The following is a 112,943-nucleotide window of genomic DNA, read 5'->3' on the forward strand; positions in this document are numbered from 1 at the left end:
TCCTTCTATGAAGCCGTGGTCGAGCAGAAGCTGAACCCGGCTGGCGCCCCCGCGGTAGAGCCGAAGTCCTTCGAGAAGGGCAAGGACCTGGAATTCGTCGCCATCTTCGAAGTCTTCCCCGAGTTCACCGTTGCCGGTTTCGAGTCGATCAACGTCGAGCGCCTGAGCGCCGAAGTGGCCGACGCCGACCTGGACAACATGCTGGAAGTGCTGCGCAAGCAGAACGTGCGTTTCGAGGCCGTCGAGCGCGCCGCGCAGAACGACGACCAGGTCAACATCGACTTCGTCGGCAAGATCGACGGTGAAGCCTTCGCCGGCGGTTCGGCCAAGGGCACCCAGCTGGTGCTGGGCTCCGGCCGCATGATCCCGGGCTTCGAAGACGGCCTGGTCGGCGCCAAGGCCGGTGAAGAGCGCGTCGTCAACGTGACCTTCCCCGAGGACTACCAGAACCTCGACCTGGCCGGCAAGGCCGCCGAGTTCACCATCACCGTCAACAGCGTCGCTGCTCCGCAACTGCCGGAACTGAACGAAGAGTTCTTCGCCCAGTTCGGCATCAAGGAGTCTACCCTGGAAGGTTTCCGCGCCGAAGTCCGCAAGAACATGGAGCGCGAGCTGCGCCAAGCGATCAAGGCCAAGGTCAAGAACCAGGTCATGGACGGTCTGCTGGCCGCCAACCCGATCGAAGTGCCCAAGGCGCTGCTGGAAAACGAAGTCAACCGTCTGCGCGTGCAGGCCGTCCAGCAGTTCGGTGGCAACATCAAGCCAGAGCAACTGCCGGCCGAGCTGTTCGAAGAGCAGGCCAAGCGTCGCGTGGTCCTGGGCCTGATCGTCGCCGAAGTGGTCAAGCAATTCGAGCTCAAGCCGGACGAAGCCAAGGTTCGCGAGATGATCGAGGAAATGGCCTCGGCCTACCAAGAGCCTGAGCAGGTCATCTCCTGGTACTACAAGAACGACCAGCAGCTGAACGAAGTCCGTTCGGTTGTGCTGGAAGAACAAGTTGTAGATACTGTCCTGCAGAAAGCGACTGTGACCGACAAGTCGGTCTCGTACGAGGAAGCCGTCAAGCCAGCGCAGGCACCTGCCGCCGCTGAGTGATTTCCTCCCTCGTAGGAAACCCCCACAAGCCAGCCTTCGCGCTGGCTTGTGCGTATTCAAGCCATGACTATTTGGGAGTGAGTGCAGGACATGTCCCGCAATTCTTATATTCAGCAGAGCTCTGACATCCAGGCCGCAGGCGGCCTGGTCCCGATGGTTATCGAGCAGTCCGCCCGTGGCGAGCGCGCCTACGACATCTACTCGCGCCTGTTGAAGGAGCGGGTGATCTTCCTGGTCGGCCCCGTCGAGGACTACATGGCCAACCTGGTAGTGGCGCAACTGCTGTTCCTTGAAGCGGAAAACCCGGACAAGGATATCCATCTGTACATCAACTCGCCGGGTGGCTCGGTCACTGCCGGGATGTCGATCTACGACACCATGCAGTTCATCAAGCCGGACGTCTCGACCATCTGCATCGGCCAAGCCTGCAGCATGGGCGCCTTCCTGCTGGCTGCCGGTGCCCGTGGCAAGCGTCACTGCCTGCCGAACTCGCGCGTGATGATCCACCAGCCGCTCGGCGGCTTCCAGGGCCAGGCGACCGACATCGAGATCCATGCCCAGGAAATCCTCAACATCAAGGCGCGCCTGAACGAGCTGCTGGCCTACCACACCGGCCAGGACCTCGAGACCATCAAGCGCGACACCGAACGCGACAACTTCATGAGCGCCTCGCGCGCGGCCGAGTACGGCCTGATCGACTCGGTCTACGACAAGCGGCAACTGGCGTCCTGAACCAAGGTGCCAGAGCGGGTGGGCGCGGAATGCGTCTACCTGCGGACTTGAAAAAGCCCGCGATTGCCTTCATCTTGTGTTTCATGCCTACCGGATTGGATCGATCGAATGACTGACACCCGTAACGGCGAGGACAGCGGCAAATTGCTCTATTGCTCCTTCTGCGGCAAAAGCCAGCACGAAGTGCGCAAATTGATTGCCGGGCCCTCGGTATTTATCTGCGACGAGTGCGTCGACCTGTGCAACGACATCATCCGTGAGGAGGTGCAGGAAGCCCAGGCCGAGAGCAACGCGCACAAATTGCCATCGCCGAAAGAAATCAGCGGCATCCTGGACCAGTACGTCATTGGTCAGGAGCGCGCGAAGAAGGTGCTGTCCGTAGCGGTGTACAACCACTACAAGCGCCTGAACCAGCGTGACAAGAAGGGCGACGAAGTCGAACTCGGCAAGAGCAACATCCTGCTGATCGGGCCGACCGGCTCGGGCAAGACCCTGCTCGCCGAAACCCTTGCACGCCTGTTGAACGTACCGTTCACCATTGCCGACGCCACCACCCTGACCGAAGCCGGCTACGTGGGCGAGGACGTCGAGAACATCATCCAGAAACTGCTGCAGAAGTGCGACTACGACGTGGAAAAGGCCCAGATGGGCATCGTCTACATCGACGAGATCGACAAGATCTCGCGCAAGTCGGACAACCCGTCCATCACCCGTGACGTCTCGGGCGAGGGCGTGCAGCAGGCACTGCTGAAGCTGATCGAGGGCACCGTGGCCTCCGTGCCGCCCCAGGGTGGCCGCAAGCACCCGCAACAGGAATTCCTGCAGGTCGATACCCGCAACATCCTGTTCATCTGCGGTGGCGCGTTCTCGGGCCTGGAAAAGGTCATCCAGAACCGCTCCACCAAGGGTGGTATCGGTTTTGGTGCGGAAGTGCGCAGCAAGCAGGAAGGCAAGAAGGTTGGCGAGTCCCTGCGCGAGGTCGAGCCGGACGATCTGGTCAAGTTCGGCCTGATCCCCGAGTTCGTCGGCCGTCTGCCGGTGCTGGCGACCCTCGACGAGCTGGACGAGGCGGCGCTGATGCAGATCCTCACCGAGCCGAAGAACGCCCTGACCAAGCAGTACGCCAAGCTGTTCGAGATGGAAGACGTCGACCTGGAGTTCCGCAGCGATGCGCTCAAGGCCGTTGCCCGCAAGGCCCTGGAGCGCAAGACCGGCGCCCGTGGCCTGCGTTCGATCCTCGAGGGCGTGCTGCTCGACACCATGTACGAAATCCCTTCGCAGAAGGACGTCTCCAAGGTGGTGATCGACGAGAGCGTCATCGATGGCACCTCGCAGCCGCTGCTGATCTACGAGAACAGCGAGCCGCAGGCCAAGGCCGCGCCTGACGCCTGAGTCGGAGCGTGACAGCGTGCAAGAAAGGGGCCTACGGGCCCCTTTCTGCTTTTCCTATCTCAGCGCTTGTATTTTCCCGGGCCTGCCCCCACATTAGGTCCAAGCATCATTTCCACCGGTTTCCGGCCACAAGGCCGCTGTAGAGGCGAAATCATGAAGACCACCCTCGACTTGCCTCTTTTGCCATTGCGCGATGTCGTAGTCTACCCGCACATGGTCATCCCGCTGTTCGTGGGGCGTGAGAAGTCCATCGAAGCCCTCGAGGCCGCGATGACGGGCGAGAAGCAGATCCTCCTGCTGGCCCAGAAGAATCCAGCCGACGACGATCCGGGCGAAGACGCCCTGTACCGCGTCGGCACTATCGCTACCGTTCTGCAACTGCTGAAGCTGCCCGATGGCACCGTCAAGGTGCTGGTCGAGGGCGAGCAGCGCGGCGCGGTCGAGCGTTTCAGCGAAGTGGACGGGCACGTGCGTGCCGAAGTCAGCCTGATCGACGAGGTCGAGGCGCCCGAGCGCGAGTCGGAAGTCTTCGTGCGCAGCCTGCTCTCGCAGTTCGAGCAATACGTGCAGTTGGGCAAGAAGGTCCCGGCCGAAGTGCTGTCCTCGCTCAACAGCATCGAGGAGCCGGGGCGCCTGGTCGATACCATGGCCGCGCACATGGCGCTGAAGATCGAGCAGAAGCAGGAGATCCTCGAGATCGTCGACCTGCCGACCCGCGTCGAGCATGTCCTGGCGCTGCTGGATGCGGAAATCGACCTGTTGCAGGTGGAGAAGCGCATCCGTGGCCGGGTCAAGAAGCAGATGGAGCGCAGCCAGCGCGAGTACTACCTGAATGAGCAGATGAAGGCCATTCAGAAGGAGCTCGGCGATGGCGACGAAGGGCACAACGAGGTCGAGGAGCTGAAAAAGCGTATCGACGCTGCCGGCCTGCCCAAGGACGCCCTGGCCAAGGCCCAGGCCGAGCTGAACAAGCTCAAGCAGATGTCGCCGATGTCTGCCGAGGCCACCGTGGTCCGCTCGTACCTCGACTGGCTGGTGCAGGTGCCGTGGAAGGCCCAGAGCAAGGTGCGCCTGGACCTGGCCAAGGCCGAGGAGATCCTCGATGCCGACCATTACGGCCTGGAGGAGGTCAAGGAGCGCATCCTTGAGTACCTCGCCGTGCAGAAGCGCGTCAAGAAGATCCGTGGCCCGGTACTGTGCCTGGTCGGCCCGCCCGGGGTCGGCAAGACCTCCCTGGCCGAGTCCATCGCCTCCGCCACCAACCGCAAGTTCGTACGCATGGCCCTGGGCGGCGTGCGTGACGAAGCCGAGATTCGTGGTCACCGGCGGACCTACATCGGTTCGATGCCGGGCCGCCTGATCCAGAAGATGACCAAGGTGGGCGTGCGCAACCCGCTGTTCCTGCTCGACGAGATCGACAAGATGGGCAGCGACATGCGTGGCGACCCGGCCTCGGCGTTGCTGGAGGTGCTCGACCCCGAGCAGAACCACAATTTCAACGATCACTACCTGGAGGTCGACTACGACCTTTCGGACGTGATGTTCCTGTGCACCTCGAACTCGATGAACATCCCGCCGGCGCTGCTCGACCGTATGGAGATCATCCGCCTGCCTGGCTACACCGAGGACGAGAAGGTCAACATCGCGGTCAAGTACCTGACGCCCAAGCAGGTCAAGGCCAATGGCCTGAAGAAGGACGAGCTGGAGATCGATGTTTCGGCGATCCGCGACATCATCCGCTACTACACCCGTGAAGCGGGCGTGCGGGGCCTGGAGCGGCAGATCGCCAAGGTCTGCCGCAAGGTGGTCAAGGAACACGCCGGCCAGAAGCAGGTGAAGGTCAAGGTCACCAGCGAGCAGCTCGAGCACTTGCTCGGCGTGCGCAAGTTCCGCTACGGCCTGGCCGAGCAGCAGGACCAGATCGGCCAGGTCACCGGCCTTGCCTGGACCCAGGTGGGCGGCGAGCTGCTGACCATCGAGGCGGTGGTCATCCCCGGCAAGGGCCAGTTGATCAAGACCGGCTCGCTCGGCGACGTCATGGTCGAATCGATCACCGCGGCGCAGACCGTGGTGCGCAGCCGCGCGCGCAGCCTGGGCATCGCTGCCGATTTCCACGAGAAGCACGACGTGCACATCCACATGCCCGAGGGCGCCACGCCCAAGGATGGCCCTAGCGCCGGCATCGGCATGTGCACCGCGCTGGTCTCGGCGCTGACCCAGATCCCGGTACGTGCCGACGTGGCCATGACCGGCGAAATCACCCTGCGCGGCCAGCTCCTGGCCATCGGCGGGCTGAAGGAAAAGCTGCTGGCGGCGCACCGCGGTGGGATCAAGACGGTCATCATTCCCGAGGAAAATGTCCGCGACCTGAAGGAGATTCCGGAAAACATCAAAGAGGATCTTCAGATCAAACCGGTCAAATGGATTGACGAAGTCCTCCAAATTGCGCTGCAATACGCCCCGGAGCCCTTGCCAGATGTGGCTCCGGAGATTGTCGCGAAAGATGAAAAGCGCGACGGCGATGCTAAGGAAAGAATCAGCACGCACTAGTACGTATTTCGCTGGGGGGCTTTCCTTGACAGTTTTTTCGGGCCCTTGTTATAAAGCGGCACGCCAGTGTCAACAGGCCGCCCAGCGCTCGTTTCATAAGCTTTTCATTAAATACTTAGAAACAAACTCAATAGAGATATAAGGGGACTTAGAGTGAACAAGTCGGAACTGATTGACGCTATTGCCGCATCCGCTGACATCCCGAAAGCTGTAGCCGGCCGTGCGCTGGACGCAGTCATCGAATCCGTCACCGGCGCCCTGAAGCAAGGTGACGATGTTGTACTGGTTGGCTTCGGTACCTTCTCGGTCAAGGAGCGCGCCGAGCGTACCGGCCGCAACCCGCAGACCGGCAAGGCGATCAAGATCGCTGCCGCCAAGGTTCCAGGTTTCAAGGCTGGCAAGGGCCTGAAAGACGCCGTCAACTAAGTCGTCTCTTTCAGCCGGACCTGGTCACGCCAGGCCCGACCGCGTGACGAAGGGGGCGCAAACGTTCCCGTTGGCACGCTCGCTTTGAAAAGGCGCATCCACAGGATGCGCCTTTCTTCTATCAGGATTCTACCCACGCTCCGCGGTTGTCGACGCAGTGGTACAACCGTTTCTGGGGGACGCATGCTGCAGAATATCAGGGACAATTCACAAGGTTGGATTGCCAAGACCATCATCGGCCTTATCGTCGTGCTGATGGCGCTGACCGGCTTCGAGGCCATTTTCCAGGCCACCAGCCATAGCCAGGACGCCGCCAAGGTGAACGGCCAGACCATCAGCCAGAACGAGCTGAGCCAGGCTGTCGACATGCAGCGCCGCCAGCTGATGCAACAGCTGGGCAAGGATTTCGACCCAGCGCTGCTGGACGAGAAAATGCTGCGTGAAGCCGCGCTCAAGGGGCTGATCGACCGCAAGCTGCTGTTGCAGGGCGCCGAGGATGCCAAGTTCGCCTTTTCCGAGGCCGCGCTGGATCAGTTGATCCTGCAGACGCCAGAGTTCCAGGTCGACGGCAAGTTCAGTGCCGAACGATTCGACTCGGTCATTCGCCAGATGGGCTACGGGCGCATGCAGTTCCGCGAGATGCTGGCCGAGGAAATGCTCATCGGGCAGCTGCGCACCGGCCTTGCCGGCAGCAGCTTCGTCACCGACAAGCAGGTCGAGGCCTTCGCCCGCCTGGAGAAACAGACCCGCGACTTCGCCTCGCTGACCTTCAAGGCCGACGCGGCCGTGGCCCACGTCAGCGACGACGAGGTCAAGGCGCACTACGACCAGCACGCCAAGGAGTTCATGACCCCCGACCAGGTGGTCATCGACTACATCGAGCTGAAGAAGTCGGCCTTCTTCGACCAGGTCACGGTCGACGAGGACGCGCTCAGGAACCTCTACGAGAAGGAAATCGCCAACCTGGCCGAACAACGCCATGCCGCGCACATCCTCATCGAGGTCGACGACAAGACCTCCGATGCCCAGGCCAAGGCCCGCATCGAGGAAATCCAGCAGCGCCTGGCCAAGGGTGAAGACTTCGCCGTGCTGGCCAAGGAGTTCTCCCAGGATCCGGGTTCGGCCAGCAGTGGCGGTGACCTGGGTTTCGCAGGCCCCGGCGTCTATGACCCGGCCTTCGAGGAGGCGCTGTACAAGCTGGGCGAGGGGCAGGTCTCGGCGCCGGTGCGTACCGAGTTCGGCTACCACCTGATCAAGCTGTTGGGCGTCGAGGCGCCGGAAGTACCGACCTTCGCCAGCCTGCAGGACAAGCTGACCCGCGAGCTTAAGACCCAGCAGGTCGAGCAGCGCTTCGTGGAAGTGACCAAGCAGTTGGAAGATGCTGCCTTCGAGGCGTCCGACCTGGCCCAGCCGGCCCAGGACCTGGGCTTGAAGGTACAGACCTCGGCGCCGTTCGGTCGTGAAGGCGGCGAGGGCATCACTGCCAACCGTGCGGTGATTCAGGCCGCCTTCAGCGAGGAGGTGCTGGACGAAGGCGCCAACAGCAACGCCATCGAGCTGGACCCGGAGACCGTGGTCGTGCTGCGCGTCAAGGAGCATCGCAAGCCCGAGCAACTGCCGCTGGACGCCGTGGCCAAGAGCATCCACGAGCACCTGGCCAAGGAGAAGGCGATCGCCGAGCTCAAGGCCAAGGCCGACAAGCTGATTGCCGAACTGCGTGATGGCTCCCGGACGCCGGACGCTGCGGTCGAGGGCCAGGCCTGGAAGGTCCAGGAGGCCGTCACCCGTGGCCAGGACGGTATCGACCCGGCTGAACTGCAGGCGGTGTTCCGCCTGGCCAAGCCCGAGGCCAAGGACAAGCCGGTCTATGGCAGCGTGGTCCTGGCCGATGGCAGCCTGGTGCTGCTGCAGCTCAAGGGCGTCAACGAAGGTGCCGCGGCTACCGACGAGGAGAAGGAGCAGATCCGTCGCTACCTCGCCTCGCGCGCTGGCCAGCAGGATTTCGCGGCCTACCGCAAGCAGCTGGAAGCCAACGCCGAGATCACTCGCTACTGAGTGCATCCCTCCAACGAAACAGGCCGCGTATGCGGCCTGTTTCGTTTCTGTCCCAGTGCTACCTGTCCCGGTCCATTCTTGGGGCTGCTTTGCAGCCCATCGCCGGCAAGCCGAACACCTTGAGCTTCCGCGGGCTCACCGCCGCTCTCCCTCGTAGTTGTCCAGGGTATCCCTGGCAATCTCCTGCCCCAGGGCGATCAGCTCCGGTGCCTTGTAGAACTCGAAGAACCGGCACACCCGCTTGGGTACGTTGATCAGCACGTCCGGTGGATAGCCGGCGATCTTGTACTGGGCCAGGGACGTCTGCATCACCTCGAAGCTCTGGTTGATCAGGTCGAGCAGCGAGGCCGGGCCAACGTTGTCGATGATGAACGAGCCGGTGGCGGAGCGGGGGGCGCCGTCGCTCTCTGGGGCCGCCGCCGGTTGCTGGCTTTCCGGATTGGCCGAATCGGCGAGCCAGGGGTTGGGCCGCCCCAGACCCTCGGCAACGATCTCCTGCTCGATGCGCATCAGTTCCTCCGCCGGCTTGCGCCGGAAGGGCAGGCGCGAGCCCAGGGAGCTGATCAGGGCATCGAAACGCATCTTGAACGCCGCCGGGCGTTCGATCACCGGCAACTGGTACTGCTTCTGGTTGGTGGCGTTGAGGTTCACCGCGATGATCAGGTCGCAGTGGCTGGACACCACCGGGACGATCGGCAGCGGATTGAGGATGCCGCCATCCACCAGCATGCGGTTGCCCTGCATCACCGGGGTGAACAGGCTGGGGATCGCCGCCGAGGCACGCATGGCCTGGTGCAGGCAGCCTTCCTGGAACCAGATTTCCTGCTGGTTGGTGAGGTCGGCCGCCACCGCGGTATAGGGAATGGATAGTTGCTCGATGTTCACGTCGCCGACGATCTTGCGGATCTGCCCGAACACCTTGTCGCCACGGATCGCGCCCAGGCGAAAGCTCACGTCCACCAGGCGCAGCACGTCCAGGTAGTCCAGGCTCTCGATCCAGTTGCGGTAATCGTCGAGCTTGCCAGCGGCGTAGATGCCACCGATCACCGCTCCCATGGAACAGCCGGCGATGCAGGCGATCTCGTAGCCGCGCCGTTCGATTTCCTCTATCACGCCGATGTGCGCGTAACCCCGGGCGCCACCCGCCCCCAGGACCAATGCCACGCGTTTGCTCATGATGTCTCCCCCACGGCTGTGCAACCATGGTCCAACAATGCACCCATTGCGGCCCATGCTTCAATGTACACCGTGCTGGGCTACGCTGAGCAGGGCACTTTTCGTTTGCCTGGGCGTCGAATGGCCACACTTTTTTCACCTTCGAGGTTACTACCGATGAAAGCCTGGATCTGCCTTCCCCTGATCGCCCTGGCCCTCGCTGGCTGCGCGGGCAAGACGGCCTACCGTGACAGCTGCGCGACCCAGCTGGATGCCGCCTGGAAGGAACTCGACCTGGCCAAGGCCGAAGGCTTCGCCGGCACCGTCAGTTATTCCAAGGCCCTGTCGCTGTTGACCGGGGCCAAGACCCAGCAGCAGTTCGAGGCCTTCGAAGGGTGCACCAGCAAGGCGCAGAAGGCGCGTTTCTATATCCGTGAGTCTCGCGCCGGGCGCTGAACGAGGAGCGTCGTATGTCCGCCATGCTCGATCACGTGATCACCCAAGTGCTGGCCCTGCAGGTGCGCCTGCTGGCCTGTCGCGAGCGGTTGGCCGACGATGTCGACAGCGAGGCGTTGCACGACCTGCGCATCGCCCTGCGGCGGCTGCGCAGCCTGCTGCGCCCTTTGCGCGGGCTGCCAGGTGTCGACCAGTTGGAGGGGGCGGCCAAGTCCCTGGGCACCCTGACCACGCCCCTGCGCGATCGTGAGGTGCTGGCAGCCCAGTTGCTCAGGCAGGGCCACGAGCAGGCCGGGCAACGGCGCCTGGAGGGCAGGGCGCGGACATTCGCCAGCGTGGCCGGCAGCCGCCAGCTCGACCGTGTGCTGGCCATTCTCGACAGCTTCCCGCTGTTTCTGCGTGCCTGCGACCGCGAAGGCCTGGCTCGCGGCCTGGAAAAACGCATCGACAAGCGCCTGGACAAGCAATGGCGCAAGCTGCGCAAGGCCCTGGAAGACCCTGCCCACGACCGCCACCGCTTGCGCTTGCTGATCAAGCGCGTGCGCTATGGCGATGAGGCCTATCCGCAGCTGGACTCGGCCGGGAAGAAGCTGCGCCGCCTGCTCAAGCGGGCCCAGGGCGACCTGGGCGAATGGCACGATCGCCTGCAATGGCTGTTGCAGGCCCGCGACCATGCGGACCTGGCGCCGTGCAAGGCCGCCTGGGAGCGCGAGCTGCACGAGGCCGAGCAGAAGGCCGATGTCACCCTGGAGGTGCTGCTGGCGGCCCTGGCGCGTCGATAGCCGCCAGAATTGACCGATATGCGGGCTGCCAGGAGGGGGCTCGCTGGCTAAGATCGGGAGCATCGACGTAGCCGATTTTTCTGCAGGAGCGAAAGGACGCCATGAATTTCACGCAATTGCTTGCCGCCGTGCGCGAGCGCCCCGAGGCGGTCAGCGTGCCGGCCAATTGGGCCCAGGGGCGTGCCGCGTTCGGTGGGCTGATGGCCGCGTTGGTCTATGAGGCCATGCGCGCCAGGCTCGACGATGCCCGTCCGGTGCGTTCGCTGGCCATCACCTTCGTCGGCCCCGCCGCGCCGGAGGTCCCGATCCGCTTCGAGGTCGAGGTGTTGCGCCAGGGCAAGGCGGTCAGCACACTGCTGGGGCGCGCCGTGCAGGATGGCCAGGTGGTGACCTTGGTGCAGGGCAGCTTCGGTGTCGGGCGGGCGTCGGAGGTCGAGTTTTCGGCGCTGCCAGCGGTGCCGATGAAACCCTTGGAGCAGGCTGCGGCGGAGTTGCCCTACATCCAGGGTGTGACACCGGAATTCATGCGCCATGTGGCCTTGCGCTGGGCCATTGGCGGCCTGCCGTTCACCGGCGATGCCTCGCGGCAGATGGGCGGCTGGGTGCGCTTGCGCGATGTCGCCGAGGAGCCGGTCAACGAAGCGCACCTGCTGGCCCTGGTTGACGCCTGGCCGCCCAGCCTGTTGCCCAGCCTCAAGCGGCCTGCCGCCGGCAGTACGCTGACCTGGACCATCGAATTCGTCCAGCCTACGCCACGGCTGTCGACCCTGGACTGGTGCCGCTACTGTGTCGAGACCGAGCATGCCCGCGATGGTTACGGGCACGCCTCGGCGGCCCTGTGGACGGCCGAGGGCGAGCTGTTGGCCTTGAGCCGGCAGACGGTGACGGTGTTTGCCTAGGGCCTTGGCTCGTGGTTGAGCCGATGCTGGTCAGTTCAGCGTTTCAGTTGCCATTTGGGGCTGCGAAGCAGCCCTAAAAAGGGGGGCGCCGTTTTCAGCGCCGGTGCTTGTGCCGCTCCCGCCAGGCGCGCCACCAGGCGCCGCTGAGGACGAAGCGCGGAAAGGTGATGAACTGCTCGGTGAGCAGGCGTTGCACGGCATCCTTGCGGTCAGCGAAGGGCTCCGGTTGTTCGGCTTCCAGGCGATGGCCCTGGCGCTGCAGGCCCAGGCTGGCGGCCAGGGCGATGATGCCCACGGCGATCTGGGAAAGGTCCAGGCCGAACAGGCCCGAGAGCACCAGCAGCACGCCCAGGATGAACAGCGGCACGGCAATCAGGTGCAGCACCAGGTTGGCCGGGTGCCGGTGGTTGTTGTGATAACCGCGCCATTGCCAGGCGGGCAGGTTGGGCAGGCGTTTGCTCATGGACATTTCCTCTGGCTCATGTCCAAAGCTTAGTGCGGCCCTCGGGCGAGGGCCAATCGAGGCGGGCTATGGCGGCTATAGCTTGAGCTGGCCAATGGCCTTGTTCAGTTCACCGGCCAGGGTCGCCAGTTCGACGCTGGTGGTGGCCGAGCCGACTGTCTGCTGCACGGTCTGCTCGGTGACGTCGCGGATGCTCACCACCGCCCGGTTCATCTCCTCGGCCACCTGGCTCTGCTGCTCGGCGGCGACGGCGATCTGCGTGTTGCTTTCGCGCATCTGCGCCACGGCGCTGGTGATCTCGGCCAGGGCTTCGCCGGCTTCCTGGGCCTGCTTGACGCAATCGTCGGCCTTGTACGAACTCTCCTGCATGAACTCCACTGCATCGCGGGTACCGGCCTGCAAGGCCGAGACCATGCCGGTGATTTCGTCGGTGGAGGTCTGCACGCGCTTGGCCAGGTTGCGCACCTCATCGGCCACCACGGCGAAGCCGCGGCCCAGCTCACCGGCACGGGCCGCTTCGATGGCGGCATTGAGGGCCAGCAGGTTGGTCTGTTCGGCGATGCTGTGGATCACCCCGACCACGCCGTTGATCCGCTGGCTGTCCTCGGCCAGCTGGTGGATCATTTCGGCGGTCTGCTGCACACCGCTGGACAGCCCGGCGATCGAGTCCTGCACCCGGCTGACGACCTGCTGGCCGCTGCCGGCCAGGCTGTCGGCGGTCTGCGACAGGTCGCGGGTGGCGCCGGCGTGCTGGGCGATGTGGTGAACGGTCGCGGACATCTCGTTGATCGCCGTGGCCGCCTGGTCGGTCTCGCTCTGCTGGCCGATCATGCCGTGGCGCACTTCGTTCATGCTCGCCGCCAGGCGTGCGGCGCCCGAGTCGAGCTGGGCGGCGGTGCGCGCCACGGTGCTGACCACGCGATGGTAGGTGGCCTGCATGGCATTGAAGGCGCCTGCCATCTGGCCGACTTCGTCGCCGCAGGACAGCGGCACGCGAGCTGCCAGGTCGCCGGTCTTCTCCACGTGCAGCATCACGTCCTTGAGGGTGTTGAGCTGGCTGAGCAGGAAGCGGATCAGCAACTGCGAGGCGCACAGCATGGCCAGCATCAGGACCAGGACACAGACGGCATAGTTGCCGAAACGCTCGAAGAATACCTGGCGCAGGCTGGGCGACTGGGCCAGCACGGCGATGCGCTGCTCGCCCTGGTACAGCACCTGGGCCCCCTGCAACGGGTTGTCGCCGAGCAGCCAGGCACCGGGCAGGTCGACCCAGCCTTGGCTACCCTCCAGGGCCTGGAGGGGTTCTCCGGCGAAGGTCGGTGTCTGTCCTGCCTGCCAGGTGACCAGGTGGGGCAGGCTGGGCAGGGCTTGCCCGGCGGGCCAGGCGGCGATCAGCGAGGCCTCGGTGACGGCCTGGCTGCGGGCGCCCTCGGCCCGGGCCTGTTGCTCCAGATACACGGCATAGAGCACCAGCAGCAAGGTCGTGACGAAGGCCACCGCATTGACGGCCCAGAACTTGTACTTCAGGGAAATATTGCTAAGCCAGGCACCCATTAGGTCTTCTCTGAGTTGAGCGGAAACATTATTGGCAAGGTGCCATCATTGTGCCCGCTCAAGCCAGGCGTTGTCTTGATATGTGTCAAGGAAGACTGGGGGGGCACCACAGGATTCAGGGCAACCGAAAGAACGCCCTGGCGCTGGCCGTGGTATGGGTTGCCGTGTGCTCCAGGGACTCCCCTCGATGCAACGCCACCTCGCGCAGGACCTCGGGCAGGAAGGCCGGTTCGTTGCGGCCGTTCTTCGGCTTGGGCCGCAGGCTGCGTGGCAGCAGGTAGGGCGCATCGCTCTCCAGCATCAGGCGGCCCTCGGGGATGTTGCCGACCAGCGGATGCAGGTGAGTGCCGCGGCGCTCGTCGCAGATCCAGCCGGTGATGCCGATGTGCAGGTCCATGTCCAGGTAGGCGAACAGGGCCTGGCGTTCGCCGGTGAAGCAATGCACCACCGCGGCGGGCAGGTGATCGCGGTAGTCCTTGAGGATTGCCAACAGGCGCTCGCTGGCCTCGCGTTCGTGGAGGAACACCGGCAGGTGCAGTTCGGCGGCCAGGGCCAGTTGCGCCTCCAGGGCCTTTTCCTGCTGTGGACGAGGGGAGAAGTCGCGGTTGAAGTCCAGCCCGCATTCGCCCACGGCCCGGGCCCGTGGTTGCGCCAGCAACTGACGCAACCGCCGGTCGCTGGCGCCGTCCCAACTGCTGGCATCATGGGGGTGTACGCCTGCCGTGGTGAACAGGCATTGGCCGTCAGGGTCCAGTTGCCCGGCCAGTTCCTGGGCCTGTTCGCTGACCGCCAGGCTGGTGCCCGTGAGGATCATCTGCGCCACACCGGCCTGCACCGCCCGCTCGACGATGGCGGCTTGCTGGTCATGGAAGCTGCTGTTGGTCAGGTTGACGCCGATATCGATCAATTGCATGGTGCTACCTCGTGCCGCGGGCCGGCCAGCATAGCAAAAACCGGGAAAATCCAGAAAAAGCCAAGAACTTCAAGCGGTTGTCATGGTCTTCTGCGGTCATTCGCCACGGATCGGACCTTTTTGCATGGCGCCAGCCCACAGCCCACGGACACGTTCTCGCATGCTGCGTTCGCTGCTGACCTTCCTGCTGATGTTCGGCCTGGCCATGGCCGGCCCAGCCAGCGCGCGCTTGCCAGGGCCGCAGCACAACGTGCCGGCCAGCCAGGTTCGCGACCTTGCGCAGATCCGTGAGAGCAAGGTGCTGCGGGTGCTGGTCAACCAGAGCCGCAACAGTTCCGGGGAGGTCAAGGGCGAGCCGGTAGGCGTCGAATACCATCGCCTGCGCGGCCTCGAACATCATCTCAACGCCCGGGCCCGCGACGGCCAGGCAATCCGCTTCAAGCTCATCCCCCGCGCCAAGGAACAACTGCTCGCCGCCCTGCAGCGGGGCGAAGGTGACCTGGCCGCCCCTGGCGAGCTGCTCGACCCTGGCCTGGTGCGCGGCGTGAGCGCCAGCGCGCCGGTGGTCGATCAGGTGTCGCTGGTGCTGGTGGGGCGCAAGGGCGAGCGCAGCTTCAGCCGGGTGGAGCAGTTGTCCGGGCGCACCATTGCGTTGACCAGCGCCAGTGCCGCCGGTGCGTTGGTCCGCCAGCTCAACCAGCAACTGGCCCTGCGCAAACGTGCGCCGATCAAAATCGAGTGGGTCGATCCCACGCTGGCAGTGGAGGATGTGCTGGAGATGGTCCAGGCCGGCATCTATCGCCTGACGCTGGTGGAGCGTCCCATCGCCCAGCGCTGGGCCCGGGTGATGCCGCGCCTGCGCCTGGACACCCGCCTGAAGCTGGGCCAGCCCCAGGCCATACGCTGGTATGTGCGGCGCGACGCGAACATGCTCCTGGCCACGGTCGATCGCTTCCTGGCCGGCTACCGTGCACCGCAGAACCAGGATGCCGCCTTCGAGCGGATCTACCGGCGCCAGTACCGGGTGCACAACCCCTTGGCGCGTCGCGACCGGCAGCGCCTGGCGTCGTTGCGGGCGGTCTTGCAGAAACATGGCAGCGCACAGCAGATCGACTGGCTGAACCTGGCGGCACTGGCGTTCAAGGAGTCGACCCTCAACCCGGCGGCGCGTGGCAGCGGCGGCGCCCATGGGCTGATGCAGATCACCCCGGCGGCGGCCCGGCGAGTCGGGGTGAGCAACACGGCGACGGTCGATGGCAATGTCCTGGCCGGTGCCCGCTACCTGGCGCTGATTCGTCGCAAGTTCTTCTCCAGCGCCCAGCTCAACGAACGCGAGCGCATGGCATTCGTGCTGGCCGCCTACAACCTGGGGCCGGAGCGGGTCCAGGCCATGCGTGCAGAGGCCCGGCGACGAGGGCTCAACAGCAACCAATGGTTCTTCCAGACCGAACGCATCGCCATGGAGCAGATGGGCATGGGGCCGGTCAACTTCGTCAACAGCGTCAATAAGTACTTCCTGGCGTTCAATCGGGAGCGGGAATCGTTGGAGCGGGTGGGCAAGCGCTGAATTAATCTAATTTGTAGATGTATAAGTGCGTAAATTTGCGCTTTTTGAATCTTATTTGTTGATTAATATGGCGCCCATCCCAACCAACATTTACTCAGGACGCTTCGACATGAACAACCCCCTCAACGCTATCTTCGTTACCCGTGCAGGTCTTGGCCTGAGTGTCATCCGTATCCTCGTGGGCATCATCTTCATGGCCCACGGTGCCCAGAAGTTGTTCGGTCTGTTCGGCGGCTACGGGCTGGAAGGCACCGGCCAGTGGATGGAAAGCATCGGCTTGGCGCCCGGTTACCTGATGGCGTTGTTATCTGGCAGCGCCGAGTTCTTCGGTGGCCTGGCCCTCGTGGTCGGCTTGCTGGCACGGCCGGCGGCGCTGGCGCTGACCGTGACGCTGGTGGTGGCGATCTTCTCGGTGCACATCGGCAATGGCCTGTTCATGTCCAATAACGGCTACGAGTTCGCCCTGGCCCTGCTGGCCGGTACCGTGGCGGTGCTGATCGAGGGCGCGGGTCGCTTCTCTCTGGACCGGCTGATCGCCCACGACTGAACGGCATCCTGATGTGACTGACCCGCTTCCCAGGGGCCCTGGGAAGCGGGTTTTCTCCATGCCGTGGGGTAGTGCGAAAAACCGCCGGGCGACGCCCAGGCTGGGCCACCTTCAATAGGCGGCTTGTATCTTGTCGCTTGACGCTCTAGCATACCGCCTGCGCCGATTTAAACAGCTACTTGCGGGGCGCGGGAGGCACCCACTCGGGTCATCCGAAATACCGCTAAAGCGCTGGTTCGGTGACGCCTCCCACCGCTGCTCAGCGGGATCTGCGAGGCGGAGAGATACTCCATGAGTTGCCCACGTACCAGTGTCTGCCTGAGTCCGTTGCCTGCCAACCAGGCCTCGCGTACACCGCGCATCCTGCTCGGCGGCCAGCATCAGCCCACCCTTTTGCGTAACCTCGACGGCTTGTCGCGACGCAAGGGCCAAGCGCGTGCCTTCCTTGTCCAGTTCGCCGAAACCTGCGATGGCCTTGCCCAGCACGCCAACGATCGCTTCGATCTCGCGGTGATCCAAGCCCCCTTGGCGGCCGATGCCGCGGCAGTCATCGGTCACCTGACCCGCATCGCCCGCCAGGGCCTGATCACCCGCCGCTGAGGCGCGTGCCGCCGTGGGGATTTTTCGCTAAGCTCGGTGCCTCGGCAGGCTTGCGCCGGCCGTGGAGGCACTGAGGAGAACGCTGCTTGAGCACCAACATCATCACGACGGAAGGTCACGAGGCCCTGAAGAAGGAGCTCGACCACCTGTGGCGGGTCTACCGGCCCGAGATCACCCAGAAGGTCACCTGGGCCGCATCCCTGGGCGACCGCAGCGAGAACGCCGACTACCAGTACAACAAGAAGCTGCTGCGTGAGATCGATCGGCGGGTGCGCTACCTGCGCAAACGGCTCGAGGACGTCAAGGTCGTGGCCTATTCACCGCAGCAGGAAGGCAAGGTGTTCTTCGGCGCCTGGGTGGAGATCGAGAACGACGAGGGGCAGACCCTGACGTTTCGTATCGTCGGCTACGACGAGATCCATGGGCGCAACGACTACATCTCCATCGATTCGCCCATGGCCCGGGCGCTGCTCAAGAAGGAAGAGGGGGACGAGGTCGTGGTGCACACGCCAACCGGCGAGGCGACCTGGTACGTCAACCGTATTCGCTATGAGGGGAGCGGGGGGTAGCTACAGGCCTCCTGCGCTCACCCTTCCCGCAACACCGCCAGTGGGCTGGCATTCAATGCCCGTCGCGTCCCGAACACCCCGGCGGCACCCACCAGCACGGCTCCCGCCACCGGCAGCACCAGCAACCAGGGGTGCGGCGTCCAGGCCAGGTCGAAGGCATGGCGATACAGGACCAGGGTGATCAGCTCGCACCCCACCGCCGCCAGCACGCCACTCACCGCACCCAGCAGCCCGAACTCGATCCGCCGTGCCTTGACCAGCAGCGGCCGTGCAGCGCCCAGGGCACGCAGCAGGGCGCCTTGGCGCAGGCGTTCGTCGAGGGTTGCCTGGAGTCCTGCGAACAGCACCGCCAAGCCCGCCGCCAGCACGAACAACAGCACATACTCCACCGCCACGGTCACCTGGGCCAGGATGCTGCGCAACTGGGCCAGCAGCGCATCGACCTGGAGGATGGTCGCTGCCGGAAACGCGCGTGACAGGGCGACCACTTCCTGGTCATGGCCCGGCGCCAGGTAGAAGCTGGTCAGGTAGGTGGCTGGCAGCCCTTGCAGGGTGCCGGGCTGGAAGATCATGTAGAAGTTGGGCTGGAAGCTGTCCCAGTGCACCGTGCGCAAGCTGCTGACCCGGGCCTGGCGCTGCTGGCCACCGATGTCGAAGGTGAGCAGGTCGCCCAGCTCGAGCTTCAGGCTCTGGGCAAGCTCCGCTTCCACCGACACACCGGGCACGCCGTCAGCGGGTGGCGGTGCGTCCCACCAGCGCCCAGCGCTCAGGGCGTTGCCCTGGGGCAGGTCGGCCGCCCAGGTCAGGCTCAGGTCGCGTTGCACGGCGCGTTCGCCGGTGGACTCCTTGCTGACCAGTTGCCGCACCGGCTGCTCGTTGATATGGGTCAGGCGCCCGGGGATCACCGGGTACAGCGGTGCTGACGTGGCATTGACCGCCTGCAACTGGCGGGCGAAGGGCTCGCGGTCGTCGGGCAGGATGTTCAGGGCGAAATGGTTGGGCGCGTCCTTGGGCAACTGGGCCTGCCAGGTATCGAGCAGTTCGGCACGCAGCAGTGCCACCAGGCCCATGGCCAGCAGGATCAGGCCGAAGGCCAGGGCCTGGCCGGCAGCGGCCAGCGGATGGCGCAGCAGTTGCCCCAAGCCCAGGCGCCAGGCCAGCGGTGCACCGGCCAGCAAACGCCGCAGGCTGCGCAGGCCGAGCAGGAGCAGGCCGCCCAGCAGCAGGGCAGCGAGTAGCCCACCACCGAGCAGGGCGAAGGTCAGCAACAGGTCCAGGCTCAGCCGCCACATGATCAGGCCCAGGGCCAGCAGGGCGGCGCCGTAGACCAGCCAGCCACTGGGTGGCAGCGGCAGCAGGTCGCGGCGCAGGACCCGCAACGGCGGCACGCGCCCGAGGGCGGCCAAGGGCGGCAGGGCGAATCCGGCGAGGGCCACCAGCCCGGTGCCGATGCCGGCGAGCGCGGGCGCGATGCCGCCAGGTGGCACCACGCTCGGCATCAGCCCCTGCAACAAGCGGAACAGGCCCAGTTGCGCCAGCCAGCCGAGCAGGGCGCCGGCCAGTGCCGCCGCCAGGCCGAGCACTGCCAGTTGCAGGCAATACAGGCCCAGCGCCTGGTGTCGCGACAGCCCCAGGCAACGCAGCAGGGCGCTGGCGTCCAGGCGGCGGCTGGCATAGCGGCTGGCCGACAGGGCCACGGCCACGCCGGCCAGCAGCACCGCCACCAGGCTGGCCATGTTCAGGTAGCGTTCGGCCTTGCCCAGCGCGCCGCCGATCTGCCGATTGCCGTCGCGCGTGTCGAGCAGGCGCTGGTGCGCCGCCAGGCCCTTGGCCACCGCCTGGCGATACTGTGCCAGGGCCTCGGGCTCGCCACGCCAGAGATCGCGGTAGGTGACCCGGCTGCCAGGCTGGATCACACCCGTGGCGTCCAGGTCGGCGAGGTTCATCAATACTCGTGGGGTCAGGCTATAGAAATTGCCGGCGCGGTCCGGTTCGTAGGTCAGCACCCGGCTCATGCGCAGGGTCTTCATGCCCACGTCGATGCTGTCGCCGATCGACAGCCCCAGGGCCGCCAGCAGGCGTGGTTCGACCCAGGCCTCGCCCGGCGCCGGGCCACCGCCGGGGGACTCCTCGGTGTAGGGGGCCGCGGCGCTGCGCAGTTGGCCACGCAAGGGGTAGCTGGCGTCGGCCGCCTTGATGCTCGACAACTGGATCCCCGCCTGTGCGCCCACCACGCTGGTGAACTCGACCACCCGGGCGTGGCGCAGGCCAGCGGCCGTGCCGGCGGCGACCTGCGCCTCACTGGCCGGCGAGCTGCCCCGCAGCACCAGGTCGGCCCCGAGGAACTCGCCGGCGCGCAGTTGCATGGCGTCGTTCAGGCGCGCGCCGAAATAGCCGATGGCGGTGCTGGCCGCCACCGCCACCAGCAGGGCGAAGAACAGCACCCGCACCTCGCTGGCGCGGGCATCGCGCAGCAACTGGCGCAGGGCCAGGCCGCACAGGCGGGAGAAGGGCAGGCGGCTCATCAGGGCTCCAGGGGCTCGACCAGGCGGCCGGCATCCAGGCGGATCAGGCGGCGGCAGCGCTTGGCCAGGCGTTCGTCATGGGTGACCAGCACCAGGGTGGCGTCGCGCTCCTTGTTCAGCTCGAACAGCAGGTCGCTGATGCGCTCGCCGGTGTGGCTGTCCAGGTTGCCCGTGGGCTCGTCGGCGAACAGCACCGCAGGCTCGGCGGCGAAGGCGCGGGCGATCGCCACCCGCTGCTGCTCGCCCCCGGACAGCTGGCGTGGCGTGTGGCTCAGGCGCTTGCCCAGGCCGACCCGCTCCAGCAGGTCGCGGGCATGTTCGCGGGCGTCGCGACGGCCGTCCAGCTCCAGCGGCAGCATGACGTTCTCCAGGGCATTGAGGCTGTCGAGCAGCTGGAACGACTGGAACACGAAGCCGACGTGCTCGGCCCGCACCCGGGCGCGCTGGTCTTCGTCCAGCGGGCCGAGGTCATGCCCGGCGAGGATGACCTGGCCGGCGCTGGGCCGGTCGAGGCCAGCGAGCAGGCCCAGCAAGGTCGACTTGCCGGAGCCGGAGGCGCCGACGATGGCCAGGCTGTCGCCTTGGTCGAGGGAAAGGGAGAGCGCGTGGAGGATGGTCAGGTCGCCTTCCGCGCTGGGGACCACTTTGCTAAGGTTCTGCGCAACGAGAATGCTGGGGCCCATGGAGAATCCAATGCGAGTGTGGTGGTTGAGTGCCGGTCTGGCCCTGTTTTGCCTGGCCCAGGGCGCGGCGGCGGGAACGCTGCTGGTCGTCGGCGATAGTATCAGCGCCGGTTTTGGCCTGGATAGCCGCCAGGGGTGGGTTGCCCTGTTGCAGCAGCGCCTGGAGGAGGAGGGTTACGACGACCAGGTGGTCAATGCCTCGATCAGCGGCGACACCAGTGCAGGCGGCCAGGCGCGGCTGCCGGCGCTGCTTGCCGAGCACAAGCCGAGCCTGGTGGTGCTGGAGTTGGGGGGCAACGATGGCCTGCGCGGGCAGCCGCCCGAGCAATTGCAACAAAATCTTGCCTCGATGATCGATCGCTCCCGCGACGCGGGGGCGAAGGTGGTGTTGCTGGGCATGCGCCTGCCCCCCAACTACGGGGTGCGCTACACCACGGCCTTCGCCCAGGTCTATGAGCAACTGGCAGCACAGAAGCAGGTGCCGCTGGTGCCGTTTTTCCTCGAGGGCGTCGGTGGGGTGGCGCAGATGATGCAGGCCGACGGCATCCATCCGGCCCAGGGGGCGCAGCAGCGCCTGCTGGAAAATGCCTGGCCGGCGATAAAACCCTTGCTGTGACGCTTTTATCGGGACGGGCTTTCGGCTAATGTTGCGCCCCCCGTTCCGAGAGCCCCCGATGCCGCGCCCCGCCTGGTCCTTGTATGCCTATCAACTGATCGAGCCCGATGAGCAGCTCGACCTGTTCGCCTGCCAGGAGGTTCGCGTTCACCTGGTGGCCCGCCAGCTCGAGCTTGGCGCGCCCGCCGACCGCACCCTGTGCGGCGGCCTGCTGCCGGCCCAGCCGCGCTGGTCGATGGTCGAGCGCAGCATCTACCGCGATGGCCGCCTGTGCCCGCTGTGCCGGGCGATCCTCGACGCCCAGCGGCGTGGCACGCGTCCGGTGTGGCCGGAACTCTGAGCGCCTTTCATCATCTGAAACGCTTGCCCATGGTCGATGCCTCCCGCTTGTATCGGGGTGGGTGTACAATCGACCCTCTTGACCCATCTTTCGAAGGATTTACCGGATGTTGCCGCGCCTTCCCGCCGTCACCCGTAGCCTGTCCATGGCCGCCCTGCTGGTAGCGGGCCCTGCCGTTGCGCTGGAACTGCCGTTGCCACCACCCGGTGAGGACATCGTCGGCCAGGTCCAGGTGATCAAGGCCAAGTACGAGGACACCTTCGCCGACATCGGCACCGCCAATGACCTCGGCTACCTGGAGATGATCGCCGCCAACCCGGGCATCGACCCGTGGCTGCCGGGCGCCGGCAGCGAGATCATCCTGCCGACCCGCTACATCCTGCCGCCGGGCCCGCGCGAGGGGATCGTCATCAACCTGGCCGAGTACCGCATGTACTACTACCCGAAAGGGCAGAACGTGGTGCACACCTACCCGTTGGGCATCGGTCGCGAAGGCTGGGGTTCGCCGATCGCCAACACCAGGATCACCGCCAAGACACCGAACCCGACCTGGACGCCGCCGGCCTCGATCCGCGCCGAGCATGCCGCCGATGGCGACATCCTGCCGGCCGTGGTGCCCGCAGGGCCCGACAACCCGCTGGGGCCGTTCAAGTTCACCCTGGGCGTGCCGGGCTACCTGATCCACGGTTCGAACAAGAAGTTCGGCATTGGCATGCGCACCAGCCACGGCTGCTTCCGTATGTTCAACAACAATGTGCTGGAGTTGTCGAAAATGGTGCCGGTGGGGACATCGGTACGCATCATCAACGAGCCCTACAAGTTCGGTATCAGTGGTGGCAAGGTCTACCTGGAAGCCCACACGCCGTTGGACGACCATGGCGATCCGTCGGTGGTGGACAAGCACACCGCGGTCATCAATGCCCTGCTCAAGCGCGAGGACCTGGCCAACAACCTGCGCATGAACTGGGACATGGTGCGCGATGTGGTGGCCGCTGAAGACGGCATGCCGGTGGAAATCGCCGTGCCGGTCAATGCCGACGTTAGCGCGCCGATGGTGTCGAGCATTCCGCCTGAGTTGCAGTAAGCACGCTCAAGGTGTTTTGAACTAACACGCCATCGAGCTTTGCAGCCTCTCGCGGCACAAGGCCGCTCCCACAGGTGCAGCGCTGACTTACAGAACAGTGCCGTACCTGTGGGAGCGGCCTTGTCGCGAAAGGAGCACGTAGCGGCCCCAGCAGTTTCTTGCCGGTCGCTTTTGCCGCGGCAATAAAAAAGCCGACCCACTAGTGGGTCGGCTCCATAACAATCCGTGAGGATTATTACTTGCGGCTGGCTTTGTCCAGCATGCGCAGAGCGCGCTCATTGGCTTCGTCAGCGGTTTGCTGAGCTTTCTGAGCGGCAGCCAGAGCGTCGTCAGCCTTACGGTAGGCTTCGTCAGCACGGGCTTGGGCGCGAGCTGCTGCGTCTTCGGTAGCAGTCAGGCGAGCTTCGGTTTCTTTGGATACGCTGCTGCAACCGGTAGCCAGAACTGCGGCCAGAGCCAGAGCAGAGAATTTCAGAACGTTGTTCATCGTGTTCCCCTTCAAGGACTTTCTATTAAATAGCCATCTCTCGGAAAAGAGAAACTGGCCGGCGTACATAGTACCCATTACTTGTAGTAAGTAAACTGACTGAGCGCAAGAACTGCAAAAAAAATGTTGCCAGCCCTGGCAAGCGACATGGGTTGTAGGGCATTTTTGAAACTCGTGCAGAGGGTTTCGCAAGCGATTGTAGAACAGGAACTTTTTGTTGAACTAAAGGTGACTTTAACGGTCGGCTGGCGTCATAGCCCTGGAACATCCGGCGGCTGTTCCGAGTGCCCGGCACAGGGGGGGCAAGGTGGGGCTTGCGTATTTTTACCGGCGGGCACCTTGAGCAATCCCGCTTGTGGCGCCTACTATTTGTAGGGTGCCGCGCCGCAGAACGAACCAGATCGCCCTGCGGTCCAATAGGGCACCGGGTGGCGTAGAGGTTCCTCCGCCGGATAAAATCATCGGTCAAGGTAAGGGTCTGCCGAGAAGACCTGCGAGGAGTAGTGATGAGCGAAGCGCTGACCATCCATCATGACCAGGCCGGTCATCAGTTCGAGACCAACGTGGACGGTCATCGTGCCTACCTGACGTACATGGACCTGGGTAAACAGACGCTGGACATCTACCGCACCTTCGTGCCCAATGCCCTGCGTGGCCGCGGCATTGCCGCCGCCCTGACCGAACGGGCCCTGGAGTATGCCGAGCAGATGGGGTACACGGTCATTCCCTCGTGCTCCTATGTCGAACGCTACATGGAGCGCCAGCAGCGCCAGTCGAGCAAGGTCTGATTTCTGGCGAGCGATCGCCGCACACGAAAACGCCGGGCAATGCCCGGCGTTTTCGTGCCTGCCCTGGCCCTCAGCCGCGCTGGCGCTGGGGCAGGACATCCTTGAGCTTGGCGCGCATGCTGCGCAGGGCCTTCTCGGTGGCGCTCCAGTCGATGCAGGCATCGGTGACGGACACGCCGTACTGCAGGTCGTCCAAGTTCTTCGGAATGGCCTGGCAGCCCCAGTTCAGGTGGCTTTCGACCATCAGGCCGATGATCGACTGGTTGCCCTCGAGGATCTGGTTGGCCACGTTCTCCATGACCAGCGGTTGCAGGGCCGGATCCTTGTTGGAATTGGCGTGGCTGCAATCGACCATGATGTTGGCCTTGATCTTGGCCTTGGCCAGGTCCTGCTCGCACAGGGCGACGCTGACCGAGTCGTAGTTCGGCTTGCCGTTGCCGCCGCGCAGCACCACGTGACCGTAGGCGTTGCCCTTGGTGGTGACGATGGACACGCCGCCTTCCTGGTTGATGCCGAGGAAGCGGTGGGGCTTGGAGACCGACTGCAGGGCATTGATGGCGACGGTCAGGCCACCGTCGGTGCCGTTCTTGAAGCCCACCGCCGAGGACAGGCCGGAAGCCATTTCCCGGTGGGTCTGGGATTCGGTGGTACGGGCGCCGATGGCCGACCAACTGATCAGGTCCTGCAGGTATTGCGGGGAGATCGGGTCGAGCGCCTCGGTGGCGGTCGGCAGGCCCATCTCGGCCAGGTCCAGCAGCAGCTTGCGGCCGATGTGCAGGCCATCCTGGATCTTGAACGAGTCGTCCAGGTATGGGTCGTTGATCAGGCCTTTCCAGCCGACGGTGGTGCGCGGCTTCTCGAAGTACACGCGCATCACCAGGTACAGGGTGTCGGACACTTCTTCGGCCAGGGCCTTGAGGCGCTCGGCATATTCGTGGGCGGCCTTGATGTCGTGGATGGAGCAGGGGCCGACCACGACGAACAGGCGATGGTCCTTGCCGTCGAGGATATTGCGCACCACTTCGCGGCCGGCAGTCACGGTCTGCAGGGCCTTGGCGCTCAGGGGGAGTTCCTTCTTGAGCTGATCGGGGGTGATCAAGGTCTCGTTGGAAGCAACGTTAAGGTCGTCGATCGGTAAATCAGCCATCGTGTTACTCGTCAGGTCACGGGTGCCGGCCGCCAGCAATCCCCGTGCGGCCCAGCAGCAAGATTGTTCGCAACGGGGAGCCGAACCTTAGCGCGTTACAGGGGGCTCGACAATGGGCTGGCCCCCGTCGGCGCGGGGTTTTTACCGGATGGCTGGTTTTTTCCGCCTCAGGTGGCGTGCAGGTTCGCCTCGGAGAAGGCTTCGGCGTGCAGGCCGACCCATTGTGCGGCCAACGCCTGGGCAGCATTGCTGTCGAGGTCGGGCTGCTGATGTTGCAGGCAGTAGTGGCGAATCTGGCAGACCTGCTCGCCCATGCGAGCGCCGAACAGTGCCTGGGCATCGGTGAAGGCAATGCCCACCCGGTAGCCTTCGTCGAGTTTCTGACACCAGGCGATATAACCAGGATAGCGGGCCTCGCTGCCCAGGGAGGGAATTGCGACTTCCACCGCCATGCCGCGCCGGTAGGCGCGCAACTGCTTGCAAGCGATGCCGCCCAGGCCCAGTGTATGCAGGTGGCGGCGGAACAGGCTGGGGAATGGACGCAGGGTCAATTCGACCGGAATGTCTTCGGGATGAGGCAGGTATCCACACATGGCCGACTCCGTGCCGGTTATTTGACCTTCTTCGCTCCAGTATAGTGAAAGATCGAAAACCGGCTGATTTACGTGTAAAAAAACCGGGCGACGAGCATAGGTATTTTCGACAAGGGGCAGGGTGAGCATGCGCAATGCACGGATCGGCATCATCGGCAGTGGTGCCATTGGCGGCTTCTATGGGGTGATGCTGGCACGCGCCGGCTTCGATGTGCATTTTCTGTTGCGCAGCGAGTATGCCGCCGTACGCGACCAGGGCCTGGTGGTGGAGAGTGCGGTGCACGGCCAGGTGCGGATGAAGGTGCAGGCTTATGTCGCGGCTGCCGACCTGCCACCGTGCGACTGGCTGCTGGTGGGCGCCAAGGCCACCAGCAATGCCGAACTGGCACCGCTGATCGTCCAGGCCGCGGCGCCGGGCGCCAAGGTGGTCTTGCTGCAGAACGGCCTGGGGGTGGAAGCGCAGTTGCGCCCGGACTTGCGCTCGGACATGCACCTGCTGGGCGGGTTGTGCTTCATTTGCGTCAATCGCCAGGCGCCTGGAGTGATTCGCCACCAGGCGTTGGGCGCGGTCAACCTGGGGTATCACAGCGGCCCGGCCGAGGACGCGGGGGCGGCCATTGTCGCCGAGGGCGCCGCCTTGTTCCAGGCGGCCGGTGTCGACTCCCAGGCCATGGAGGACCTTGACCTGGCGCGCTGGCAGAAACTGGTATGGAACGTGCCCTACAACGGCCTTTCGGTGCTCCTGCAGGCCAGTACGACTCCTCTGATGAGCGACCCGCACAGCCGTGAGCTGATCCAGGCGCTGATGGCCGAGGTGGTGCAGGGCGCGCAGGCCTGTGGTCATGTGCTGGCGCAAGGGTATGCCGAGCACTTGTTGCGCATCACCGAGCAGATGCCCGACTACTGGCCGAGCATGTACCACGACCATGCCCTGGGGCGTGCGCTGGAGTTGCAGGCGATCTATGCCGAGCCGCTGTCCCGGGCGCGAGCGGCCGGATGCCAACTGCCGCGCATGGAGATGCTGTACCAGGCACTGACCTTCCTCGACCGGCGCAATCGCCCGGCCTGAAGGGCGCGGCGGCAGCGCGCCGGACGGCACGGCGGCCGTTCGCGGCGCTGCTAAGCTGAACCTTGCTCTGCCTTAGCGGCAGTCGAGGAGGTCGAATGATCCATTCCATGCTGTATGCCACCGACCTCGGTGTATACGCGCCCTTCGTCATGCAACACGCCCTGGCCCTGGCGCGCACCTTCAATGCAGAGCTGTACGTGATTCACGCGGTGGAGCCCATGGGGCAGTTCGCCGAATCCTTGCTGCAGAGCTACCTCGACGAACAGACCCTGGACGAACTGCACAGCCAGGGCGTCAACACGGTGCTGGCCAATATCGAGCAGCGGGTACTGGAGAACTTTCGCGACGAACTGGGCGAGGAGGCCGACCTGGCCGTGATCCGGGCGGTCAGGGTGCGCCAGGGCGACCCGGCTCAGGTCATTCTCGAGCAGGCCCAGCGCCTGAGTGTCGACCTGCTGATCTTCGGCAGCCACAGCCAGGGGGCGGGGGTGGACGTGCCGATCGGCCGTACCGCGGTGCGGCTGTTGCAGCTGTCGCCGGTGCCGGTCTACATGGTGCCGTTGGCCCAACATTTGGGGCGTAGGAAAGCGTGAGGCTGGCAGTAAGTCATTTCCGGGCATGTAACAAAATAGTTCTAGATTTATTTCCAGAACCACTAATATAGTTATATCTCGTCGCTGCCAGCTGCCGGTGACCTACCGCTGATCCGAGGGATACCTATGAAGCTTCAACAACTGCGCTACATCTGGGAAGTGGCGCACCATGACCTCAACGTCTCCGCGACAGCGCAGAGCCTCTACACCTCCCAACCCGGGATCAGCAAGCAGATCCGCCTGCTCGAGGACGAACTGGGTGTCGAGGTCTTCGCCCGCAGTGGCAAGCACCTGACCCGCGTCACCCCTGCAGGCGAGCGCATCATCAATACCGCTGGCGAGATCCTGCGCAAGGTCGAGAGCATCAAGCAGATCGCCCAGGAATTCTCCAACGAGAAGAAAGGCACCCTGTCGATCGCCACCACCCACACCCAGGCGCGCTATGCGCTGCCACCGGTGATCAGCAGCTTCATCAAGCAGTACCCGGAAGTCGCCCTGCACATGCACCAGGGCTCGCCCATGCAGATCGCCGAGATGGCCGCCGACGGCACCGTCGATTTCGCCATCGCCACCGAGGCGCTGGAGCTGTTCGGCGACCTGATCATGATGCCGTGCTACAAGTGGAACCGCTGCGTGGTCGTGCCCCAGGGCCACCCGCTGACCAAGCTGCCGAAGCTGACCCTCGAAGCGGTCGCCGAGTATCCGATCGTCACCTATGTATTCGGTTTCACTGGCCGTTCCAAGCTGGACGAGGCCTTCAATCATCGCGGCCTGACGCCGAAAGTAGTGTTCACCGCCGCCGACGCCGACGTGATCAAGACCTATGTGCGCCTGGGGTTGGGCGTGGGCATCGTGGCCAAGATGGCGGTCGATCCCAAGCTCGACAGCGACCTGGTGTGCTTGGATGCCAGCGAACTGTTCGAAGCCAGCATCACCAAGATCGGCTTCCGTCGTGGCACCTTCCTGCGCGGCTTCATGTGCGATTTCATCGAGAAGTTCGCCCCGCACCTGACCCGCGAAGTGATGGCCAAGGCCATCCAGTGCCATAACAAGCAGGAGCTCGAGGAGCTGTTCGCGGGCGTCGAGTTGCCGGTGCACTGACAACAGCGGCAAGCTACAAGAGAAAAGCAGCCTGTGCCCCAATGTCGGTCAGTTAAGCGGCGCTTTGTCATTTTTGCGGCTACCTTGCAGCCCATCGCCGGCAAGCCGGCTCCCACAGGGACCGCGGCGACCACACATGATGCGGTTTGCACGGACGGTGTGGGAGCCGGCTTGCCGGCGATGGGGCGCGAAGCGGCCCCAAATGACAACTGAAAGTCTTAACTGACCGGCATTAGCCTGTGCCCGGTCTGCTTTTCTTGTGGCTTGAAGCTGGGCCCGCTTCAGGCCTTGCTGATCAGGTTGCCCGCGTGCAGGCCGCATTCCTTCTGGGTCGACTCTTCCCACCACCAGCGGCCTTCGCGCTCGTGCTGGTTGGGTAGTACAGGACGGGTGCAGGGTTCGCAGCCGATGCTGATGAAGCCGCGCTCGTGCAGGTTGTTGTAGGGCAGCTCGAGCATGCGGATGTAACCCCAGACTTCCTCGCTGGTCATCTGCGCCAGCGGATTGAACTTGTACAGGGTACGTTCAGGGGTGGAGAACGCCGTGTCGATCTCCAGCGCGGCCACCTGGCTGCGGGTGCCCGGGCTCTGGTCGCGGCGCTGGCCGGTGGCCCAGGCGCGCACGGTGGCCAGCTTGCGGCGCAGCGGCTCGATCTTGCGGATGCCGCAGCACTCGCCATGGCCATCCTTGTAGAAACTGAACAGGCCCTTTTCCTTGACGAACGGTTCGAGCTTGGCATGATCCGGGCTGAGGATCTCGATCGGCAGGTTGTACTGTTCGCGGACCTGGTCGATGAAGCGATAGGTTTCCGGGTGCAGGCGGCCGGTGTCGAGGCTGAATACCTTGACCTGCTTGTTCAGCTTCCAGGCCATGTCCACCAGTACCACGTCCTCGGCACCGCTGAAGGAAATCCACAAGTCGTCGCCGAAGTGCTCGAAGGCGAGCTTGAGGATGTCCTGTGGGGACTTGCTGGCATGGGTCGCGGCGAGGGTGGCGACGTCGAAGGGTTGGCTCATCAGGCGGTTTCCATCGTGTGTATGGCGCTGTGCGCTCGTAATAGGGCGATGGTAACAAAAAATGGCGGGGTAGACGCCCTGCGATGGTGAGTGGATGCCAGGGTGTCGCCTGTGTAGGTCAATCAAGATGCTCGGCTGCCATCTTGGGGCGCAAGGCAGCCCTGGGGCTTGCCCGCGTAAAGGGCGGCGCCAGTCACAAGCCTTGCAGCGTCTGCATCAATACCCGCACCTTGGCGATGGACTCCTCGTATTCGGCCTGCCAGTCGGAGTCGGCCACCACTGCGCCGCCTCCCCAGCAACTGACCTGGCCATCCTTGACCAACAGGCTGCGAATGGCGATGGAGCTGTCCATTTCGCCGCGTACATCCACATACAGCAGCGAGCCGCAATACAGCGCCCGGCGCGCTGGCTCCAGTTCGTCGATGATCTGCATGGCGCGGATCTTCGGAGCGCCGGTGATCGAGCCACCGGGGAAGCTGTCGCCGATCAGGTCCAGTGCGTCCTTGCCGCTGGCCAGGCGCCCGGTGATGCTGCTGACCAGGTGATGGACGTTGGGGTAGCTCTCCAGGCTGAACAGCTCAGGTACCTTGACCGAGCCGATCTCGCAGGTACGCCCCAGGTCGTTGCGCAGCAGGTCGACGATCATCAGGTTTTCCGAGCGGTCCTTGGGGCTCTCCTGTAGCTCGGCGGCGTTGCGGGCATCTTCCTGCGGGTCGCTGGAGCGGGGGCGGGTGCCCTTGATCGGGCGGGTTTCCACCTGGCCCTGGCTGACCTGGATGAAGCGCTCCGGTGAGAAGCTCAGCAGGGCACTGCCGTCGGCCAACTGCTGGTAGCCGGAGAAGGGCGTCGGGCAGGCCTTGCGCAGAGCCTGGTAGGCCCTCCACGGGTCGCCCTGGCAGGGCGCGCGGAAGCGTTGGGTCAGGTTGATCTGGTAGCAGTCACCGGCCTGGATGTACTGCTGGACCTTGTCGAAGGCTGCCCGGTATTGCTCGGGCTGCAGGTCGCCGCGCATGGGGGCGAGCAGTTGGAAGTCACCGGGCTCACAGGCTTCGGGCATTTCGAACAGGTGGACCAGGCGCTCCCGCTCGCGGGCGTCCAGGCTTGGGTGGAAGACCAGTTGGCTGGTGCGTAGCCGATGGTCGCTGACCAGGGCCCAGGCATACAGGCCGAGTTGTGCATCGGGCAGGCCGAGATCGTCCCGCGCCAGGCTCGGCAGGTGCTCCAGGCGCCGGCCGAAGTCGTAGCTCAGGTAGCCGATCAGGCCGCCGGCGAAGGGCAGTTCGATGCCTTCGGGCAGTGTCGCTCGGCCCAACTGCGTCAGGGCGTTGCGCAGGCGTTGCAGGTAGGCCCGACCTTCTTCCCCGGCTTGAGCCTGCAGGTGTTGCAGCGGCCAGGCGCTGAGCAGGTCGAAGCGGCCGCGCTCGGCACCTGGGCGGGCGCTGTCGAGCAGGATTGCCCCGGGGGCCTGGCGCAGGCGGGCGAAGTAGGTGGCCGGGTCGGGCTGGTAGGGCAGGGCGTGGAGCGTACAGGTCGGCATGCGAGTGGGTGGCGATGACAAAGCGAGGAGGGCGATTGTAGTCGCCTGGGGGAGGGGCGGCCAGCTCTGGCTGCGACAGCTATTCGGCTTCCATTTAGAGCGAGCGCTTTCGTGATCGTCGCGCTAGCCTCTCGCGTTGACAAATGACTGGGGCCGCTTCGCGGCCCCGATACGGCGGATCACTGCGGATGAACGTGCCCGAACAACCCCTGGGACACACGCACCCGCTGCTCGGCATCTTCCGTGACGCCGTCCTTGGCCAACGCCTCCAGGTGCGCCTCGATGGCATGGGTGCGCTGGGTCAGGCCGCAGTCGTTGGCGATCTGGATGTTCAGGCCCGGGCGGGCGTTGAGCTCGAGGATCAACGGGCCCTTGTCCTGGTCCAGGACCATGTCCACCCCGATGTAGCCCAGGCCACACAGCTCGTAGCAGTTGGCCGCGAGCTTCATGAAGCCGTCCCAGTTCGGCAACTGCACGCCATCCACCGCGTTGGTGGTGTCCGGGTGCTTGCTGATGATCTTGTTCAGCCAGGTGCCGCGCAGGGTGACACCGGTGGCCAGGTCCACGCCCACGCCGATGGCGCCTTGGTGCAGGTTGGCCTTGCCGCCCGACTGACGGGTCGGCAGGCGCAGCATGGCCATCACCGGGTAGCCCATCAGCACGATGATGCGGATGTCCGGCACGCCTTCGTAGCTGATGCTCTTGAAGATCTGGTCCGGGGTCACCCGGTACTCGATCAGCGCGCGGTCGCGATGCCCGCCGAGCGAATACAGGCCGGTGAGGATGCTGGAGATCTGGTGCTCGATCTCGCCGTGGCTGATGATCTTGCCCGACACCGTGCGATAGCGGTCCTCGAAGCGGTCGGCGATGACCATGATGCCGTCACCGCCGGCGCCCTGGGCCGGCTTGATGACGAAATCGTTGCGCCCGCCGATGATCTGGTCGAGCTTTTCGATCTGCTTCTCGGTCTCGATGATGCCATACATCTCCGGCACATGGATGCCAGCCTCGAGCGCACGCTCCTTGGTGATGATCTTGTCGTCGACGATCGGGTACAGGTGGCGCTTGTTGTACTTCAGGACGTAGTCCGCGTTGCGCCGGTTGATACCCATGATGCCCCGGGCCTCCAGGGCTTTCCAGGTCTTGATCAGTCCGAACATCAGGCGTCAGCCTTCACGAAAGCCTTGAAGCGAACGAGCTCGGTCAGGCGGTAGCCGCGGTAACGGCCCATCGCCAGCATGAAGCCCACCAGAACCAGCAGTACGGCCGGGAAGGTGAAGACGAAGTACACCAGCTCCGGCACCATCATCAGCAGGTGCGCCAGGGAGGCGGCGAACAGGGTGCCGATGGCCACCTTCATGGCATGGCCGCCGCCACGTTCCTCCCAGGTGATCGACAGGCGCTCGATGGTCATGGTCAGGATCACCATCGGGAACAGTGCCACCGACAGGCCGCGCTCCAGGCCCAGCTTGTGGCTGAACAGGCTGATGGCGGCGATCAGCACCACGACGAAGGTCAGCACCACCGACAGGCGCGGCAGCATCTGCAGCTTCAGGTGCTCGAGGTAGGAACGTAGCGACAGGCCCAGGGCGGTGATCACAGTGAACAGGATGATGCCGAAGCCCAACTGGGTCTCGCGGAAGGCCAGGGCGATCAGCACCGGGGTGAAGGTACCCAGGGTCTGGATGCCGATCAGGTTGCGCAGCACCAGGATCACCAGCACGCCGATCGGGATCATCACCATGATCATGAAGGTCTGCTGGGTCTGCAGCGGCAGGCCGTACAGGGAATACTCGAGGAAGTCGGCGTCGGTGTTCTCGTCGGTCAGCTTGGCCAGGCGGATGGCGTTCATCTCGCTGTTGTTCATGCTGAAGGTGACGTTGGCCTTGCGGCCGCCATCGACGGTGACCAGGTTCTCGTCGCCGACCCACCACAGCAGGCGGTCGTTGGGCAGGCCCTGCTCGCCGGTGTCGGGGTTGAAGTACAGCCAGTCGTTGCCGTTGAAGCTGCGCAGCCACAGCTCGGGGCTCTGCGGGGTATCGGCGACCAGGCGGATGGTGTGCACCTTCTCCATCGGCACGTGGGCGATCGACAGCAGCAGGTCGATGACCTTGGCCTTGTTCAGGGCCGAGGTATCGCCGCCCAGCAGCAGCTTGACGTTGTCGTCGTTGAGGTTGTTGACCCGCTTGATGGTCTCGCTGACGAAGGTCTCGACGTCGGCCGAGTGCTGGCGGATCGGCGCCATCAACGCCTCGGCGGCGATCTTCTCGGGGCCCTCGACAGCCAGGCTGTCACGGAAGGTCGGGCCCTTGACCGTGGTCTTCTCGTTGCTGTAGCGCTTGGTCAGCACCAGGCGGTAGTAGAGGGTCTGGTTGCCGCTGGCGCGGCGCGCCGACCAGGTCACCTTGCGGTTGCCGTCGACACGGTTGACGCTCACCCCGTAGTTGTTGGAGATGAAGCTCTCGTTGAGGCTGACGTAGTCGCGGTTCAGCGGCGGCACGAACATCTGAACCTTGACCGGGTCCTTGGGGTTGGCGATGAACTCGACCTTGGCGTCGATGTTCCACAAATCGTCGGTCTCGTCCTCGGTGACCGGGATGCCGAGAATGAAGATCTGGTAGGCCGTGACCAGCACGCCCAGGAGCACCAGGACGGTGATCAGGACTTTCAGGTGGAGGGTAAGAGAGCGCATCGGGATTACTCTGCTTTGGGAGCTTCGGTGGCACAGGCAGGTTTGCCGGCCGCGTATTTAAGGCTTGGGTCGACCAGCGCGTCGAAGTGCTTGAGCGCCTCGGAACCGATCAGCAGCGGGAACTGGAAGGCGCTGCGGTCGGTGAGGTTGACTTCGATGGTGCGCTGCGCGCGGCCCATGCAGATGTTCAGTTCGATGACCGGGCGGGCCGTGTAGGCCTTGCCTTCGTCGGGATTGTAGTCGCCGGCGCGCCGCTTGATCTTGCTGACCCGCGCCAGCGGGCGCTCGATCGGGTGCGAGTGGGCGGCATCGATGGCCAGGTAGAAGCGTACCCAGCTTTCGCCATCGCGCTTGAAGCGCTTGATGTCGCGGGCACTGAGGGAGGCGGTCTTGGCGCCGGTGTCGAGCTTGGCCGCCACTTCCAGGTCGAGGTCGGAAAGACGGGCATATTCGTTCAGGCCATACACGGTCTTTTCCGCCGCCGGGACGTGGGCCGGCAGCAGGGCGAGGCAGAACAGCAGTGAAACGGGTGTGAGTCTCATAAATCCTGGCGCGGTGCTGTGCGGGGTTCGGGGCAAGGCGACTGGCAAGTACTGCGCAAGCATCCTCGTTCATCTGTCAACAGCATGAAACGATGACAGGCACACTATATCCATCCTCCCTTGGGAAGCGCGGCATTCTATCACGCCAACGTCTCGACGCCAGCGCGCCGCGTTCTGACAGCATTTGCAGGCGTTAAGTTCGTTCTTAGACGATTGTCGACAATATTGATTTTGTCTTTGACGTGCCACCCATGTTTAGCTAGCTTTGGCGCTATTGAAACGTAAGGTGTCGACAATATGCTAGGTGCAACCCAGGCTTCCCTGACCCTTCCGGATGAAACGGAAACCCTCTCGGAGAACGTTTTCCGACGCATCCAGGCAGCGATCGTCAAGGGTGAGATCGCGCCGGGCAGCAAGATCTCCGAGCCTGAGCTGGCGCGTACCTATGGCATCAGCCGCGGCCCGCTGCGCGAGGCCATCCACCGCCTGGAGGGGCAGCGCCTGCTGGTGCGCGTGCCCCATGTCGGCGCCCGGGTGGTGTCGCTCAGCCACGCCGAGCTGATCGAGCTGTACGAGATCCGCGAGTCCCTCGAAGGCATGGCCTGCCGCCTGGCCGCCGAGCGCATGAGCCAGGCCGAGATCGACGAACTGCGCCGGGTGCTCGACACCCACGAGCGCGACGCCACCTTCCAGGCCGGCCTTGGCTACTACCAGCAGGAAGGCGACTTCGACTTCCATTACCGGATCATCCAGGGCAGCGGCAACCAGACCCTGGTCAAGATGCTCTGCGGCGAGCTGTACCAGCTGGTGCGCATGTACCGCATCCAGTTCTCCGCCACGCCCAACCGCCCGCACCAGGCCTTCGCCGAGCACCATCGCATCCTCGATGCCATCGAAGGCCGCGACGGCGAACTGGCCGAACTCCTGATGCGCCGGCACATCGGCGCATCCAAGCGCAACATCGAGCGTCACTACCAAGGCGCCGACAACAATAGCCCACGAGGTGAGTCATGACTTTGAAGAGCACGCCCGGCCAGCGTTTCCGTGACGCGGTCGCTGCCGAACATCCGTTGCAGGTGGTCGGGACCATCAATGCCAACCACGCCCTGCTGGCCAAGCGCGCCGGCTTCAAGGCCATCTACCTGTCCGGCGGCGGTGTCGCCGCCGGCTCCCTGGGCCTGCCGGACCTGGGCATCAGCGGCCTGGACGACGTGCTGACCGACGTGCGCCGCATCACCGATGTCTGCGACCTGCCGCTGCTGGTGGATGTCGATACCGGCTTCGGCGCCTCGGCCTTCAACGTGGCCCGCACCGTGCGTTCGATGATCAAGTTCGGCGCCGCCGCCCTGCACATCGAGGACCAGGTCGGCGCCAAGCGCTGCGGCCACCGGCCGAACAAGGAGATCGTCTCCCAGCAGGAGATGGTCGACCGCATCAAGGCCGCGGTGGACGCCCGCACCGACGACAGCTTCGTGATCATGGCGCGTACCGACGCCCTGGCCGTGGAAGGCCTGAACGCCGCCCTGGACCGCGCCGCCGCCTGCATCGAGGCCGGTGCCGACATGATCTTCCCGGAAGCGATCACTGAACTGTCGATGTACAAGACCTTCGCCGACCGGGTGAAGGCGCCGATCCTGGCCAACATCACCGAGTTCGGTGCCACGCCGCTGTACACCACCGAGGAACTGGCGTCGGTCGATGTCTCCCTGGTGCTGTACCCACTGTCGGCGTTCCGTGCCATGAACAAGGCCGCCGAGAACGTCTACACCGCGCTGCGCCGCGACGGCACGCAGAAGAACGTCATCGACACCATGCAGACGCGCATGGAGCTCTACGATGCCATCGGCTACCACGCCTTCGAGCAGAGCCTCGATGCGTTGTTCGCCCAGAAGAAAGCCTGAGAGCGCCGGCCTCGTCGCTGGTCGGCCAGCCTCCACAGGGCGCGCAAGTTGCAAAGGGTGCGCTGTACTTGTGGACGCCGGCTTGCCGGCGATGGGGCGGTACAGATATGTCGGATTAGCCTGTAAGACTTCACATAACAAGTTCAAGAAAGGAGAACACACCATGGCCGAAGCAAAAGTACTCAGTGGCGCAGGCCTGCGTGGCCAGGTGGCCGGGCAGACCGCCTTGTCGACCGTCGGCCAGGCCGGTGCCGGCCTGACCTACCGTGGTTACGATGTGCGTGACCTGGCGGCCGCTGCCGAATTCGAGGAAGTCGCCTACCTGCTGCTGTACGGCGAACTGCCGAGCAAGGCGGAACTTGCCGACTACAAGCGCAAGCTCAAGGGGCTGCGCGACTTGCCGCAAACCCTCAAGGAAGTGCTCGAGCGTATCCCGCGCGACGCCCACCCGATGGACGTGATGCGTACCGGCTGCTCGGTACTGGGTACCCTGGAACCGGAACTGACCTTCGAAGCCCAGCGCGAGAAGACCGATCGCCTGCTGGCGGTGTTCCCGGCGATCATGTGCTACTGGTACCGCTTCTCCCACCATGGCGTGCGCATCGACTGCACCAGCGACGAGGACACCCTTGGCGGTCACTTCCTGCACCTGCTGCACGGCAAGCAGCCGAGCCCGCTGCACGTCAAGGTGATGAACGTCTCGCTGATCCTCTACGCCGAGCACGAGTTCAACGCCTCAACCTTCACCGCCCGGGTCTGCGCCTCGACCCTGTCGGACCTGTACTCCTGCGTCACCGCCGCCATCGGCACGCTACGCGGCCCGCTGCACGGGGGCGCCAACGAAGCGGCGATGGAACTGATCGAGCGCTTCCAGAGCCCGCAGGAGGCGGTCGCCGAGCTGCTCAAGATGCTCGAGCGCAAGGACAAGATCATGGGCTTCGGCCATGCCATCTACAAGGAGTCCGACCCGCGTAACGAGGTGATCAAGGGCTGGTCCCGGCAGCTTGCCGACGAGGTGGGCGACAAGGTGCTGTACCCGGTCTCCGAAGCCATCGACAAGACCATGTGGGAGCAGAAGCGCCTGTTCCCCAACGCCGACTTCTACCATGCCTCGGCGTACCACTTCATGGGCATCCCGACCAAGCTGTTCACCCCGATCTTCGTCTGCTCGCGCCTGACCGGCTGGGCGGCGCACGTCTTCGAGCAACGCGCCAACAACCGCATCATCCGCCCAAGCGCCGAGTACATCGGTGTCGAACAGCGCCAGTTCGTGCCGATCGAGCAGCGCTGAATAGAAATAGAGAGGCAACCCGTTTCCCCTGTGGAAGCGGGCTTGCCCGCGAATGCGCCCGACCGGCCTACCCATGTGCGCCTGCTGACGCATTCGCGGGCAAGCCCGCTCCCACAGGGACGGTGGAGCCTTCCGAATCCTGTGACCGAGCCTGAATGATGAACATTGCATACCGCAAAGCCCTGCCAGGCACCGACCTGGACTACTTCGACGCCCGCTCGGCGGTCGAGGCGATCAAGCCCGGCGCCTACGATGGCCTGCCTTACACCTCCCGCGTGCTCGCCGAGAACCTGGTGCGACGCTGCGACCCGGCGACCCTCAACGCCTCCCTGGAGCAGTTGATCGAGCGCAAGCGCGACCTCGACTTCCCCTGGTTCCCGGCGCGGGTGGTGTGCCACGACATCCTCGGCCAGACCGCCCTGGTCGACCTGGCTGGCCTGCGTGACGCCATTGCCGACAAAGGCGGTGACCCGGCCCAGGTCAACCCGGTGGTGCCGGTGCAACTGATCGTCGACCACTCGCTGGCGGTGGAGTGCGGTGGTTTCGATCCGCAGGCGTTCGAGAAGAACCGCGCCATCGAGGACCGTCGCAACGAAGACCGTTTCCATTTCATCAACTGGACCAAGAAGGCGTTCAAGAACGTCGACGTGATCCAGCCAGGCAACGGCATCATGCACCAGATCAACCTGGAGAAGATGTCGCCGGTGATCCACAACGACCGCGGCGTGGCCTACCCGGACACCTGTGTCGGCACCGACAGCCACACCCCGCACGTCGATGCCTTGGGCGTGATCGCCATCGGCGTCGGTGGCCTGGAGGCCGAGAACGTCATGCTCGGCCGGGCCTCCTGGATGCGCCTGCCAGAGATCGTCGGCGTCGAGCTGAGCGGCCGGCTCGCGCCGAACATCACCGCCACCGACCTGGTGCTGGCCCTGACCGAATTCCTGCGCAAGCAGAAAGTGGTCGGCGCCTACCTCGAGTTCCACGGCGAAGGCGCCCGTGCCCTGACCCTGGGCGACCGCGCCACCATCTCCAACATGGCCCCGGAGTACGGCGCCACCGCGGCGATGTTCGCCATCGACCAACAGACCATCGATTACCTGCGGCTGACCGGCCGCGAAGACCAGCAGGTCAAGCTGGTGGAAACCTACGCCAAGGCCGCCGGCCTGTGGGCCGACAGCCTGGCCAAGGCCGAGTACGAGCGGGTGCTGCGCTTCGACCTGTCCAGCGTGGTGCGCAACATGGCCGGCCCGTCCAACCCGCACGCCCGTGTCGCCACCGCCGACCTGGCCGCCAAGGGCATCGCTGGCGCCTGGGAAGAGGTACCGGGGCAGATGCCCGACGGCGCGGTGATCATCGCCGCCATCACCAGTTGCACCAACACCAGCAACCCGCGCAACGTGATCGCCGCAGGCCTCCTGGCGCGCAATGCCAACAAGCTCGGCCTGGCGCGCAAGCCCTGGGTGAAGTCCTCCCTGGCCCCCGGCTCCAAGGCTGTGCAGCTGTACCTGCAGGAAGCGGGGCTGGAGCAGGAGCTCGAGCAACTGGGCTTTGGCATCGTCGCCTTCGCCTGCACCACCTGCAACGGCATGTCCGGCGCCCTGGACCCGAAGATCCAGCAGGAGATCATCGACCGCGACCTGTACGCCACCGCGGTGCTGTCGGGCAACCGTAACTTCGACGGGCGCATCCACCCGTACGCCAAGCAGGCGTTCCTCGCCTCGCCACCTCTGGTGGTGGCCTACGCCATCGCCGGCACCATCCGCTTCGACATCGAGAAGGACGTGCTGGGCGTGGTCGATGGCCGGGAGATCCGCCTCAAGGACATCTGGCCGAGCGACGAGGAAATCGACGCCGTGGTGCGTGCCGCGGTCAAGCCGGAGCAGTTCCGCCAGGTGTACATCCCGATGTTCGCTATCGAGCAGGACAAGGGACCGAAGGTCGCGCCGCTGTATCAATGGCGGCCGATGAGCACCTACATCCGTCGCCCGCCGTACTGGGAAGGTGCCCTGGCCGGCGAGCGCAGCCTGCGTGGCATGCGCCCGCTGGCGGTGCTGCCGGACAACATCACCACCGACCACCTGTCGCCGTCCAACGCCATCCTGGCCAACAGTGCCGCGGGCGAGTACCTGGCGAAGATGGGCCTGCCGGAAGAGGACTTCAACTCCTACGCGACGCACCGTGGCGACCACCTGACCGCACAACGCGCCACCTTCGCCAACCCCAAGCTGTTCAACGAGATGGTGCGCAACGAGGATGGCAGCGTGAAGCAGGGCTCGCTGGCGCGCATCGAGCCGGAGGGCAAGGTGACCCGCATGTGGGAGGCGATCGAGACCTACATGGAGCGCAAGCAGCCGCTGATCATCGTCGCCGGTGCCGACTATGGCCAGGGCTCGTCCCGCGACTGGGCGGCCAAGGGCGTGCGCCTGGCGGGCGTGGAGGCGATCGTCGCCGAAGGCTTCGAGCGCATCCACCGCACCAACCTGGTGGGCATGGGCGTGTTGCCGCTGGAGTTCCAGCCAGGCACCAACCGCAAGACCCTGGACCTCGATGGCAGCGAGACCTACGACGTGCTCGGCGAGCGCACGCCGCGGGCGACCCTGACCCTGGTGGTGACCCGGCGCAATGGCGAGCGGGTCGAGGTGCCGGTGACCTGCCGCCTGGATACCGCCGAGGAAGTGTCGATCTACGAGGCCGGCGGGGTGTTGCAGCGCTTCGCCCAGGACTTCCTGGAAGCGACCGCCTGAGTGAAGCGGGCCGCTCCTGCCGGGGCGGCCTTGCGTCGCGAAAGGGCTGCGCAGCAGCCCCAGGTTTTCGCCGGAACGAAACAATCAGGACAGCACAGCAATGGCACATGTACCCCAGATCAGAATCCCCGCCACCTATATCCGTGGCGGCACCAGCAAGGGCGTGTTCTTCCGCCTGCAGGACCTGCCCGAGCGCGCCCAGGTCGCGGGCCCTGCCCGTGATGCGCTGCTGCTGCGGGTGATCGGTAGCCCCGATCCCTATGGCAAGCAGATCGATGGCATGGGCGGCGCCACCTCCAGCACCAGCAAGACGGTGATCCTCGCGCGCAGCACCCGCCCGGACCATGATGTCGACTACCTGTTCGGTCAGGTCGCCATCGACAAGGCCTTCGTCGACTGGAGCGGCAACTGCGGCAACCTCTCCGCCGCGGTCGGCGCCTTCGCCATCAGCGGCGGCCTGGTGGACCCTGCGCGCATTCCGCGCAACGGCACCGCCACCGTGCGCATCTGGCAGGCCAACATCGGCAAGACCATCATCGCCCATGTGCCGATCAGCGAAGGCGAGGTGCAGGAGACCGGCGACTTCGAGCTCGACGGCGTGACCTTCCCGGCGGCCGAAGTGCAACTGGAGTTCCTCGATCCGGCCGCCGACGAAGACGGCGACGGGGGCGCCATGTTCCCCACCGGCAACCTGGTGGACGACCTGGAGGTCCCCGGTGTCGGGACCCTCAAGGCGACCCTGATCAATGCCGGCATCCCGACCATCTTCGTCAATGCCGCCGAGATCGGCTACAGCGGCACGGAGCTGCAGGATGCGATCAATGGCGACCCCGAGGCGCTGGCCCGGTTCGAGGCCATCCGTGCCCATGGCGCGGTGCGCATGGGGTTGATCGAGCACGTCGACGAAGCCGCCGGGCGCCAGCACACGCCGAAGGTCGCCTTCGTCGCGCCGCCGACCTCGTATACCGCGTCCAGCGGCAAGGTGGTCGAGAGCGTAGACATCGACCTGTTGGTGCGCGCGCTGTCCATGGGCAAGCTGCACCACGCCATGATGGGCACCGCGGCAGTCGCCATTGGCACGGCCGCGGCCGTACCCGGCACCCTGGTGAACCTCGCCGCCGGCGGGGGCGAGCGCAGCGCCGTGCGTTTCGGCCACCCCTCTGGCACCTTGCGGGTCGGTGCCCAGGCGCGCAAGGTGGACGGTGAGTGGACGGTGACCAAGGCAATCATGAGCCGTAGCGCCCGCGTGTTGATGGAGGGCTGGGTACGCGTGCCTGGCGACAGCTTCTAGCACGCCTCTGGCGCTCGGCTTCGAAGAACGCAGGGCAGGCCCTGCGGTGGTAGTGGGGCTGCTTTGCAGCCCTCATTCTCAAGGAGCAGAAGATGAGTGCCAACGTAGACCTGAACGACCGCCCGGACTACGACCGGGTGTTGCAAGCCATCGCCGACTACGTGCTCGACTACCGGGTCGAGTCGGCCGAGGCGCTGGACACGGCGCGCAACTGCCTGATGGATACCCTGGGCTGCGGCCTGCTGGCGCTGCGCTTCCCCGAGTGCACCAAGCACCTGGGGCCGCTGGTGGAGGGGACCGTGGTACCCCATGGCGCCCGGGTGCCTGGCACCGCCTACCGCCTGGACCCGGTCAAGGCAGCCTGGGACATCGGCTGTATCGTGCGTTGGCTGGACTACAACGACACCTGGCTGGCCGCCGAATGGGGGCATCCGTCCGACAACCTCGGCGGCATTCTCGCCGTGGCCGATCACCTGTCGCAAAAGCGCGTGGCCAATGGCGAGCCGGCGCTGACCCTGCGCGAGGTGCTCGAGGCGATGGTCATGGCCCACGAGATCCAGGGCGTGCTGGCCCTGGAGAACGCCTTCAATCGCGTCGGCCTGGACCATGTGTTGCTGGTCAAGGTCGCCTCCACGGCGGTGTGCGCCCGGCTGATGGGGGCCAACCGAGAACAACTGCTGTCGGCGCTGTCCCATGCTTTCGTCGACGGCCAGGCGTTGCGCACCTATCGCCATGCGCCCAATGCCGGTTCGCGCAAGTCGTGGGCGGCGGGCGATGCCTCCAGTCGCGGGGTGCGCCTGGCCGATATCGCCCTGCGTGGCGAGATGGGCATCCCCGGCGTACTGACCGCGCCCCAGTGGGGGTTCTACGATGTCTTGTTCAGCCACACCAACAAGGACCTCGCGCTCAAGCCCGAAGCCCAGCGCAGTTTCCGGCTACCCCAGCCGTTCGGCAGCTATGTGATGGAGAACGTGCTGTTCAAGATCAGCTTCCCTGCCGAGTTCCATGCCCAGACCGCCTGCGAGGCGGCGGTGGCCTTGCATCCGCAGGTGCGCGACCGGTTGGGCGAGATCGACCGCATCGTCATCACCACCCATGAGTCGGCGATCCGCATCATCTCCAAGGTCGGCCCCCTGGCCAACGCCGCCGACCGTGACCACTGCATTCAGTACATGACCGCCGTGCCGCTGATCTTCGGCAACCTGGTGGCCGAGCACTACGAGGATGCCTTCCATGCCGCCCACCCGCTGATCGATGCCTTGCGGGCGAAGATGCAGATCGTCGAGGAGCCGCGTTTCAGCCGTGAGTACCTGGAGGCGGACAAGCGCTCCATTGCCAATGGCGTGCAGGTGTTCTTCAAGGACGGTACGCAGACCGAGCAGGTGGTGGTGGAGTACCCCATCGGTCATCGGCGTCGGCGTGCGGAGGGGATTCCCTTGCTGGAAGCGAAGTTCAGGGAAAACCTGGCGACGCGCTTCGCCCCGCAGCGCTGCGAGACGATTTTCGCGCTGTGCAAGGATCAGGTGCGGCTGGAAGGCACGGCGGTGCACAGGTTCGTCGATCTGTTCGTGATCTGACCTCCCGCGAAGGGGCCCACAAGCCCAACGAAAAAGCCCCGGCATCTCTGCCAGGGCTTTTTCTTGTAGCTTGCAGCTCGAAGCTTGACGCTTCTTACGCCTGGACCACCGGGATCTGGGCGTTGGCCGCCGCTTCGCGGAACTCGGCGATCTGGTCGAAGCTCAGGTAGCGGTAGACGTCGGCAGCCATGCTGTCGATGTCCTTGGCGTACTGCAGGTATTCCTCGACGGTCGGCAGCTTGCCGAGGATCGAGGCGACTGCGGCCAGTTCAGCCGATGCCAGGTAGACGTTGGTGGCGTCGCCCAGGCGGTTCGGGAAGTTACGGGTGGAGGTGGAGACCACGGTCGAGCCGGTCTGCACACGTGCCTGGTTACCCATGCACAGCGAGCAGCCTGGCATTTCCATGCGCGCACCGGCCTTGCCGTAGATGCCGTAGTAGCCTTCCTCGGTCAGCTGGTGGGCGTCCATCTTGGTTGGTGGCGCCAGCCACAGGCGGGTCGGGATGCCGCCTTTGACCTTGTCCAGCAGCTTGCCGGCAGCGCGGAAGTGACCGATGTTGGTCATGCACGAACCGATGAACACTTCGTCGATCTTGTCGCCGGCAACGGTCGACAGCAGGCGGGCGTCGTCCGGGTCGTTCGGCGCGCAGAGCACAGGCTCCTTGACGTCGGCCAGGTCGATCTCGATGACCGCGGCGTACTCGGCGTCGGCGTCGGCCGACAGCAGCTGCGGGTCGGCCAGCCAGGCTTCCATGGCTTGGGCGCGACGCTCCAGGGTACGGGCATCACCGTAGCCTTCGCTGATCATCCAGCGCAGCAGGGTGATGTTCGACTTCAGGTACTCGGCGATCGACTCTTCCGGCAGCTTGATGGTGCAACCGGCGGCGGAACGCTCGGCCGAGGCGTCGGACAGCTCGAACGCCTGCTCGACGGTCAGGTCGTTGAGGCCTTCGATCTCCAGGATGCGGCCAGAGAAGATGTTCTTCTTGCCCTTCTTCTCGACCGTCAGCAGGCCCTGCTGGATCGCGTAGTAAGGGATGGCGTGGACCAGGTCACGCAGGGTGATGCCCGGCTGCAGCTTGCCCTTGAAGCGCACCAGGACCGACTCTGGCATGTCCAGCGGCATGACGCCGGTGGCAGCGGCGAAAGCCACCAGGCCGGAACCGGCCGGGAAGGAAATGCCGATCGGGAAGCGGGTGTGCGAGTCGCCGCCGGTGCCGACGGTGTCAGGCAGCAGCATGCGGTTCAGCCAGCTGTGGATGATGCCGTCGCCCGGACGCAGGGACACGCCGCCACGGGTGCGGATGAAATCCGGCAGGGTGTGGTGGGTGGTGACGTCGATCGGCTTCGGATAGGCCGCGGTGTGGCAGAACGACTGCATGACCAGGTCGGCGGAGAAGCCCAGGCAGGCCAGGTCCTTCAGCTCGTCGCGGGTCATCGGGCCGGTGGTGTCCTGGGAGCCGACGGTGGTCATCTTCGGCTCGCAGTAGGCGCCCGGGCGTACGCCCTGGCCTTCTGGCAGGCCGCAGGCACGGCCGACCATCTTCTGCGCCAGGGTGAAGCCCTTGCCGGAGTCGGCAGGCTGCTCGGGCTTCTTGAACAGGTCGGAAGCGCCCAGGCCCAGCTCGGCACGGGCCTTCTCGGTCAGGCCACGGCCGACGATCAGCGGGATACGGCCGCCAGCGCGGACTTCGTCGAGCAGCACTTCGGTCTTGAGCTCGAAGGTGGTGACCAGCTCGTCGCTACCGTTGCGGCGGACTTCGCCCTTGAACGGGTAGACGTCGATGACGTCGCCCATGGCCAGGTTGGTGCAGTCGAATTCGATCGGCAGGGCGCCGGCGTCTTCCATGGTGTTGTAGAAGATCGGGGCGATCTTGGTGCCGAAGCAGAAACCACCGGCGCGCTTGTTCGGCACGTACGGGATGTCGTCGCCGAAGAACCACAGCACGGAGTTGGTGGCGGATTTACGCGAGGAACCGGTGCCGACCACGTCGCCGACGTAGGCGACCGGGTGACCCTTGGCCTTGACTTCCTCGATCTGCTTGAGCGGGCCGACCGAGCCTGGCTGGACCGGCTCGATGCCGTCGCGGGCCATCTTCAGCATGGCCAGGGCGTGCAGCGGGATGTCCGGGCGCGACCAGGCATCCGGGGCAGGGGACAGGTCGTCGGTGTTGGTTTCGCCAGGCACCTTGAACACGGTCAGGGTGTATTTCTCGGCGATGGCCGGGCGGGCGGTGAACCACTCGCCAGCAGCCCAGGATTCCAGGACGGCCTTGGCATTGGCGTTGCCGGCCTTGGCTTTTTCAGCCACGTCGTGGAAGGCGTCGAACATCAGCAGGGTGTGCTTGAGCTGTTCGGCCGCGACGGTGCCCAGTTCGGCGTCGTCCAGCAGCGCGACCAGCGTCTCGATGTTGTAGCCGCCTTGCATGGTGCCCAGCAGCTCGGTGGCGTGCTTGCGGTCGATCAGCGGCGAGGTGGCTTCGCCCTTGGCGATGGCGGAGAGGAAAGCGGCCTTGACATAGGCGGCTTCGTCGACTCCTGGGGGAACGCGGTGGGTGATCAGGTCTACGAGGAAGGCTTCTTCGCCGGCCGGCGGGTTTTTCAGCAGCTCGACCAGGCCTGCAGTTTGTTCGGCGTTCAGCGGCTGGGGCACGACACCCAGGGCGGCACGCTCTTCGATGTGTTTGCGGTAGGCTTCAAGCACAGTTATTACCCTCATCAGTGGTCCCTAAAGGGAGTCCGGGACGCTCATCCAGCATTCCCATGCACCCATGCGCAATCACGGCTTTGTGGGCCGCCCAGCCAGGGTCGCAGGGAATCCTTACAGAAGCTGCTTTCAAAGTTTTACGCCTGTAGAACGGAGAGCTGATGAGGGGTTGGCCCGGGCATGCAGGCTGCATGACCCGAACCAACGCCGTTCTACCGGATGAACTGTGCTCGTGACGCTTTGAAAACAGCTTCCAACGGACATTGGTGCCTTGAAAAGGCGGTGTGATTCTACGGCAAAAAAAGGCAGAAGGTAAGGCGGCTCGCATGACTTTAACGAGTGACCCTGGTTAGACAAAGGGCTAACATGGGGCCGTGTTCCACCGCCAAGCCGTTGTTTTTCCATGTCCAACCAGTCCATCAAGACCCCTTGCGTCGGCCTTTGCTCCACGGTGTATGGAGACTCGGTGTGCCGCGGCTGCAAGCGTTTCCACCACGAAGTGATCCACTGGAACAGCTATGACGACGAGCAGAAGCGCGCCGTCTGGCAGCGCCTGGAGCAACTGCTGGTGCAGGTGATGATGGCCAAGCTGGAAGTGTTCGACAAAGACCGCCTGCGCCAGCAACTGGAGCAGCGTTCGATCCGTTTCCTGGCGCATCAGTCGGAATATTGCTGGGCCTACCAGCTGATCGCCCGTGGCGCCCGGATGATCCGTGACCTGGACGCCTACGGCATGGCCTTGCTGCCGGAATTTCGCGATTGGGAGCTGCCGCAACTGCGCGATGCGATCGACCGGGAGTTCTTCCTGTTGTCGGAGGCGCATTACCAGCGCTACATCGCACCGTCCTTCCTCAAGGGCGCATTGGGGTAGGACGCTTGGCGCAGGCTGGCAGGGGAACGGGTGGCCGAACGGCCTGTCCCTGGCCGGCACGTCGATCGTCGTGCGCCGCGCTGGCTCAATCCCCGCTGTATTCGCACCCGCTGGTGCAGGTCTCGTGGATGCGCACCTTGGACAGCTCCGGCAGCAGCGGCTTGACCTGGTCCCAGATCCACTTGGCGATCACTTCGCTGGTGGGGTTCTCAAGGCCGGGGATGTCGTTGAGGTAGTTGTGGTCCAACTGCTCGTAGATCGGCTTGAAGATCGCCTTGATCTCGGCGAAGTCGCGGATCCAGCCGGTGTGCGGGTCGAGCGGGCCGGTCAGGTGCAGGGCGACCTTGAACGAGTGGCCGTGCAGGCGGCCGCACTTGTGCCCGGTGGGGACGTTGGGCAGGCGGTGGGCCGATTCGAATGTGAACTCTTTGAAAATTTCCACTGGTGGACCTGTAATGCTGGCGGGGTAAGGGCTTGAGAGGGATTTTGGATTTCAGTCTACTGATCGATCGCCGCTGGGGTGAGAGGGGCCATCCACTGGGTGATGACCGACTGCCGCCAGGCGACTGACTTTGGTCCTATCTTAACCTGTTTTGGGAATGTGCCTTCCCTTATTCGCGTGTGGACCGTGTTGCGACCCATTCCTGTTACGCGCAACACCTCATCGAGGCGCAGCAGTCGGTCAATACCTTCTGTGTTTGTGCTCTTTTCGAGGCGATTGACCTTTCGTGAAAAGCAACTAAAATTAGTTGCATAAAAGGGGTCGAAATGTCCAAGCAAGAAAAGCTGCTCGCGAAGCTGCTGAACAAGCAAGCTGGGTTCACTTGGTCGGAACTGGTCACGCTGCTGCGCGGGCTTGGATACCGCCAGATCGAGGGCGATGGCAGCCGGGTGAAGTTCGATAACGGTAGCCCGCAGGCGATGATCAACCTGCACAAGCCGCACCCCGGCAATGAGCTGAAGGCCTACGTTAAACGCCAGGTGATAGAGCACTTGAAAGCAGGAGGATTGATCTGATGAGCACCATGTTGCAGCACCGAGGCTACTACGGCTCGATTGAGGCCAGCCCTGAAGACGATTGCCTGTTCGGCAAGCTCCAGTTCATTCGCGCCCTCGTCAGCTATGAGGGCGAGACGGTTGCTGAGCTGACCAAGGCGTTTCGCGATGCAGTGGACGACTACCTGGATACCTGTGCGTCGCTCGGGCAGGAGCCGGAGACTCCGTGCAAGGGGTCGTTCAATGTGAGGGTCGGGCATGACCTGCACCTGGCGGCCAGTGTGGCAGCTAGCCGGCAAAACATTTCTTTGAATGACCTCACCCGCAAAGCGCTTAGCGAGTACCTGGGGCATCACGCATAGCCAGCAATAAAAAGCCCGCACTGCTATGCGGGCTAACGTAGGGGAGCGGATGAGCCTTCACTGTGCAGGGCAGGGCGTGAAAAAAGCGTGAAGTCTACCGGCATGCCCGCTACAAGGCTTGCAACCGTTCGTGCAGCCGCCCGCTGGCGATCAGCTCGAGCAGTTCGTCGCCCAGCCGCTGGCTTTCGGCGATGGCCTTGTGCCAGTAGCGCTTGCGCGCCTGCGCATCGCCCATGAAACGCTTGAAGTCGTTGCGGTCTGGCAGCTTGCCGTAGGGCAGGGCGGCCAGGTACTGCGGCGAGGGCGTGACCAGCAGCACGTTCTGCAGGCGCGTGGCATCGCCCCGGCGCCAGGGCAGGGCCTTGTCGAACCAGCCGGGCACCACCTTGTCGGTGAAGTGCGGATAGAGCACCAGGTCGTCGCCGCGATAGGGCAGGTCCAGGTGGTAGTCCAGCAGGCCGCCGTCGCGGTAGGTGCCCGCGCCTGCGCCCGGGATGTCGCGCACGCCTTGCATGACCATGGGGATCGACCCCGAGGCGAGCAAGGCGTGGCGCAGGTTGGCCAGATCCAGGGGCAGGCAGCGCGAAGGGAAGTCGGTCAGTTCGTCCAGCGGCGGTGCCGCGCGGCCATCGTGCAGGATCACCCGCTCGAAGTGCCGGGCCAGCCGTGGCCGGCCCAGCAGGTTGCTGGCGATCACCGACGACAGGCCCATGCCCAGGCGCCCCCGATGATCGTCGGCGAGCAGGCCGTGGCTTTTGACCACCATGATGTTCAGGCGGTAATGCGCGTTGCCCAGGATCTGCCCGTCGCGGCCTTGCAGCAGGTCGTCGAGCATGCGCTGGCAGCTCTGGCTGACCTCGGCCGGGGTCACGCCCTTGGCGAAGTCCTGCTCGGTGTACAGCTCGCCCAGGTGGCGCAGGCCCGCGACCGGGTCGTCCAGGCAGGCGCTGGCGAAGCGCCAGGCGCCGATCGACGCGCCGATCAGGGCGCGTTGGCGTGGTGCCGAGGGCAGCCATTCGCCGAACAGAGCCAGGTCCAGGCCCTGGATGCCCAGCGGCTTGGGGCCACCGGCCGCGCCTGGCAGCACACCCACGTCGATGGCCCGCAGGCCGCGTTCGCGGATCTGCCGCAGGGCACGATGGCCGGCCTTGAAGGTCAGGGCAGGGTATTTGACGTGGATGGCGCTCATGGTGGATCTCGCGGGCAACAAGCGGGTCATTATAGGGTGTTCGGGGGCGCGAAGCGGCCCCCAGGCTGCGCTATCATGACGCCGCCTGCCTTCAGGTTGAATTAAGGACCCCCGGTTAGTCTTAACCCCGTAGACAACTTGTACATCTCGATGGAGAGAACCCATGAAGACTTTGACTGCCCTGTTCGCCGCCGCCGCCCTTGCCCTGGGTGCCAACGCCGCTTTCGCCAAGGATGTCCAGCCCGATGAAGTGGTCAAGCTGGTCAACGCCAAGACCATCAAGTCCCTGGACGAGCTGAAGGCCGCCGCCGTGGCCAAGCACCCGGGCGCCACCGTCACCGATTCGGAGCTGGAAAACGAATACGGCCGCTACATCTACAAGGTCGAGCTGCGCGACACCCAGAACGTCGAATGGGACGTGGACCTGGACGCCAAGACCGGTGAAGTGCTCAAGGACGAACGGGACAACTGATGATTGACCTCCCGCGAACGGCGCGCTACCTGGCACTTGCGCTGATGGCCGCCTGTTCGCTGGCGGGTGCCCGTGATCTCGACCAGGACGAAGCCCTCGAACTGCGCCAGAAGGGCATCATCCTGCCGTTGGAACAACTGCTCGAATCGGCCCTGGGGCGCTACCCCGGGGCCCGCCTGCTGGAGGCGGAGCTGGAAGAAAAGCACGGCCGCTACGAGTACGAGGTCGAGCTGCTGACCCCGGCCGGCGTGGTCCGCGAGATCAAGCTCGACGCCCGCAACGGCGCGCTGCTCAAAGACGAGGAAGACGACTGAATGCGCCTGCTGCTTGTCGAGGACAACGTTCCCCTGGCCGACGAACTGATCGCCGGCCTGCAACGCCAGGGCTATGCCGTGGACTGGCTGGCCGATGGCCGCGATGCGGTATACCAGGGCCAGAGCGAACCGTACGACCTGATCATCCTTGACCTGGGCCTGCCGGGCTTGCCGGGGTTGGAGGTGCTGAGCCAGTGGCGGGCGGGTGGTCTCGGCGTGCCGGTGTTGATCCTCACCGCCCGCGGCTCCTGGGCCGAGCGCATCGAAGGGTTGAAGGCCGGTGCCGACGACTACTTGAGCAAACCCTTCCATCCCGAAGAGCTGCAACTGCGCATCCAGGCGCTGTTGCGCCGCGCCCGCGGGCTGGCCAACCAGCCGACGCTGGAGGCTGCCGGCCTGCACCTGGACGAAAGCCGCCAGTGCGTGACCCGCGAAGGCGTCGACATCCAGCTGACCGCTGCCGAGTTCCGCCTGCTGCGCTATTTCATGCTGCATCCACGGCAGGTGCTGTCCAAGAGCCACCTGGCCGAGCACCTCTACGATGGCGAGACCGAGCGCGACTCCAATGTCCTCGAAGTGCATGTCAACCACCTGCGGCGCAAGCTCGGGCGCAGTGTGATCGAGACCCGGCGCGGCCAGGGTTACGTCTATGCCGGGAGCGCCGGGTGAAGTCGATCCAGGCGCGCCTGAGCCTTGGCCTGGTCGCGGTGCTGGTGGTGGTCGGGCTGGCCCTGGCCCAACTGAGCCTGTGGCTGTTCGAAGTCGGCCTGCAACGCTACCTGGAGGCCGGCCTGCGCAAGGAAAGCGAGAACCTGCTGGTGGCGCTGGTGCGTGGTCCTTCCGGCTTGCAGCTGGACGAGCGGCGCATCTCCGCCGCGTACCAGCGGCCGTTCTCCGGCTACTACTTCCGTATCGATTTCGACCAGGGCACCTGGCGTTCGCGTTCGCTGTGGGACCTGGACATGCCCAGGCCGGCAGCGCCAGGCCTGGAGGACAGCCATGAGCTGGGACCGGAGGGCCAGCAACTGCTGGCGTTTCGCGCCGACTACCGACGGCTGGGCCAGGACATTTCCATCAGCGTCGCCCAGGACTATTCGCCGGTGCGCGACGGTTTCCGGCGCATGCAGCAGATTGGCCTGGGCCTGGGCCTGGTGGCGCTGGTGCTGGTGCTGGTGCTGCAGCGCATCACCGTGACCCGTTCGCTGCGCCCGCTGGAACGGGCACGCCAGCAGATCGCCCAGTTGCAGCAGGGGCAGCGCTCGCAGCTGGATGCCGAGGTGCCCAGCGAACTGCAGCCATTGGTGGACCAGATCAACCACCTGCTGGCCCATACCGAGGACAGCCTGCGCCGTTCGCGCAATGCCCTGGGCAACCTCGGCCATGCGTTGAAGACGCCGTTGGCCGTGCTGCTCAGCCTGGCCGCCAGCGAACGCCTCAGGGACCTGCCCGAGGTCCGGGCGCAGATGCGCGAGCAACTGGAGCAGATCCAGCAGCGCCTGGCCCGTGAGCTCAATCGCGCGCGCCTGGCCGGCGATGCGCTGCCCGGCGCCCAGTTCGATTGCGATGCCGAGCTGCCGGGGTTGCTCGCGACGCTGGGCATGATCCATGGCGAAGGCCTGCTGCTCGAGCGCGACGTACCGCCGGGATTGCTCCTGCCCTGGGATCGTGAAGACTTGTTGGAGCTGCTCGGCAACCTGCTGGACAACGCCTGCAAGTGGGCCGACAGCGAAGTGCGCCTGGGCATCGCACCGACCACCGAAGGTTTCCAACTGTGGGTCGATGACGACGGCCCTGGCATCCCCGAGGCGCAGCGCCTGCAGGTGCTCGAGCGCGGTTCGCGGCTGGACGAGCAGGTCGACGGGCATGGCCTGGGGCTGGGCATCGTGCGGGATATCGTCGAAGCCTGGGGCGGCCGGCTATCGCTGCTGCAAAGCCCCCTCGGCGGGTTGCGGGTGAGCATCGACCTGCCGCGCAGGGGCCGCTGAGGCCCAGAGGCAAGCTTCAAGCCGCAAGCTTGCAGCCCCCCCCACTTCAATAAAATTGCAGTACAGACGCATTTTTTTGAATTGGCCCAGGTCCCCCGCCGCCCGGCACAATCCCTCGCGAAACTTTCCAGTTTTCATCTCCATGGACGGAGCCCATTACGCTATTGCATCCGCAATACAGGGCCCAGGCCGGTTCCGCTGGGCTTTCTTTTTAATCAGAAAAACTACGATCAAATCACTTCGATGTCTGCCTCGCGTCCCGAAAGTCGTCTGCAGCGCCTGCTTCCGGCGCCCCTGAACATCCCTCCCAGAGAATGGCTGCGCGCCGGCACCGGTGCGCTGCTGGGCCTGTTTCTCGCCGGTTGGCTATGCAGCATGGCCTATGGCCCGTCCATCGCCCTGCACCTGCTCGGCCCCCTGGCGGCCTCGGCGGTGCTGGTGTTCGCCGTGCACTCCGGGCCGCTGGCCCAGCCCTGGCCGGTGCTGGGCAGCTACGCTATCGCCTGCGCGGTGGGCCTGGCCATGCGCCAGGGCTTCGGCGCCGAACTGTGGGTGGCCGGCGCCGCGCTGGGGCTGTCGATCCTGGTGATGTGCCTGCTGCGCTGCCTGCACCCGCCGGGCGGCGGGGTGGCGGTGAGCGCGGTGCTGGCGGATTCGGGGCTGGTGGCCCTGGGCGACCACCTGCTCGAACCGGTCTTGCTCAATGCACTGATCCTGGTCACGGTGGCGGTGCTCTACAACCGCCTTACCGGCGTGCGCTACCCCAAGGGCGCCTTGCCGCGCAAGGACCTGCACCACACCCACGACCCCTTGCCGAGCGAGCGGGTCGGGGTGAGCAGCGAAGACCTCGACCTGGCCCTGGAAGAGCTGGGCGAGTTCGTCGACGTGACCCGCGACGAACTCGAACGCATCATCCTGGCCACCGAGCAGCATGCCTTGCAGCGTAGCCTGGGCGGCATCACCGCCGCCTCGGTGATGTCCCGCGACGTGCAGTTCGCCTCGCCTGCGACGACCCTCGAGCAAGCCTGGGCAATGCTCTCCAGCCACCACCTCAAGACCCTGCCGGTGCTGGAAGGTGGCCGCCTGGTGGGTATCGTCAGCCTCAGCGACCTGGTCGGCCCGGCCATGGCCCGTGCGCGCTTCAGTTGGCGCGGCCTGTTCCGCCGCCAGGTGGTGCGCATGGAGCAGGTGATGAGCCGCCGGGTGATCAGCGTCAGCAGCCGGCATCCGCTGGATCGCCTGCTGCCGCTGCTCAGCGAGCAGGGCCTGCACTGCCTGCCGGTGCTCGACGGTGACACCTTGGTCGGCGTGATCACCCAGACCGACCTGATCGCCGGCCTCAAGCGGCACCTGCTCAATGCCGCCGCACAGCGCTCAGATAACCGGGTCCCAGCGCTGTGACCAATCGCTGTCGCCGGCTGCCACCAGCCGGCGCAGTACGCTGAAGGCCTGCTGCAGTGCCTCGCTGTCACGCTTGCGGGCGTAGACCAGGAAGGTCGGGTAGGTGAACTCCGGGGCCTGCGGCACCCGCTCGAATATGCCCCGCTCCAGGTAGGCCTGGACCACCCGCGTGCGGAAATAGCCGCTGCCGCCCTGGTCGAGGATGAACTGCAAGGCCAACGGCCCGAGGTTGAAACTCAGCGCCGGGCGTGCGCAGTCGGGCAGGGCGGCATCGTGCTGGCGGCGGAACGCCTCGCCCCAGTCGATGTAGATGTACGGCTCGGGTCGGTCGACCCGGCGCACGCGGATCAGCTTTTCTTCCATCAACTGCTCCACCTGCAGCCCCGGGCCGTAGGTCGGCTGGTACACCAGCGCGGCGTCGAGCAGGCCCATCTCCACCTTGCGCAGCAGCGACTCGCCATCGCTCACTTCGCTGCGGATGGCATGGCTGGGCAGTTCGTGGTGCAGCGCGCTGACCCAGTCGAGCATCATCGGGTTGCCCAGGCTCACCTCGCCACCCACGTGCAACACCTGCTGGCAGCCTTGGGGCAGTGGCAGGTCGCGGCGTGCGGCTTCCCAGGTCTGCACCAGTTGGTTGGCGTAGGTGACGAACGCCTCGCCGTCGCTGGTCAGGCTGGCACCGTTGCGGCTGCGCACGAACAACTGGCAGCCGAGCTGTTGCTCCAGGCGCTGGACCCGTGCGGTGATGGCCGTCTGTGACACGAACAGGCGTTCGGCGGCGGCGACCAGGCTGCCGCAACGCACGATTTCCAGAAAGGTACGGGCCTGATCGATATCCATTGAAGCGGCTCTGTGGCTGACGGGGAGCCCTATTCTAGGCCTTTGCACCGTAATGGGGCGACTGCCTCGTGCAATCTTGCATATCGGTTGCGACTTAAGTCCGATGGCGAGCGTAGGGTGCCGGTCCATACTCAGGGTTCGCCCTTCAATAACAACAAGTACCGGGTTGCAAATCGACATGAGCTACCAGCACAGCTACGCCCGTTCCATCGCCGACCCCGCCGCCTTCTGGGCCGAGCAGGCCGACCGCCTGGCCTGGCACCGCAAACCCTCGCTGACCCTGCAGGACAACCCCGACGGCACCCATCGCTGGTTCGCCGATGGCCGCCTGAACAGTTGCTACCTGGCCCTTGACCACCAGATCGAGCAGGGCCGGGGCGAGCAGCTCGCACTGATCTACGACTCGCCCGTGACCGGCGTGCAGCAAACCTTCACCTACCAGCAACTGCACGACGAGGTGGCACGCCTGGCCGGCCTGCTGCGCCAGTTGGGCGTGGGCAAGGGCGACGGGGTGATCATCTACATGCCCATGGTGCCCCAGGCGGCCATGGCCATGCTCGCCTGCGCACGGATCGGCGCGGTGCATTCGGTGGTGTTCGGAGGCTTCGCCGCCAACGAACTGGCCCTGCGTATCGACGATGCCCGGCCGAGCCTGCTGCTGACGGCCTCCTGCGGCCTGGAGTTCGACCGGGTGATCGAGTACAAGCCGCTGGTCGACCGCGCCTTGCAACTGGCTCGCCATCAGCCGCGCCATGTGCTGGTGCTGCAGCGGCCCCAGGCGCGTGCCACGCTGCAACCGGGCCGTGACCTGGACTGGTACGAGGCGCTGGCCAGCGCCGAGCCGGTGGCACCGGTGGAGCTGGAGGCCGGTGACCCGCTGTACATCATGTACACCTCCGGGACCACCGGAAAGCCCAAGGGCATCGTGCGCGAGAACGGCGGCAACGCGGTCGCCCTGTGCTATGCCATGCGGCATATCTACGGCATGCAGGCCGGGGACGTGTGGTGGGGGATCTCCGACGTGGGCTGGGTGGTCGGCCATTCGCTGATCGTCTATGGCCCCTTGATGTGCGGTTGCACCACGGTGTTCTACGAAGGCAAGCCGATCCGCACCCCGGATGCCTCGGCCTACTGGCGGGTGGTGGAGCAGTACAAGGTCAATGGCCTGTTCTGCGCGCCCACCGCCATGCGTGCGATCCGCAAGGAAGACCCGGACGGCGAACTGATCCGCCGCCATGATCTGGCCTCGCTGCGCCAGTTGTTCCTGGCCGGGGAGAAGCTCGACTCCAGCACCCACGAATGGCTGGAGCGGGTCAGCGGCAAGCCGGTGCACGACCACTGGTGGCAGACCGAGACCGGTTGGCCGGTCACCGCGCCCTGCGTGGGCCTGCAAGGCAGCGCGGCGCGACCGGGCTCGAGCAACCGTGCGGTGCCGGGTTACCACGTCCAGGTGCTGGACGATGACGGCCGGCCCCTGGGGCCGAACCAGCAGGGCGCCATCGTCATCGCCCTGCCATTGCCGCCCGGTTGCAGCCAGACCCTCTGGGGTGACCACGAGCGTTACTTGCAGGCCTACCTGCGCACGTACCCGGGTTACTACCACACGGGCGATGGCGGCTACCTGGACGACGAAGGTTTCGTCTACATCATGGGGCGCACCGACGACGTGATAAACGTCTCCGGCCATCGCCTGTCCACGGGCGAGATGGAAGACCTGGTGGCACGGCATCCGGCAGTGGCCGAGTGCGCGGTGATCGGTGTGCACGACGAGATCAAGGGGCAGGTGCCGCTGGCGCTGGTGGTGCTCAAGGACGGCGAGGGCATCGCCGAGCAGCAGTTGCAGGCAGAACTGGTGGCCAGCGTGCGTGAGCAGATCGGTGCCCTGGCGTGTTTCAGTCGGGTGCGCCTGGTCAAGCGGCTGCCCAAGACCCGTTCCGGGAAGATCCTGCGGGCGGTGCTGCGCAAGATCGCCGACGGGCAGGACTACGTGCCGCCCTCGACCCTGGATGATCCGGCGGTGCTGGGGGAAATCGAGGGAGTACTGGCGGACCTGCCCAGGGCTGGCTGATCGGTCAGGGCTTTCAACATTCGGGGGCTGCAAAGCAGCCCCAGCATTCACCCCGGCCCAACCTGATGCAACTGCCCCAGCCGGCTGCGTGTGCGCATCAGGTCGGCGATCGCCCCGCCCAGGCTGTGCGCCAAGGCCCGTCGCCCGATCACGGTCACTGCCTTGTCCTGGTCGTAGAGCACATCCACCAGGTTGACGAACCGCTGCTGCGCCGCCAGCGAACACTCGGCCAGGTCGTCCAGCCCCTCGATGATCCAGCGGTCATAACGGTTGGCGAGCTCCAGGTAGTCGATCACCGCCGTGGGTCGTTCGCACAGGTCGTCGAAGGTGAACATCACCTGCCGTCCCTCGCTGTACAACGCACGCAGGCTGCGCTTGTTCACCTCCAGCATGACCGGCTGCGCGGCCGGCACCGCCAGTGCCTGGCGCTGTTCGGTATCGCCCGGCCAGAGGTAATGCCCACGGGTGAAGCGCTGGTACGCGCGGTTGGTCGGCAGGCTGCGAAAGTCCGTGTCGCCCGCCACCTCCAGCACCTGCATGCGCTGGTTGATCAGGCGGATCACCGGCAGGAACCGCTCGTGGTACAGCGGGTTGGGCAGCAACCCCTCGGGCGCGTAGTTGGATGTCACCAGCAGGAACACCCCGCGGTCGAACAGGGCATTGAACAGCCGGGTGAGCAACATGGCATCGCCGATGTCATGCACGTGGAATTCGTCGAAGCACAGCACCCGGCAGTCCTCCAGCAGCTCGGTGAGGGTCGTGCCCAGGGCGTCGTCCAGCGCCCGGTGGCGGTGCATGCCCTGGTGCAGGCGGGCGAAGAAGTCATGGAAATGCAGGCGGCGCTTGGCCTGCACGGGCACGGCCTGGAAGAACCCATCGAGCAGCCAGCTCTTGCCGCGCCCGACCGAACCATGCAGGTAGAGGCTGCGGGCCTGGCCATGTTCCAGCACCGCCAACTGCCGGGCCATGCACTGGATCACCTGGCGCTGCCCGTCGCTGAGCGTGTAGCCGCAGCTGACGGCCTTGTCCTGGAACAACGCCAGCAGTGCGTTGCCGGCGGGCGATGCCTTGTCGAGGCGCCGGCGCAGGTGACGTAGTGGTGTGGGAATCCAGGCGGGCAAGACGAAGGCTCCTCGGGGCGGATGGCAGGGTAGGGGGCAGCTTGCGCGAGCCGGGGCATTTTGATCAATCGAGAATGTGCCGGGCAATCATCGTGAAAGGCGATCGGTCCCTTCGCCCTGGCTACACTGGAAGGCTGGAACATTCCACCCGCATCGGGAGGCCTGTATGAGCGATCCCTACCACCTGGCCCGCTTCGTCGAAGCCCAGGACCCGGTGATCGACCGGGTGCTGCAGGAACTGCAGGCCGGTCGCAAGGCCAGCCACTGGATGTGGTTCGTCTTCCCCCAACTCGATGGCCTCGGCCGCAGCGCCATGGCCGAGCGCTACGCCCTCTCAGGTGTCGACGAGGCCCGTGCCTACCTGCGCCATCCCGTGCTGGGGCCGCGCCTGGAGGCCTGCGTCAATGCGCTGATGCAGCACTGCGACAAGAGCGCCCGGCAGATCCTCGGCAGCCCCGATGATCTCAAGCTGCGCTCGTGCTTGACCCTGTTCGCCCAGGTCGACCCAAGTAACCCGCTGTTCCAGTTGGCCCTGGTGCAGTTCTACCAGGGCGAGCCCGACGCGCTCACGCTCGGGCTGCTCGGCCAGTGACGGCGGTCAGGCCTTGCGTTCGAGCTGGCGCTCGATCATGTACTTCACCGCCAGGCGTCGTTCCTTGAGACGATGCAGGTCATCGTCGGTGACATTGCCCGCCGAGATCGACTCGGCCGCCAGAACCTGGTTGTCGATGTCCACGTATTCGTCCAGCAGGCGGTCCAGCTCCTTGTCCTGCTGGCGGCGCTGCTGGACGATCTCGCGAGGGTAGTGCAGGTCTTGGTAGAGGTCATGGGAAACTGGCATGGGGCCCTCCTTGTGATGCGCAGGCATTGCTTACCTGATTGGAATGGGCGATCGGGCTGGTGTTGAAGCGAGGCGGGGAAAAAACGACGGGCGGTCATGCCGTTGTCTTAGGAACGGGGGGCTTCTGGCGCAGGTAACCTTACATACCTGCAGCACGGACACTAAGTTTCTGTTTTCAGGCAATTTTTTTCACGCTGGGGGTTCCCAGCCGAAAAGAATGTTGCTAAAGTGCCGCGCATTCCAGCACAGCGCCCCCGCGGCGTTGTCAGCGAACAGTCTGAACGACGGTGCCCAGGCACTGCTCGCATCCGATACAGGGGCGTCGCCAAGCGGTAAGGCAGCAGGTTTTGATCCTGCCATGCGTTGGTTCGAATCCAGCCGCCCCTGCCATTTTTTCTTTTCTATTTATCTTCCCAGGCCGCGATCGAAGGCCAGCATCCACGTCATCGCTTGCCGTTCAGGGCTCACGAATCCTGTGTGCCGCAAGAGTCCTTGTGGACGCTTCAGTATAGGGCTGGCGCCATGCCCATTGGGGCTGCAAGGCAGCCCCAATGCCCCTCAGCGCAGGTCCCCGACCATCTTCGCCAAGGTTTCCAATACCGCCCCAGCCAACGCCTTCGAGCGCTCCCCCGACCAGCCGGTCATGGCGTTGGGCGCATCGTCATGGTCCTTGAACGGCATCTCCAGGGTCAGCGACAGGCAGTCGTACGCCTGCCCCACGGCATTGCAGGCCAGGGTCATGTTGGCCTGGCCCGGTTCGTCGCGGGGGTAGCCATGGGTGGTCTGGAAGTCTGGCGTGACGCTGCACAGCATCGTGCGAAACTGCTGCTCCAGTTGCGCCAGGCGCGGCGTATAGCCCGGGTTGCCTTCGCAGGCCGCCGTGAACACATGGGGGATTTCCTCATCCCCATGCACGTCGATGAACGCATCCACCCCATACTGCTTCATCTGTGCCTGGGCGAAGAACACCTCCGGGCTCGAGTCGACACTGGCGTCCTGCCAGGCGCGGTTGAGGTCCTTGCCCTTGAAGTTGGTGCGCAGGTGGCCGAGGAAGGCGCCGTCGGGGTTCATGTTGGGGATCAGGTACAGGTCGGCCTTGGCCAGCAGGTGCCGGACGGGCGCCTCGTTGGCCTGCAGGCAATCGATCACGCCTTCCATGAACCACTCGGCCATGTGCTCGCCCGGGTGCTGCTGGGCGATCAGCCACAGCTTGCGTTTGCCCGCCGCACCGTCGCCGGCGCGCAGCAGGGGAATGTCGCGGCCCTGCACGCTGCGCCCACTGGCCAGCAGTTCGACGCCGGGGATCTGCCGGGCGCGCTCGATCAACTGGTTGTGGCGGGCGCGAGGGTAGGGCTCGAAGTAGGCGAACCAGATCTGCTCCTGCTCGGCCTTCACTTCGAAGGCCAGCGCCTTGCCATCGAACTGGCTGGGTACGCGGAACCAGGTCTGCTGGTCGTAGGAGGCCACGGCGTTGTAGCCGCTCCAGGCGTTCTTGTAGGAAGACTCGGAAGCGTTGTCCAGGCTGAAGCGATGGACCTGCCCCCGCGTGAGGCCGCTGACCTTGAAGTGGAACCACTGGAAGTGGCCGCTGTGGGTGTCGGGGCGGATGGCCAGGTGGACCTGGGCCGGGTTGCTGGCATCCAGCACCTGGATGTTGCCGGAATCGAAATCGCAGTCGATGTGCAGCGGGGACAGCGTCACGGTCATTGCCTGGCTCCTGTGGCTTTGTTGTGAGGGTACTGTACACCGCTGGGTGGGTCGCTGCGTTGCGAATGACGCCTCTGGTTATGCTGTTGGATTTCTGGGGCGCGAAGCGGCCCCAATCGAGTTGACTGTCAGCGCTGGAGGTGAGGGCTCAGGCCAAGTACCCGAACATCAGGAGGGCCGCAATCCCCAACCCGATCGCAATCGAGCAGCCGCCCAACGAAAGCGCCGCACGCCCTTGCTGGTACCAGCCGTCATGCCCCAACTGCCGTGCTGGGGCCAGCAGGCTGCGCCAGCGCAGCTCGGTCTCGTGGAAGGCTTCCCGGTGTGCGGGGTCGGCATCCAGCCAGCGGCGGAAGTCGATGCGTTCGCTGGCAGTGACCTGCGGGTTTTGTAGGCGCACATACCAATGCCCGGCCACGCAGGCCAGGGCATCGCCAGGCGCATGGGTGGTTTGCAGCGCCTGGTTCATGTGGCGTTCGATGGCCGGCAGGGGCAGGTCGAGGCGTTCGGCGATAGCGGCGAAATCCAGCTGGTCGAGGCGGTTGAGCAGGAACACCTGCTGCACTCGACGCGGCAGGCGCTTCAGGCCGTGGAGCAGGGCATCCTCGGAAGACGCCTGGTCGGCATCGGTGGCATGACCGAGGGGCAGCAGCAGACGGGTCATGGACGGCTCCTTGCGCGAAAGGGGTGGGGGAGGGGGCATCTTCCCTGATGCGCAAACAGCTTAATCTTAACGAGATTGATTCTCAAGTGCTGATTGTGAAAAACGTTGTAACACCCGTTCACGAAATGACACACCTTTGCTATCATCGCGGCCATTCAAACGGTACCCGGTCTTCATTAGCCTGAAGAGCCCCAAAAAAAATGACCCGGCAAAAAGCCGGGTCAAAAACCGTGATTAGCCTGATGAGGAGATAATCTGAGAGCGACCTAAGCTCCAGGTTATCCAGCGGATCTCGCGATCAGCTGAGTGCAATAATAATCGTTATCATTTGTCAGTCAAATGAATTTTCAGTAATCCGGTAAAAAAGTTTTTCCGGTGCACCCCCGTCCCCGGCAATTGGGGCCTTTGCCGTTCGTCGGCCTCACTGTAAGCGAGCGCCGGATTTGGCACCGTCGAGCGCCGGATTTGGCATCGCGATGCCGTGCACCCACAGCGCTCGCTTTGGCACCTGACATCAGGCCGTGCGACGCCACATATGTACGGCCAAATACGGCGGCATGTTGTTGTGCGCCTGGCCGCCGCCAGCCGGTCCTGACGCCGGGTTTGTTGCCACTTGGCTGGTCATGTCATCACCGGAAGTGTATTCACCTGCCGGGCCGGCAGTGACGCCTTGCGGGACGGTATGGTCGTGCTCCGGCATTTCGGCAATGGTCAATACATGGCCGTACTCACCGCCGGTGCTGCCGAGGGCAAACGCCCTTTCCTCGCCTCGGGCATCAGTCCCGCTACCGGCACTAATCAGCATGCGCCCAGTCCCCAAGGCCACCCAGGTGCCGAATCCCAGCAGCGTGGCCGGGTTGGTGGCAACGCTCGCGTTCATGTAGATCGACCCCACCGGGTACACCACTGCCAACATCGCCGGGTGGTTGCCTGTGTGATATGGCGACCGGCCTCCGTCCAAAACCAGCCCATTTGGAAGAACGAGGGAGCCGTCACTGCTCTTCAGCCGGAACAGCTCTACTCCGTCGATGAAGAGCGCCAAGTCCGACCCGTCGCCTTCTGTGCCACCTACCGTAAACAGTCCAGAGTCACCGTCTGAGCCAAAGGCATACCCAACTCGACTGGTATTGCCCGAGCTGGGCGCCCCCTTTTGGACTCGAATCCCCCCGGTTGCCCTCAGAGGCCCGGTGAGCTCGCCACCAACCAGGGGAAGGAACACCTTCCCCGACTCGCTTATAAGGTGTTGAATAGCTTCGAGGACCTGGGTGGAGTCATCAGCATTCAACGTCAGACCAGCTGCCTGAACAATGCTAACCAGCTCCTCCTGAACAGCATTCAACCAGCCCGCAGTGATAGGGGTCGGAGCGACCCCGCCTGCTTGTGTCCCATGTCGATAGAGCCCAGCCAAAGTACACAGCGAGGTCCATGCGGATACACGATCCATAGCCGCTCCTTAAACCAAGATACCCAGTCGAGCCATACGCTTTCGGATAATCTCGACCTGCTTGCTCAGTTCTGCGTCTGTCAGCACTACTGAGTGAATAGCAACGAACGAAATATCAACCTCAGCGCCAAACGAGGCGGAGTTGCTAGGGCTGCCGATACGGAAAAGTGTGTCGGTTAGTACACGCGGCCTAACATCTGCGTTTTGATTCGAAGTGTTTCGAGTGATGTTTTGAACCTTGAGTGGCATCGACGAGCTGACTCGCATTACTCGAATGCCCCAGTCGGTTGGGACGTCGGAAACACTCAGCAGCGCAGAAGTAGCACCGCCACTCCCATTGTTGCGGGACGCACCACCGGTCAAGCTAGCAGTTGCTACATGATAAAGGTTTGCACCATAGGACGTCCCGACAACCCCTGGGGTAGCAGACTTGCCGATGTAGGTGCCAACATAGAATGGAGTGGACTCATCTCCAGTTGTCGAAGCGTCGGACGGGATTGGATTCACCGCACGCCCCACGACAATTAGTGTCTGCTCCTCGGATTCCGAGATATTCGTTTGCAGGTAGTTAGCACCCCCGCCTTTGAACCGGCCATGTGTTGGATACGCCTGCGGGTTCCCAACAATGCTGGCGTCGGCCTTGTTCATCACTCTATTGAAGCCAAAGCGTGAAACATCCGTGTCGAAAGTAAACCAGCCTTCCAACCCCCGCGTTACGGGAGGGACAACTTTCGAATACCAAGGAGCCAAAGTGTCACGCGCAGTAATTATAAGTCCCATAAACTAGCCTCCGACGTCTCAAATAAGGTTGATTGCAGCTGCAGCGACGAAAGGTGCCAGTGCCGCGTAAAGTCCAAGCCGCGAGGAGCCCGTTGGATGAGTCGAGTCCGCCCAGTTACCCTTCACGAATCCATCTGCACCCGGAGCAGATTTAGACATAGCGTATCCGCTTTCTGGATCAGTCATGGCCCATAGAGGGGCCAAAATCAGATTTGAATAGTTCAGGTTTTCTACTGCTTGTTGCATTGCACGTATGACAGGGGTGTAGTGGCTTAACCACAGAGAATTTCTTGTCGCATCAATTGCCGTTCCAGGAATTGAGCGAATTATCTTTGCGTTCGGCCAGGCTGCCTTAATCTGACTATGCATCAGAGTGTCGTCTGCAAGCACATGGTCATAGATTGTTCCAGCGGACCTGTCTCGGACGTTGTTAGTGCCTAACATGTTTATCACGATGTCAGGTGTGTCGAGGTCAAATCTCGCTTGATAAAACGCGGGGTCGAACACATAGCCATTACGCACGATTGCAACGGGGTCACTCTCTGTAGCAGCACGGAGAAATGGATTTATGGGCCAGCGCAGAGGCTTGGACAGCTCCATGTATGCAGATTCTTCACCAGGGGTGACTTTACCTACACGGTCCGTTATAGCGTACGTAAAATCCCCGGTCTCCCAACCTTCGCGACACTCACCCAACTCACCATTTGTATCGTTGGCATTACCTGCATCCGCAGACCCTGGTAACGTACCAATGAAGGTTGGCACTATACCCAGCTCGACTAGGTATTGACGCAAGAACAAGCCACCTTGACGATTGCCGATACTGTCCCCGATGAAGAGTATTTTTACAGGTTTCGGTGGCACCTGGACTGGCACATGCTTTAGTGAAAGCTTCATTGCCCTGCGGTCACCGGGGCGAGCTATATCACGCATGGTCAGCACGCCAGAGTCGCCGAAGAGACTAGCGCTGACAGTTAGCGTTTTACCTTTTGAGTGTGCATCAGTAGTAGTACTGAAGACTGATGCGGACACAAGCGACACCTGGTCGCGACGAGGCAGGATATTTTCCACATACAAGACAGCATCTCGGATAGGACCTGTCGCGATCAACGGGGAGAAGAGTAAACCTTCTGAAAATGGGGACGGAGGAGATTCCGGTTCAGCAAGTATATAAGGGCTCGTAAGGTCATTGTGAACACCACCCTCAGTGTCAAGAATGAAAATACCTGGTAGCGACGCTGGTCGAACTTCGAGCGGGCCAACCATAGCCAATTCGTCGTCAGCATAAAAAGGTGCTGCTCCCTCGCCATCACCGATAATTGTTGAATTATTTAGCGACGCTATTGAAAACGGAATAGTGTCAAAGCGCTTTATCGAAAGACGCGCAAACCTGGCCCCCTCGCTATCCTCTAGAGCTAAGTGCTCGAAATCACTATCAGGAACACCCCCCGTCCGGATGAGCGAGTCCAAGTCCGCACCACTGGCATAGCTATAGGAATACTCGTAGCTATCAATCCCGGTCTTTTTAAACAGCGAAACCCGTCCTAATCCGGACCCTTCAGGAGACATCCAGAAATAGCTATCGAGCTCTGTCAGCAGCAACGCTTCTTCGAATGTGGAGTAAACGCGACCATTCGCCATCTGACTGCTGAGCTCTACCACTGCATCCGGGATCGCCTGCTTGTGCATTAGCGCTTGCTTGGCAATGGTTGGCACAGGGCCGGACTCGGTATCTACATCCTGGCTGGCAGTCCCATGGATATAGAGATGCTGCTTCAGTGAAGCATTCTTAGATCGCTCAGATGACTCATCGAGAATTGAGGCATAGGCCTCCAACGTCTGAATAGTTGTGTCAGCCATTGACGGCCTCCGGCATTACGTAATGAACTGTATTGAAAATGCGATCAGTACTAGCAAGTAATCGCTGTGCGAATGCCTTGCCGTATCCTACTTTTACCTCTGTATTTGCCGGCCTCCGAATCTGCAGCAACAATTCAAGAGCCGGCCGCGAGAAAGCTTCTAATGGAACATTGAGCCTCCACTCATAAAGAGCATCACCATCGGTGGCAGGTGTATTTACTGTTGCGATACCTGTGAGCGCCGGCCGATTTACATCAACGGTAGCGGTGAGCCCAAAGCGTTTGGCCATAGCGATAAAATACGGAATTGACTGGCCGCCGAGGTCCCCCATTGCAACTAGAACCGCCTGCACCCGGTCTTCGTATGTGTCGCCATCTTCAGGCGTCAAGCCGTACACCCGCTCCCAGTCCGTAATGAAGTCTCCCGAGGTTTCAGGAAAGATTGCAGCCTCAACGGATTCGAGCTTACTTAGCGCGTCCTGGAGCACGTTGGCCTCAGCAGTCATCTGAGCAGTCAGAACTTTCCCTGTGGGGTCGTAAGAAGCCGGGGGAAGCAATGATCGCAATTGCTCAAGAAGTTCGTCGCTCATTCTCAGCCCTCCAACAGTTGAAGTTGGACCGATCCAAACCGAACCCACTTGACGACTGACGGGTCTGCATCCGTTACCACGTTGCCCGTAGGCGACAGAATGCGCAGATCGATCACACCGCCCAGCGCACTAATGGCAGCTGACAGCCTTATTAGGTAAAGCGTTTCGAGCGGAACAATCGGGGCGATAACTTTCTTGCACGCATCCTCAATTGGCGACTGGAGCGATTCCAAAGTGTAGTTAGGTGCCGGTTTAACTTTTGCGCTTAGGTGTACTTCGACGATCTGGGGAGTAAACACCCAGACATCGGCTCCGGCCGGCGCCACGCTCTCGATAAACGCTTGGCATGCCGCAATAACCGCCTCAGACGATGGTCCGCCAGACGAGGTGACCACCACGTCAATAGAGTTGCCTCCACGGCGCTTTGGCAGTATCAAGGCCGTTGAAACACCATCAATCGACGTAGCCCAGCGTCGATAATCGGCAATGTTTCCGCCGCTTGGTGGATTGCGGAGCACGTCCAGATATCGAGCCAGAAGACTCTCGGCACTTTCATCATCAGTGCCTCCGGCTGTTTCAGCCAGGACGCAGGCGCCGTCGACGTTCAGCGGCGGGCTGATGAACGTGCAGGCTCCTTCTATACCGTTGAGCGCGGCACCCGTCTCGATGGAGGCAACCGGGACACTAATGACGCCAGCCTCCGGGATCTCCACTGTCGCAGTGGTGCTAAACACCCGGCCGGTGGCGACATGCCTGATTTGCAGACCAGCCACAACCTGGCCTCCTGGCGTGCCGGTAACGGTCACCCCACTGCCAGAGGGCGTGGCCGACTTGGGGTAGACATTCCGGGTCTCGGCATGCCGTTTGAGTTCTTCAAAGTCAGCGCTGTCGGGGAAGATTTGGCGAGCAGTCCAGGCGGCCTGCTGGTGAATGCCTTCGGCAATCGCTGACACCGAGCTGGCCCGGACGTGGTTATCGCTATCGGACGTGATATCCGCATCAGGCAGCTGGGAGCGAATGTCTCGCAGCGCCCGCGAGCGGATGGCGTCGAATGAAGGGGCTTCGTAAGGCATCAGATCACGCTCACCAGGTGCTCGAAGGTCTGACGACCGGCCGGAGCGCTAACCTCAATCAGGAGCCTCAACCAACCGTCGTGCTTTTGCTCAGCAGTGACCTCCACAGCCGTGGCGCGCCCATCGTCAATCAGCCCCTTAAGGGCTTGCTGGGCGTACTGAACGGCGAGCGAACCTATCCGAGACTTGTCCTTTTCCCGCTTGAGTTCGTGCAGCCGAGAGCCCAGCGCCGGATCGGCCCAGTAGCTGCCGAGTGGAGTCATCAAACGGAGGTAGACGGCATTGGCCAGCGTCGTAATGCGCTGGCCAGTCAAGTCGCCTGTAGTGGGGTTTATGCTTGCGTCCATAGCGAGGCAGATTGCATCGCGCATGCGCAAGGCGGCATATCCAGCCCATGAAATTCCTTTCATGGGCCGGAAATAGAGCGAACGGCTATTGCTCCGGCGTTGGAGTCGGGCTGTTGCCGTGCTTGTGGGCGTTGTAGATCAGTCGGTCGGCCCGCATGCTGCGGGTCTGGTCTATCACATCTGCCGCCGACTGGATGTTGCCATCGGCCTGGACCTCACCAGTCGCCTCGATCATCGGCGTTTCGAATCGGACCTTCGTGCCGGCCTTGACCAGGAACGTATCGGTTACGACCTCGATCACCCGACCGCGCTTGAGGTGGATGTGATCGCCTTCGTCGGAATAGAGCGCTACCTCACCATCTTTGACCTTCAGGCGATACCGAGCATCTTCGGTGGCAATGACCACCACATGCTTGCTGTTGCCACCGATGGGCAGAGCGATGAAATCGGCACCGGCCAAGGGCGCTGAAGTAAAGCCATAGTGCTGAGCCAGCTCACCCGCGACTGCTTCACCTGCCAGGCCTTCCATCTGAACCCCGATGACAGGGCCGTGCGTGTTGCGCGTGCCGACAGCTCGGAATGCCTGACGAATCCCACGTAGAGCACGCTCTACTTGCTCGCGGACGACCCCAGGAAGTGATGCCATCAAAGCCCCCTAACCATCTGGATGAATGCCGCATCTGCATTCGACTTCTTGCCTTTATGCTTCTTGAGCGGGTTGCCGGCGATTAACTGCGACCCGCGATATGACGTCGGTCCGCCATTCGCTCGGGCAGTCATCGATCATCTTTTGGCGCGACTTCTCACAGCGCTCGTCGATGACGCGCTGGGCGTATTCCGCTGAAGGAGACTGTTCAGACATTTGCTTATACCCGCCAGAAATACACAGCGACAGGTTCGCGTGATATGGCGAACCCATGTATTTCCGGGGGCTTTAAGCAAAAAGCCCCGCTAGGCGGGGCTTGATGTGGGGGCGGTCAGTGCAACCGCTTCGGCGCATCCTCGTACCCGAACAGGTCGGGCTCTTGCTGTCGGTGTAGGGCGCGCTGGCGGGCAATGATGTCATAAACCGCCTGGCTGGATAGGTCGAATTTTCGGGCCAAGGCATCAGGCCTTGCGTTCTTCTCCCTCCACTCGCGGAAAATCTCCATGTCCCGAATCGCCCGGCGCAGCCCATCACCCCGAGGGATGTAGACGACAGCACCCCCCATCGTTTCGCAGATCGCGTAAACCATGGCGCGGGCGATTGTCGGCACCTCGTCTGGCTTGTCCGGCAGCAACTGCCTCAGCTTGTGCTCGGCAATGCTGGCCATCTCATTCAACGTTCCCTGCCAGCGAGCCAGCACTACAGCGTCGTTCATGTGCGCCAAGACCTTGTCCGGCTCTAGCTTGTCGACCTCCCCACTATCGAATAACTCTCCGTTGCTCATTGTCGCCTCCCGTGTCGTTTCGCGTCCTTGGCCAGAGCGGCGATGACGCCACCCAGTTGCTTGGTGTCAAGCCACTCCAGCCGTTCAACCTGGTACAGCCGCTTGGCCAGGCCATCGCCGTACTCCCACGGCCGGCCAGCCTCGGCCAGTTGAGCCTCGATCTTGCCGACCAGCTTTGCCTTGTCCGCAGCAGGTTTGGGCTTGCCCCGGCCTTGCTTCGACTTCCAGCCCAGTCGCTCAAACTCTTGCAGCACCTTCGCCACTTGGAGCGGGCTCAGGTCTTTGGCCGATGACAGGCCGGTGATCCGGGTCAGCAAGGCACGGTAGGTTTCGTCATCGAGGCCGAGGTCTTTCTTGGCAATGTGGATCTTGCTGAGCTGCTGGTTGCGCCGGTTCATGACGCCACCTGCGTCAGTGCCAAAGGCGCCGCCGTGGTCATGCCGTGATTCAGCCGTACATCAGCCGCAGCCAACAAGCCATGCATGGCATCGTTTATGGCTCGCACGCCAGCCTTGCGGCGGGTGGTTGCATTGCGATCCCGAGGCTTCTGCTGCACCAGGTCGGGGTAGTGGTGCGCCAAGTACTGCTCAACGGCCGGGGAAAGCGTGGCGCCTGCGAATGCCGCCACCTGTTCATGCACGGCATGAACCCATGCCTCGCAGAACACATCAGCGCGCCGCACCTTGGTAGCCTGCTTGCACCGCTGGAGCTTGTTCAGCGTGAAGTCACGGCGCGCCTGGCGCACCTGACGCAGCAACACGGTCATGGTATAGCCGGCCACCTCGGCCATTTCACCGATGAAATTCCAGCGGCCGATCCCACTGGCAAACAGCGCCTTGCAGGCGTAGGCCCTCGAAACGGTGTTGGCCAGCTGCGCCTCCCACTTCGCCGGTGTTTTCTTCGACCCGGCCATGCGTCCCACGTTCAGAGCGTCTGGCGACAGCTTTTTAAGGAATCGCTGAACTGCGTGAATACTCGGCAGGTCACCAGTCCATGTCCCTGAAAATTCGGCGTAACTGGCTGCGACGCTAGGTTTTGTCGGGCGCTGGTAACAGCGCAAGAACGCTCCCGCCCAATCCGGAACGTCAAGGCTTGCACGCTGACGAAGTGGGGCAAGGGCCATCTCATCTCGGCCAGCTGCACGCCAGCTCGACAGCCAACGCTTCAGAGTCCTTTCAGAAAGTCCGCGACTCTCAGTCTTACGGTCGTTCGCAATCTCAATTCGATCTTGCAAATAGGGTGAGAGCTGACCGTCTTCAGCATGCTTGAGCAGCATATTGATGGCCGTTTTTTGTGAAACGAATTCCGCCAGGCGCTCGATTTCTCGGCAGAACGCCAGGCGAGCCAGCATTACGGAGCGCTGTTTCTCGTTGAGGCGTGACGAACCATCCGCCTCATACGGCTCGACTTTTTCAGCGCTCATGTCTGCTGGCAAGTTGCCATTCGACTCTGCTACCGAGCGCGCCAGAATTTCTGCTTGTGTTTCAGCTGGCAGATCTACAAGGCAGTACTCAATGGCTTTAGAACCCGCGCGCTTGCGCCCATTCCATTCTGCCTTGCCGCGAATCTGTATTGCCCGTTCAGTACCAGGCATACCTGGCAGACCCGCGAGCTCGCGAGCTGTAAACCAGCCAAGTTGATTCGTCATTTATCGAAACCTATGTGTTCTTGGTAATAAGCGTTAGACTTCTAACGGTTTTCTGAAGGTGGGTCGTTGCGACCACCTCGTTGCCTGTTAGGGGTGCCATCGCTGTGCCAGCGTTCGGGCCAAATTTGCTCTGGTTTCAGGCCGATAGCCTTGGCAATGGCCGTTTCCATCCTTGGATAGGGGACCCGCTTCACGTTGTGAAGGGCGTTGCGCTCAACACCAAGCTGCCGAGCAAGCTCAGACAGGGACGTGTCGTGAGCGCGGAGCTGGAACTTAATCCACTCCCAGCGCAACGCAGGGTCCTTCGGAATTCCGTTAGCTGATTTCATTTTCTGTATCCGTACCCACTGTAAAAGGTGGTTTTTTTGGGGGTTCTAACGTTCCCTTGTGAATAAGCTATCGGTTTTCGGAAGGATGCACAACCGAAATCGGAAGGTTCGCTTCTGATTTCTGTGCTCATCCGTCTCGAAAACCGAATAAACCCTTGATTTATCTACAGATTTTCGGAAAGCGAAGTTTCGGATTGCCGACAAATGGCATTTCGCTTTCCCCCTACTGGAAAACGAAATGTCCGACACTGAAAGCCAGGCATACGCCAAGAGCCTGGGAGACCGAATCAGGACCTGTGCTGGCATGGCGGGGAGCGGAGAAGAGCTTTCTCGTAGGACCGGCATTCCCCTTAGCACTATGCACTCCTACCTGAATGGCAAAAGCGAACCTCGGGCATCGAGTTTGGTTTCTATTGCCCAGGCTGTGCAGGCAGACATCGAGTGGCTTGTAACCGGCAAGGTACGGGCCCTGGACACAAAAGAAACCGCACTAGAGGAGGAGTATTCATTCATCCCTCTCTATGACGCCCACATCAGCCAAGGCCACGGGGCTTGGACGGACGGCGCCCGCGTGCTCACAAGGCTTGCCTTTACACGCTACAGCCTGCGAAAAAAGGGCCTATCGCCCGACATGCTAGCTGCGGTGCGTGTGGACGGGGACTCAAACGAGCCTGTGCTGAGCGACGGGGATACTGTCATGGTCGATCTGAGCCGGAACGCGCTTCAGGGCGAGGCGTTTTATGTGATCCGTCTGGATGACCTGCTTTACGCCAAACGGCTGCAACGGCTCTACGACGGGGGTGTGAAGATCATCAGCGCCAACTCTGCCTATGAGCCGATGACCGTTCCCCAGAACCAGCTCAGCAACCTGGAGATCATCGGACGGGTTGTCTGGGCTGGCGGCTGGATGATTTAAAGCAGAGTGCCAAATAGCGCGCCAAATCCGGGTGATTGGCGCCTTTTTCCCGGTTTCTATCTTAGCGGCTCTTTGGCCCTACTATGGCACCGTTTCTTTTCTCCTAGCCCAATGAATCCGGGCTTTTCCGCTTTCTTCCCGCTTCTTCCCGCCTGTTTTCTCTTAGTGCCAAACAGAACACCTCCTCACACTCACGTGTTGTCTACTCTCCCCCCACCTGTACCGATTGCTTGTGCTCCAGCAGAGCCCTGGCCATGTTCATCATGTGCATCAGCGCGAACAGGATCTCCCGCGTCATGCCCTGGGGCTGGTGGGTGGCCGTCTCGTGGGCGGTGGCGGCGGCGCAGCGCAGCAAGGCGACGGCATGGTCGTGGGCCTGCTCGGAGGAAACACCGTCGTGCAGGGTCCAGATGCGGTTGTCCAGGCTGGGGCGGGACGGTGGTGGATTGAGGTAGTAGTCGAGGGCGCGGCGGGCCGCTTCGCTGTCGAGATCTGTTTCGTCTTTTTTCGGTGGTTTCATCCTGATACCTGCGAAGGCCAATGGAAAAAGGTCCAGGCTGAAGTTAATACTTTTAGTATTCGATGTCTCGATGATAAATAATACTGAATGTTTATTGAGCGCCCGAAGGCAGTCCGTATCGTGCCAGCGATGAATATGGATAAATGGATTGCCCTCGTCCGTGACCGGATCGAGGAGCTCGATATCTCCCAGGAGCAGCTCGCCGAGCGCGTTGGGGTTTCCCAGGGCAGCGTGGGCCACTGGCTACGCAAACGGCGCCAGCCGAGGGTCGATTCGATGAACCGGGTGTTCGTCGAGCTCGGCATGCCCCATTACCAGGTCCGCCTGCAGTTGCGGGTACTGGGGCAGGTTGGCGAAGACAGCGCCCTTTACGAGGTGGATGACGACGACGATGTCGACCTGATGAAATACATCGTGTGCTTTCGTTATCCGGTACTGGGCTGGGATGAGCTGGATGCGCCGATGCCCGAGCAAGGCACCGTCTTCGAGCAGACCGATTATTTCGCCCAGGGCAAGGCGTTCTGGCTGACGGTCGAGAACGACGCCATGAGTGCCGCCAGCGGCCGCAGCGTGCCCCAGGGCATGCGCATCCTGGTGGACCCGGGGGTGGCGGCGGAGCCGGGGCGCCTGGTGATCGCTCGCCAGCCTGGCAAGCCGGCGATCTTCCGGGAGCTGGCCGAGGAGGGTGGGCAGCAGTACCTCAAGGCGTTGAACAGCAGCTATCCGGCGTTGGTGTGTGAGGAGGGCTGCGAGTTCCTGGGGGTTGTCGTGCGGGTGCACGGGGTGCTCTAGGGCTTCGGCGAGCTGCCATCGCTCAGTCGAGCGGCATCGGGGCTGCTTTGCAGCCCCGAAATGGCAGTTGAACGGTCAGCTCATTCCAACAGCTCGACCAGCACCGCTCCCTCGTTGACCATATCCCCTTCCTGGCAGAACAGCGCCTTCACCGTCCCGCCATGGGGCGCACGAATGCTGTGTTCCATCTTCATCGCCTCCAGCACCACCAGCGCGGTGCCGGCCTCCACGGCCTGGCCCGGCGCGACCAGCACGCGCACGATACTGCCGTTCATGGGCGCGCCCAGGCCGCCCTGATGGCTGTGGCTGGCCTCGGCCTCGGCGATCGGGTCGAAGGCGGCGACGGCATGCATTTCCCCCTCCCATTGCAGGAACAGGGTGTCGCCACGGCGAATCGCCAGGTGGCGCTGGCGCACGCCGTCCAGGTCATGGCACAACTGCTCGCCTTCCAGGCGCAGGGTCGATGCCGCCGTGCGCTCCAGGGCCACGGCTTGCGCATGGCCGCCGCTCACCAGGTGCAGGCTGCTGCGCGCCGGCAGGCCCAGGCGCAAGCCCGCGCGGCTGGCCCAGGGCGAAGCCGGGTCATCATCGCGCCGGGGCGTGGGGCTGCCCTGCAGCCAGGCTTCGGCGGCAGCCTGCCAGAACGCCGCCGGTAGCGCCTGGGCAGGCGGCAGCAGCTCGGCCTGGTGGCGCGGGATGAAGCCGGTGTCCAGCTCGGCCGCGGCGAAGGCCGGGTGGGCCAGGATACGGCGCAGGAAACCGATGTTGGTCTTCACCCCGCCGATGGCGAATTCATCGAGCATGGCCAAAAGGCGCAGGCGTGCCTGCTCACGGTCCTCGCCCCAGGCGATCAGCTTGCCCAGCATCGGGTCGTAGAACGGCGAGACGCTGTCGCCCTCGCTGACCCCGCTGTCTACCCGTCGTCCCTCACCAGGCGTCGACTCGCGATACAGCGCCAGGGTGCCGGTGGCCGGCAGGAACTCGTTGGCCGGGTCTTCGGCGTACAGCCGCACCTCGATGGCATGGCCGACCAGCGGTACCTGCGCCTGGCTGATCGGCAAGGGATCGCCGCAGGCGACGCGGATCTGCCAGGCCACCAGGTCCAGCCCGGTGATGGCCTCGGTGACCGGGTGCTCCACCTGCAGGCGGGTGTTCATCTCCATGAAGAAGAACTCGCCGCGGGCATCGAGCAAGAACTCCACGGTGCCCGCGCCGACATAACCGATGGCCTGGGCCGCGCGCACCGCCGCCTCGCCCATGGCCTTGCGCAGCTCGGCGGTCAGGCCCGGGGCAGGGGCCTCCTCGATCACCTTCTGGTGGCGGCGCTGGATCGAGCAGTCGCGCTCGTTGAGGTACAGGCAGTTGCCGTGCTGGTCGGCGAACACCTGGATCTCCACATGGCGCGGCTTGAGCACGTACTTCTCCACCAGCATGCGCGCATCGCCGAACGACGACTGCGCTTCACGCTGTGCCGAGGCCAAGGCGTCGGCCAGCTGGCTTTCCTCCTCGACCACCTTCATGCCCTTGCCGCCGCCACCGGCGCTGGCCTTGAGCAGCACTGGGTAGCCGATGCGTTCGGCGGCGGCGCGGAAGGTCTCCAGGTCCTGGGCCTGGCCGTGGTAGCCGGGCACCAGCGGCACGCCGGCGCTTTCCATCAGGGCCTTGGCCGCCGACTTGCTGCCCATGGCGTCGATGGCGCTGGCCGGGGGGCCGAGGAAGATCAGCCCGGCCTGTTCGACGGCACGGGCGAAGCCGGCGTTCTCCGAGAGGAAGCCGTAGCCGGGGTGGATGGCCTGGGCACCGCTGGCCTTGGCCGCGGCCAGCAGCTTGTCGATGTCCAGGTAGCTCTCGGCCGCCTTGGTGCCGCCCAGGTCGACACGGATGTCGGCCTCGCGGCTGTGCCGGGCGTCGCGGTCGGTGGCACTGTGCACCGCGACCGTGGTCAGGCCCATGGCCTTGGCGGTGCGCATGACCCGGCAGGCGATCTCGCCGCGGTTGGCGACCAGCAGGGTGGTCAGCGTGGGATGGCTCATGGGCGTGGGTCCTTATCCAGGGTTTGCCAGGCGGGGCGGCGTTTTTCCAGGAAGGCGCGCAGGCCCTCCTGGCCTTCGGCGCTGACGCGGATGCGGGCGATGCTGTTCTCGCAGTAGCGGCGCAGAGCGGGGCTCAGTTCACCGTCATCCACTTCGCGCAGCAGGTCCTTGGTGGCGCGCAGGGCCTGGGGGCTGTTCTGCAGCAGGTTGTCCACCCAGGCCTCGACCTGGGTGTCCAGGTCGCTGGCCGGGTACACCTCGGCCAGCAGGCCCAGCTCACGGGCGCGCACGCCGCTGAAGCGCTCGGCGGTCAGGGCGTAGCGGCGGGCGGCGCGCTCGCCGATGGCCTTGACCACGAACGGGCTGATCACCGCCGGGGCCAGGCCGATGCGTACCTCCGACAGGCACAGTTGCGCATCCTCGGCGCCGATGGCCATGTCGCAGCAACTGATCAGGCCCAGGGCACCGCCGAAGGCCGCACCCTGCACCACGGCCAGGGTCGGTACCTTCAGGCGATGCAGGCTGTACATCAGCTCGCCCAGTTCATGGGCGTCGTCCAGGTTGGTGTTGAAGTCCAGCTGCGCCGACTGCTGCATCCACGCCAGGTCGGCGCCGGCGCTGAAGTGCCGGCCACGACCGCGCAGCAGGACGAAGCGCAGGCTGGCGTCCTCGGCGAGCCGGTCGATGGCCACGATCAGCTCGCGGATCATCTGCGCATTGAAGGCGTTGTTCTTGTCTTCCCGGCTCAGCCACAGGGTGGCGAAGCCACGGGGATCGCGGATCAACTCGAGGGTTGTGAAATCGCTCATGGGTCACATCCGGAAAATGCCGAAGCGGCTCTGTTCGATCGGGGCGTTCAGCGCGGCGGACAGCGCCAGGCCGAGCACGTCGCGGGTCTGCGCCGGGTCGATGACGCCGTCGTCCCACAGCCTTGCACTGGAATAGTAGGGGTGGCCCTGGCGCTCGTACTGGTCGAGGATCGGCTGCTTGAGCCTGGCCTCGTCCTCGGCGCTGAAGGCCTGGCCTGCGCGCTCGCTCTGCTCGCGCTTGACCTGGGCCAGCACGCCCGCCGCCTGTTCGGCGCCCATCACGCCGATCCGCGCGTTGGGCCACATCCACAAAAAGCGCGGGTCGTAGGCGCGGCCGCACATGCCGTAGTTGCCGGCACCGAAGCTGCCGCCGATGATCACCGTGAACTTCGGCACCTGGGCGCAGGCCACTGCGGTCACCAGCTTGGCGCCGTGCTTGGCGATGCCGCCTTCCTCGTACTTCTTGCCGACCATGAAGCCGGTGATGTTCTGCAGGAACAGCAGCGGGATGCCGCGCTGGCAGGCCAGTTCGATGAAGTGCGCGCCTTTTTGCGCCGCCTCGGCGAAGAGGATGCCATTGTTGGCCAGGATCGCCACCGGGTAGCCGTGCAGGTGGGCGAAGCCGCACACCAGGGTGGTGCCGAACAGCGCCTTGAACTCGTCGAACACCGAGCCATCGACCAGGCGTGCGATCACCTCGCGCACGTCGAACGGTTGCTTGGCGTCGGCCGGCACCACGCCGTACAGCTCCTGAGCGTCGTAGAGCGGGGCGACCGGCGCCTGGCACTGCAGCTTGCCGAGCTTGTGCCAGTTGAGGTTGGCCACGCAGCGCCGGGCCAGGGCCAGGGCGTGCTCGTCGTTGTCGGCATAGTGGTCGGCCACGCCGCTGGTGCGGCAGTGCACATCGGCGCCGCCGAGGTCCTCGGCGCTGACCACTTCACCGGTGGCGGCCTTCACCAAAGGCGGCCCGGCGAGGAAGATGGTCGCCTGCTGGCGCACCATGATCGCTTCGTCGGCCATGGCCGGCACATAGGCGCCACCGGCGGTGCACGAGCCCATGACCACGGCGATCTGCGGGATACCCAGGGCGCTCATGTTGGCCTGGTTGAAGAAGATCCGCCCGAAGTGTTCGCGGTCGGGGAAGACTTCGTCCTGGCGCGGCAGGTTGGCGCCACCGGAGTCCACCAGGTAGAGGCAGGGCAGGCGGTTCTGCAGGGCGATGGCCTGTGCGCGCAGGTGTTTCTTCACCGTCAGCGGGTAGTAGGAGCCGCCTTTCACCGTGGCGTCGTTGGCCACGATCATGCATTCGACCCCCTCGACCCGGCCGATGCCGGCGATCACCCCGGCGGCGGGCACGTCCTCGCCGTATACCTCATGGGCGGCGAGCTGGCCGATCTCGAGGAACGGCGAGCCCGGGTCGAGCAGGCGGTCGATACGCTCGCGCGGCAGCAGCTTGCCACGCGAGGTGTGCCGCTCCTGGGCCTTGGGCCCGCCGCCCTGGCTGACCTGGGCGAGCAGGGTGCGCAGCGCTTGCACCTGGGCCGCCATGGCGGCCGCGTTCTGCACGAATTCCGGCGATCTTGGGTTTAACTGTGACTTCAGAATCATCATTGCTCCCGGCGCAGCTCGCTTTCAGCTCCAAGCATCAAGCTGCAAGCTGATCTGTGTTGTAGTGACGAACGCGTATCTCCAGCACGCCACGAACTGCTCTTTCTTGCAGCTTGAAGCTTGCAGCTCGGCATGCCGCCCGTCAGCGCGTCTCGTTGAAAAGCTCGCGGCCGATGAGCATCCGGCGGATCTCGCTGGTGCCCGCGCCGATTTCGTACAGCTTGGCGTCGCGCAGCAGGCGGCCGGCCGGGAACTCATTGATGTAGCCGTTGCCGCCGAGGATCTGGATCGCCTCCAGGGCCATCTGGGTGGCGCGCTCGGCGGTGTAGAGGATCACCCCGGCGGCGTCCTTGCGGGTGGTCTCGCCACGGTCGCAGGCCTGGGCCACGGCATACAGGTAGGCGCGGCTGGCGTTGAGCTGGGTGTACATGTCGGCGATCTTGCCCTGGATCAGCTGGAACTCGCCGATGCTCTGGCCGAACTGCTTGCGGTCGTGGATGTAGGGCACTACCAGGTCCATGCACGCCTGCATGATCCCGGTCGGGCCGCCGGAGAGCACCACGCGCTCGTAGTCCAGGCCGCTCATCAGCACGCGCACGCCGCCGTTGAGCTGGCCGAGGATGTTTTCCTCGGGCACCTCGACGCCGTCGAAGAACAGCTCGCAGGTGTTGGAGCCACGCATGCCCAGCTTGTCGAACTTGTTGCTGCGCGAGAAGCCTTTCCAGTCACGCTCGACGATGAACGCGGTGATGCCGTGCGGGCCCTTGTCCAGGTCGGTCTTGGCATAGATCACGTAGGTGTTGGCGTCCGGGCCGTTGGTGATCCAGGTCTTGCTGCCGTTGAGCACGTAGTGGTCGCCGCGTTTCTCGGCGCGCAGCTTCATCGACACCACGTCGGAGCCGGCGTTGGGCTCGCTCATGGCCAGGGCGCCGATGTGCTCGCCGCTGATCAGCTTGGGCAGGTACTTCTGCTTCTGTTCGTGGCTGCCGTTGCGGTTGATCTGGTTGACGCACAGGTTGGAGTGGGCGCCGTAGGACAGGGCCACCGAGGCCGAGCCGCGGCTGATCTCCTCCATCGACACCACATGGGCCAGGTAACCCAGGCCGGCACCGCCGTATTCTTCAGGCACGGTGATACCCAGCAGGCCCATGTCGCCGAACTTGCGCCACATGTCGGCGGGGAACAGGTTGTCCTGGTCGATCTGCGCGGCGCGCGGGGCCAGTTCGGCGGCGACGAAGGTGCGCACCTGGTCGCGGAGCATGTCGATGGTTTCGCCCAGGGCGAAGTTCAGGGTGGGGTAATGCATGCGGGGGCACCTTCTTGTTCTTGAAATGGGTAACACCGTAGCTCATGGCTGTTTCACGGCGAGCCTGTGCGAGGCCATGGCAGGGTGTCGTTTTTCACCTTTACGTTAACGTAAGCCTGGCGTTGGGTGCTGTCAATCGACTCATGACCTTTACGTTAACGTAAATCTGCGCCAGAGTAGCCATCGCTTGCTTCAGTCATGCCCAGAACAACCACAAGAAGGGATATCCATGAGTCAACCAAGCTACACCCGTGGCCGCCAGGACCGGCCCCTGCTGACCCAGACCATCGGCCAGGCCTTCGACGCCACCGTGGCCCGCTGCCAGGACCGCGAGGCCCTGGTGGCCCGGCACCAGAGGCTGCGCTACAGCTGGCGGCAATTGGCCGCGCAAGTCGATCGCCACGCCAGGGCGCTCATGGCCCTGGGCGTGCAGGTCGGCGACCGAGTCGGCATCTGGTCGCCCAACTGCGCCCAGTGGTGCATCCTGCAACTGGCCAGCGCCAAGGTCGGCGCGATCCTGGTCAACATCAACCCGGCCTACCGGGTGGGCGAGTTGGAATACGTGTTGCGCCAGTCAGGCTGCAGTTGGCTGGTTTGCGCCGATGTCTTCAAGACCTCCGACTACCACGCCATGCTCCTGGAGCTGGTGCCCGAACTGGCCGCCCCGTCGCCGAGCCGCCTCGCCAGCGAGCGCCTGCCGGACCTGCAGGGCGTCATCAGCCTGGCGGCCAACCCACCGGCCGGCTTCCTGCCCTGGGCGCGCCTGGCCGAGCGGGCCGGGCAGATCGACCTGCAGGCCTATGCCGCGCGCCAGCGCAGCCTGCAGTTCGACCAGCCGGTGAACATCCAGTACACCTCCGGCACCACGGGCGCGCCCAAGGGGGTGACGCTCAGCCACTACAACATCCTCAACAATGGCTACATGGTCGGCCAGAGCCTGGGCCTGGGCGACACCGACCGCATGGTGATCCCGGTGCCGCTGTACCACTGCTTCGGCATGGTCATGGCCAACCTCGGCTGCGTCACCCATGGTTGCACCATGATCTACCCCAACGACGCCTTCGACCCGGCCTTGACCCTGCGCGCGGTGGCTGAGGAGCGCGCCAGCATCCTCTACGGCGTGCCGACCATGTTCATCGCCATGCTCGACCACCCAGGCCGGGCCGAGCTGGACCTGTCCAGCCTGCGCAGCGGCATCATGGCCGGCGCCACCTGCCCGATCGAGGTGATGCGCCGGGTCATCGACCAGTTGCACATGGCCCAGGTGCAGATCGCCTATGGCATGACCGAGACCAGCCCGGTATCGCTACAGACCGGCCCGGACGATGAGCTGGAGTTGCGCGTGACCACCGTCGGGCGTACCCAGCCGCAGTTGGAGACCAAGCTGGTGGACGAGCACGGCAACATCGTCGCCCGTGGCGAGATCGGCGAGCTGTGCACCCGCGGCTACAGCGTGATGCTCGGCTACTGGAACAACCCCCAGGCCACCGAGGAAGCCATCGACCCGGCCGGCTGGATGCATTCGGGCGACCTGGCGGTGATGGACGAGCAGGGCTACGTGCGCATCGTCGGGCGCAACAAGGACATGATCATCAGGGGCGGCGAGAACATCTACCCGCGCGAGCTGGAGGAGTTCTTCTACACCCATCCGGCGGTGGCCGACGCCCAGGTGATCGGCATTCCCTGCAGCCGCTATGGCGAGGAGATCGTCGCCTGGATCAAGCTGCACCCCGGGCACAGCACCAGCGCCGAGGCGCTGCAAGCGTGGTGCAAGGCACGCATCGCCCATTTCAAGGTGCCGCGGCACTACCGCTTCGTCGAGGCGTTCCCGATGACCGTGACCGGGAAGGTGCAGAAGTTCCGGATGCGCGAGATCAGCATCGCCGAGATCGCACTGTAGTTTTTGCCGTTCAACTGTATTTGGGGCCGCTTCGCGGCCCCAGATGCCCCATAGGATCCAAGTCGATCCCCCCATCATGCAGCGCCCAGGCCCCTGCGGGAGCGGGCTTGCCCGCGAATGGCCCCAGGCGGCACCCCCAAAGCCACGGCCAGCCACCCTGGGCCGGTCATGATCCTTGTCTATCCTTTGCCTTTTACCGGCGGCTCCTCGCTCGGCGGGTCCCCCACCGGAGGCGGCACGGTCGGCTCGATCGGCGGATCGTCCGGCTCTTGCTCCGGCACCGGTGGCGGCAGGGTGGGGTCGTCGACGTTGGGATCGGGCGCCTCTGGCGCAATGGGTATGCTCATGGCCTGGCCTCGCAGGATGAATGAAGTGCTGTCGCAGGCTTTGACCGGGCCCTGTGCCATTCGCTCATTTTTTTGAACCCCCGCCGCCCCGACGGCTCTGAACCCTTACCGCCACAGCAAAAGGGAGCAAGGTTCGATGTCTGGTAACGAGCCCTTCGAAAGCGTGCCCATGGCCAACGACCATCCAGACCAGGCCATCAGCCTGTCCCAGGCGCTGCTGGCGCCGCGCATCGTGATCGAGGACACCCTGCCCGTGCTCGACGCCGGCACCTTCGCGGCCAAGGCCGTGCGCGGCCAGCCGGTGGAGGTGAGCAGCAAGGTCTACAGCGACGGCCACGACCGTCTGGCGGTGACCCTGCACTGGCGCCAGGCCCACAGCCGGCGCTGGCACTGCGTGGCGATGCACTCCCCGGGCAACGACCTGTGGCTGGCGCACTTCACCCCCACCGAGCTGGGCCCGCACCTGTTCAGCATCGAAGCCTGGATCGACCCCTTCGCCACCTACTGCCACGACCTGGAGAAGAAATACCACGCCGGCGTCGAGGTCAGGCTGGAGCTGGAGGAGGGCCGGCTGTTGCTGGGCCAGGGCGCCGAGTGCAGCCAGGGCCCGTTGCGCGAGCAGCTCGAACAGTTGCAGCAGCGCCTGTCGACGCTGGCAGCGGACGACCAGGTGGCGCTGTTGCTGCATCCCGACACCGCCGCGCTGATGATCGAGGCCGAACACCGCAGCTACCTGACCCGCAGCGCCGAGTTCCCCGTGGACGTGGACCGTGAGCGCGCCCTGTTCGCCAGCTGGTACGAGCTGTTTCCCCGCTCGGTCACCGATGATCCCCAGCGCCACGGCACCTTCGACGACGTGCACCAGCGCCTGCCGATGATCCGCGACATGGGCTTCGACGTGCTGTACTTCCCGCCCATCCACCCTATCGGCATGAAGCACCGCAAGGGCCGCAACAACGCCTTGCGGGCCGAGCCGGGCGACCCGGGCAGCCCCTATGCGATCGGCAGCCCGGAGGGTGGCCACGACGCCATCCACCCACAACTGGGCAGCCGCGAGGATTTTCGCCGGCTGGTGGCCGCCGCCGCCGAGCACGGCCTGGAGATCGCCCTGGACTTCGCCATCCAGTGCTCCCAGGACCACCCCTGGCTGACCGAGCATCCCGGCTGGTTCAGCTGGCGCCCCGACGGCACCATCCGCTACGCCGAGAACCCGCCGAAGAAGTACCAGGACATCGTCAACGTCGACTTCTACGCCGCCGATGCCGTGCCCTCCCTGTGGCTGGCCCTGCGCGACGTGGTGGTCGGCTGGGTCGAGGAGGGCGTGCGGACCTTCCGTGTCGACAACCCGCACACCAAGCCGCTGCCGTTCTGGCAGTGGCTGATCGCCAATGTGCGCAGCCGCTACCCGGACGTGATCTTCCTCGCCGAGGCCTTCACTCGCCCGGCGATGATGGCGCGCCTGGGCAAGGTCGGCTATGCGCAGAGCTACACCTACTTCACTTGGCGCAACACCAAGCAGGAACTGCGCGAGTACTTCGAGGAACTCAACCAGCCGCCGTGGCGCCACTGCTACCGGCCGAACTTCTTCGTCAACACGCCGGACATCAACCCCTATTTCCTGCAGACCAGCGGCCGTGCAGGCTTCCTGATCCGCGCCGCCCTGGCCACCATGGGCTCGGGGCTGTGGGGCATGTACTCGGGCTTCGAACTGTGCGAGGGCACGCCGCTGCCGGGCAAGGAGGAGTACCTGGACTCGGAGAAGTACGAGATCCGCCCGCGCGACTTCACCCAGCCGGGCAACATCGTCGCCGAGATCGCCCAGCTCAACCGCATCCGCCGGCAGAACCGTGCCCTGCAGACCCACCTGGGGGTGGCGTTCTACAACTGCTGGAACGACAACATCCTGTACTTCGGCAAGCGCACGCCCGAGCGCGACAACTTCATCCTGGTGGCCGTGAGCCTCGATCCGCACAATGCCCAGGAAGCGCACTTCGAACTGCCCCTCTGGGAGCTGGGCCTGGACGACGGCGCCGATACCCTCGGCGAGGACCTGATGAACGGCCACCGCTGGACCTGGCACGGCAAGACCCAATGGATGCGCATCGAGCCCTGGCACCTGCCATTCGGCATCTGGCGCATCGAGCGGGCAAGTTAGGCGATGAATCGGGGGCCGCGAATCGCCCCATCGCCGGCAACCCAGCTCCCGCAGGTTTTGCCGCACCGCGAAGCTTGTGGGAGCCGGCTTGCCGGCGATGGGGCGCGAAGCGGCCCTGATACCGACAACACGGTTGCAAGCTGAACCCGAACAGAAAGGAGTCGCACATGGCCAAGCGTTCCCGCCCGGCAGCCTTCATCGACGACCCGCTGTGGTACAAGGACGCGGTGATCTACCAACTGCACGTGAAGTCGTTCTACGACTCGAACAACGACGGCATCGGCGATTTCGCCGGGCTGATCGGCAAGCTCGACTACATCGCCGACCTGGGCGTCAACACCCTCTGGCTGCTGCCGTTCTATCCTTCGCCACGGCGCGACGACGGCTATGACATCGCCGAGTACAAGGCCGTGCACCCGGACTACGGCAGCATGGCCGATGCCCGCCGTTTCATCGCCGAGGCGCACAAGCGCGGGCTGCGGGTGATCACCGAGCTGGTCATCAACCACACCTCCGACCAGCACCCCTGGTTCCAGCGCGCCCGCTGTGCCAAGCGCGGCAGCAAGGCACGGGACTTCTACGTGTGGTCGGACGACGACCAGAAGTACGACGGCACGCGGATCATCTTCCTCGATACCGAGAAGTCCAACTGGACCTGGGACCCGGTCGCCGGCCAATACTTCTGGCACCGTTTCTATTCCCACCAGCCGGACCTGAACTTCGACAACCCCCAAGTGCTGAAGGCGGTGATCGGGGTCATGCGCTTCTGGCTCGACCTGGGTGTCGACGGCCTGCGCCTGGACGCGATCCCCTACCTCATCGAGCGCGACGGCACCAACAACGAGAACCTGCCCGAGACCCACGAGGTACTCAAGGCGATCCGCGCCGAGATCGACGCCAACTACCCCGACCGCATGCTCCTGGCCGAGGCCAACCAGTGGCCCGAGGACACCCGGCCGTACTTCGGCGAGGGCGACGGCAACGAGTGCCACATGGCCTTCCACTTCCCGCTGATGCCGCGCATGTACATGGCCCTGGCGATGGAGGACCGCTTCCCGATCACCGACATCCTGCGCCAGACCCCGGAGATCCCCGCCAACTGCCAGTGGGCGATCTTCCTGCGCAACCACGACGAGCTCACGCTGGAGATGGTCACCGACCGCGAGCGCGACTACCTGTGGAACTACTACGCCGAGGACCGCCGCGCACGCATCAACCTGGGCATCCGCCGGCGCCTGGCGCCGCTGCTGCAGCGTGACCGTCGGCGCATCGAGCTGCTCACCAGCCTGCTGCTGTCCATGCCCGGCACGCCGACGCTGTATTACGGCGACGAGCTGGGCATGGGCGACAACATCTACCTGGGCGACCGCGACGGCGTGCGTACCCCCATGCAGTGGTCGCCCGACCGCAACGGCGGTTTCTCTCGCGCCGACCCCCAGCGCCTGGTGCTGCCGCCGATCATGGACCCGCTGTACGGTTACCAGACGGTCAACGTCGAGGCCCAATCCCACGACCCGCACTCGCTGCTCAACTGGAACCGCCGCCTGCTGGCGGTGCGCAAGCAGCAGAAGGCCTTCGGCCGTGGCAGCATGAAGATGCTCACCCCGAGCAACCGGCGCATTCTCGCCTATGTACGCGAGTACACCGATGCCGAGGGCAACAACGAAATCGTCCTGTGCGTGGCCAACGTTTCCCGCGCCGCCCAGGCCGCGGAGCTGGAGCTGTCCCAGTATGCCGACAAGGTGCCGGTGGAAATGCTCGGCGGCAGCGCCTTCCCGCCCATCGGCCAGTTGCCGTTCCTGCTCACGCTGCCGCCCTATGGCTTCTACTGGTTCCTCCTGGCCTCGCGCGATCGCATGCCCAGCTGGCACATCGAGCCGACCGAGGGCCTGCCGGAGCTGACCACCCTGGTGCTGCGCAAGCGCATGGAGGAGTTGCTCGAGGCGCCCTCCAGCGACACCCTGCAAACGACCATCCTGCCCCAGTACCTGCCCAAGCGGCGCTGGTTCGCCGGCAAGGAAGGGCCGATCGACCAGGTGCGCCTGAGCTACGGCGTACGCCTGGCCACGGCGGCCAGCCCGGTGCTGCTCAGCGAACTGCAGGTGCACAGCGACGGCGTGGTCGATCACTACCAACTGCCTTTCGGCCTGCTGCCGGAGGAGCAGATCAACAGCGCCTTGCCGCAGCAACTGGCGCTGTCCCGGGTACGCCGGGGCCGCCAGGTGGGGCTGATCACCGACGCCTTCGTCCTCGAGCCGTTCATCCGTGCCGTGCTGCGTGCCTGCCAGGAGCGCACCCGGCTGCCGAGCGATGCGGGCGAGCTGCATTTCGAGTGCACCGAACAACTGGCCGAGCTGGCGCTGGACGAGGACAGCGAAGTGCGCTACCTGAGCGCCGAGCAATCCAACAGCTCGGTGGTGGTGGGTGGGCGCCTGGTGCTCAAGCTGATCCGCCGGGTCAACCCCGGCATTCACCCGGAACTGGAGATGAGCACCTACCTGACCGCGGCCGGCTTCGCCAACATCTCGCCGTTGCTGGGGTGGGTCAGCCGGGTCGACGAGCAGCAGCAACCGCACTTGCTGATGATCGCCCAGGGCTACCTGGACAACCAGGGCGATGCCTGGGCATGGACCCAGAACACCCTGGAGCGGGCGATCCGCGACGAGATGGAGCCGACGACCGTCGAGCCGGAGGCGCACACCGACGCCCTGGCCGAACTCACCGGCTTCGCCGCCTTGCTCGGCCAGCGCCTGGGCGAGATGCACCTGCTGCTGGCCGCGCCCAGCGACGACGAAGCCTTCCAGCCACGGCCCAGCTTGGCCGCAGACAGCGAGCGCTGGAGCCGGCAGATCAGCGCCGAGCTGGCGCATGCCCTGGACCTGCTGGCCCAGCACCGCGACAGCCTCGACAGCGAAAGCCAGGCCCTGGTCGACGACCTGCAGCAACAACGCGCGGGCCTCGCCCAGCACATCGACACCCTGGCCCACCAGGCCCAAGGTGGCCTGCTGATGCGCGTGCACGGCGACCTGCACCTGGGCCAGGTGCTGGTGGTGCAGGGCGATGCCTACCTGATCGACTTCGAAGGGGAGCCGGCACGTCCGCTAGAGGAGCGCCGGGCCAGGCACAGCCCGTACAAGGATGTCAGCGGCGTGCTGCGTTCCTTCGACTATGCTGCTGCGATGATCCTGCGCAGCGCCTCGGCGGTGGACTTGTCCGACGCCGCGCGCCAGGCCCGGCAGCGGGTCGCCCGGCAGTACCTGCACCAGTCGCGCCATGCCTTCGTCGAAGCCTATGGCCTGGCCACCGCCGCCATGCCCCACGCCTGGCAGCAGGCCGAGGGCGAACGCGCCGCGCTGGAGCTGTTCTGCCTGGAAAAAGCCGCCTACGAAATCACCTACGAAGCCGAGAACCGGCCAAGCTGGCTGGCCGTGCCCTTGCATGGCCTGCATGGACTGATCAGTACCTGGGGAGAGCCATAGATGAATGCAACCACGCGTGAAAACGGCGGCCTTCGGCAACGGGACCTCGACGCCCTGGCCCGCGCCGAGCACGCCGATCCCTTTGCCGTGCTGGGGCCGCACGCCGATGGTGCGGGCGGCCTGTTCGTTCGCGCCTTCCTGCCCAACGCGCTGAGCGCGCGAGTGCTGGCGCGCCATGATGGACGCGTGCTGGCCGAAATGGTGCAGGGCAGCCTGCCGGGCCTGTTCACCGCGCACCTGGACGAAGCCCATCCCTACCTGCTGCAGATCGGCTGGGCCGGCGGCGAGCAGATCACCGAAGACCCCTACAGCTTCGGCCCGCAGTTGGGCGAGATGGACTTGTACCTGTTCGCCGAAGGCAACCACCGCGACCTGTCCGGCCGCTTCGGCGCCCAGCCCACCCAGGCCGACGGTATCGACGGGGTGTGCTTCTCGGTCTGGGCACCGAATGCCCGGCGGGTCTCGGTGGTCGGCGACTTCAACAACTGGGACGGCCGTCGCCACCCCATGCGCCTGCGCCACGATGCCGGGGTATGGGAGCTGTTCGTGCCGCGCCTGGGCATCGGCGAGGCCTACAAGTTCGAAGTACTCGGCCAGGGCGGCGTGCTGCCGCTCAAGGCCGACCCGCTGGCCCGCGCCACCGAGCTGCCGCCGAGCACGGCCTCCAGGGTGGCCGGCGCGCTGCGCCACGCTTGGCGCGACGACGGCTGGATGGCCCAGCGCGCCCAGCGCCATGCCTACAACGCGCCGCTGGCGATCTACGAGCTGCATGCCGGCTCCTGGCGCTGCGAGCTGGACGACAGCGGCGAGATCGCCCGTTTCTACGACTGGCGCGAGCTGGCCGAACGCCTGGTGCCCTACGTGCAGGACCTGGGCTTCACCCATATCGAGCTGATGCCGATCATGGAGCACCCGTTCGGCGGCTCCTGGGGCTACCAGCCGCTGTCGCTGTTCGCGCCCACCTCACGCTACGGCAGCGCGGAGGATTTCGCCGCGTTCGTCGACGCCTGCCACCAGGGTGGCATCGGCGTGATCCTCGACTGGGTACCGGCGCATTTCCCCACCGACGAGCATGGCCTGGCGCGTTTCGACGGCACTGCCCTGTACGAGTACGACAACCCTCTGGAGGGCTTTCACCAGGACTGGAACACACTGATCTACAACCTTGGCCGCAACGAGGTGCGCGGCTTCATGCTGGCCTCGGCGCTGCACTGGCTCAAGCACTTCCACATCGATGGCCTGCGCGTCGATGCGGTGGCCTCGATGCTCTACCGCGACTACTCGCGCAAGGCCGGCGAGTGGGTGCCCAACCGCCATGGCGGGCGCGAGAATCTCGAGGCCATCGACTTCATCCGCCAACTCAACACCGTGGCCGCCCACGAGGCCCCAGGGGCGCTGATCATCGCCGAGGAGTCCACCGCCTGGCCCGGCGTCAGCCAGCCGGTGCAGCAGGGCGGCCTGGGCTTCGCCTACAAGTGGAACATGGGCTGGATGCACGACACTCTGCACTACATCCAGAACGACCCGGTGCACCGCGCCTATCACCACAACGAAATGAGCTTCGGGCTGATCTATGCCTATTCCGAGCACTTCATCCTGCCGATTTCCCACGACGAAGTGGTGCACGGCAAGCACTCGCTGATCGACAAGATGCCGGGCGATCGCTGGCAGAAGTTCGCCAACCTGCGCGCCTACCTGGCCTTCATGTGGACCCACCCGGGCAAGAAGCTGCTGTTCATGGGCTGCGAGTTCGGCCAGTGGCGCGAGTGGAACCACGACCACCAGCTGGATTGGTACCTGCTGCAGTATTCCGAGCACCAGGGCGTGCAGCGCCTGGTGAGCGACCTCAACCGCCTGTACCGCGAGCAGCCGGCCCTGCACGAGCAGGACTGCCAGCCCCAGGGCTTCCAGTGGCTGATCGGCGACGATGCGCGCAACAGCGTATACGCCTGGTTGCGCTGGAGCGCCGACGGCGAGCCGTTGCTGGTGGTGGCCAACTTCACCCCCGTGCCGCGGGAGGGGTATCGCATCGGCGTGCCGTTCGGCGAGCGCTGGGCGGAGTTGCTCAACAGCGATGCCGAGCTGTATGCCGGGTCGAATGTGGGGAACCTGGGGGCGGTGGCCAGCGAGCCGTTGCCCAGCCATGGGCAGCCGTTGTCGCTGGCGCTGAACCTGCCGCCGTTGGGCGTGCTGGTGATGAAACCGGCCTGACACCACCGGTGTATGGCAAGGGCTCACCCTTGTTCGCAGAGCACGCCAAGCCCCAATGCCGCTTACTTAAGACGGTCAGCGGTGATTTGGGGCCGCTTCGCTTACCGATCTTCCTCGAAGGCTTCCGGAGGTGGAGGTGCCGCGCGGACGTTGAAGAGGCGGCAGATGGCGTACCAGCAGAGGGCAACGGACAGGTTGTAAGGGAACAGCACGGCCCAGAACGGCAGTTGCCAGTTTTTCTTGCCCTGCATTTCACCAGGCTCAGCGTGCAGTTCAGCATCGAGCCGCTGGGGCTCAGCGCAAACCAGCGCACCAGCCTGCTGGACCTGGATGGCCAATTGATTTCCTACACCCACGGCCCGAGCCAGATCACGGGTGTGGTTTGGCCCAATACCCTGGGGCAGCAGGTGCGCAGCAACCTCACATTGCTCAGGCGCAATGGCAACAGCAGCAGCCTGGAGTATCGCGGCCCCTGGTCGATGTTCCGCCTGCTCAGCCGGGGTGCGCTCAATGGCCGGACCGCGACCAGCGTGGACCTCGGTTTCAAAACGGGGGATGGCGTGATGCGCTATCGGCTGAGCGCCGAAAAAGCGTTCAACCCCATTACCCAGCAGCCCTTCAAAGGCTTCAGCCTGCCGCGTACCCTGCTTGGGCAGGTCCATCCCTGAGAGTGATGAAGCCCGCTTGATGAGTCGATCGTACCGGCCCCTTGGCGGCGAACCGCGCGAAGGGGCCGGTACAGGCTACCAACGCATCCTGACCCCGAGGCTGCCGATCAGCCCATTGAGGTCATTGTCATCCACATCGCTGCTGTAGTCGGCACTGACGAACAGCGCCACCTTGGGCGTGACCCGCGCCACCAGTCCCAACCCCAGCTCGACGGTGGTGGAATTGCGCGAGCTGGAGATCTTGTCCACCTGGTCCAGCTTCACCGGCTCGGCGTTGTTGAAGTCATACCAGACGTTGGTTCGCACATAGGGCTCGATGGGCATGCCGCGCACTTCGTAGCGCCCCGACAGCCTGGCGCCGACCCGGCCGCTCCAGCTCGGTTGGCTGTCGAAGGCCTGCAGGGTTTCTTCCTGTACCTGGTTGCCAGGGAAGAACTGCTGGTTGATCAACTGTGCCTGGGGCTCGATCACCCAGCCGCCACCCAGGCCGATGGGGTAGCCGCCTTCTACCGAGAAGGTCATCGCATGGCCGCTGTCGTTCAGGCGCTGGCCGCTCTCGCCGCGGCCATTGACGTCGATGCGCGTGCCCATGGCCACGGCATCGAGGTGCCAGCCTTGCTCGTGAGTCATGCTCCAGTACACCCCCAAGCTCTCGCCGCTGAGGTTGACGGCGTTCTTCTGCTTGTCGCCCAGCAGCCTGCGCGTGCCGTTTAAGCTGCTTTGCAGGTTGTTGTGGCCGACGAATATCCCCGCGCGATGGACATTGCCACTGGCGGTTTCACGCACGAACAGGTCCGGGCCGATCATCAGTTGCTGGCTGGGCGCCTCCAGTTGCTCCGGCGCCTGCGCACCGAGGCGGGGGCTGCCGGGAAAGAACTGCGCCCATTGGCTGGTGACCAGGTCCGGGGCTGCCTGCCCGTGGCGCTCGACCATCTGCTCGGAGAAGGCGTGCAAAGCGCTCAGGCCCAGGCCGCTGGCGCTGACCGGGTCCAGGGACAGTTGCGGCATCGTCGGCTGCTGCAGCAGGGCGGCGAAGGGCGCCTCCTCCTCCTGCAGGTCGAGCGCGAAGGTTTCCACCGGGGTTGCCAGGAGCAGCGACGTGGAAACCGCGCAGAAAATGCAGTCGAAACGCACAGGATTCGAGGTTCTTTTCATGGCGGATCTCCTCTGTTGTGTGTACAGCCCAAGGACCTGGCCTGATGTCACGAGCTGTACGACCGAACAGAGGGCGACTCAAACCAGCACGCAAGCCGGCTCGAGCGCGCACGAAAGGCGCGAGCTAGAGGCCCGGCGCGAGTTTTTCACGACTGGTGATAACGTTCAGCTAAGGAGAGGTCGGCGCCTGCGTCAAGAAAACGTGGAAACGCCGACAAGGTGGCAGGACAAGGTGTAACTCATTGAATACATGAGTAAACGATGCGCCTATAGCGAGGAAGGTTCTTTGCCGCTGCCCGGCTATGCCGAATCATTGCTAGAGCCGGACTTCCACCGCCAGCGGCAGGTGATCGGAGAGGTGTGTCCAGGGCCTGTGGCCGAGGATCTTCGGGGCGTGGCTTTCGGCGTTGCGCAGGTAGACGCGGTCCAGGCGCAGCAGCGGCAGGCGCGCCGGGTAGGTGCGGGCGAGCAGGCCATGGTGGCGTTCGAAGGCCTCGTGCAGGCCGCGCTCGCGGCCCAGGGTGCGGTTGCCGCGCAACTGCCAGTCGTTGAAGTCGCCGGCGATGATCACCGGGGCATCCGCCGGCAAGGCGTCGAGCAGCTTGCGCAGCAGGCGCAGCTGCTTCTGCCGGTGACGCTCGAGCAATGACAGGTGCACGCAGATCGCATGCACCTGGCGCTGCCCGGGCACATCGAGGATGCAGTGCAACAGGCCACGGCGCTCGGGGCCTGTGATCGACACGTCGAGGTTGCGGTGCTCGATGATCGGGTATTTCGACAGCAGGGCGTTGCCGTGGTGGCCATCGGGGTAGACGGCGTTGCGCCCGTAGGCGAAGTCGCTCCACATGCTGTCGGCGAGGAACTCGTACTGGGAGGTCTGCGGCCAGCCGGGGTAGCGTGCGGCGTGGCGGTCGTGGCTGCCGAGCACTTCCTGGAGGAAGACGATGTCGGCCTGGGTGCTGCGCACCGCTTCGCGCAGTTCCGGCAGGATGAAGCGCCGGTTGAAGGCGGTGAAACCCTTGTGCGTGTTGACCGTCAGGACCCGTACCCGGTGTACGGCCGGGGCCTGGCTGACGGTGGCGAAACCTGGACTGCCGGCTTCGAGGTTCACGGTGGCTCCTGGTATCCATCTGCGACGAGAAGCATCGCCACCCCCTGTGAGGGCGGCGCCCGATCTACAGTCTAGGACCGAACCCTAACGCTCGGGTTCACTCCTCCTCGCGTTGCAACACCATCAGCAGCAGCGAGCGCCCCTTGACCTCGAACTGGGTGTCGAACGCCAGGTGCTGCGGCTTGCGCATCTGTGGCCGGTCGGTGTCGACCAGGCAGCTCCAGTAGTCGCCTTCCGGCACCGTCGGCAACTGGAAGGGCACGGTGTCGTGGTAGGCATTGACGATCAGCAGCAGGGTAGCCTCGCCCCCGGGGCGGGCGATGCCGCTGACCTGGGCACGGCCGTCCATGAGCATTCCCAGGCAGCGGCCATGGGGATCCTCCCATTGCTCCACGGTCATCTCGCTGCCATCGGGCGCCAGCCAGGTGACGTCCTTGACGCCGATCGCCTCGTTGTAGTCGCCGACCAGAAAGCGCGAGCGCCGCAGCACCGGGTAGGCCAGGCGCAGGCGGGTCAGGCGCTTGACGAAGGCCAAAAGCTCGGCGCCGTCCTGGTCCAGGTCCCAGTTGATCCAGCCGATCTCGCTGTCCTGGCAGTAGGCATTGTTGTTGCCATGCTGGGTGCGGCTGAACTCGTCGCCGGCGACGATCATCGGCGTGCCCTGGGCCAGCAGCAGGGTGGCGAAGAAGTTGCGCATCTGGCGCATGCGCAGGGCATTGACCTGTGGGTCGTCGGTGGGGCCCTCGACGCCGCAGTTCCACGACAGGTTGTTGTCGGTGCCGTCCTGGTTGTTCTCGTCGTTGTCCTCGTTGTGCTTGTCGTTGTACGAGACCAGGTCGCGCAGGGTGAAGCCATCGTGGGCGGTGACGAAGTTGACCGAACTGTAGGGGCGCCGGCCCCGGTTGTTGAACAGGTCGCCCGAGGCGGTCATGCGCGCGGCGAAGTCTGCCAGTTGGCCTTCGTCGCCTTTCCAGAACGCCCGCACGGTGTCGCGGAAACGGTCGTTCCACTCGGCCCAGCCGGGGGCGAAGTTGCCGACCTGGTAGCCGCCCGGGCCGCAGTCCCAGGGTTCGGCGATCAGTTTGACCTGGCGCAGCAGCGGGTCCTGGCGGCAGGTCACGAGGAAGCTGTGGCGCTCGCTGTAGCCGTCATGGTAGCGGCCGAGGATGGTCGCCAGGTCGAAGCGAAAGCCATCCACGTGCATCTCCCCGGCCCAGTAGCGCAGCGAGTCGGTGACCAGTTGCAGCACGCAAGGGTGGCTCAGATCGAGGGTGTTGCCGGTGCCCGAGTCGTTGATGTAGTAGCGTCGGTCGTCGGGCATCAGGCGGTAGTAGGAGGCGTTGTCGATGCCGCGCATGGACAGGGTCGGGCCCAGCTCGTTGCCCTCGGCGGTATGGTTGTAGACCACGTCGAGGATCAGTTCGAGCCCGGCGTCATGCAGGTGCGCGACCATCTCCTTGAATTCGGCGATCTTGCCACTGGCCAGGTAGCGCGGGTGCGGGGCGAAGAAGGCGATGCTGTTGTAGCCCCAGTAGTTGTTCAGGCCCTTGTCCAGCAGGTGCTGGTCGTTGACGAAGGCGTGGATCGGCAGCAGTTCGATGGACGAGACGCCCAGCTCCTTGATGTGCTTGAGCAGCTCGTCGTTGGCCAACCCGGCGAAGGTGCCGCGATGGGCTTCGGGCACCGCCGGGTGGCGCATGCTGATGCCGCGGGTGTGGGCCTCGTAGAGGATGGTGCGCTCCCAGGGGATTTGTACCCGCTGGTCACGGCCCCAGGTGAACGCCGGGTCGATCACCTTGCACTTGGGTACGAAGGGCGCGCTGTCGCGTTCGTCGAAGGAGAGGTCGCCGTCGGGGTGGCCGATGGTGTAGCCGAACAGCGCCTCGGACCATTTCAGCCCGCCCACCAGTTGCTTGGCGTAAGGGTCGATCAGCAGCTTGTTGGGGTTGAAGCGGTGGCCGTTCTCCGGCTCGTAGGGGCCGTGGACGCGGTAGCCGTAGACCAGCCCCGGGTGCGCGTCGGGCAGGTAGCCGTGGTAGATCTCGTCGGTGTATTCGGGCAGTTCGATGCGTTCGAGCTCTTGCTCGCCGCTGGAGTCGAACAGGCACAGCTCGACCTTGGTGGCGTTGGCCGAGAACAGGGCGAAGTTGACCCCCAGGCCGTCCCAGGTGGCGCCCAGGGGGAAGGGCAAGCCTTCGCGGATGCGCGAGGGGGCGACGGAGCGGGTTTTCTTCGGAGTGCGGGGGCTCATGGTAGTCCTCGTATGGCCGGGTCAAAGGGGCATGGGGGCTGCTGTGCAGCCCGTCGCCGGCAAGCCAACGCCCACGGTGTCCTTTGCATGACACCTGCTTCGGGGGCACCGCAGCCCCCTGTGGGAGCCGGCTTGCCGGCGATGGGCCGCACAGCGGCCGCAGAGGCGGCTGGACGATTACGCAGGGCCTCAGCCCGCCGTCGGCTTCTTCACCGCACGTGGCTTTTTCGCCGCCGCCGGTTTCGCCACCGGTGCGGCCACGGCCTTGGGTTCGGCCGTCGCCTTCGGCTTGGCCGGCGCCCGCTTGCGCGGGGCCGCCTTGGGGGCCAGGGCCTCGGCTTCGGCGAGCTTGCGTGCCATGTCCCAGTGACGCTCTTGCTGGCCTACGGGTTTGCCTTCCGATTCCCAGATCTGGTAGGCGAATTCGCGAATACGCTTTTCATCGACACTCATCATGACGCTCCTGATGCTCAAGATTGTTGTATCAACACGTTGACCGGAAATTGCGCCAGCACGGTGCTCAACATCAGCTCCCTTGAAGGGCTGACAGCACCGCCGGCGAAAAGTCCCGAGCACGTGGCAGGCGACAAGGCAAACGGCAGGATCAGCCGGGTATCGTCCCAGTTCTGCGCCGGGATCAGGGGTAGGGGGGCGGTGCCGAGCAATTCACTGGCCAGGCGCGGCACCACGACGATGGCGCGCGCCTGGTCGCCGAGGCGGGCGAAGGCCAGCACCTTGTCGGCATGGCGCCCCAGCACGGTCAGCGGCAGGTAGGCGCCGCGGCCGAACAGCTCCGGGTGGGCCTGGCGGCAGTCCAGCATGCGGGCGATCAGCGCCTGCTTGACGCGGCCATCGCGCCAGTGCTCCAGCAGTTCGGCCAGCGGTGCGTTGTCGTCCAGGCTGGCCCGCCTCACAGCGTAGTCCACCGGGCGGCGGTTGTCTGGGTCGACCAGGCTCAGGTCCCAGTATTCGTTGCCCTGGTACAGGTCTGGCACGCCGGGCGTGGTCATGCGCAGCAGGCACTGGACCAGGCCATTGAGCGCGCCGGGGCAGGCGATCCGTTGCGCGGCGGCGTGCAGGGAGTGGCGCAGTTGCTGGTGCTCGCGGGCCAGCAGCAGGCCGTCCAAGTAGGCCGCGCAGGCCGCCTCGAACGCCTCGTTGGGCGCGCTCCAGGTACTGCGCAGCTTGGCCTCGCGCAGGGCCTTGCACTGCCATTGGCGGATGCGCCCGGCGTAGTGGCGCAGGGCCGTTTCGTCGTCCGGGTCGAGGTCCAGGGGCCAACTGCCGAGCAGGGTCTGGTACAGCAGCAGTTCGTCGCCGGGGCCAGGCGCCAGGCCGTCGTCCAGTGGCTGGCGCAGCGGTGCGGCCAGTTCGCGCCAGTGTTCGACCCGGCTGGCCAGCCAGGGGCCGCGCTCGCTGAGCACCGCCAGGCGCGCGCGGCAGTCCTCGCCACGCTTGTGGTCGTGGGTGGCGGTGGCCAGCAGGTTGTCGGGGAAGTCCCGCAGGCGGCGCTGGGCCTCGTTGTGGAAGTGCTCGGGCGGGGCGCTGAAACGCTCGGCGTCGAAGCCTACGTCGTTGCGCGACAGTAGCCGTGCCGAGCGGTAGAAGGCCGTGTCCTCGACGGCCTTGGCCGCACTCGGCGCGGTCAGTTGCTGGAAGCGTACGCAGGCGTGGCGCAGGTGCTTGCGCGGTCGCCCCGGCGGCAGCTGACGCCAGGGCTGGCCACCGAGCCAGCGCTGCAGGTGATCGAGCAGTGGCCAGTCGGCTTCGCCCAGGCGCTGCCGTGCACCGGCCAGGGCCTGCTGGAAGAACCCTTCGTCTTCGACCGGGCGGCCGCAGGCATTGATGTAGGTGCGGTACACCGGGTAGTGCTCGACCAGCGCCTGCAACGCACGGCGGATCGCACCGAGGGTCAGGTCGCGGGTCATCAGGTCGTCGCGCGCCACCTGCAGCAACGCCTGGGCCACCGACTCGCAGTCGCCGGCCAGGCTGGCGTTGAGCACCAGGTGACGGGCCTGGCACACCTCCTCGGGGAAGGGCGGGCGTTCGCTGAGGCTACTCCACAGTTCGGTCAACGGCGCCTCGCCGGCAGGGTCGTGCTGCAGCAGCGAGACCTGGTTCATGAACTCGTAGCCGGTGGTGCCGTCGGTGAGCCAGTCGCGGTGCAGTTGCTCGCCGGCACCGAGGATCTTCTCCACGTAGATCGGGAAATGCTCGATGCCAGCCTGCAGCGGCCGCTTCGCCAGCAGGTCATCGACCCGCCTGCGCAGCTTGCGGCAGTAGCGGCGTGGGTCGGCCAGGCCGTCGATATGGTCGATGCGCAGGCCATCGACCAGGCCGCGCTCGATCAGCTCGAACAGTTTGGCGTGGGTGGCCTCGAACACCACCGCGCGCTCGACCCGCAAGCCACCGAGTTCGTTGATGTCGAAGAAGCGCCGCCAATTGATGTCGTCCGCCGCGGTGCGCCAGCTGGCCAGGCGGTAGGTCTGGCGCTCCAGCAGCAGGTGCAGGCGCTTGAAACCGGCCTCTGTGCGGCTGTCGAAGGCGGCCAGGGCCTCGTCCAGGCGGGCACCGCCCCGGGCCAGGCGTGCCAGTTCCGCGTGCAGGGGCAGGGCATCGGCCAGCGGCTCGGCAGACTCGTGCAGGGCGCTGAAGTGCTGGGCCAGGGCGCGCAGCGCCGGGTCTTCGCTCTGGCCAAGGATGCGCCCATAGTCCAGCGGGCAGATCGGGAAACGGTGTTCGTAGTGGGCGATCTGCAGCAGGCCTTGGCCTGCATCGAAGGTCAGCGGGATCTCGCCGTTGCGCAGCGCCACGCCATAGTCGTTGGCCAGGAACGGCAGCAGCAACTGGCCGGCCAGCAGCGGGTCGCTGGAATGCCACTGGATATCGAAGAACTCGGCATAGGGGCTGCGCCGCCCCCAGGCCAGCAGGCTCTGCCACCAGGGGTTGTCGGCGCCGCCCACGGCCATGTGGTTGGACACGGTGTCGAGGATCAGCCCCATGCCATGCTGGCGCAGGGCAGCCACCAGGCGCTCCAGCGCCGCCTCGCCGCCCAGTTCCGGGTTGACGCAGGAAGGGTCGACCACATCGTAGCCGTGCCGCGACCCTGCGCGGGCCTTGAGAATCGGCGAGGCGTACAGGTGGCTCACCCCCAGGCGGGCGAAGTAGGGCACCAGCGGCACCGCGTCGTCGAGGGTGAAGTCACTGTGCAATTGCAGGCGCACGGTGGCGGTCAAGGGCTTCATCGATCACGCTCCCAGGCTTGTTCGCGGGCCTGGGCCAGCAGTTCCAGGCGCCGTGCGGCATCGTCGTCGTCGAGCAGTTCGCGCACCGGCCGGGCGAAGCGCCGACGCCAGTTGGGGTGGCCATCGGTGGTGCCAGGCAGGTTGGGCTGTTCGTCGCAGCCGAGCAAGTCTTCCAGGGGGATCAGCACCAGCGGCGAGCGGGTGTGGCCGACGTAGCGGATCGCCGCATCGATCAGGGCGTTGTCGTCGTGCAGCGGGCCGTAGTTGTGTTCCAGGGTGCGGCGCAGGCCTTCGCGCTCCCGCTGGCGGGTGTGCCGCCAGTGCAGCTCGGCGGCCGCGTCGATCAGCTTCAGGCGGTGGCTCCAGTCGATGTCACGGGCCTGCAGCCAGCCGGCCAGGGGCGCCAGGTCATGGGTGCCGGTGGTGGCCAGGGCGTCGTCCGGCCAGTCGAGGATCGGCTTGAAATGCCCGGGCGGGTCTTGTTCGAAGGGCAGCACGCGCATGCCCAGCACGGCCCTGTCCGCCAGGCGCTCGCGCAGGCCCTCGGGCACGGTGCCCAGGTCTTCGCCGAGGATCAGCGCCTGGTGGCGTACCGACTCCAGGGCCAGCAGGCGCAGCAGGTCTTCCAGCGGGTAGTGCAGGTAGGCGCCTTCGCTGGGCCTGGCTCCGCGCGGGATCAGCCACAGCCGGCGCAGGCCCATCACATGGTCGATGCGCAGGCCGCCGGCATGCGCCAGGTTGGCCCGCAGCATCTCGATGAAGGCGCGGTAGCCGTTGCGCCGCAGGCCCTCCGGGGAGAAGGCGCAGATACCCCAGTCTTGCCCGGAGCGGTTGAGGATGTCGGGGGGCGCGCCGACCGTGAGCTCGGCCAGCAGCTCGTCCTGGCGGCTCCAGGCCTGGCTGCCGGCACCGTCGGCGCCCACCGCCAGGTCGGCGATCAGGCCCACCGCCATGCCATTGCCGCGCGCCGCGTCCTGGACCCGTTGCAGACCGCGCTCGGTGAGCCATTGGCAGAAGGCATGGAACTCCACCTGGGCCGGGTGGGTGCTGGCGAAGGCCTCCACCTCCGGGTGGTAGGGATCGTGCCAGGCGGGCGGCCAGGTGCGCCAGTCGGCGCCCAGGCCACGGGCCATGGCCTCGGCCTGCAGTACCTGGAAGCGGCAATGGTGCTCCAGGGCCTGGCCGCCGGCCTTGCGGAAACTGTCGAAGTCCTCGCGCAGTGGGTGCTCGCCCTGGCTGAAATCGTGGTACAGGGCCTGCAGCAGCCGGTGCCGGGCATCGGCGGCACGGGGCCAGTCGACCAGGTGCAGGTGTTCCAGTTCGTCGAGGGTCGCTTGCAGGTCGCAGGCCTCGATGGCCATGCGCACCGCCCGCTCGCCGAGCACCACCGCGGGGCTGGCATACAACGTATTGAGCAGCAGCCGGCTGGAGGGCGAGTAGGGGCTGTAGTGCAACTGGTCGGCAGCGGACAGCGCGTGGATCGGGCTGATCGCCAGGGCATCGGCGCCGCGCTCGGCGGCGCTGCGTGCCAGTTGTTCCAGGGCCTGGCAGTCGCCGTAGCCGCCATCGCCCGGCCGGCGCAGGCTGTAAAGCTGCACCGCGAGGCCCCAACAGCGTGGTGGCGGTTGTTCGACGGCATCGTGCAGCGCATGGCAGCGCGGGGGCGCCACGGCGACGGTGAAGCGACGGCCGTCGATGTCCAGCCGGTGGTAGCCGATGGGCAGCTCGCCGGGCAGGCGGGCCTGCCCATCGAGGGCCAGCGACCCTTGGCTGCCGTCCTCCAGGGTGCAGTGAACAGGGCTGCCAGCGGCGAAGTAGCGCTCCAGCGCCAGGGGCTGGCCCTGGTCGGCTGTCAACAGTGGTGGCAGGTGGTCGGCGTCTTCGGCCTGGTCCAGGGCCTGCAGGCTGGCCTGGATGGCGGCATCGTCGTCGGCGGGGTGGCCCAGGCCTGCCAGCACCCGGCGCAGGACTTCGTCACTGACCTGCTGCGGGCGGGCGTTGGCGTCGATCCAGTCGCGGGCCAGCCCCACCCGGGCGGCCAGACGGTGCAAGGGCAGTTCGCTCATGGCGTCTCCTGGCCAGGGGGCAGCAGGCTGACCACGCAGCTGTACGCGGGCAGGGTGGTGGCGAGGTGCGCGGTGTCGCTGCTGTCGAACAGGCAGCGTTCGAGCGCGGGCAGTGCCACAGGTTGCGCTTCGGCGCCCAGGTTCAGGTCGATGCGCAGTTCGCTGCCATCGCCCAGGCGCCAGCGCGCGGTCAGTGCCCGCTCGCCCAGTACCTCGGCACCGAGGGCACGGCTGCCGGGCAGGTGCGGGACGACATGGCGACGGCGCAGTGCCAGCAGGCGCTGGTACAAGCCGTGCCAGCCGGCCAGCACGTCCTGGGCGTCGAGGCGTGAGGCTTCGAAGGTGTCCGCGGCGTTAGGGTCGGGAATCCGCGCGCGCTGCTGCGGGTCGGCGAAGGCGGCGAAATGGGCGAATTCGTTGCGGCGGCCTTCGCGCACGGTGTCGGCCAGCTCGTCGTGGTGGTCGGTGAAGAACAGAAAGGGCCGCCGGCTGCCTTCCTCGTCGCCCATGAACAGCAGCGGGATCATCGGTGCCAGCAGCAACAGGCCGGTGGCCGCGCACAGGGCCGGGGGCGGGCAGAGGCGGCTCAGGCGCTCGCCCAGGGCGCGGTTGCCGATCTGGTCGTGGTTCTGCAGGAACAGCACGAAGGCGCTCGGCGCCAGGTGCCCACTGGGTTCGCCCCGGGGGATGCCGTGGCGGTTGGCCTGGCCCTGGAAGGCGAAGCCCTCGGCCAGGCAACGGGCCAGCTTGGCGATCGGGCGGTCCTGGTAGTCCTGGTAATAGCCTTCGGTCTCGCCGGTCAGCAGCACGTGCAGGGCGTTGTGGCCATCGTCGTTCCACTGCGCATCGAAACCCTGTTCCAGCAACGCGGCTTGGTTGTGCTCGTTCTCCAGCACCAGCCAGACCTGGCGGCCAGGCGCCACGGCGGCGCGTACCCGCCTGGCCAGCTCGACGAGGAAGTCGGGCTGGTCGATGGCATGTACCGCGTCCAGGCGCAGGCCGTCGAAGCGGTAGTCGCACAGCCACATCAGGGCGTTCTGGATGAAGAACTCGCGCACTTCGGCGCGGCGAAAATCGATGGCGGCGCCCCAGGGGGTCTGCCGGTCTTCGCGGAAGAAGTGGCTGGCGTACTGGTGCAGGTAATTGCCGTCGGGGCCGAAGTGGTTGTAGACCACGTCGAGCATCACCATCAGGCCGTGGCCGTGGGCCTCGTCGATCAGTTGGCAGAGCGCTTCGGGGCTGCCGTAGCTGTGTTGCGGGGCGAACGGCAGTACGCCGTCGTAGCCCCAGTTGCGCTCGCCGGGGAACTGCCCCACGGGCATCAGCTCGATGGCCGTGATGCCGAGTTCGGCCAGGCGCGGCAGCTGCCGGGCGACCCCGGCGTAACCGCCCAGCAGGCCGACGTGCAGCTCCTGGATCACCGCCTCGGGCCAGGGCCGGCCTTGCCAAGGGTGGCGCCAGGGGTAGCTGCCCAGGTCCAGCACCTGGCTGGGCCCGTGCACGCCCTCGGGCTGCAAGCGCGAGGCCGGGTCGGGCACCTCCAGTTGTTCATCGATGCGATAGCGATAGCGGTCGCCGGCCCGGCACGGGGCGATGGCGGCGAACCAGCCATCGCCCTCGGGCAACAGTTCGATCGGTGGTTGTCGTTCCAGTTGCAAGCTCACGCTGCGCGCATCCGGCGCCCAGAGGGCGAAGCGCGCCGACGTGGCGTCCAGCAGGTGTGCGCCATGCCTGTGCATCTTCGATCCCCTTGCTCAGTAGTGGCTGACGTGCGCCTGGCAGACCAGCTCCTCGTACAGCCGGGCGTAGGGTTCCACCGCCTGGCACCAGTTGAACGGCTGGGTCATGGCCAGGCAGCGCATGGCGTTGAGCAGGTCCTTCTTGCCATAGACATAGAAGGCACGACCTAGCGCCTCGCGGTAGCTGTCCACGGTCGACTCGTCGAACAGAAAGCCGGTGACGCCATTCTCGATGGTGTCCGCCAGCCCGCCGGTGTTGCGCGCCACCGGCAGCGAGCCGAAGCGCTGCGCGTACATCTGGCTCAGGCCGCAGGGCTCGTAGCGCGACGGCATGAGCAGGAAGTCGCTGCCGGCGAACATGCGCCGGGCGTCGGTCTCGTTGAAACCGATGCGCACGCCGATGCGGCCCGGGTAGCGTAGGGCCAGCTCGCGCATGGCCTGTTCTTCCTCCGGCTCGCCACGGCCGATGATGGCGATCTGGCCGCCCTGGCTGACGATGTAGTCGGCCACGCCCAGGGTCAGGTCCAGGCCCTTCTGGTAGACCAGGCGCGAGACCACGGCGAACAACGGGCCGTCGCAGGCGTCGAGCTGGAACAGCTCGCGCACCTCGTCGGCGTTGCGCGCCTTGCCATCCCAGTCATTGATGCTGAAGTTGTGGAGCAGGTGCTTGTCGGTGGCCGAGTCCCAGCTTTCATCGATGCCGTTGGGGATACCGCTGAGCAGCTCTTGTTGGGCCTTGCTGGCAAGGAAACCGTCGAGGCCGCAGCCGAATTCCGGGGTGGTGATCTCCCGGGCGTAGGTGGCGCTCACCGTGGTGATGTGGCTGGAGTAGGCAAGGCCTGCCTTGAGGAACGAGAGCTTGCCGTAGAACTCCATGCCTTCCTGCTGCAGGGCGTGGTCGGGGATCGCCAGTTCCGGGCAGCAGCCACGGCTGAACACGCCCTGGTAGGCCAGGTTGTGGATGGTGAACAGGGTCGGGGTGTTCAGCCCGCGCCAGTGCATGTAGGCCGGGGCCAGGCCAGCCGGCCAGTCATGGGCGTGGACCAGGTCCGGGCGCCAGTGGGCCATGCCTTCGCCGGCGGCGATCTCCGCGGCGGCGAGCCCCAGGCGGGCGAAGCGGATGTGGTTGTCGGGCCAGTCGCGGCCATTGTCGGCGCCGTAGGGGGTGCCGTCGCGCTGGTACAGCTGCGGGCAGATCAGCACGTAGATGACCAGGCCGTCGGCCAGGTCCATGCGGCCGATCCGGCAAGGCGGCAGGGCCGCGTGGCCACCCAGTTCGCCGACGATATGGATGGGGTTGTCGCTCTCGACCACCTGGCGGTAGCCGGGGATCAGCAGGCGCACATCGTGCAGGTGGGCCAGTGCCCGTGGCAGGGCAGCGGACACGTCACCCAGGCCGCCGGTCTTGACCAGGTCGGCGATCTCGGAGGTGACGAACAGGATCTTGCGCTTGTGCGGGTTGTGGCGGCGCTGGGCGCCGGGTGCCTTGGCTGTCGGGGCGAAGTCCGGCGAGAGCGGTTCGCGATTGTCCGGGTTGAATGCATCTACGTGAGGTTCGACAGCGGCACTGATCATACTTCTCTCCGTCCCTTGTGTCGGGTGCTTGCACCCGTTGCGTTATGTCGTGTTGGTTCTCTCTGGCTCGTTCGTATCGTGTAGTGCGGTCCATGCCCCTTGGGTCGTGCGCGCAGGCACCATGCGATCGGCATTCCGGCCGAAGGCGAATGGACTGGTTGGGGTCGGTGGGCCGAGGCTGGGAGGTCCCGTTGCACTGGCCTACTTAGTTCCTGACCTGCCGGTGTGCGGGAAAGTTTCGACTTTTTTCCGTCGCGTTTTCCGAGCGGTTCGGCGGGCAGAACCCTGAGTGTAGGAGAGCTGGCGGTGGAAATGTGACCCGCTGGTCACTTTTGTTCGGGCCGCAGATCGCGCAAACGTTGGCGGGTTGTCACAAGATGTGAAAGCTTGATTCAAGCTTCAAGCTTGCGGGGATGCTGTGGGAGCGGGCTTGCCCGCGAAGAAGGCACCGGGGTGGATGGCACGGGCTCCGCCCGTGTTCGCGGGCAAGCCCGCTCCCACAGGTTTCTCAGTGGCTCAGGGGCTTGTCGCCCGAGCGGGCCTGCTCCAGCAGCAGGTTCAGTTGCGCGACCTGCTGGCGCAGCTGGTCGCGTTCGTCCTTCAGGCGGCGCAGCTCGTCACGACGCACAGTGACATAGAGGGTCTGGGTTGGAGTGGCAGGCATCAAGGTCCCCATGAACACACCTCGCAGTTTGGGCTGGTGACAGTGGTAAGCGTAGTCGCTCGCGGCGCGCATTCTGAATTCTTTCGCCGTGCAAGGGAACTTTTTTGTTTATCGTTGTCAGCCCGTTCGTCGCTGAACCCTCGGACGACGCACTGGACTAACCTGAAAACCTGAACCGCCTTGTCATCTATTTCGTAAGGGGAGCATCGGCACATGCAACTGGGAATCGTCGGGCTGGGCCGCATGGGCGGCAACATCGCAAGACGGCTGATGCGCGCAGGGCATCGCACCGTGGTCCACGACCGCAACCGTGACGCGGTGAGCGCACTGGAAGGCGAGGGCGCCCAAGGGGCCCACGACCTCGGTGCCCTGGTCCAGAAACTCAAGGCACCGCGGGCGGTGTGGGTGATGCTGCCGGCCGGCGCACCGACCGAGCAGACCATCGCCCAGCTGGCCGAACTGCTGGAGCCGGGCGATGCGATCATCGACGGTGGCAACACCTTCTATAAGGACGACATGCGCCGCGCCGCCGAACTGGCCGGGCGCGGCTTGCACTACCTGGACGTCGGCACCTCCGGTGGCGTCTGGGGCCTGGACCGTGGCTACTGCATGATGATCGGTGGCGAGAAAGACGTGTTCGAGCGCCTGGAGCCGCTGTTCAAGGCCCTTGCCCCCGGCGTTGGCGACATCCCCCGCACCCAGGGTCGCGAGGGCGAGCATGGGCGCGCCGAGCACGGCTATATCCATGCCGGCCCCGCCGGGGCCGGGCACTACGTGAAGATGGTGCACAACGGCATCGAGTACGGCCTGATGCAAGCCTACGCCGAAGGCTTCGACCTGCTGCGCAGCAAGGGCGGTAGCGAGCTGCCCGAGGACCAGCGCTTCGACCTGGACCTGGCCGAGATCGCCGAAGTCTGGCGCCGTGGCAGCGTGGTCACCTCCTGGCTGCTGGACCTGACCGCCGACGCCCTGGTGGCCGACCCGCAACTGGCCGGCTTCAGCGGCTCGGTGTCCGACAGTGGCGAAGGGCGCTGGACCATCGACGCTGCCGTCGAGCAGGCCGTGCCGGTACCGGTGCTGTCCAGCGCGCTGTTCGCCCGCTTCCGTTCGCGCCAGCAGCAGGGCACCTATGGCGACAAGATCCTCTCGGCCATGCGCCTGGGCTTCGGCGGCCACGTCGAGAAGCGCGAATGAACGCACACAACGGCAGCTCCGCCGCGCCGCCTTGCACGCTGTTTCTGTTCGGTGCCAACGGCGACCTGGTCAAGCGCCTGCTGATGCCGGCGCTGTACAACCTGAGCCGCGACGGCCTGCTGGACCGCAACCTGCGCATCGTTGGCGTCGACCACAACAGTGCGACCGCCGAGACATTCGCCGAGCGCCTGCATGCCTTCATGGTCGAGCGCGACAAGGGCGGTGAGGGCGTCGGCAAGTGCCTGGACGAGAAGGTCTGGGCGCGCCTGGCCAAGCGCCTGGACTACCAGACCGGCGACTTCCTGGACCCGGCCACCTATGCCGCGATCGCCCGGCGCATCGCCAAGACCAGCCACGGCAATGCCATCTTCTACCTGGCCACCTCGCCACGCTTCTTCCCTGAAGTGGCCCAGCGCCTGGGTGACGCGGGCCTGCTCGACGAGTCCCACGGCGGCTTTCGCCGGGTGGTGGTGGAAAAGCCCTTCGGCACCGACCTGGCCAGCGCCGAGGCCCTCAACGCCTGCCTGCTGGGGGTGATGAGCGAGCGGCAGATCTACCGGATCGACCACTACCTGGGCAAGGAGACGGTGCAGAACATCCTGGTCAGCCGCTTCTCCAACGGCCTGTTCGAATCGTTCTGGAACAACCACTACATCGACCATGTGCAGATCACTGCCGCCGAGACCGTCGGCGTCGAGACCCGAGGCGCCTTCTACGACCACACCGGCGCCCTGCGTGACATGGTGCCCAACCACCTGTTCCAGCTGCTGGCCATGGTCGCCATGGAGCCGCCGGCCGCCTTCGCCGCCGATGCCGTGCGCAGCGAAAAGGCCAAGGTGATCGGCGCCATCCGCCCCTGGTCGCAGAAGCTGGCCCTCAAGCACTCGGTGCGCGGCCAGTACGTGGCTGGCAAGCAGGGCCGCAAGCGCCTGCCTGGCTATCGCCAGGAGGCCAATGTCGACCCCGCGAGCCGTACCGAGACCTACGTCGCCCTCAAGGTGATGATCGACAACTGGCGTTGGGCTGGCGTGCCGTTCTACCTGCGCACCGGCAAGCGTATGAGCGTGCGCGATACCGAGATCGCCATCTGCTTCAAGCCCGCGCCCTATGCGCAGTTTCGCGAGTCCGAGCTGGAGCGGCCCAAGCCCAACTACCTGAAGATCCAGATCCAGCCCAACGAAGGCATGTGGTTCGACCTGCAGGCCAAGCGGCCCGGCCCGGAACTGGTGATGGAGAACGTCGAGCTGGGGTTCGCCTACAAGGACTTCTTCAAGATGACCCCGGCGACCGGCTACGAGACCCTGATCTACGATTGCCTTACCGGCGACCAGACCCTGTTCCAGCGCGCCGACAACATCGAGAACGGCTGGCGCGCCGTGCAGCCGTTCCTCGACGCCTGGGCCCATGGCGGGGAGGTCCACGAATACCCCGCAGGCCAGGACGGCCCCGAGGCGGGCAACGAGCTGCTGGCCCGCGACAAGCGCGAGTGGCATCCCTTGGGGTGACGCGGTGCTGGCACCGGCCATTCGCGGGCAAACCCGCGCCCAGGGGCCGAGTCGATCGCCGATGAGCCCGGGAGCGGCCTGTCATCCGCAGTGCAACAGAGGAGGCGCCATGCCAGCCCCGATCGAAGACTACGCCCTGCTGGGCAATTGCCGCAGCGCCGCCCTGGTCAGCCGCGACGGCTCCCTCGACTGGCTCTGCCTGCCACGCTTCGACGCCCCCGCCGTGTTCGCCGCCCTGCTCGGCAACGAGGAAAACGGTCGCTGGCGCCTGGCCCCCAGCGACCCTGTGGAAGCCACCCAGCGTCGCTACCTCGACGACACCCTGGTGCTCGAAACCACCTACATCACCGCCACCGGCCGCGCCCGGGTCATCGACTGCATGCCCCTGGGCGAGCACAACGCCGTGGTGCGCATCGTCGAAGGCCTGGCCGGCGAAACCGCCTTCGAGATGGACCTGGTGCTGCGCTTCGACTACGGCCGCAGCGTCCCCTGGGTGGAAAAGCTCGACCCCTTGACCCTCAGCGCGGTCGCCGGCCCCGACCGCCTGATTCTGCGCAGCACCGAGGCCGTGCACTCTCGCGATCACCACAGCGTCAGCCGCTTTCGCGTGTGCGCCGGCGAGCGCCAGGTCTTCAGCCTGCGCCACCAGCCTTCGCACCTGCCCCCGCAACCTGACTTCGACATCGACCAGGCCCTGGAGCGCAGCATCAGCCAATGGCAGGCCTTCGCCGCGCGCTGCCCGGACGTCGGCCCCTGGACGCCGCTGGTGCGCCGCTCCCTGCTGACCCTCAAGGCCCTGACCTACGCCCCCACCGGTGGCATCGTCGCCGCCGCCACCACTTCGCTGCCCGAGCGCGTCGGCGGCGAGCGCAACTGGGACTACCGCTACTGCTGGCTGCGCGACGCCACCATGACCTTGCTGGCCTTGATGAACCTGGGTTACTTCGACGAGGCCCAGGCCTGGCGCGAATGGCTGCTGCGCTCGGTGGCCGGCAACCCCGAGCAGATGCAGATCATGTATGGCTTGGCAGGCGAGCGGGACCTGCACGAGTTCACCTTGCCCTGGCTGGCCGGCTACGAGCACTCCCAGCCGGTGCGTGTCGGCAATGCCGCCGCGCAGCAGTTGCAGCTGGATATCTATGGCGAGCTGGCCGACGCCATGACCCAGGCCATCCGTGGCGGCCTGCCACGCCACCCGCGCAGCTCCGCCATCGCCCGGCTGATCCTGCCGTACCTGGAGAAGATCTGGCGCGAGCCTGACGAAGGCATCTGGGAGGTGCGCGGCGGGCGCCAGCACTTCGTGCATTCCAAGGTCATGGCCTGGGTCGCGTTCGACCGTGCGGCGAGCCTGTCGGACACCACCGAAGAAGACCGCGAGCGTGGACGGCACTATCGCCAGGTGGCGGACGAGATCCACCGGGACGTCTGCCAGCAGGGGCTGGACCCAAGCCGCCAGTGTTTCGTCCAGGCCTACGGCTCGAGCGAGGTGGATGCCAGCCTCCTGCAGATCGCCCTGACCGGTTTCCTGCCGGCCGATGACCCGCGTTTCCTGCGGACCCTCGAACAGATCGAGCGACGCCTGCTGCGCAACGGCCTGTTGCTGCGCTACGACAGCGACCTTTGCAGCGACGGGCTGACGCCTGGGGAGGGGACTTTCCTGGTCTGCTCGTTCTGGTTGGCGGACGTCTACGTGCTGCTCGGGCGGCATGCGCAGGCGCAGGCGTTGTACGAGCGGCTGACTGGGTTGTGCAATGACGTGGGCTTGCTGGCCGAGCAGTACGATCCCTTGGGCAAGCGTATGCTGGGCAACTTCCCGCAGGCGTTCAGTCACATCGGCATCATCAATACCGCGTTGAACCTGCACCGGGCGCAGTGTCCGGTGCGAGACCGGGCCAGTTGCGGTTGAGCCCGGTAATCCTCTGGGGCGCGAAGCGGCCGCAATTGGCATCACGCTTGGCTTAGCGGGACAGCATCAGGATAATGGCGGCCATTTCGTTCTGCTCGCTCTCTCTGGTGCCCCCGCATGGAAATCAAGGTCAATTTTCTCGACAACCTCCGTCTCGAAGCCAAGTTCGATGACTTCACGGTGGTTGCCGACCAACCTATCCGCTACAAGGGCGATGGTTCGGCACCAGGGCCGTTCGATTACTTCCTGGCCTCGTCGGCGTTGTGTGCCGCCTACTTCGTGAAGCTGTACTGCAACACGCGCAATATCCCCACCGACAACATCCGCCTGTCGCAGAACAACATCGTCGACCCGGAAAACCGCTACAACCAGATCTTCAAGATCCAGGTCGAGCTGCCCGCGGACATTTCCGAGAAGGACCGCCAGGGCATCCTGCGTTCGATCGACCGCTGCACGGTGAAGAAAGTGGTGCAGACCGGCCCTGAGTTCGTGATCGAGGAAGTGGAGAATCTCGACGCCGATGCCCAGGCCCTGCTGATGCCAGACGCAGACGCGCACGCCAGCACCTACATCGTCGGCAAGGACCTGCCGCTGGAGCAGACCATCGCCAACATGTCGGGCATCCTGGCGGGCCTGGGCATGAAGGTCGAGATCGCCTCGTGGCGCAACATCGTGCCCAATGTCTGGTCGCTGCACCTGCGCGATGCCCACTCGCCGATGTGCTTCACCAATGGCAAGGGCGCCACCAAGGAAAGCGCGCTGGCCTCGGCCCTGGGCGAGTTCATCGAGCGGCTGAACTGCAACTTCTTCTACAACGACCAGTTCTGGGGCGAAGACATCGCCAATGCGGCGTTCGTGCACCACCCGGACGAGCGCTGGTTCAAGCCCGGGCGCAAGGACGCACTGCCGGCCGAGATCCTCGACGCCCATTGCCTGGCGATCTACAACCCCGATGGCGAGCTACGCGGCTCGCACCTGTACGACACCAACTCCGGCAACGTCGAGCGTGGCATCTGCTCGCTGCCGTATGTGCGCCAGTCGGACGGTGAGGTGGTGTATTTCCCCTCCAACCTGGTCGAGAACCTGTTCCTGAGCAATGGCATGAGTGCGGGCAATACGCTGGCCGAAGCGCAGGTGCAGTGCCTGTCGGAAATCTTCGAGCGTGCGGTGAAGCGCGAAATCCTCGAAGGCGAGATCGCCCTGCCCGATGTGCCGCACGAAGTCCTGGCGAAGTACCCCGGTATCCTGGCCGGTATCCAGGGGCTGGAAGAGCAGGGTTTCCCGGTGCTGGTGAAGGATGCGTCGCTGGGCGGGGCGTTCCCGGTGATGTGCGTGACCTTGATGAACCCGCGTACCGGCGGTGTGTTCGCCTCGTTCGGCGCCCACCCGAGCTTCGAGGTGGCGCTGGAGCGCAGCCTCACGGAGCTGCTGCAGGGCCGCAGCTTCGAGGGCCTGAACGACCTGCCGCAGCCCACCTTCGAAAGCCAGGCGGTGACCGAGCCGAACAACTTCGTCGAGCACTTCATCGACTCCAGCGGCGTGGTGTCGTGGCGTTTCTTCAGCGCCAAGGCCGACTTCGAGTTCGTCGAGTGGGACTTCTCCGGCCAGGGCGACGACTCCAACGCCGAGGAAGCCGCGACCTTGTTCGGCATCCTCGAAGACATGGGCAAGGAAGTCTACATGGCGGTGTACGAGCACCTGGGGGCAACCGCCTGCCGCATCCTGGTGCCGGGCTATTCGGAAATCTACCCGGTGGACGACCTGATCTGGGACAACACCAACAAGGCGCTGCTGTTCCGTGCCGATATCCTGAACCTGCACCGCCTGGACGATGCCGCCTTGCAGGCGCTGCTCGAACGCCTGGAAGACAGCGAACAGGATGACTACACCGACATCACCACCTTGATCGGCATCGAGTTCGACGACAACACCGCCTGGGGCCAGCTGACGATCCTGGAGCTCAAGCTGCTGATCCATCTCGCCCTGCAGCAGCTCGAAGAGGCCAAGGAACTAGTGGAGGCCTTCCTGCAGTTCAACGACAACACCGTCGAGCGCGGCCTGTTCTACCAGGCCCTGAACGTGGTGCTGGAGGTCGTGCTGGACGACGAGCTGGCGTTGGAGGACTACGAGGTCAACTTCCGCCGGATGTTCGGCAACGAGCGGATGTACGCGGTGCTCGGCTCGGTGGACGGCAGCGTGCGCTTCTACGGCCTGACGCCCACCAGCATGAAGCTGGAGGGGCTCGACAGGCACCTGCGGCTGATCGACAGCTACAAGAAACTGCACGCGGCGCGGGCCCGGCTCGCCTCGTGACCGGGCCCTACGGGGGCGGGGTGGCGGTCAGACGCTGCGGGTCAGCCCGCCATCGACGCGCAGGTTCTGCCCGGTGATGTAGGCCGCGCCCTCGCTGGCCAGGAAGGCGATGGTGGCGGCGATCTCCTCGCTCGTGCCGTAGCGCTTGAGCGGCACGCTGTCGCGGCGTTGCTCGGTGGCCGGCAGGCTGTCGATCCAGCCCGGCAGCACGTTGTTGATGCGGATGTTGTCCTTGGCGTAGGTATCGGCAAAGAGCTTGCTGAACGCCGCCAGGCCTGCGCGGAACACGGCCGAGGTGGGGAACAGCTCGCTGGGCTCGAAGGCCCAGGCCGAGGAGATGTTGATGATCACGCCGCCTTGCTGGCGCTGCATGACCGGCGTGACCAGGCGGGCAGGGCGGATCACGTTGAGCAGGTAGGTGTCCATGCCCTCGTGCCAGTCGTCGTCGCTGAGCGCCAGGATCGGCGCGCGCGGGCCGTGGCCGGCACTGTTGACCAGCACGTCGATGCGCTGCCATTGCTGCAGGGTGGCGTCGACCAGGCGCTGCAGGTCGTCGTTGGACTGGTTGCTGCCGGTCACACCGATGCCGCCCAGCTCCTTTGCCAGCGCTTCGCCTTTGCCCGAGGACGAGAGGATCGCCACCTTGAACCCCTCCGCGGCCAGGCGTCGGGCCGCCGCTGCGCCCATGCCGCTGCCGCCGGCGGTGATGATCGCTACTTTTTCTACTGACATAAGGCCTCCCTTGGGGCTGTGGTCCGGTGAATGGCCACCAGACTAGCACCGGCCAATACGTGGGCGGGAGGCAGGTGGCCTTCGTTGTAACAGTAGAAAAACTACTGGGTTGTCAGCGCGCCTGGCGTAGCAGCCACTGGCGTACGGTCTCCAGCGCCGCCGGCATGCCGCCCTTGCGCGGCCATACCAGGTAGAAATGCTTGTCCAGGTGCAAGGCATGGTCGAAGACCAGGGCCAGGCGCCCGGCCTCCAGGTCGCTCTGCACGAAGAAGTGGCTCGACAGCGCCAGCCCCTGGCCGGCGATGGCCGCTTCGATGGCCAGTGAGGTCTGGTTGAAACGCACGTTCTTCGGCATGGGCTGCGCCGGTTGCCCGAACAACCCGGCGATGAATTCAGGCCAGAAATTGTGGGCGTCGTGCAGCAGCAGGAAGTGCTGTAGCTGCTCGAGGTTCTGCGGCCTGCCCCTCTGCGCCAGCAGCGTTGGGCTGGCCACCGCGACCACGCGCTGCTCCAGCAGCCGCTCGGTGTTGAGCCCAGGGCCGAACGGTGGCTGGCCGTAGCGCACGGCGAGGTCCACGCCATCGGCATGGAACTGCGACAGGCGGTCGGTGGCCAGGACCCGCAGGTCGATCTCGCCATGGGCCTCGGTGAAGGACGCCAGCCGCGGGATCAGCCATTTCGAGGCGAAGGTAGGGGTGACGCTCACCGTCAGGTGGCTGTTGCCTGGGCGCAGGGCGCTGGTTGCCTCGCTGATCAGGGCGAAGGCGTTGCGCAGGGTCCTGCTGTAGCCCAGGCCCGCGTCGGTCAGCCTGAGCCCGCGCGGCAGACGCTCGAACAACTTGATGCCCAGGTTCGCTTCCAGGGCGCGGACCTGTTGGGCCACGGCAGCCTGGGTAACCCCCAGCTCCTCGGCCGCGAGGCGGAAGTTCAGGTGTCGGGAGGCGACCTCGAATACACGCAGGCCGTTGAGTGGGGGGAGGGTGGCTGGGCCGTCGGTCATGAGGGGGCGCTTGTCGACAGGGAGCGGTGAGGATAACAAAGCGCGTGGGCCGGGCCGACCACGAATGGGCTGGCTTGAGTGTTTCTCAAGCAGACGCGTTCTTTATATCGTTTGTCGGGCTTTCTCCACTTGCCGACCATTGGCCAGGACACCGTCGCCACGGTACCTGCAAATGCAGAACAGACAATGACCACCGCCCTGTGGAGCGACACCGCTCCTGCCGCGCTGCTCAGATGAAGGGGCAGCCGCTGCTGGCGACCCGCTCCAGCCATCGGCGCAGCAGGTTCAGCACCGAGATGTCGAATAGCGTGGTGGTGAGGGAGAGGGCCGGGTACTGAGGCAAGCCCCAATGGCACTCAGGCAAGGCTCGCCTGCAGGGCTTCGATGAACTCGCGCTCGGCACGGCTCATGCGCTGGTCGCGGTTCCACAGCAGGTGGATGTCGACGTCGGCGATCCCTTCGTGGGGCGGCAGCCGCCACAGCAGCCCGGCGTCCACGTCGGGGGCGACCACATGCTCGGGCAGGCAGCCGATGCCGAACCCCGCGATCACCAGGCGACGCACTTCCTCAAGGCTCGGCGAGGACGCGACGATGCGCCCGGAAAACCCTTGCTGGTCTCGGAAGATGGTGAGTGGCGAGAGCATGCCGCCGATCTGGTCGCTGGTGAAGCTGACGAAGTTCTCCCGTTGCAGGTCGCCCTCGGGCTTGCCGAACAGGGCGTGGTGCTTGCCGCAGAAGAACGCATAGCGCTGGCGCAGGAACAGGCGTTGCTCCAGGCGCGGCTGGGGCCGGCGATTGAGGCTCAGGCCGGCGGTGGCGGTCTTTTCCTGCAGGGCCGCGACGATGTCGGAGCTGCGCATCACATCGATCTCCAGCTCCACGCGCGGGTGCTGGCGGTGGAAGTCGGCGAGGAAGTCGTCGAAGCGTGTCGAGCAGATGCGGCTGATCATCAACAGGCGCACCTTGCCCACCAGCTCGTCGGTAGGTTGCTCCAGCAGGCCACCGATCTGCGACATTTGCCCGTACACCTCGCCAGAGAGCAGGAACAGCTGTTCGCCCACTTCGGTGAGGACGAAGCGTGGCCCGCGGCGGGCGATGAGCTGGCGGCCGAGCTGTTCCTCCAGGCGCTTGAGTGCCTGGCTCACCGCTGGCTGGGTCAGGTGCAGGCGGGCGGCGGCGCGGCTGATGGAGAGTTCCTGGCCGATGACCCGGAAGGTGCGCAGCAGGTTCCAGTCGAGGCGGTCGTTGAGCAGGCGGTCGGGCATGGCGGGCTCGATAATAATCAGGGCTAATAGTTCGAATAATAAATAGAAAATTGACTAATCATAGC

At 64.9% G+C, this 112,943-nt stretch carries 99 protein-coding genes, 1 tRNA gene and 1 pseudogene (1 of these 101 running past the window's edge); 48 read left to right on the forward strand and 53 right to left on the reverse strand.

Annotated elements, in window-relative coordinates:
- From tig to ABFA30_RS11570, 6 genes are all read left to right on the forward strand, one after another.
- Positions 1-1,095: the 3' portion of a trigger factor gene (tig, locus tag ABFA30_RS11545; protein WP_253081334.1), read on the forward strand. It extends 219 nt beyond the left edge of the window; 1,095 of the gene's 1,314 nt are visible here — the last part of the coding sequence; its start codon lies beyond the left edge, outside the window; its stop codon occupies positions 1,093-1,095.
- A gap of 90 nt (positions 1,096-1,185) precedes the next feature.
- The gene (clpP, locus tag ABFA30_RS11550; RefSeq protein ID WP_225790148.1) at positions 1,186-1,827 is read left to right on the forward strand and encodes an ATP-dependent Clp endopeptidase proteolytic subunit ClpP; all 642 of its coding nucleotides are present in this window, start codon (positions 1,186-1,188) and stop codon (positions 1,825-1,827) included.
- Positions 1,828-1,935: 108 nt separating this feature from the next.
- Entirely contained in the window at positions 1,936-3,219 is a 1,284-nt protein-coding gene (gene clpX, locus ABFA30_RS11555; RefSeq protein WP_043213487.1) for an ATP-dependent Clp protease ATP-binding subunit ClpX, read from the forward strand.
- Between the two features lie 153 nt (positions 3,220-3,372).
- On the forward strand, positions 3,373-5,769 hold the full coding sequence (gene lon, locus ABFA30_RS11560; protein ID WP_410045456.1) for an endopeptidase La: 2,397 nt from the start codon (positions 3,373-3,375) through the stop codon (positions 5,767-5,769).
- A 153-nt stretch (positions 5,770-5,922) separates the two neighbouring features.
- Complete coding sequence (gene hupB, locus ABFA30_RS11565; protein WP_011533117.1) at positions 5,923-6,195, forward strand: nucleoid-associated protein HU-beta; 273 nt, start codon at positions 5,923-5,925, stop codon at positions 6,193-6,195.
- Positions 6,196-6,378: 183 nt separating this feature from the next.
- Positions 6,379-8,250: a SurA N-terminal domain-containing protein gene (locus ABFA30_RS11570; RefSeq protein WP_410045457.1), complete on the forward strand. Its 1,872-nt coding sequence runs from the start codon at positions 6,379-6,381 to the stop codon at positions 8,248-8,250.
- A 135-nt stretch (positions 8,251-8,385) separates the two neighbouring features.
- Here ABFA30_RS11570 and ABFA30_RS11575 read toward each other — a convergent pair whose 3' ends face one another.
- Positions 8,386-9,426 (reverse strand): patatin-like phospholipase family protein, encoded by a 1,041-nt coding sequence (locus tag ABFA30_RS11575; protein ID WP_410045458.1) that lies wholly within the window; start codon positions 9,424-9,426, stop codon positions 8,386-8,388.
- Positions 9,427-9,582: 156 nt separating this feature from the next.
- Here ABFA30_RS11575 and ABFA30_RS11580 point away from each other — a divergent pair, with 156 nt between their 5' ends.
- The 3 genes from ABFA30_RS11580 (at position 9,583) to ABFA30_RS11590 (ending at position 11,542) form a co-directional block, all read left to right on the forward strand.
- Entirely contained in the window at positions 9,583-9,861 is a 279-nt protein-coding gene (locus ABFA30_RS11580) for a hypothetical protein (RefSeq protein ID WP_225790152.1), read from the forward strand.
- 14 nt (positions 9,862-9,875) lie between these two features.
- A complete protein-coding gene (locus ABFA30_RS11585) occupies positions 9,876-10,643 on the forward strand; it encodes a CHAD domain-containing protein (RefSeq protein ID WP_410045459.1) in 768 nt (255 codons plus the stop codon).
- 101 nt (positions 10,644-10,744) lie between these two features.
- Positions 10,745-11,542: an acyl-CoA thioesterase gene (locus ABFA30_RS11590; protein ID WP_225790154.1), complete on the forward strand. Its 798-nt coding sequence runs from the start codon at positions 10,745-10,747 to the stop codon at positions 11,540-11,542.
- A 94-nt stretch (positions 11,543-11,636) separates the two neighbouring features.
- Here ABFA30_RS11590 and ABFA30_RS11595 read toward each other — a convergent pair whose 3' ends face one another.
- The 3 genes from ABFA30_RS11595 to ABFA30_RS11605 all read right to left on the reverse strand — a co-directional run bounded on the left by ABFA30_RS11595 (position 11,637) and on the right by ABFA30_RS11605 (position 14,472).
- Positions 11,637-12,005 carry an Mpo1-like protein gene (locus ABFA30_RS11595; protein WP_225790155.1) on the reverse strand — a complete coding sequence of 123 codons (369 nt, stop codon included), beginning with the start codon at positions 12,003-12,005 and terminating at the stop codon, positions 11,637-11,639.
- Between the two features lie 75 nt (positions 12,006-12,080).
- On the reverse strand, positions 12,081-13,559 hold the full coding sequence (locus ABFA30_RS11600; protein WP_253091350.1) for a methyl-accepting chemotaxis protein: 1,479 nt from the start codon (positions 13,557-13,559) through the stop codon (positions 12,081-12,083).
- Positions 13,560-13,674: 115 nt separating this feature from the next.
- Entirely contained in the window at positions 13,675-14,472 is a 798-nt protein-coding gene (locus tag ABFA30_RS11605; RefSeq protein WP_225790157.1) for a TatD family hydrolase, read from the reverse strand.
- A gap of 160 nt (positions 14,473-14,632) precedes the next feature.
- Here ABFA30_RS11605 and ABFA30_RS11610 point away from each other — a divergent pair, with 160 nt between their 5' ends.
- The 4 genes from ABFA30_RS11610 (at position 14,633) to greB (ending at position 17,755) form a co-directional block, all read left to right on the forward strand.
- Complete coding sequence (locus tag ABFA30_RS11610) at positions 14,633-16,039, forward strand: transglycosylase SLT domain-containing protein (protein WP_410045460.1); 1,407 nt, start codon at positions 14,633-14,635, stop codon at positions 16,037-16,039.
- Positions 16,040-16,148: 109 nt separating this feature from the next.
- Complete coding sequence (locus ABFA30_RS11615) at positions 16,149-16,586, forward strand: DoxX family protein (RefSeq protein ID WP_225790159.1); 438 nt, start codon at positions 16,149-16,151, stop codon at positions 16,584-16,586.
- Positions 16,587-16,877: 291 nt separating this feature from the next.
- Entirely contained in the window at positions 16,878-17,186 is a 309-nt protein-coding gene (locus tag ABFA30_RS11620; protein ID WP_225790160.1) for a hypothetical protein, read from the forward strand.
- 86 nt (positions 17,187-17,272) lie between these two features.
- The gene (gene greB / locus ABFA30_RS11625) at positions 17,273-17,755 is read left to right on the forward strand and encodes a transcription elongation factor GreB (RefSeq protein ID WP_225790161.1); all 483 of its coding nucleotides are present in this window, start codon (positions 17,273-17,275) and stop codon (positions 17,753-17,755) included.
- Positions 17,756-17,772: 17 nt separating this feature from the next.
- On the opposite strand, the gene ABFA30_RS11630 is transcribed toward greB, so the two are convergent.
- Both ABFA30_RS11630 and ABFA30_RS11635 read right to left on the reverse strand, forming a co-directional pair.
- Complete coding sequence (locus tag ABFA30_RS11630; RefSeq protein ID WP_410045461.1) at positions 17,773-20,280, reverse strand: ABC transporter permease; 2,508 nt, start codon at positions 20,278-20,280, stop codon at positions 17,773-17,775.
- A complete protein-coding gene (locus ABFA30_RS11635; protein WP_410045462.1) occupies positions 20,280-20,963 on the reverse strand; it encodes an ABC transporter ATP-binding protein in 684 nt (227 codons plus the stop codon). The genes ABFA30_RS11630 and ABFA30_RS11635 overlap by 1 nt, the downstream gene beginning before the upstream one ends.
- Before the next feature lie 10 nt (positions 20,964-20,973).
- Between ABFA30_RS11635 and ABFA30_RS11640 the strand changes: the two genes are divergently transcribed.
- The 3 genes from ABFA30_RS11640 to ABFA30_RS11650 all read left to right on the forward strand — a co-directional run bounded on the left by ABFA30_RS11640 (position 20,974) and on the right by ABFA30_RS11650 (position 23,003).
- Positions 20,974-21,579, forward strand: a complete 606-nt coding sequence (locus ABFA30_RS11640) for an arylesterase (protein WP_225790164.1) — start codon at positions 20,974-20,976, stop codon at positions 21,577-21,579.
- 58 nt (positions 21,580-21,637) lie between these two features.
- Positions 21,638-21,919, forward strand: coding sequence for a hypothetical protein (locus tag ABFA30_RS11645; protein WP_253081328.1), 282 nt, complete (start codon positions 21,638-21,640; stop codon positions 21,917-21,919).
- A gap of 106 nt (positions 21,920-22,025) precedes the next feature.
- The gene (locus ABFA30_RS11650; RefSeq protein ID WP_225790166.1) at positions 22,026-23,003 is read left to right on the forward strand and encodes a L,D-transpeptidase family protein; all 978 of its coding nucleotides are present in this window, start codon (positions 22,026-22,028) and stop codon (positions 23,001-23,003) included.
- 235 nt (positions 23,004-23,238) lie between these two features.
- On the opposite strand, the gene oprI is transcribed toward ABFA30_RS11650, so the two are convergent.
- Positions 23,239-23,490 (reverse strand): outer membrane lipoprotei OprI, encoded by a 252-nt coding sequence (gene oprI / locus ABFA30_RS11655; protein WP_003259780.1) that lies wholly within the window; start codon positions 23,488-23,490, stop codon positions 23,239-23,241.
- A 506-nt stretch (positions 23,491-23,996) separates the two neighbouring features.
- On the opposite strand from oprI, the gene ABFA30_RS11660 reads away from it, so the two are divergent.
- Positions 23,997-24,278 (forward strand): GNAT family N-acetyltransferase, encoded by a 282-nt coding sequence (locus tag ABFA30_RS11660; RefSeq protein ID WP_225790167.1) that lies wholly within the window; start codon positions 23,997-23,999, stop codon positions 24,276-24,278.
- 70 nt (positions 24,279-24,348) lie between these two features.
- On the opposite strand, the gene ABFA30_RS11665 is transcribed toward ABFA30_RS11660, so the two are convergent.
- Together ABFA30_RS11665 and ABFA30_RS11670 are read right to left on the reverse strand one after the other, a co-directional pair.
- A complete protein-coding gene (locus ABFA30_RS11665; protein WP_225790168.1) occupies positions 24,349-25,425 on the reverse strand; it encodes a 3-deoxy-7-phosphoheptulonate synthase in 1,077 nt (358 codons plus the stop codon).
- A 167-nt stretch (positions 25,426-25,592) separates the two neighbouring features.
- On the reverse strand, positions 25,593-26,018 hold the full coding sequence (locus ABFA30_RS11670; protein ID WP_253081326.1) for a PilZ domain-containing protein: 426 nt from the start codon (positions 26,016-26,018) through the stop codon (positions 25,593-25,595).
- 127 nt (positions 26,019-26,145) lie between these two features.
- Between ABFA30_RS11670 and ABFA30_RS11675 the strand changes: the two genes are divergently transcribed.
- The 3 genes from ABFA30_RS11675 to cysB all read left to right on the forward strand — a co-directional run bounded on the left by ABFA30_RS11675 (position 26,146) and on the right by cysB (position 28,781).
- Positions 26,146-27,087 (forward strand): putative 2-dehydropantoate 2-reductase, encoded by a 942-nt coding sequence (locus tag ABFA30_RS11675; RefSeq protein WP_410045463.1) that lies wholly within the window; start codon positions 26,146-26,148, stop codon positions 27,085-27,087.
- Positions 27,088-27,182: 95 nt separating this feature from the next.
- Positions 27,183-27,680, forward strand: coding sequence for a universal stress protein (locus tag ABFA30_RS11680; RefSeq protein ID WP_225790171.1), 498 nt, complete (start codon positions 27,183-27,185; stop codon positions 27,678-27,680).
- A 126-nt stretch (positions 27,681-27,806) separates the two neighbouring features.
- A complete protein-coding gene (gene cysB / locus ABFA30_RS11685; RefSeq protein WP_225790172.1) occupies positions 27,807-28,781 on the forward strand; it encodes an HTH-type transcriptional regulator CysB in 975 nt (324 codons plus the stop codon).
- A gap of 281 nt (positions 28,782-29,062) precedes the next feature.
- On the opposite strand, the gene ABFA30_RS11690 is transcribed toward cysB, so the two are convergent.
- From ABFA30_RS11690 to ABFA30_RS11710, 5 genes are all read right to left on the reverse strand, one after another.
- Positions 29,063-29,797: a phosphoadenylyl-sulfate reductase gene (locus ABFA30_RS11690; RefSeq protein WP_410045464.1), complete on the reverse strand. Its 735-nt coding sequence runs from the start codon at positions 29,795-29,797 to the stop codon at positions 29,063-29,065.
- Between the two features lie 193 nt (positions 29,798-29,990).
- Positions 29,991-31,334, reverse strand: a complete 1,344-nt coding sequence (gene pabB / locus ABFA30_RS11695) for an aminodeoxychorismate synthase component I (RefSeq protein WP_253081778.1) — start codon at positions 31,332-31,334, stop codon at positions 29,991-29,993.
- A gap of 179 nt (positions 31,335-31,513) precedes the next feature.
- Positions 31,514-32,494, reverse strand: a complete 981-nt coding sequence (locus tag ABFA30_RS11700; protein ID WP_225790175.1) for an alpha-L-glutamate ligase-like protein — start codon at positions 32,492-32,494, stop codon at positions 31,514-31,516.
- Positions 32,494-34,026 carry an inactive transglutaminase family protein gene (locus ABFA30_RS11705; RefSeq protein ID WP_253081779.1) on the reverse strand — a complete coding sequence of 511 codons (1,533 nt, stop codon included), beginning with the start codon at positions 34,024-34,026 and terminating at the stop codon, positions 32,494-32,496. Before ABFA30_RS11705 ends, ABFA30_RS11700 begins: the two co-directional genes overlap by 1 nt.
- A gap of 5 nt (positions 34,027-34,031) precedes the next feature.
- Positions 34,032-34,568 (reverse strand): ATP-dependent zinc protease, encoded by a 537-nt coding sequence (locus ABFA30_RS11710; RefSeq protein ID WP_225790177.1) that lies wholly within the window; start codon positions 34,566-34,568, stop codon positions 34,032-34,034.
- Between the two features lie 297 nt (positions 34,569-34,865).
- On the opposite strand from ABFA30_RS11710, the gene ABFA30_RS11715 reads away from it, so the two are divergent.
- From ABFA30_RS11715 to prpD, 6 genes are all read left to right on the forward strand, one after another.
- Positions 34,866-35,582 (forward strand): GntR family transcriptional regulator, encoded by a 717-nt coding sequence (locus ABFA30_RS11715; protein WP_253081780.1) that lies wholly within the window; start codon positions 34,866-34,868, stop codon positions 35,580-35,582.
- A complete protein-coding gene (prpB, locus tag ABFA30_RS11720) occupies positions 35,579-36,469 on the forward strand; it encodes a methylisocitrate lyase (protein WP_225790179.1) in 891 nt (296 codons plus the stop codon). Before ABFA30_RS11715 ends, prpB begins: the two co-directional genes overlap by 4 nt.
- 163 nt (positions 36,470-36,632) lie before the next feature.
- On the forward strand, positions 36,633-37,760 hold the full coding sequence (gene prpC, locus ABFA30_RS11725; RefSeq protein ID WP_225790180.1) for a 2-methylcitrate synthase: 1,128 nt from the start codon (positions 36,633-36,635) through the stop codon (positions 37,758-37,760).
- A 158-nt stretch (positions 37,761-37,918) separates the two neighbouring features.
- Positions 37,919-40,507 carry a Fe/S-dependent 2-methylisocitrate dehydratase AcnD gene (gene acnD / locus ABFA30_RS11730; protein ID WP_410046041.1) on the forward strand — a complete coding sequence of 863 codons (2,589 nt, stop codon included), beginning with the start codon at positions 37,919-37,921 and terminating at the stop codon, positions 40,505-40,507.
- Between the two features lie 100 nt (positions 40,508-40,607).
- On the forward strand, positions 40,608-41,798 hold the full coding sequence (gene prpF, locus ABFA30_RS11735; RefSeq protein WP_253081742.1) for a 2-methylaconitate cis-trans isomerase PrpF: 1,191 nt from the start codon (positions 40,608-40,610) through the stop codon (positions 41,796-41,798).
- A gap of 92 nt (positions 41,799-41,890) precedes the next feature.
- The gene (gene prpD, locus ABFA30_RS11740) at positions 41,891-43,375 is read left to right on the forward strand and encodes a 2-methylcitrate dehydratase (RefSeq protein WP_225790182.1); all 1,485 of its coding nucleotides are present in this window, start codon (positions 41,891-41,893) and stop codon (positions 43,373-43,375) included.
- Between the two features lie 94 nt (positions 43,376-43,469).
- Here prpD and acnB read toward each other — a convergent pair whose 3' ends face one another.
- Positions 43,470-46,079, reverse strand: a complete 2,610-nt coding sequence (gene acnB / locus ABFA30_RS11745; RefSeq protein ID WP_225790216.1) for a bifunctional aconitate hydratase 2/2-methylisocitrate dehydratase — start codon at positions 46,077-46,079, stop codon at positions 43,470-43,472.
- A gap of 406 nt (positions 46,080-46,485) precedes the next feature.
- Here acnB and ABFA30_RS11750 point away from each other — a divergent pair, with 406 nt between their 5' ends.
- The gene (locus ABFA30_RS11750; protein ID WP_253081429.1) at positions 46,486-46,953 is read left to right on the forward strand and encodes a DUF1289 domain-containing protein; all 468 of its coding nucleotides are present in this window, start codon (positions 46,486-46,488) and stop codon (positions 46,951-46,953) included.
- Between the two features lie 85 nt (positions 46,954-47,038).
- On the opposite strand, the gene queD is transcribed toward ABFA30_RS11750, so the two are convergent.
- Both queD and ABFA30_RS11760 read right to left on the reverse strand, forming a co-directional pair.
- Positions 47,039-47,395: a 6-carboxytetrahydropterin synthase QueD gene (gene queD / locus ABFA30_RS11755; protein WP_410045465.1), complete on the reverse strand. Its 357-nt coding sequence runs from the start codon at positions 47,393-47,395 to the stop codon at positions 47,039-47,041.
- Between the two features lie 56 nt (positions 47,396-47,451).
- Positions 47,452-47,766, reverse strand: a complete 315-nt coding sequence (locus tag ABFA30_RS11760) for a helix-turn-helix transcriptional regulator (protein WP_410045466.1) — start codon at positions 47,764-47,766, stop codon at positions 47,452-47,454.
- Between ABFA30_RS11760 and ABFA30_RS11765 the strand changes: the two genes are divergently transcribed.
- Positions 47,722-47,970, forward strand: coding sequence for a type II toxin-antitoxin system HicA family toxin (locus ABFA30_RS11765; RefSeq protein WP_410045467.1), 249 nt, complete (start codon positions 47,722-47,724; stop codon positions 47,968-47,970). The genes ABFA30_RS11760 and ABFA30_RS11765 overlap by 45 nt on opposite strands.
- The gene (locus ABFA30_RS11770; RefSeq protein ID WP_253081428.1) at positions 47,970-48,311 is read left to right on the forward strand and encodes a type II toxin-antitoxin system HicB family antitoxin; all 342 of its coding nucleotides are present in this window, start codon (positions 47,970-47,972) and stop codon (positions 48,309-48,311) included. The genes ABFA30_RS11765 and ABFA30_RS11770 overlap by 1 nt, the downstream gene beginning before the upstream one ends.
- A gap of 109 nt (positions 48,312-48,420) precedes the next feature.
- Here the strand turns inward: ABFA30_RS11770 and ABFA30_RS11775 are convergent, their stop codons facing one another.
- Positions 48,421-49,500: a patatin-like phospholipase family protein gene (locus ABFA30_RS11775; protein WP_410045468.1), complete on the reverse strand. Its 1,080-nt coding sequence runs from the start codon at positions 49,498-49,500 to the stop codon at positions 48,421-48,423.
- 163 nt (positions 49,501-49,663) lie between these two features.
- On the opposite strand from ABFA30_RS11775, the gene ABFA30_RS11780 reads away from it, so the two are divergent.
- The 5 genes from ABFA30_RS11780 to ABFA30_RS11800 all read left to right on the forward strand — a co-directional run bounded on the left by ABFA30_RS11780 (position 49,664) and on the right by ABFA30_RS11800 (position 53,672).
- Positions 49,664-49,972 (forward strand): PepSY domain-containing protein, encoded by a 309-nt coding sequence (locus ABFA30_RS11780; protein WP_225790189.1) that lies wholly within the window; start codon positions 49,664-49,666, stop codon positions 49,970-49,972.
- Positions 49,972-50,286: a PepSY domain-containing protein gene (locus ABFA30_RS11785; protein WP_225790190.1), complete on the forward strand. Its 315-nt coding sequence runs from the start codon at positions 49,972-49,974 to the stop codon at positions 50,284-50,286. The genes ABFA30_RS11780 and ABFA30_RS11785 overlap by 1 nt, the downstream gene beginning before the upstream one ends.
- Positions 50,287-50,955 carry a response regulator transcription factor gene (locus ABFA30_RS11790; RefSeq protein ID WP_225790191.1) on the forward strand — a complete coding sequence of 223 codons (669 nt, stop codon included), beginning with the start codon at positions 50,287-50,289 and terminating at the stop codon, positions 50,953-50,955.
- On the forward strand, positions 50,952-52,271 hold the full coding sequence (locus ABFA30_RS11795) for a sensor histidine kinase (RefSeq protein ID WP_225790192.1): 1,320 nt from the start codon (positions 50,952-50,954) through the stop codon (positions 52,269-52,271). Before ABFA30_RS11790 ends, ABFA30_RS11795 begins: the two co-directional genes overlap by 4 nt.
- A gap of 243 nt (positions 52,272-52,514) precedes the next feature.
- On the forward strand, positions 52,515-53,672 hold the full coding sequence (locus ABFA30_RS11800) for an HPP family protein (RefSeq protein ID WP_225790193.1): 1,158 nt from the start codon (positions 52,515-52,517) through the stop codon (positions 53,670-53,672).
- Here ABFA30_RS11800 and ABFA30_RS11805 read toward each other — a convergent pair.
- Positions 53,646-54,512, reverse strand: a complete 867-nt coding sequence (locus ABFA30_RS11805) for a LysR family transcriptional regulator (RefSeq protein ID WP_225790194.1) — start codon at positions 54,510-54,512, stop codon at positions 53,646-53,648. The genes ABFA30_RS11800 and ABFA30_RS11805 overlap by 27 nt on opposite strands.
- Positions 54,513-54,690: 178 nt before the next feature.
- On the opposite strand from ABFA30_RS11805, the gene ABFA30_RS11810 reads away from it, so the two are divergent.
- Complete coding sequence (locus ABFA30_RS11810; protein ID WP_253091355.1) at positions 54,691-56,580, forward strand: propionyl-CoA synthetase; 1,890 nt, start codon at positions 54,691-54,693, stop codon at positions 56,578-56,580.
- 47 nt (positions 56,581-56,627) lie between these two features.
- On the opposite strand, the gene zapE is transcribed toward ABFA30_RS11810, so the two are convergent.
- The gene (gene zapE / locus ABFA30_RS11815; RefSeq protein ID WP_225790196.1) at positions 56,628-57,701 is read right to left on the reverse strand and encodes a cell division protein ZapE; all 1,074 of its coding nucleotides are present in this window, start codon (positions 57,699-57,701) and stop codon (positions 56,628-56,630) included.
- A 166-nt stretch (positions 57,702-57,867) separates the two neighbouring features.
- Here zapE and ABFA30_RS11820 point away from each other — a divergent pair, with 166 nt between their 5' ends.
- Complete coding sequence (locus tag ABFA30_RS11820; protein WP_225790197.1) at positions 57,868-58,293, forward strand: DUF1810 domain-containing protein; 426 nt, start codon at positions 57,868-57,870, stop codon at positions 58,291-58,293.
- Positions 58,294-58,299: 6 nt separating this feature from the next.
- On the opposite strand, the gene ABFA30_RS11825 is transcribed toward ABFA30_RS11820, so the two are convergent.
- On the reverse strand, positions 58,300-58,542 hold the full coding sequence (locus ABFA30_RS11825; RefSeq protein WP_225790198.1) for a DUF465 domain-containing protein: 243 nt from the start codon (positions 58,540-58,542) through the stop codon (positions 58,300-58,302).
- A gap of 315 nt (positions 58,543-58,857) precedes the next feature.
- Between ABFA30_RS11825 and ABFA30_RS11830 the strand changes: the two genes are divergently transcribed.
- Positions 58,858-58,932, forward strand: a tRNA-Gln gene (locus ABFA30_RS11830).
- Between the two features lie 168 nt (positions 58,933-59,100).
- On the opposite strand, the gene ABFA30_RS11835 is transcribed toward ABFA30_RS11830, so the two are convergent.
- The 13 genes from ABFA30_RS11835 to ABFA30_RS11895 all read right to left on the reverse strand — a co-directional run bounded on the left by ABFA30_RS11835 (position 59,101) and on the right by ABFA30_RS11895 (position 70,413).
- Positions 59,101-60,249 (reverse strand): M14-type cytosolic carboxypeptidase, encoded by a 1,149-nt coding sequence (locus tag ABFA30_RS11835; RefSeq protein WP_253168155.1) that lies wholly within the window; start codon positions 60,247-60,249, stop codon positions 59,101-59,103.
- Positions 60,250-60,397: 148 nt separating this feature from the next.
- Entirely contained in the window at positions 60,398-60,913 is a 516-nt protein-coding gene (locus tag ABFA30_RS11840; protein WP_225790200.1) for a DUF4880 domain-containing protein, read from the reverse strand.
- 514 nt (positions 60,914-61,427) lie between these two features.
- On the reverse strand, positions 61,428-62,357 hold the full coding sequence (locus tag ABFA30_RS11845) for a phage tail protein (protein WP_368816352.1): 930 nt from the start codon (positions 62,355-62,357) through the stop codon (positions 61,428-61,430).
- A gap of 9 nt (positions 62,358-62,366) precedes the next feature.
- Positions 62,367-63,005, reverse strand: coding sequence for a hypothetical protein (locus ABFA30_RS11850; RefSeq protein WP_410045469.1), 639 nt, complete (start codon positions 63,003-63,005; stop codon positions 62,367-62,369).
- Positions 63,006-63,155: 150 nt separating this feature from the next.
- Positions 63,156-64,997, reverse strand: a complete 1,842-nt coding sequence (locus ABFA30_RS11855) for a hypothetical protein (protein ID WP_410045470.1) — start codon at positions 64,995-64,997, stop codon at positions 63,156-63,158.
- The gene (locus ABFA30_RS11860) at positions 64,990-65,586 is read right to left on the reverse strand and encodes a putative phage tail protein (protein WP_410045471.1); all 597 of its coding nucleotides are present in this window, start codon (positions 65,584-65,586) and stop codon (positions 64,990-64,992) included. The genes ABFA30_RS11855 and ABFA30_RS11860 overlap by 8 nt, the downstream gene beginning before the upstream one ends.
- A gap of 2 nt (positions 65,587-65,588) precedes the next feature.
- Positions 65,589-66,659 carry a baseplate J/gp47 family protein gene (locus ABFA30_RS11865; protein ID WP_368816348.1) on the reverse strand — a complete coding sequence of 357 codons (1,071 nt, stop codon included), beginning with the start codon at positions 66,657-66,659 and terminating at the stop codon, positions 65,589-65,591.
- Positions 66,659-67,030, reverse strand: coding sequence for a phage GP46 family protein (locus ABFA30_RS11870; RefSeq protein WP_368816347.1), 372 nt, complete (start codon positions 67,028-67,030; stop codon positions 66,659-66,661). The genes ABFA30_RS11865 and ABFA30_RS11870 overlap by 1 nt, the downstream gene beginning before the upstream one ends.
- Positions 67,031-67,091: 61 nt before the next feature.
- A complete protein-coding gene (locus ABFA30_RS11875) occupies positions 67,092-67,652 on the reverse strand; it encodes a phage baseplate assembly protein V (protein WP_368816346.1) in 561 nt (186 codons plus the stop codon).
- Positions 67,653-67,983: 331 nt separating this feature from the next.
- Positions 67,984-68,436 (reverse strand): Mor transcription activator family protein, encoded by a 453-nt coding sequence (locus ABFA30_RS11880; RefSeq protein ID WP_236236700.1) that lies wholly within the window; start codon positions 68,434-68,436, stop codon positions 67,984-67,986.
- Positions 68,433-68,834, reverse strand: a complete 402-nt coding sequence (locus ABFA30_RS11885; RefSeq protein ID WP_410045472.1) for a gp16 family protein — start codon at positions 68,832-68,834, stop codon at positions 68,433-68,435. Before ABFA30_RS11885 ends, ABFA30_RS11880 begins: the two co-directional genes overlap by 4 nt.
- Positions 68,831-70,084: a DNA-binding protein gene (locus tag ABFA30_RS11890; RefSeq protein WP_410045473.1), complete on the reverse strand. Its 1,254-nt coding sequence runs from the start codon at positions 70,082-70,084 to the stop codon at positions 68,831-68,833. Before ABFA30_RS11890 ends, ABFA30_RS11885 begins: the two co-directional genes overlap by 4 nt.
- Positions 70,085-70,125: 41 nt before the next feature.
- Positions 70,126-70,413, reverse strand: a complete 288-nt coding sequence (locus ABFA30_RS11895; protein ID WP_410045474.1) for a transcriptional regulator — start codon at positions 70,411-70,413, stop codon at positions 70,126-70,128.
- Positions 70,414-70,651: 238 nt separating this feature from the next.
- Here ABFA30_RS11895 and ABFA30_RS11900 point away from each other — a divergent pair, with 238 nt between their 5' ends.
- Positions 70,652-71,329: an XRE family transcriptional regulator gene (locus ABFA30_RS11900; RefSeq protein WP_410045475.1), complete on the forward strand. Its 678-nt coding sequence runs from the start codon at positions 70,652-70,654 to the stop codon at positions 71,327-71,329.
- 202 nt (positions 71,330-71,531) lie between these two features.
- Here ABFA30_RS11900 and ABFA30_RS11905 read toward each other — a convergent pair whose 3' ends face one another.
- Positions 71,532-71,849, reverse strand: a complete 318-nt coding sequence (locus ABFA30_RS11905) for a hypothetical protein (protein ID WP_225790201.1) — start codon at positions 71,847-71,849, stop codon at positions 71,532-71,534.
- A gap of 87 nt (positions 71,850-71,936) precedes the next feature.
- Between ABFA30_RS11905 and ABFA30_RS11910 the strand changes: the two genes are divergently transcribed.
- On the forward strand, positions 71,937-72,641 hold the full coding sequence (locus ABFA30_RS11910) for a LexA family transcriptional regulator (RefSeq protein WP_225790202.1): 705 nt from the start codon (positions 71,937-71,939) through the stop codon (positions 72,639-72,641).
- A gap of 80 nt (positions 72,642-72,721) precedes the next feature.
- Here the strand turns inward: ABFA30_RS11910 and ABFA30_RS11915 are convergent, their stop codons facing one another.
- The 4 genes from ABFA30_RS11915 to ABFA30_RS11930 all read right to left on the reverse strand — a co-directional run bounded on the left by ABFA30_RS11915 (position 72,722) and on the right by ABFA30_RS11930 (position 78,397).
- Entirely contained in the window at positions 72,722-74,674 is a 1,953-nt protein-coding gene (locus tag ABFA30_RS11915; RefSeq protein ID WP_410045476.1) for an acetyl/propionyl/methylcrotonyl-CoA carboxylase subunit alpha, read from the reverse strand.
- A complete protein-coding gene (locus ABFA30_RS11920; protein WP_225790204.1) occupies positions 74,671-75,483 on the reverse strand; it encodes a gamma-carboxygeranoyl-CoA hydratase in 813 nt (270 codons plus the stop codon). Before ABFA30_RS11920 ends, ABFA30_RS11915 begins: the two co-directional genes overlap by 4 nt.
- A gap of 3 nt (positions 75,484-75,486) precedes the next feature.
- The gene (locus ABFA30_RS11925; protein WP_225790205.1) at positions 75,487-77,094 is read right to left on the reverse strand and encodes a carboxyl transferase domain-containing protein; all 1,608 of its coding nucleotides are present in this window, start codon (positions 77,092-77,094) and stop codon (positions 75,487-75,489) included.
- A 139-nt stretch (positions 77,095-77,233) separates the two neighbouring features.
- Positions 77,234-78,397, reverse strand: coding sequence for an isovaleryl-CoA dehydrogenase (locus ABFA30_RS11930; protein ID WP_253081422.1), 1,164 nt, complete (start codon positions 78,395-78,397; stop codon positions 77,234-77,236).
- 229 nt (positions 78,398-78,626) lie between these two features.
- Between ABFA30_RS11930 and ABFA30_RS11935 the strand changes: the two genes are divergently transcribed.
- Positions 78,627-80,297, forward strand: a complete 1,671-nt coding sequence (locus ABFA30_RS11935; RefSeq protein ID WP_410045477.1) for an AMP-binding protein — start codon at positions 78,627-78,629, stop codon at positions 80,295-80,297.
- A gap of 179 nt (positions 80,298-80,476) precedes the next feature.
- Here the strand turns inward: ABFA30_RS11935 and ABFA30_RS11940 are convergent, their stop codons facing one another.
- A complete protein-coding gene (locus ABFA30_RS11940) occupies positions 80,477-80,644 on the reverse strand; it encodes a hypothetical protein (RefSeq protein WP_225790208.1) in 168 nt (55 codons plus the stop codon).
- Between the two features lie 136 nt (positions 80,645-80,780).
- On the opposite strand from ABFA30_RS11940, the gene ABFA30_RS11945 reads away from it, so the two are divergent.
- The 4 genes and pseudogenes from ABFA30_RS11945 to ABFA30_RS11960 form a co-directional block, all read left to right on the forward strand.
- Positions 80,781-82,799, forward strand: coding sequence for an alpha-1,4-glucan--maltose-1-phosphate maltosyltransferase (locus ABFA30_RS11945; RefSeq protein ID WP_410045478.1), 2,019 nt, complete (start codon positions 80,781-80,783; stop codon positions 82,797-82,799).
- Positions 82,800-82,966: 167 nt separating this feature from the next.
- On the forward strand, positions 82,967-86,278 hold the full coding sequence (gene treS / locus ABFA30_RS11950) for a maltose alpha-D-glucosyltransferase (RefSeq protein ID WP_410045479.1): 3,312 nt from the start codon (positions 82,967-82,969) through the stop codon (positions 86,276-86,278).
- Positions 86,279-88,489, forward strand: coding sequence for a 1,4-alpha-glucan branching protein GlgB (glgB, locus tag ABFA30_RS11955; RefSeq protein WP_225790211.1), 2,211 nt, complete (start codon positions 86,279-86,281; stop codon positions 88,487-88,489).
- 257 nt (positions 88,490-88,746) lie between these two features.
- A pseudogene (locus tag ABFA30_RS11960) lies at positions 88,747-89,157 on the forward strand (type VI secretion IcmF C-terminal domain-containing protein); the annotation flags it as partial.
- A gap of 75 nt (positions 89,158-89,232) precedes the next feature.
- Here the strand turns inward: ABFA30_RS11960 and ABFA30_RS11965 are convergent.
- From ABFA30_RS11965 to ABFA30_RS12005, 9 genes are all read right to left on the reverse strand, one after another.
- The gene (locus ABFA30_RS11965; RefSeq protein ID WP_253101575.1) at positions 89,233-90,312 is read right to left on the reverse strand and encodes an autotransporter outer membrane beta-barrel domain-containing protein; all 1,080 of its coding nucleotides are present in this window, start codon (positions 90,310-90,312) and stop codon (positions 89,233-89,235) included.
- Between the two features lie 316 nt (positions 90,313-90,628).
- Positions 90,629-91,423 (reverse strand): endonuclease/exonuclease/phosphatase family protein, encoded by a 795-nt coding sequence (locus ABFA30_RS11970; RefSeq protein WP_225789131.1) that lies wholly within the window; start codon positions 91,421-91,423, stop codon positions 90,629-90,631.
- A 97-nt stretch (positions 91,424-91,520) separates the two neighbouring features.
- Positions 91,521-93,674: a glycogen debranching protein GlgX gene (gene glgX / locus ABFA30_RS11975; RefSeq protein ID WP_225789132.1), complete on the reverse strand. Its 2,154-nt coding sequence runs from the start codon at positions 93,672-93,674 to the stop codon at positions 91,521-91,523.
- Between the two features lie 189 nt (positions 93,675-93,863).
- Positions 93,864-94,130, reverse strand: coding sequence for a DUF2934 domain-containing protein (locus ABFA30_RS11980; protein ID WP_225789133.1), 267 nt, complete (start codon positions 94,128-94,130; stop codon positions 93,864-93,866).
- Positions 94,131-94,144: 14 nt separating this feature from the next.
- Entirely contained in the window at positions 94,145-96,919 is a 2,775-nt protein-coding gene (locus tag ABFA30_RS11985; protein WP_410045480.1) for a malto-oligosyltrehalose synthase, read from the reverse strand.
- The gene (gene malQ / locus ABFA30_RS11990; protein ID WP_253101566.1) at positions 96,916-98,985 is read right to left on the reverse strand and encodes a 4-alpha-glucanotransferase; all 2,070 of its coding nucleotides are present in this window, start codon (positions 98,983-98,985) and stop codon (positions 96,916-96,918) included. Before malQ ends, ABFA30_RS11985 begins: the two co-directional genes overlap by 4 nt.
- Complete coding sequence (gene treZ / locus ABFA30_RS11995) at positions 98,982-100,724, reverse strand: malto-oligosyltrehalose trehalohydrolase (protein WP_410045481.1); 1,743 nt, start codon at positions 100,722-100,724, stop codon at positions 98,982-98,984. The genes malQ and treZ overlap by 4 nt, the downstream gene beginning before the upstream one ends.
- A gap of 15 nt (positions 100,725-100,739) precedes the next feature.
- Entirely contained in the window at positions 100,740-102,299 is a 1,560-nt protein-coding gene (gene glgA / locus ABFA30_RS12000; protein WP_225789137.1) for a glycogen synthase GlgA, read from the reverse strand.
- A gap of 508 nt (positions 102,300-102,807) precedes the next feature.
- Complete coding sequence (locus ABFA30_RS12005) at positions 102,808-102,975, reverse strand: DUF6026 family protein (protein WP_225789242.1); 168 nt, start codon at positions 102,973-102,975, stop codon at positions 102,808-102,810.
- A 201-nt stretch (positions 102,976-103,176) separates the two neighbouring features.
- Between ABFA30_RS12005 and gnd the strand changes: the two genes are divergently transcribed.
- The 4 genes from gnd (at position 103,177) to ABFA30_RS12025 (ending at position 109,881) form a co-directional block, all read left to right on the forward strand.
- Positions 103,177-104,157, forward strand: a complete 981-nt coding sequence (gene gnd / locus ABFA30_RS12010) for a phosphogluconate dehydrogenase (NAD(+)-dependent, decarboxylating) (RefSeq protein ID WP_253081444.1) — start codon at positions 103,177-103,179, stop codon at positions 104,155-104,157.
- Positions 104,154-105,662, forward strand: a complete 1,509-nt coding sequence (gene zwf / locus ABFA30_RS12015) for a glucose-6-phosphate dehydrogenase (protein WP_410045482.1) — start codon at positions 104,154-104,156, stop codon at positions 105,660-105,662. Before gnd ends, zwf begins: the two co-directional genes overlap by 4 nt.
- A 109-nt stretch (positions 105,663-105,771) precedes the next feature.
- A complete protein-coding gene (locus tag ABFA30_RS12020; protein WP_225789140.1) occupies positions 105,772-107,568 on the forward strand; it encodes a glycoside hydrolase family 15 protein in 1,797 nt (598 codons plus the stop codon).
- A 117-nt stretch (positions 107,569-107,685) separates the two neighbouring features.
- Positions 107,686-109,881: an OsmC domain/YcaO domain-containing protein gene (locus ABFA30_RS12025; protein WP_410045483.1), complete on the forward strand. Its 2,196-nt coding sequence runs from the start codon at positions 107,686-107,688 to the stop codon at positions 109,879-109,881.
- Positions 109,882-109,908: 27 nt separating this feature from the next.
- Here ABFA30_RS12025 and ABFA30_RS12030 read toward each other — a convergent pair whose 3' ends face one another.
- The 4 genes from ABFA30_RS12030 to ABFA30_RS12045 all read right to left on the reverse strand — a co-directional run bounded on the left by ABFA30_RS12030 (position 109,909) and on the right by ABFA30_RS12045 (position 112,878).
- Entirely contained in the window at positions 109,909-110,613 is a 705-nt protein-coding gene (locus ABFA30_RS12030) for an SDR family oxidoreductase (RefSeq protein WP_253081446.1), read from the reverse strand.
- 112 nt (positions 110,614-110,725) lie between these two features.
- Positions 110,726-111,613: a LysR substrate-binding domain-containing protein gene (locus ABFA30_RS12035; protein ID WP_253081447.1), complete on the reverse strand. Its 888-nt coding sequence runs from the start codon at positions 111,611-111,613 to the stop codon at positions 110,726-110,728.
- Positions 111,614-111,842: 229 nt separating this feature from the next.
- Positions 111,843-111,977, reverse strand: a complete 135-nt coding sequence (locus ABFA30_RS12040; RefSeq protein WP_410045484.1) for a hypothetical protein — start codon at positions 111,975-111,977, stop codon at positions 111,843-111,845.
- The gene (locus ABFA30_RS12045) at positions 111,970-112,878 is read right to left on the reverse strand and encodes a LysR family transcriptional regulator (RefSeq protein WP_225789144.1); all 909 of its coding nucleotides are present in this window, start codon (positions 112,876-112,878) and stop codon (positions 111,970-111,972) included. The genes ABFA30_RS12040 and ABFA30_RS12045 overlap by 8 nt, the downstream gene beginning before the upstream one ends.
- Between the last annotated feature and the right edge of the window lie 65 nt (positions 112,879-112,943).

The sequence above is a fragment of the Pseudomonas sp. HLMP genome, assembly GCF_046365545.1.
Lineage (GTDB): Bacteria > Pseudomonadota > Gammaproteobacteria > Pseudomonadales > Pseudomonadaceae > Aquipseudomonas > Aquipseudomonas guariconensis_B.

What these genes read in the sequence shown, in the direction of transcription:
- ABFA30_RS11680 (WP_225790171.1), top strand. Translation starts at nt 27,183, where the DNA reads ATGATCCATTCCATGCTGTATGCCACCGACCTCGGTGTATACGCGCCC.
- prpF (WP_253081742.1), top strand. Translation starts at nt 40,608, where the DNA reads ATGGCACATGTACCCCAGATCAGAATCCCCGCCACCTATATCCGTGGC.
- ABFA30_RS11650 (WP_225790166.1), top strand. Translation starts at nt 22,026, where the DNA reads ATGTTGCCGCGCCTTCCCGCCGTCACCCGTAGCCTGTCCATGGCCGCC.
- cysB (WP_225790172.1), top strand. Translation starts at nt 27,807, where the DNA reads ATGAAGCTTCAACAACTGCGCTACATCTGGGAAGTGGCGCACCATGAC.
- ABFA30_RS11675 (WP_410045463.1), top strand. Translation starts at nt 26,146, where the DNA reads ATGCGCAATGCACGGATCGGCATCATCGGCAGTGGTGCCATTGGCGGC.
- ABFA30_RS11980 (WP_225789133.1), bottom strand. Translation starts at nt 94,130, where the DNA reads ATGATGAGTGTCGATGAAAAGCGTATTCGCGAATTCGCCTACCAGATC.
- clpP (WP_225790148.1), top strand. Translation starts at nt 1,186, where the DNA reads ATGTCCCGCAATTCTTATATTCAGCAGAGCTCTGACATCCAGGCCGCA.
- glgX (WP_225789132.1), bottom strand. Translation starts at nt 93,674, where the DNA reads ATGAGCCCCCGCACTCCGAAGAAAACCCGCTCCGTCGCCCCCTCGCGC.
- treS (WP_410045479.1), top strand. Translation starts at nt 82,967, where the DNA reads ATGGCCAAGCGTTCCCGCCCGGCAGCCTTCATCGACGACCCGCTGTGG.
- ABFA30_RS11620 (WP_225790160.1), top strand. Translation starts at nt 16,878, where the DNA reads ATGAGTTGCCCACGTACCAGTGTCTGCCTGAGTCCGTTGCCTGCCAAC.
- ABFA30_RS11665 (WP_225790168.1), bottom strand. Translation starts at nt 25,425, where the DNA reads ATGGCTGATTTACCGATCGACGACCTTAACGTTGCTTCCAACGAGACC.
- ABFA30_RS11785 (WP_225790190.1), top strand. Translation starts at nt 49,972, where the DNA reads ATGATTGACCTCCCGCGAACGGCGCGCTACCTGGCACTTGCGCTGATG.
- ABFA30_RS12025 (WP_410045483.1), top strand. Translation starts at nt 107,686, where the DNA reads ATGGAAATCAAGGTCAATTTTCTCGACAACCTCCGTCTCGAAGCCAAG.
- ABFA30_RS11580 (WP_225790152.1), top strand. Translation starts at nt 9,583, where the DNA reads ATGAAAGCCTGGATCTGCCTTCCCCTGATCGCCCTGGCCCTCGCTGGC.
- ABFA30_RS11585 (WP_410045459.1), top strand. Translation starts at nt 9,876, where the DNA reads ATGTCCGCCATGCTCGATCACGTGATCACCCAAGTGCTGGCCCTGCAG.
- clpX (WP_043213487.1), top strand. Translation starts at nt 1,936, where the DNA reads ATGACTGACACCCGTAACGGCGAGGACAGCGGCAAATTGCTCTATTGC.
- glgB (WP_225790211.1), top strand. Translation starts at nt 86,279, where the DNA reads ATGAATGCAACCACGCGTGAAAACGGCGGCCTTCGGCAACGGGACCTC.
- ABFA30_RS11870 (WP_368816347.1), bottom strand. Translation starts at nt 67,030, where the DNA reads ATGCGCGATGCAATCTGCCTCGCTATGGACGCAAGCATAAACCCCACT.
- prpC (WP_225790180.1), top strand. Translation starts at nt 36,633, where the DNA reads ATGGCCGAAGCAAAAGTACTCAGTGGCGCAGGCCTGCGTGGCCAGGTG.
- ABFA30_RS11910 (WP_225790202.1), top strand. Translation starts at nt 71,937, where the DNA reads ATGTTTATTGAGCGCCCGAAGGCAGTCCGTATCGTGCCAGCGATGAAT.
- glgA (WP_225789137.1), bottom strand. Translation starts at nt 102,299, where the DNA reads ATGATCAGTGCCGCTGTCGAACCTCACGTAGATGCATTCAACCCGGAC.
- ABFA30_RS11885 (WP_410045472.1), bottom strand. Translation starts at nt 68,834, where the DNA reads ATGAACCGGCGCAACCAGCAGCTCAGCAAGATCCACATTGCCAAGAAA.
- ABFA30_RS11940 (WP_225790208.1), bottom strand. Translation starts at nt 80,644, where the DNA reads ATGAGCATACCCATTGCGCCAGAGGCGCCCGATCCCAACGTCGACGAC.
- ABFA30_RS11630 (WP_410045461.1), bottom strand. Translation starts at nt 20,280, where the DNA reads ATGAGCCGCCTGCCCTTCTCCCGCCTGTGCGGCCTGGCCCTGCGCCAG.
- ABFA30_RS11865 (WP_368816348.1), bottom strand. Translation starts at nt 66,659, where the DNA reads ATGCCTTACGAAGCCCCTTCATTCGACGCCATCCGCTCGCGGGCGCTG.
- malQ (WP_253101566.1), bottom strand. Translation starts at nt 98,985, where the DNA reads ATGAGCGAACTGCCCTTGCACCGTCTGGCCGCCCGGGTGGGGCTGGCC.
- ABFA30_RS11850 (WP_410045469.1), bottom strand. Translation starts at nt 63,005, where the DNA reads ATGAACAAGGCCGACGCCAGCATTGTTGGGAACCCGCAGGCGTATCCA.
- ABFA30_RS11985 (WP_410045480.1), bottom strand. Translation starts at nt 96,919, where the DNA reads ATGAAGCCCTTGACCGCCACCGTGCGCCTGCAATTGCACAGTGACTTC.
- ABFA30_RS11825 (WP_225790198.1), bottom strand. Translation starts at nt 58,542, where the DNA reads ATGCCAGTTTCCCATGACCTCTACCAAGACCTGCACTACCCTCGCGAG.
- ABFA30_RS11845 (WP_368816352.1), bottom strand. Translation starts at nt 62,357, where the DNA reads ATGGATCGTGTATCCGCATGGACCTCGCTGTGTACTTTGGCTGGGCTC.
- ABFA30_RS12035 (WP_253081447.1), bottom strand. Translation starts at nt 111,613, where the DNA reads ATGACCGACGGCCCAGCCACCCTCCCCCCACTCAACGGCCTGCGTGTA.
- acnD (WP_410046041.1), top strand. Translation starts at nt 37,919, where the DNA reads ATGAACATTGCATACCGCAAAGCCCTGCCAGGCACCGACCTGGACTAC.
- ABFA30_RS11765 (WP_410045467.1), top strand. Translation starts at nt 47,722, where the DNA reads ATGTCCAAGCAAGAAAAGCTGCTCGCGAAGCTGCTGAACAAGCAAGCT.
- ABFA30_RS11595 (WP_225790155.1), bottom strand. Translation starts at nt 12,005, where the DNA reads ATGAGCAAACGCCTGCCCAACCTGCCCGCCTGGCAATGGCGCGGTTAT.
- ABFA30_RS11750 (WP_253081429.1), top strand. Translation starts at nt 46,486, where the DNA reads ATGTCCAACCAGTCCATCAAGACCCCTTGCGTCGGCCTTTGCTCCACG.
- ABFA30_RS11890 (WP_410045473.1), bottom strand. Translation starts at nt 70,084, where the DNA reads ATGACGAATCAACTTGGCTGGTTTACAGCTCGCGAGCTCGCGGGTCTG.
- ABFA30_RS11965 (WP_253101575.1), bottom strand. Translation starts at nt 90,312, where the DNA reads ATGAAAAGAACCTCGAATCCTGTGCGTTTCGACTGCATTTTCTGCGCG.
- ABFA30_RS11835 (WP_253168155.1), bottom strand. Translation starts at nt 60,249, where the DNA reads ATGACCGTGACGCTGTCCCCGCTGCACATCGACTGCGATTTCGATTCC.
- ABFA30_RS11710 (WP_225790177.1), bottom strand. Translation starts at nt 34,568, where the DNA reads ATGAGACTCACACCCGTTTCACTGCTGTTCTGCCTCGCCCTGCTGCCG.
- ABFA30_RS11670 (WP_253081326.1), bottom strand. Translation starts at nt 26,018, where the DNA reads ATGTGTGGATACCTGCCTCATCCCGAAGACATTCCGGTCGAATTGACC.
- ABFA30_RS11645 (WP_253081328.1), top strand. Translation starts at nt 21,638, where the DNA reads ATGCCGCGCCCCGCCTGGTCCTTGTATGCCTATCAACTGATCGAGCCC.
- ABFA30_RS11930 (WP_253081422.1), bottom strand. Translation starts at nt 78,397, where the DNA reads ATGCATTACCCCACCCTGAACTTCGCCCTGGGCGAAACCATCGACATG.
- gnd (WP_253081444.1), top strand. Translation starts at nt 103,177, where the DNA reads ATGCAACTGGGAATCGTCGGGCTGGGCCGCATGGGCGGCAACATCGCA.
- ABFA30_RS11660 (WP_225790167.1), top strand. Translation starts at nt 23,997, where the DNA reads ATGAGCGAAGCGCTGACCATCCATCATGACCAGGCCGGTCATCAGTTC.
- ABFA30_RS11805 (WP_225790194.1), bottom strand. Translation starts at nt 54,512, where the DNA reads ATGGATATCGATCAGGCCCGTACCTTTCTGGAAATCGTGCGTTGCGGC.
- ABFA30_RS11700 (WP_225790175.1), bottom strand. Translation starts at nt 32,494, where the DNA reads ATGTTCGGACTGATCAAGACCTGGAAAGCCCTGGAGGCCCGGGGCATC.
- ABFA30_RS11925 (WP_225790205.1), bottom strand. Translation starts at nt 77,094, where the DNA reads ATGATGATTCTGAAGTCACAGTTAAACCCAAGATCGCCGGAATTCGTG.
- ABFA30_RS11945 (WP_410045478.1), top strand. Translation starts at nt 80,781, where the DNA reads ATGTCTGGTAACGAGCCCTTCGAAAGCGTGCCCATGGCCAACGACCAT.
- ABFA30_RS11895 (WP_410045474.1), bottom strand. Translation starts at nt 70,413, where the DNA reads ATGAAATCAGCTAACGGAATTCCGAAGGACCCTGCGTTGCGCTGGGAG.
- ABFA30_RS11615 (WP_225790159.1), top strand. Translation starts at nt 16,149, where the DNA reads ATGAACAACCCCCTCAACGCTATCTTCGTTACCCGTGCAGGTCTTGGC.
- ABFA30_RS12045 (WP_225789144.1), bottom strand. Translation starts at nt 112,878, where the DNA reads ATGCCCGACCGCCTGCTCAACGACCGCCTCGACTGGAACCTGCTGCGC.
- ABFA30_RS11800 (WP_225790193.1), top strand. Translation starts at nt 52,515, where the DNA reads ATGTCTGCCTCGCGTCCCGAAAGTCGTCTGCAGCGCCTGCTTCCGGCG.
- ABFA30_RS11690 (WP_410045464.1), bottom strand. Translation starts at nt 29,797, where the DNA reads ATGAGCCAACCCTTCGACGTCGCCACCCTCGCCGCGACCCATGCCAGC.
- ABFA30_RS11810 (WP_253091355.1), top strand. Translation starts at nt 54,691, where the DNA reads ATGAGCTACCAGCACAGCTACGCCCGTTCCATCGCCGACCCCGCCGCC.
- ABFA30_RS11780 (WP_225790189.1), top strand. Translation starts at nt 49,664, where the DNA reads ATGAAGACTTTGACTGCCCTGTTCGCCGCCGCCGCCCTTGCCCTGGGT.
- ABFA30_RS12030 (WP_253081446.1), bottom strand. Translation starts at nt 110,613, where the DNA reads ATGTCAGTAGAAAAAGTAGCGATCATCACCGCCGGCGGCAGCGGCATG.
- ABFA30_RS11900 (WP_410045475.1), top strand. Translation starts at nt 70,652, where the DNA reads ATGTCCGACACTGAAAGCCAGGCATACGCCAAGAGCCTGGGAGACCGA.
- pabB (WP_253081778.1), bottom strand. Translation starts at nt 31,334, where the DNA reads ATGCCGACCTGTACGCTCCACGCCCTGCCCTACCAGCCCGACCCGGCC.
- zwf (WP_410045482.1), top strand. Translation starts at nt 104,154, where the DNA reads ATGAACGCACACAACGGCAGCTCCGCCGCGCCGCCTTGCACGCTGTTT.
- treZ (WP_410045481.1), bottom strand. Translation starts at nt 100,724, where the DNA reads ATGCACAGGCATGGCGCACACCTGCTGGACGCCACGTCGGCGCGCTTC.
- ABFA30_RS11575 (WP_410045458.1), bottom strand. Translation starts at nt 9,426, where the DNA reads ATGAGCAAACGCGTGGCATTGGTCCTGGGGGCGGGTGGCGCCCGGGGT.
- ABFA30_RS11775 (WP_410045468.1), bottom strand. Translation starts at nt 49,500, where the DNA reads ATGAGCGCCATCCACGTCAAATACCCTGCCCTGACCTTCAAGGCCGGC.
- ABFA30_RS11570 (WP_410045457.1), top strand. Translation starts at nt 6,379, where the DNA reads ATGCTGCAGAATATCAGGGACAATTCACAAGGTTGGATTGCCAAGACC.
- ABFA30_RS11920 (WP_225790204.1), bottom strand. Translation starts at nt 75,483, where the DNA reads ATGAGCGATTTCACAACCCTCGAGTTGATCCGCGATCCCCGTGGCTTC.
- ABFA30_RS11600 (WP_253091350.1), bottom strand. Translation starts at nt 13,559, where the DNA reads ATGGGTGCCTGGCTTAGCAATATTTCCCTGAAGTACAAGTTCTGGGCC.
- ABFA30_RS11790 (WP_225790191.1), top strand. Translation starts at nt 50,287, where the DNA reads ATGCGCCTGCTGCTTGTCGAGGACAACGTTCCCCTGGCCGACGAACTG.
- prpD (WP_225790182.1), top strand. Translation starts at nt 41,891, where the DNA reads ATGAGTGCCAACGTAGACCTGAACGACCGCCCGGACTACGACCGGGTG.
- ABFA30_RS11935 (WP_410045477.1), top strand. Translation starts at nt 78,627, where the DNA reads ATGAGTCAACCAAGCTACACCCGTGGCCGCCAGGACCGGCCCCTGCTG.
- ABFA30_RS12005 (WP_225789242.1), bottom strand. Translation starts at nt 102,975, where the DNA reads ATGGGGACCTTGATGCCTGCCACTCCAACCCAGACCCTCTATGTCACT.
- ABFA30_RS11605 (WP_225790157.1), bottom strand. Translation starts at nt 14,472, where the DNA reads ATGCAATTGATCGATATCGGCGTCAACCTGACCAACAGCAGCTTCCAT.
- ABFA30_RS11915 (WP_410045476.1), bottom strand. Translation starts at nt 74,674, where the DNA reads ATGAGCCATCCCACGCTGACCACCCTGCTGGTCGCCAACCGCGGCGAG.
- ABFA30_RS11640 (WP_225790164.1), top strand. Translation starts at nt 20,974, where the DNA reads ATGCGAGTGTGGTGGTTGAGTGCCGGTCTGGCCCTGTTTTGCCTGGCC.
- ABFA30_RS11860 (WP_410045471.1), bottom strand. Translation starts at nt 65,586, where the DNA reads ATGAGCGACGAACTTCTTGAGCAATTGCGATCATTGCTTCCCCCGGCT.
- ABFA30_RS11820 (WP_225790197.1), top strand. Translation starts at nt 57,868, where the DNA reads ATGAGCGATCCCTACCACCTGGCCCGCTTCGTCGAAGCCCAGGACCCG.
- oprI (WP_003259780.1), bottom strand. Translation starts at nt 23,490, where the DNA reads ATGAACAACGTTCTGAAATTCTCTGCTCTGGCTCTGGCCGCAGTTCTG.
- lon (WP_410045456.1), top strand. Translation starts at nt 3,373, where the DNA reads ATGAAGACCACCCTCGACTTGCCTCTTTTGCCATTGCGCGATGTCGTA.
- ABFA30_RS11705 (WP_253081779.1), bottom strand. Translation starts at nt 34,026, where the DNA reads ATGCGCTCTCTTACCCTCCACCTGAAAGTCCTGATCACCGTCCTGGTG.
- ABFA30_RS11590 (WP_225790154.1), top strand. Translation starts at nt 10,745, where the DNA reads ATGAATTTCACGCAATTGCTTGCCGCCGTGCGCGAGCGCCCCGAGGCG.
- ABFA30_RS11855 (WP_410045470.1), bottom strand. Translation starts at nt 64,997, where the DNA reads ATGGCTGACACAACTATTCAGACGTTGGAGGCCTATGCCTCAATTCTC.
- prpB (WP_225790179.1), top strand. Translation starts at nt 35,579, where the DNA reads ATGACTTTGAAGAGCACGCCCGGCCAGCGTTTCCGTGACGCGGTCGCT.
- ABFA30_RS11840 (WP_225790200.1), bottom strand. Translation starts at nt 60,913, where the DNA reads ATGACCCGTCTGCTGCTGCCCCTCGGTCATGCCACCGATGCCGACCAG.
- ABFA30_RS12020 (WP_225789140.1), top strand. Translation starts at nt 105,772, where the DNA reads ATGCCAGCCCCGATCGAAGACTACGCCCTGCTGGGCAATTGCCGCAGC.
- ABFA30_RS11875 (WP_368816346.1), bottom strand. Translation starts at nt 67,652, where the DNA reads ATGGCATCACTTCCTGGGGTCGTCCGCGAGCAAGTAGAGCGTGCTCTA.
- ABFA30_RS11905 (WP_225790201.1), bottom strand. Translation starts at nt 71,849, where the DNA reads ATGAAACCACCGAAAAAAGACGAAACAGATCTCGACAGCGAAGCGGCC.
- ABFA30_RS11880 (WP_236236700.1), bottom strand. Translation starts at nt 68,436, where the DNA reads ATGAGCAACGGAGAGTTATTCGATAGTGGGGAGGTCGACAAGCTAGAG.
- ABFA30_RS11715 (WP_253081780.1), top strand. Translation starts at nt 34,866, where the DNA reads ATGCTAGGTGCAACCCAGGCTTCCCTGACCCTTCCGGATGAAACGGAA.
- ABFA30_RS11635 (WP_410045462.1), bottom strand. Translation starts at nt 20,963, where the DNA reads ATGGGCCCCAGCATTCTCGTTGCGCAGAACCTTAGCAAAGTGGTCCCC.
- ABFA30_RS11610 (WP_410045460.1), top strand. Translation starts at nt 14,633, where the DNA reads ATGCTGCGTTCGCTGCTGACCTTCCTGCTGATGTTCGGCCTGGCCATG.
- ABFA30_RS11770 (WP_253081428.1), top strand. Translation starts at nt 47,970, where the DNA reads ATGAGCACCATGTTGCAGCACCGAGGCTACTACGGCTCGATTGAGGCC.